84 protein-coding genes, 1 other RNA gene, 1 pseudogene and 1 other annotated feature (1 of these 87 cut by a window edge) are annotated in these 115,056 nt (G+C 32.4%); of the genes and pseudogenes, 7 read left to right on the top strand and 79 right to left on the bottom strand.

Features of this window, described 5'->3' with window-relative positions; all coding sequences use genetic code 11:
• The 16 genes from B5D16_RS05165 to B5D16_RS05095 form a co-directional block, all read right to left on the bottom strand.
• Positions 1 to 255, bottom strand: a 255-nt coding sequence (locus tag B5D16_RS05165) for a transposase (protein WP_479723671.1), incomplete at its 3' end; no start/stop codon positions are given.
• Between the two features lie 94 nt (positions 256 to 349).
• Positions 350 to 673, bottom strand: a complete 324-nt coding sequence (locus tag B5D16_RS05160) for a type II toxin-antitoxin system RelE/ParE family toxin (RefSeq protein ID WP_078765905.1) — start codon at positions 671 to 673, stop codon at positions 350 to 352.
• Positions 670 to 975: a type II toxin-antitoxin system RelB/DinJ family antitoxin gene (locus B5D16_RS05155; RefSeq protein ID WP_078765904.1), complete on the bottom strand. Its 306-nt coding sequence runs from the start codon at positions 973 to 975 to the stop codon at positions 670 to 672. The genes B5D16_RS05160 and B5D16_RS05155 overlap by 4 nt, the downstream gene beginning before the upstream one ends.
• A 533-nt stretch (positions 976 to 1,508) precedes the next feature.
• Complete coding sequence (gene ppdK, locus B5D16_RS05150) at positions 1,509 to 4,145, bottom strand: pyruvate, phosphate dikinase (RefSeq protein WP_078765903.1); 2,637 nt, start codon at positions 4,143 to 4,145, stop codon at positions 1,509 to 1,511.
• A 202-nt stretch (positions 4,146 to 4,347) separates the two neighbouring features.
• Positions 4,348 to 6,057: a hypothetical protein gene (locus B5D16_RS05145; RefSeq protein WP_078765902.1), complete on the bottom strand. Its 1,710-nt coding sequence runs from the start codon at positions 6,055 to 6,057 to the stop codon at positions 4,348 to 4,350.
• Positions 6,058 to 6,149: 92 nt separating this feature from the next.
• The gene (locus tag B5D16_RS05140; RefSeq protein ID WP_078765901.1) at positions 6,150 to 6,974 is read right to left on the bottom strand and encodes a glycosyltransferase; all 825 of its coding nucleotides are present in this window, start codon (positions 6,972 to 6,974) and stop codon (positions 6,150 to 6,152) included.
• A gap of 12 nt (positions 6,975 to 6,986) precedes the next feature.
• Positions 6,987 to 7,139, bottom strand: a complete 153-nt coding sequence (locus B5D16_RS12445; protein WP_159444287.1) for a hypothetical protein — start codon at positions 7,137 to 7,139, stop codon at positions 6,987 to 6,989.
• The gene (locus B5D16_RS05135; RefSeq protein ID WP_078765900.1) at positions 7,100 to 8,341 is read right to left on the bottom strand and encodes a hypothetical protein; all 1,242 of its coding nucleotides are present in this window, start codon (positions 8,339 to 8,341) and stop codon (positions 7,100 to 7,102) included. Before B5D16_RS05135 ends, B5D16_RS12445 begins: the two co-directional genes overlap by 40 nt.
• Before the next feature lie 5 nt (positions 8,342 to 8,346).
• Entirely contained in the window at positions 8,347 to 9,747 is a 1,401-nt protein-coding gene (locus B5D16_RS05130; RefSeq protein ID WP_078765899.1) for a glycine--tRNA ligase, read from the bottom strand.
• Positions 9,748 to 9,789: 42 nt separating this feature from the next.
• Entirely contained in the window at positions 9,790 to 10,458 is a 669-nt protein-coding gene (locus B5D16_RS05125) for a hypothetical protein (RefSeq protein WP_159444286.1), read from the bottom strand.
• A 213-nt stretch (positions 10,459 to 10,671) separates the two neighbouring features.
• A complete protein-coding gene (recO, locus tag B5D16_RS05120; RefSeq protein ID WP_078765897.1) occupies positions 10,672 to 11,391 on the bottom strand; it encodes a DNA repair protein RecO in 720 nt (239 codons plus the stop codon).
• Between the two features lie 74 nt (positions 11,392 to 11,465).
• Positions 11,466 to 12,368: a GTPase Era gene (gene era / locus B5D16_RS05115; protein ID WP_078765896.1), complete on the bottom strand. Its 903-nt coding sequence runs from the start codon at positions 12,366 to 12,368 to the stop codon at positions 11,466 to 11,468.
• 88 nt (positions 12,369 to 12,456) lie between these two features.
• Complete coding sequence (locus B5D16_RS05110) at positions 12,457 to 15,465, bottom strand: insulinase family protein (protein ID WP_078765895.1); 3,009 nt, start codon at positions 15,463 to 15,465, stop codon at positions 12,457 to 12,459.
• 482 nt (positions 15,466 to 15,947) lie between these two features.
• Entirely contained in the window at positions 15,948 to 16,547 is a 600-nt protein-coding gene (locus tag B5D16_RS05105; protein ID WP_078765894.1) for a helix-turn-helix domain-containing protein, read from the bottom strand.
• A gap of 271 nt (positions 16,548 to 16,818) precedes the next feature.
• Complete coding sequence (locus B5D16_RS05100) at positions 16,819 to 18,204, bottom strand: ATP-binding protein (protein WP_078765893.1); 1,386 nt, start codon at positions 18,202 to 18,204, stop codon at positions 16,819 to 16,821.
• 466 nt (positions 18,205 to 18,670) lie between these two features.
• The gene (locus tag B5D16_RS05095; protein WP_078765892.1) at positions 18,671 to 22,423 is read right to left on the bottom strand and encodes a phosphoribosylformylglycinamidine synthase; all 3,753 of its coding nucleotides are present in this window, start codon (positions 22,421 to 22,423) and stop codon (positions 18,671 to 18,673) included.
• A gap of 268 nt (positions 22,424 to 22,691) precedes the next feature.
• Between B5D16_RS05095 and B5D16_RS05090 the strand changes: the two genes are divergently transcribed.
• A complete protein-coding gene (locus B5D16_RS05090; RefSeq protein ID WP_143405046.1) occupies positions 22,692 to 23,477 on the top strand; it encodes a glycoside hydrolase family 25 protein in 786 nt (261 codons plus the stop codon).
• Positions 23,478 to 23,561: 84 nt separating this feature from the next.
• On the opposite strand, the gene B5D16_RS05085 is transcribed toward B5D16_RS05090, so the two are convergent.
• The 10 genes from B5D16_RS05085 to B5D16_RS05040 all read right to left on the bottom strand — a co-directional run bounded on the left by B5D16_RS05085 (position 23,562) and on the right by B5D16_RS05040 (position 40,329).
• Entirely contained in the window at positions 23,562 to 25,154 is a 1,593-nt protein-coding gene (locus tag B5D16_RS05085) for a glycerophosphodiester phosphodiesterase family protein (protein ID WP_159444285.1), read from the bottom strand.
• A 70-nt stretch (positions 25,155 to 25,224) separates the two neighbouring features.
• Positions 25,225 to 25,629, bottom strand: coding sequence for an alpha/beta hydrolase (locus B5D16_RS05080; RefSeq protein WP_159444284.1), 405 nt, complete (start codon positions 25,627 to 25,629; stop codon positions 25,225 to 25,227).
• Between the two features lie 116 nt (positions 25,630 to 25,745).
• On the bottom strand, positions 25,746 to 32,435 hold the full coding sequence (locus B5D16_RS05075) for an InlB B-repeat-containing protein (protein WP_078765889.1): 6,690 nt from the start codon (positions 32,433 to 32,435) through the stop codon (positions 25,746 to 25,748).
• A gap of 24 nt (positions 32,436 to 32,459) precedes the next feature.
• Positions 32,460 to 34,268: an Ig-like domain-containing protein gene (locus tag B5D16_RS05070; protein WP_159444283.1), complete on the bottom strand. Its 1,809-nt coding sequence runs from the start codon at positions 34,266 to 34,268 to the stop codon at positions 32,460 to 32,462.
• A gap of 52 nt (positions 34,269 to 34,320) precedes the next feature.
• Positions 34,321 to 34,962, bottom strand: a complete 642-nt coding sequence (locus tag B5D16_RS05065; protein ID WP_078765887.1) for a hypothetical protein — start codon at positions 34,960 to 34,962, stop codon at positions 34,321 to 34,323.
• The gene (locus tag B5D16_RS05060; RefSeq protein ID WP_143405045.1) at positions 34,959 to 35,447 is read right to left on the bottom strand and encodes a hypothetical protein; all 489 of its coding nucleotides are present in this window, start codon (positions 35,445 to 35,447) and stop codon (positions 34,959 to 34,961) included. Before B5D16_RS05060 ends, B5D16_RS05065 begins: the two co-directional genes overlap by 4 nt.
• Before the next feature lie 506 nt (positions 35,448 to 35,953).
• Positions 35,954 to 37,495 (bottom strand): peroxiredoxin family protein, encoded by a 1,542-nt coding sequence (locus B5D16_RS05055; RefSeq protein WP_078765885.1) that lies wholly within the window; start codon positions 37,493 to 37,495, stop codon positions 35,954 to 35,956.
• Positions 37,496 to 37,719: 224 nt separating this feature from the next.
• Positions 37,720 to 38,727 carry a hypothetical protein gene (locus tag B5D16_RS05050; protein WP_159444282.1) on the bottom strand — a complete coding sequence of 336 codons (1,008 nt, stop codon included), beginning with the start codon at positions 38,725 to 38,727 and terminating at the stop codon, positions 37,720 to 37,722.
• 215 nt (positions 38,728 to 38,942) lie between these two features.
• On the bottom strand, positions 38,943 to 39,632 hold the full coding sequence (locus B5D16_RS05045; protein ID WP_078765883.1) for a GHKL domain-containing protein: 690 nt from the start codon (positions 39,630 to 39,632) through the stop codon (positions 38,943 to 38,945).
• Complete coding sequence (locus B5D16_RS05040) at positions 39,616 to 40,329, bottom strand: LytR/AlgR family response regulator transcription factor (RefSeq protein ID WP_159444281.1); 714 nt, start codon at positions 40,327 to 40,329, stop codon at positions 39,616 to 39,618. The genes B5D16_RS05045 and B5D16_RS05040 overlap by 17 nt, the downstream gene beginning before the upstream one ends.
• 231 nt (positions 40,330 to 40,560) lie before the next feature.
• Between B5D16_RS05040 and B5D16_RS05035 the strand changes: the two genes are divergently transcribed.
• Positions 40,561 to 41,337, top strand: coding sequence for a glycoside hydrolase family 25 protein (locus B5D16_RS05035; protein WP_143405042.1), 777 nt, complete (start codon positions 40,561 to 40,563; stop codon positions 41,335 to 41,337).
• 78 nt (positions 41,338 to 41,415) lie between these two features.
• Here the strand turns inward: B5D16_RS05035 and B5D16_RS05030 are convergent, their stop codons facing one another.
• From B5D16_RS05030 to B5D16_RS12440, 3 genes and pseudogenes are all read right to left on the bottom strand, one after another.
• A complete protein-coding gene (locus B5D16_RS05030; protein WP_078765881.1) occupies positions 41,416 to 43,074 on the bottom strand; it encodes an InlB B-repeat-containing protein in 1,659 nt (552 codons plus the stop codon).
• A 130-nt stretch (positions 43,075 to 43,204) separates the two neighbouring features.
• Positions 43,205 to 44,545, bottom strand: a complete 1,341-nt coding sequence (locus B5D16_RS05025) for a leucine-rich repeat protein (protein WP_078765914.1) — start codon at positions 44,543 to 44,545, stop codon at positions 43,205 to 43,207.
• A gap of 39 nt (positions 44,546 to 44,584) precedes the next feature.
• Positions 44,585 to 45,057, bottom strand: a pseudogene (locus tag B5D16_RS12440) (alpha/beta hydrolase).
• A 610-nt stretch (positions 45,058 to 45,667) separates the two neighbouring features.
• Between B5D16_RS12440 and B5D16_RS12795 the strand changes: the two are divergent.
• From B5D16_RS12795 to B5D16_RS05000, 3 genes are all read left to right on the top strand, one after another.
• Positions 45,668 to 45,988: a helix-turn-helix domain-containing protein gene (locus B5D16_RS12795; RefSeq protein ID WP_078765913.1), complete on the top strand. Its 321-nt coding sequence runs from the start codon at positions 45,668 to 45,670 to the stop codon at positions 45,986 to 45,988.
• Between the two features lie 430 nt (positions 45,989 to 46,418).
• Entirely contained in the window at positions 46,419 to 48,008 is a 1,590-nt protein-coding gene (locus tag B5D16_RS05005; RefSeq protein WP_078765878.1) for a hypothetical protein, read from the top strand.
• 182 nt (positions 48,009 to 48,190) lie between these two features.
• Positions 48,191 to 49,876 (top strand): transglutaminase domain-containing protein, encoded by a 1,686-nt coding sequence (locus tag B5D16_RS05000; protein WP_078765877.1) that lies wholly within the window; start codon positions 48,191 to 48,193, stop codon positions 49,874 to 49,876.
• 60 nt (positions 49,877 to 49,936) lie between these two features.
• On the opposite strand, the gene B5D16_RS04995 is transcribed toward B5D16_RS05000, so the two are convergent.
• The 6 genes from B5D16_RS04995 to B5D16_RS04970 form a co-directional block, all read right to left on the bottom strand.
• A complete protein-coding gene (locus B5D16_RS04995; RefSeq protein WP_242942987.1) occupies positions 49,937 to 52,522 on the bottom strand; it encodes an ATP-dependent DNA helicase in 2,586 nt (861 codons plus the stop codon).
• Positions 52,523 to 52,585: 63 nt separating this feature from the next.
• Positions 52,586 to 53,263, bottom strand: coding sequence for an L-ribulose-5-phosphate 4-epimerase AraD (araD, locus tag B5D16_RS04990; protein WP_078765875.1), 678 nt, complete (start codon positions 53,261 to 53,263; stop codon positions 52,586 to 52,588).
• Between the two features lie 510 nt (positions 53,264 to 53,773).
• Complete coding sequence (locus B5D16_RS04985; protein ID WP_078765874.1) at positions 53,774 to 55,243, bottom strand: LysM peptidoglycan-binding domain-containing M23 family metallopeptidase; 1,470 nt, start codon at positions 55,241 to 55,243, stop codon at positions 53,774 to 53,776.
• A complete protein-coding gene (locus B5D16_RS04980; protein WP_078765873.1) occupies positions 55,236 to 55,745 on the bottom strand; it encodes a shikimate kinase in 510 nt (169 codons plus the stop codon). Before B5D16_RS04980 ends, B5D16_RS04985 begins: the two co-directional genes overlap by 8 nt.
• A gap of 46 nt (positions 55,746 to 55,791) precedes the next feature.
• Positions 55,792 to 57,468 carry a putative manganese-dependent inorganic diphosphatase gene (locus B5D16_RS04975; protein ID WP_078765872.1) on the bottom strand — a complete coding sequence of 559 codons (1,677 nt, stop codon included), beginning with the start codon at positions 57,466 to 57,468 and terminating at the stop codon, positions 55,792 to 55,794.
• Complete coding sequence (locus B5D16_RS04970) at positions 57,458 to 58,624, bottom strand: hypothetical protein (protein WP_143405040.1); 1,167 nt, start codon at positions 58,622 to 58,624, stop codon at positions 57,458 to 57,460. The genes B5D16_RS04975 and B5D16_RS04970 overlap by 11 nt, the downstream gene beginning before the upstream one ends.
• 204 nt (positions 58,625 to 58,828) lie before the next feature.
• Between B5D16_RS04970 and B5D16_RS04965 the strand changes: the two genes are divergently transcribed.
• Positions 58,829 to 59,620, top strand: a complete 792-nt coding sequence (locus B5D16_RS04965) for a sigma-70 family RNA polymerase sigma factor (protein WP_078765870.1) — start codon at positions 58,829 to 58,831, stop codon at positions 59,618 to 59,620.
• Between the two features lie 73 nt (positions 59,621 to 59,693).
• Here the strand turns inward: B5D16_RS04965 and B5D16_RS04960 are convergent, their stop codons facing one another.
• The 43 genes from B5D16_RS04960 to B5D16_RS04750 form a co-directional block, all read right to left on the bottom strand.
• On the bottom strand, positions 59,694 to 61,004 hold the full coding sequence (locus tag B5D16_RS04960) for a hypothetical protein (protein ID WP_078765869.1): 1,311 nt from the start codon (positions 61,002 to 61,004) through the stop codon (positions 59,694 to 59,696).
• Positions 60,979 to 61,899, bottom strand: coding sequence for an ABC transporter ATP-binding protein (locus tag B5D16_RS04955; protein WP_078765868.1), 921 nt, complete (start codon positions 61,897 to 61,899; stop codon positions 60,979 to 60,981). The genes B5D16_RS04960 and B5D16_RS04955 overlap by 26 nt, the downstream gene beginning before the upstream one ends.
• 7 nt (positions 61,900 to 61,906) lie before the next feature.
• Positions 61,907 to 62,281, bottom strand: a complete 375-nt coding sequence (locus B5D16_RS04950) for a GntR family transcriptional regulator (RefSeq protein ID WP_078765867.1) — start codon at positions 62,279 to 62,281, stop codon at positions 61,907 to 61,909.
• A 239-nt stretch (positions 62,282 to 62,520) separates the two neighbouring features.
• Entirely contained in the window at positions 62,521 to 63,456 is a 936-nt protein-coding gene (locus tag B5D16_RS04945; RefSeq protein WP_143405039.1) for a glycoside hydrolase family 25 protein, read from the bottom strand.
• Between the two features lie 152 nt (positions 63,457 to 63,608).
• On the bottom strand, positions 63,609 to 64,250 hold the full coding sequence (locus tag B5D16_RS04940) for a phosphoribosyltransferase (RefSeq protein WP_078765865.1): 642 nt from the start codon (positions 64,248 to 64,250) through the stop codon (positions 63,609 to 63,611).
• A 113-nt stretch (positions 64,251 to 64,363) separates the two neighbouring features.
• The gene (locus B5D16_RS04935) at positions 64,364 to 65,302 is read right to left on the bottom strand and encodes a transketolase family protein (RefSeq protein ID WP_078765864.1); all 939 of its coding nucleotides are present in this window, start codon (positions 65,300 to 65,302) and stop codon (positions 64,364 to 64,366) included.
• Complete coding sequence (locus B5D16_RS04930; RefSeq protein ID WP_078765863.1) at positions 65,290 to 66,126, bottom strand: transketolase; 837 nt, start codon at positions 66,124 to 66,126, stop codon at positions 65,290 to 65,292. Before B5D16_RS04930 ends, B5D16_RS04935 begins: the two co-directional genes overlap by 13 nt.
• Before the next feature lie 64 nt (positions 66,127 to 66,190).
• On the bottom strand, positions 66,191 to 70,432 hold the full coding sequence (locus tag B5D16_RS04925; RefSeq protein WP_078765862.1) for a tetratricopeptide repeat protein: 4,242 nt from the start codon (positions 70,430 to 70,432) through the stop codon (positions 66,191 to 66,193).
• Between the two features lie 113 nt (positions 70,433 to 70,545).
• Complete coding sequence (locus B5D16_RS04920) at positions 70,546 to 72,393, bottom strand: ABC transporter ATP-binding protein (protein ID WP_159444280.1); 1,848 nt, start codon at positions 72,391 to 72,393, stop codon at positions 70,546 to 70,548.
• Positions 72,394 to 72,495: 102 nt separating this feature from the next.
• Positions 72,496 to 73,092 carry a recombination mediator RecR gene (recR, locus tag B5D16_RS04915; RefSeq protein WP_078765860.1) on the bottom strand — a complete coding sequence of 199 codons (597 nt, stop codon included), beginning with the start codon at positions 73,090 to 73,092 and terminating at the stop codon, positions 72,496 to 72,498.
• 2 nt (positions 73,093 to 73,094) lie between these two features.
• Positions 73,095 to 73,460, bottom strand: a complete 366-nt coding sequence (locus B5D16_RS04910) for a YbaB/EbfC family nucleoid-associated protein (RefSeq protein WP_078765859.1) — start codon at positions 73,458 to 73,460, stop codon at positions 73,095 to 73,097.
• 22 nt (positions 73,461 to 73,482) lie between these two features.
• Positions 73,483 to 75,063 (bottom strand): DNA polymerase III subunit gamma/tau, encoded by a 1,581-nt coding sequence (dnaX, locus tag B5D16_RS04905; RefSeq protein WP_078765858.1) that lies wholly within the window; start codon positions 75,061 to 75,063, stop codon positions 73,483 to 73,485.
• Positions 75,064 to 75,123: 60 nt separating this feature from the next.
• Complete coding sequence (locus B5D16_RS04900) at positions 75,124 to 76,614, bottom strand: DUF1846 domain-containing protein (RefSeq protein WP_078765857.1); 1,491 nt, start codon at positions 76,612 to 76,614, stop codon at positions 75,124 to 75,126.
• Between the two features lie 208 nt (positions 76,615 to 76,822).
• Positions 76,823 to 77,084, bottom strand: an RNA gene (gene ffs / locus B5D16_RS04895) — signal recognition particle sRNA large type.
• Positions 77,085 to 77,490: 406 nt separating this feature from the next.
• Entirely contained in the window at positions 77,491 to 77,958 is a 468-nt protein-coding gene (gene tadA, locus B5D16_RS04890) for a tRNA adenosine(34) deaminase TadA (RefSeq protein WP_078765856.1), read from the bottom strand.
• A complete protein-coding gene (locus B5D16_RS04885) occupies positions 77,939 to 79,750 on the bottom strand; it encodes a glycosyl hydrolase family 18 protein (RefSeq protein WP_078765855.1) in 1,812 nt (603 codons plus the stop codon). Before B5D16_RS04885 ends, tadA begins: the two co-directional genes overlap by 20 nt.
• Positions 79,751 to 79,785: 35 nt before the next feature.
• On the bottom strand, positions 79,786 to 80,481 hold the full coding sequence (locus tag B5D16_RS04880) for an adaptor protein MecA (protein ID WP_078765854.1): 696 nt from the start codon (positions 80,479 to 80,481) through the stop codon (positions 79,786 to 79,788).
• Between the two features lie 83 nt (positions 80,482 to 80,564).
• Positions 80,565 to 81,440 carry a TrmH family RNA methyltransferase gene (locus B5D16_RS04875; RefSeq protein WP_341465190.1) on the bottom strand — a complete coding sequence of 292 codons (876 nt, stop codon included), beginning with the start codon at positions 81,438 to 81,440 and terminating at the stop codon, positions 80,565 to 80,567.
• Entirely contained in the window at positions 81,403 to 84,912 is a 3,510-nt protein-coding gene (locus B5D16_RS04870; protein WP_078765853.1) for a DNA polymerase III subunit alpha, read from the bottom strand. The genes B5D16_RS04875 and B5D16_RS04870 overlap by 38 nt, the downstream gene beginning before the upstream one ends.
• A 65-nt stretch (positions 84,913 to 84,977) precedes the next feature.
• Entirely contained in the window at positions 84,978 to 85,235 is a 258-nt protein-coding gene (locus B5D16_RS04865; protein ID WP_078765852.1) for an HPr family phosphocarrier protein, read from the bottom strand.
• Between the two features lie 17 nt (positions 85,236 to 85,252).
• Complete coding sequence (gene whiA, locus B5D16_RS04860) at positions 85,253 to 86,143, bottom strand: DNA-binding protein WhiA (protein WP_078765851.1); 891 nt, start codon at positions 86,141 to 86,143, stop codon at positions 85,253 to 85,255.
• Positions 86,144 to 86,175: 32 nt separating this feature from the next.
• A complete protein-coding gene (gene rapZ / locus B5D16_RS04855) occupies positions 86,176 to 87,033 on the bottom strand; it encodes an RNase adapter RapZ (protein WP_078765850.1) in 858 nt (285 codons plus the stop codon).
• Between the two features lie 100 nt (positions 87,034 to 87,133).
• Positions 87,134 to 88,039 carry a UDP-N-acetylmuramate dehydrogenase gene (murB, locus tag B5D16_RS04850; protein WP_078765849.1) on the bottom strand — a complete coding sequence of 302 codons (906 nt, stop codon included), beginning with the start codon at positions 88,037 to 88,039 and terminating at the stop codon, positions 87,134 to 87,136.
• A gap of 34 nt (positions 88,040 to 88,073) precedes the next feature.
• Entirely contained in the window at positions 88,074 to 89,027 is a 954-nt protein-coding gene (locus B5D16_RS04845; protein WP_078765848.1) for an ROK family glucokinase, read from the bottom strand.
• Between the two features lie 56 nt (positions 89,028 to 89,083).
• Positions 89,084 to 90,022 (bottom strand): HPr(Ser) kinase/phosphatase, encoded by a 939-nt coding sequence (gene hprK / locus B5D16_RS04840; RefSeq protein WP_078765847.1) that lies wholly within the window; start codon positions 90,020 to 90,022, stop codon positions 89,084 to 89,086.
• 443 nt (positions 90,023 to 90,465) lie between these two features.
• A complete protein-coding gene (uvrC, locus tag B5D16_RS04835; protein WP_078765846.1) occupies positions 90,466 to 92,499 on the bottom strand; it encodes an excinuclease ABC subunit UvrC in 2,034 nt (677 codons plus the stop codon).
• 144 nt (positions 92,500 to 92,643) lie between these two features.
• Complete coding sequence (gene ftsH, locus B5D16_RS04830) at positions 92,644 to 94,683, bottom strand: ATP-dependent zinc metalloprotease FtsH (protein WP_078765845.1); 2,040 nt, start codon at positions 94,681 to 94,683, stop codon at positions 92,644 to 92,646.
• Between the two features lie 239 nt (positions 94,684 to 94,922).
• Positions 94,923 to 96,185 (bottom strand): FKBP-type peptidyl-prolyl cis-trans isomerase, encoded by a 1,263-nt coding sequence (locus B5D16_RS04825; protein ID WP_078765844.1) that lies wholly within the window; start codon positions 96,183 to 96,185, stop codon positions 94,923 to 94,925.
• Positions 96,186 to 96,210: 25 nt separating this feature from the next.
• The gene (purB, locus tag B5D16_RS04820; RefSeq protein WP_078765843.1) at positions 96,211 to 97,641 is read right to left on the bottom strand and encodes an adenylosuccinate lyase; all 1,431 of its coding nucleotides are present in this window, start codon (positions 97,639 to 97,641) and stop codon (positions 96,211 to 96,213) included.
• Between the two features lie 111 nt (positions 97,642 to 97,752).
• On the bottom strand, positions 97,753 to 98,910 hold the full coding sequence (locus B5D16_RS04815) for an FAD:protein FMN transferase (protein ID WP_078765842.1): 1,158 nt from the start codon (positions 98,908 to 98,910) through the stop codon (positions 97,753 to 97,755).
• A 57-nt stretch (positions 98,911 to 98,967) separates the two neighbouring features.
• Complete coding sequence (gene gatB, locus B5D16_RS04810; protein WP_078765841.1) at positions 98,968 to 100,401, bottom strand: Asp-tRNA(Asn)/Glu-tRNA(Gln) amidotransferase subunit GatB; 1,434 nt, start codon at positions 100,399 to 100,401, stop codon at positions 98,968 to 98,970.
• A 3-nt stretch (positions 100,402 to 100,404) separates the two neighbouring features.
• Positions 100,405 to 101,883 (bottom strand): Asp-tRNA(Asn)/Glu-tRNA(Gln) amidotransferase subunit GatA, encoded by a 1,479-nt coding sequence (gene gatA / locus B5D16_RS04805; protein ID WP_078765840.1) that lies wholly within the window; start codon positions 101,881 to 101,883, stop codon positions 100,405 to 100,407.
• 229 nt (positions 101,884 to 102,112) lie between these two features.
• Entirely contained in the window at positions 102,113 to 102,403 is a 291-nt protein-coding gene (gene gatC, locus B5D16_RS04800; RefSeq protein WP_078765839.1) for an Asp-tRNA(Asn)/Glu-tRNA(Gln) amidotransferase subunit GatC, read from the bottom strand.
• 61 nt (positions 102,404 to 102,464) lie between these two features.
• Positions 102,465 to 104,201, bottom strand: coding sequence for an aspartate--tRNA ligase (gene aspS, locus B5D16_RS04795; RefSeq protein WP_143405038.1), 1,737 nt, complete (start codon positions 104,199 to 104,201; stop codon positions 102,465 to 102,467).
• 130 nt (positions 104,202 to 104,331) lie between these two features.
• Positions 104,332 to 104,555, bottom strand: a binding site (T-box leader).
• A 161-nt stretch (positions 104,556 to 104,716) separates the two neighbouring features.
• Positions 104,717 to 105,253 carry a hypothetical protein gene (locus B5D16_RS04790; protein ID WP_078765837.1) on the bottom strand — a complete coding sequence of 179 codons (537 nt, stop codon included), beginning with the start codon at positions 105,251 to 105,253 and terminating at the stop codon, positions 104,717 to 104,719.
• Entirely contained in the window at positions 105,231 to 105,953 is a 723-nt protein-coding gene (locus B5D16_RS04785; RefSeq protein WP_078765836.1) for a hypothetical protein, read from the bottom strand. The genes B5D16_RS04790 and B5D16_RS04785 overlap by 23 nt, the downstream gene beginning before the upstream one ends.
• A 162-nt stretch (positions 105,954 to 106,115) precedes the next feature.
• Positions 106,116 to 106,610 (bottom strand): Gx transporter family protein, encoded by a 495-nt coding sequence (locus tag B5D16_RS04780; protein ID WP_078765835.1) that lies wholly within the window; start codon positions 106,608 to 106,610, stop codon positions 106,116 to 106,118.
• A 55-nt stretch (positions 106,611 to 106,665) separates the two neighbouring features.
• Positions 106,666 to 107,064 (bottom strand): NusG domain II-containing protein, encoded by a 399-nt coding sequence (locus B5D16_RS04775; protein WP_078765834.1) that lies wholly within the window; start codon positions 107,062 to 107,064, stop codon positions 106,666 to 106,668.
• Between the two features lie 396 nt (positions 107,065 to 107,460).
• Positions 107,461 to 108,675, bottom strand: coding sequence for an LL-diaminopimelate aminotransferase (locus B5D16_RS04770; RefSeq protein ID WP_078765833.1), 1,215 nt, complete (start codon positions 108,673 to 108,675; stop codon positions 107,461 to 107,463).
• 142 nt (positions 108,676 to 108,817) lie between these two features.
• Entirely contained in the window at positions 108,818 to 109,369 is a 552-nt protein-coding gene (locus tag B5D16_RS04765) for an ANTAR domain-containing response regulator (protein ID WP_078765832.1), read from the bottom strand.
• A gap of 39 nt (positions 109,370 to 109,408) precedes the next feature.
• A complete protein-coding gene (glnA, locus tag B5D16_RS04760; protein ID WP_078765831.1) occupies positions 109,409 to 110,740 on the bottom strand; it encodes a type I glutamate--ammonia ligase in 1,332 nt (443 codons plus the stop codon).
• 114 nt (positions 110,741 to 110,854) lie between these two features.
• Entirely contained in the window at positions 110,855 to 111,514 is a 660-nt protein-coding gene (locus B5D16_RS04755) for a ribonuclease H1 domain-containing protein (RefSeq protein WP_078765830.1), read from the bottom strand.
• Between the two features lie 91 nt (positions 111,515 to 111,605).
• A complete protein-coding gene (locus tag B5D16_RS04750; RefSeq protein ID WP_078765829.1) occupies positions 111,606 to 112,634 on the bottom strand; it encodes a L,D-transpeptidase in 1,029 nt (342 codons plus the stop codon).
• Between the two features lie 255 nt (positions 112,635 to 112,889).
• On the opposite strand from B5D16_RS04750, the gene B5D16_RS04745 reads away from it, so the two are divergent.
• The gene (locus tag B5D16_RS04745) at positions 112,890 to 113,222 is read left to right on the top strand and encodes a helix-turn-helix domain-containing protein (RefSeq protein WP_159444278.1); all 333 of its coding nucleotides are present in this window, start codon (positions 112,890 to 112,892) and stop codon (positions 113,220 to 113,222) included.
• A 163-nt stretch (positions 113,223 to 113,385) separates the two neighbouring features.
• Here the strand turns inward: B5D16_RS04745 and B5D16_RS04740 are convergent, their stop codons facing one another.
• A protein-coding gene (locus B5D16_RS04740; RefSeq protein WP_078765827.1) for a leucine-rich repeat domain-containing protein crosses the window boundary here: on the bottom strand, positions 113,386 to 115,056 show its 3' portion. Its footprint extends 588 nt past the window's final position; 1,671 of the gene's 2,259 nt are visible here — the last part of the coding sequence; its start codon lies off the right edge, out of view; it ends in the stop codon at positions 113,386 to 113,388.

Here is a 115,056-nt window from a genome sequence, read left to right as displayed (position 1 = left end):
TTCTCTTAGCGAACAATAACCATTCTCCATGAAAGCAAACAGAATTACTTTTAGTAACTTTTCTGCATCACATCTTGGACGACCTGTTTTGTAGCCTTTCCCTTCTACAAAGTATGGTGTTAGGTCGATGTGGTCCATTACATCACAAAAAGTATAAACCGGATCAGAAATATCAATTAATTTTTCGATAACTAATGGTAATTTTAGTTGTTTTAATGTATAATTATCATTGGTTTTATAATTAGTTAGTTGCATAACCTAATTATACCAAAAAGTAGCTATGAGCGCGAGCTCATAGCTACTTTTCTGTTAGGGGAGTTTTTTTACAGCCCCTTTTTTAAACTATCCATTATTTATCTTCCGATAATATTTTATCAACATCTCTTCCACTATACATAACGCGGATAACTGTTACTACTTTATTCTTTGTATCAGCAATATGGAATACTAGATAATTATCAATTGGGAATACCCTCAATCCTCTGCTACGCCACGGTTCTCGTTCATAATTACGATGTTTTTCTGGCATATGATCAAGTTTGTTAATAGCAGTTTCTAGACGATTGAGCTGTCCCAATGCATTCTCTGGTGACAAAAGTTCAAATGCTATATACTCATATATTCCACGCAAATCCTTGTCTGCCTGTTCAGAAATCTGTATGTCGAAAATCATAAATCATAATCCTTTCTGATATCAGCAAATGTCGTTTTAGCGGACTTTATTCTGCCAGCTTTCATGTCATCATAACCCTTTTCAAGTTCCTTATCCATTTGAGATTCTGTCATCTCACTTATGTCAAGTAGTCTTGATTTAGGTATTTTCACATCGAATGGTAATCCTCTCTGAAGAATAATTTGTTTATAAAACATATTAATAGCATTTGACGCAGGAATTCCAAGTGTTTCCAAAATGCTTTCTGCCTGTTCTTTAACTTCTGGTTCTATCCTCGCATACAAATTAGCTGTTTTTGCCATATTAATCAACTCCTAACTAAAATATCTAATTTCATTATACACACTTGTGTGCACAATAGCAATACATATTTTATCAATGAAGCCACACCTTAGTTACATTCTTAAGCTTTCCACAATATATTCCAACATGATTTGCTCCACCTGTTTGGGTCCATTTCTAGTACTTTCAAAAACCAGCGAATTTCATTCCTACTTCCTTGCAGTCTCATCTTAATTATTTGCCTCTCCTTTCTTCGAAAAACCACGTATTTATGCGGTTTTTCGAGCATTACTCTTAGCTATAGGGTGCCGTACACAAAGTCAGTAGAATTTTCGTCGAATTTTAAAATTCTTCCAAAAACACAAAAAAATGGGACTGAATAGAGTAACACTATACAGTCCCATTTGGGATTTCAATCAAATATAAATATCAATTGTAATCGGATCAAAACCTTTAAAAATCACGTCTAAGCCTAGTATTTGCGCGATTTCTCGCGCTCTATCTTCTCTTAGAATCATGCTCATCAGGTAAATATGATCTTCATTTTGCGTTCCTATTTTGCAGCTATAGCAGCCTGTGCTGCTGCAAGTCTAGCAACAGGAACTCTGAATGGTGAACATGATACATAGTCAAGACCAATCTTATGGCAGAATTCTACTGAAGATGGATCTCCACCGTGCTCACCACAGATACCAACGTGAAGCTTTGGATTTACAGGCTTACCAAGTTTGATAGCTGTTTCCATAAGTTTACCAACGCCAGTCTGATCAAGTTTAGCAAATGGATCGTTTTCAAAGATCTTAGCATCATAGTAAGCATCTAAGAACTTACCAGCATCATCTCTTGAGAAACCGAATGTCATCTGTGTAAGGTCGTTTGTACCGAAGCAGAAGAAGTCAGCTTCTGTAGCAATCTCATCAGCTGTAAGAGCAGCTCTTGGGATTTCAATCATTGTACCAACTTCATATTCAAGGTTTACACCTGCTGCTGCGATTTCAGCATCAGCTGTTTCAACAACAACCTGTTTTACATACTTAAGTTCTTTAACTTCACATACAAGTGGAATCATGATTTCAGGCTTAACTGTCCAGTCAGCATGTTCTTTCTGAACTTCAATTGCTGCACGGATAACAGCCTTTGTCTGCATCTTAGCAATTTCAGGATATGTAACTGCAAGACGGCATCCTCTATGACCCATCATAGGGTTGAATTCATGAAGACTTGCGATGATTGTCTTGATATCTTCAACACTCTTACCCTGAGCATCTGCAAGTTTCTTAATGTCTTCCTCTTCTGTAGGAACGAATTCATGAAGAGGTGGATCTAAGAATCTGATTGTAACTGGGTTACCTTCAAGAGCTTCATAAAGAGCCTTGAAATCGCCCTGCTGATATGGAAGAATCTTATCAAGAGCAGCTTCTCTTTCTTCTACTGTATCAGCACAAATCATTTCTCTAAATGCTGCAATTCTATCTTCTTCAAAGAACATATGCTCTGTACGGCAAAGACCGATACCTTCAGCGCCAAGTTCTCTAGCTTTCTTAGCATCTGCTGGAGTATCTGCATTTGTACGAACCTTAAGTGTTCTGAATTCATCAGCCCAAGCCATGATTCTTCCGAATTCACCAGCGATCTGAGCATCAACTGTTGGGATGATTCCCTTATAGATGTTACCAGTTGTACCATCGATTGAGATTTCAGAACCTTCAACAAATGTTTCACCTGCAAGTGTAAACTTCTTGTTTTCTTCATCCATTGCGATGTCACCACAACCAGATACACAACATGTACCCATACCACGAGCAACAACGGCAGCATGTGATGTCATACCACCACGAACTGTAAGGATACCCTGAGCAGCCTTCATACCTGTGATATCTTCAGGTGATGTTTCAAGTCTAACAAGAACAACCTTTTCACCCTTGTTAGCCCATTCAACAGCATCATCAGCTGTGAATACTACCTTACCACAAGCAGCACCTGGTGAAGCACCAAGACCCTTACCAAGTGGTGTTGCAGCCTTAAGAGCAGCAGCATCAAACTGTGGGTGAAGTAATGTATCAAGGTTTCTAGGATCGATCATAGCAACTGCTTCTTCTGGAGTCTTATGTCCTTCATCAACAAGGTCACAAGCAATCTTAAGTGCAGCAGGAGCTGTTCTCTTACCATTTCTACACTGAAGCATATATAACTTCTTGTTTTCTACTGTAAATTCCATATCCTGCATGTCATGGTAGTGATTTTCAAGTGTATCACATACCTCAAGGAACTGCTTATAAGCTTCTGGGAATTCCTGTTCCATCTGTGAGATAGGCATTGGTGTACGAACACCAGCAACTACGTCTTCACCCTGAGCGTTAATAAGGAACTCACCCATAAGTTTGTTTTCACCTGTAGCAGGATCTCTTGTAAATGCAACACCTGTACCTGATTCATTGTTAAGGTTACCAAATACCATAGGCATTACGTTTACAGCTGTACCCCATGAATATGGAATATCATTATCTCTACGATATACGTTAGCACGAGGATTATCCCATGATCTAAATACAGCTTCAATAGCAAGCTTAAGCTGTGTAACAGGATCTGAAGGGAAATCTTCACCTAACTGATTCTTATATTCAGCCTTGAACTGTTCTGCTAATTCCTTAAGGTCAGCAGCTGTAAGTTCAACGTCAAACTGAACACCTTTTTCTTCTTTCATCTTGTCGATAAGCTGTTCAAAATACTTCTTACCAACTTCCATAACTACGTCTGAGAACATCTGAATGAAACGTCTATATGAATCATATACGAATCTTTCAAATGCTGGATCGTCGTTACCTGCGATCATAGCAGCTACAACTTCGTCATTAAGACCAAGGTTAAGGATTGTATCCATCATACCAGGCATAGATGCTCTTGCACCTGAACGAACTGATACGAGAAGTGGATTCTCCTTAGAACCGAATTTCTTACCGTTAACTTCTTCCATTTTTGCAACGCCGTCCATAACCTGAGTCATGATTTCGTCGTTGATTTTACGTCCGTCTTCATAGTACTGTGTACAAGCTTCTGTTGTTACAGTAAAGCCCTGAGGTACTGGAAGACCAATTTTTGTCATCTCAGCAAGGTTACAACCTTTACCACCGAGAAGGTTACGCATGGACATGTCGCCTTCGCTAAACATATAAACCCATTTGTTTGCCATTTAAGTTTCCTCCTAAACACTATAGTATTTTATTTTGGAATAGGGCAAAGCTAGCATTTTTGCCCATAATTCACACTATGAACTATTATAGCATAAGGCCATTTTATATTCAATGTAAAAAAGTTTAATTATTAACAATTTTATATCAAATAAAAAAAGCAATAATTAGTTTATTCAACTAAATTACTGCTTTTTAAATAACTTAAAATCCCATCATTTTCTTTCTTAAGAAATCTTCTAAATCTTCATATGTAAATGTAAGACCAGCCTCTTTACTAAATTTCTTTATGAATCTCTTAACATCAAAATCCTGAATATATTTAGTCATAGCCTTACTATCACTTGACTTAATAACTTTACTATTGCCATCTGGCTTATTATTAATAGGTGATTCATTATTCTTATTATCAAATGTTATGGCTCCAACATTATCACTTCCAATGTATACAGAAGAACTAATATGTATATCATCAAAATTAGCCTTTATTTCTGAAACTAATCTAGCTCCACTATATATATCATCAGCAGATATCGTAACTTTGCCATCAAATTGACCATTCCAAATATGTGATAAATCACATCCTTCTATACTAGCCTTTACCATTTTCTTTGCTTTATTTTGATCATTAACGGTAAATGTAGATGATGCACTTACACTTGTAAGATCTGATAAACCGTGTCCTTTAATATTAAACTGTTCGACACCCTTACTTTTTAGAACCAGAGTAAATCCTATTCTACCATTACGTTCTGCTTTCATTGATTCAAAATAGAATGATGTTTTTGTTTCAGCATTTAACTCAATTTTATGTCCCATAACGTTATCATCACTATCAGTATATAACTTTACGCTAACAACTCTAGGATATTCTTTAATGCTATCCTTTATCTCTTTAATATAATCAATATGCTTAGTAATATCGTCCTTTTGTTCATCTTCCTCTTTTGGCTCTTCAGTTTCAAAAGTATTGGTTTCTGTTGGTGCCCCCATAGGCTTTCCAACCAAGTTTTCAAACTTAGTTGCTATCTCAACAACATCAGCCTTTATCTTATCATCTTTTTTAGCAGTCTCAAGAAACTCTAATACTAAATCACTAGCTATATCACCATTAAGTTCTATAGTATATAAATTAAACTTATTAGTAGTTCCATTTACATCTTCTGTAACTCTCGCTTTACTAACCAACTTTTTTTCTTTAACGAAATCAAAATATACGTCTTTTAATTTTTCAATTTTTTCAATTTTTTCTCTTGAAGAAGCAATTTTCTTTTCAAAGAAAGAACCCTCAATCAAAGGAGTTGCTTTATCAATAGATCCAACTCCAGGTACTCCAGTTCCTTGTGAATCACCATTATCATCAAGTTGAACATAAGCTTCATTCACCTGTGGAATACGCATATAACTTGTTCCAGAAGACTTATCATTATAAGTAATAAAATCAATCAAGCTAGAATCATTAATTTTTGTTGATACAAAAGATGAATATTCAGTATCTGTTGATGAATATTCAACTGTTAATTCTGCATTTTTTGCACCATATGTCTTAATGCCTTTTTCCAATAAAATATCAACCAGCTTTGGAGTAGCATCAAAACGAGCAGTTAAAATTCTATCTAAAGCATCGTTTTTCTTTTTATTATCAAATGCATCCAAGAATCCTTTAGATTTTTTATCTAACTCTTCAACATATGCTTTTTCAACCTTCAAATAGTGATTTGTAGCAGACATAGCATTAAATTTATAATCATTCATCAAATTATTCCAATTAATTATCAAATACAAACATATACCTGCTATAGCAACTGCAACTGCTAATTTTATAATAGTCTTCTTATTCTTATTTGGGTCAAATGCAGCATACTTTTTTTCTCTACCTTTAGCATTTCTCATAATTTCATTAAATTCGCTCATACATCATCCTCTTTCCTATTTATCATCTAACAAATATTGTATCCAAACACAATTAATACAAAAATAACCTTAATCTGTCATCAATTTTCATATTATTTCAATATCTTTTTAACCACCTTAAGGAAAATTGAAGCAGCTACTATTGCGGTAAAAATTTTCATTCCAAAAGCAACATTATCCGCTTTTTCATCATCCTTATCAGGATCATATTTCTTTCCAGCAACGAATCTTAATGCAACCAATTTATATAATGTATCAATGAAACTTAAAATAAACTTAATTAAAGATCTCTTAGACTGCCCATATTCTCTTTTTACGAAATGAATTGGAACTTCTTTAACAACAAGTTTTCGATCTGGTTTATTAAGTTTCATTTTCATTGCAATTTCTTCCATTGTATCAAAATTATTGCAATGTAATTTTAACTTTTTAACATCCTCAGTATGATACATTCTATATCCAGCAGAAAAATCATGCGCATCTATTCCTAAAAACATTCTAAATGTAGTATCTAAAATCTTTGACATAACCTGCGATGATTTTGAATCCACTGTAGAACCACCCGGAACATATCTTGAGCCAATTACAAGATCAGCACCCGACATTAACGCTTCATACATCTGCGGAATATATTTTGGATCATGTGAACCATCAGCATCAAGCATTAATAATTTATCATTATTAACATACTTAAATGCAGTTCTCATTGCTCCACCAAAATATGGCTCTTCTTGATTTATATAAACTACTCCATATTTATCGCATACTTCTTCAGTATCATCAAGTGGCTCCATTGAATCAATAACCATAAAGTTATATTCTTCACCAAGAGTTTCCACTTGCTCTTTAATCTTTGGTATTAACCACCTTAAATTATCAGCCTCTTTATATGCTAATAACGCGACTGTTATTGCCATATTCTCCCTCCTTTATTTTGCTTTCCATAAATAATATTTCTGAGTTTCAGATAAAAACTTATAGTCTTTAGTTGCTACGAGTTCATAATTTCTTTTAACATTTTCAGGTTCTTTTTCTATTGTAATTACAAACTCAACTTCCTTATCCTTAATATATCTATCCATTTCATCATCAATTTCAGGTAAATGAATATTATAAAAAGTAATATATTTCGTGGTAGGTAACAAACCTGTTGCAAAATAAAAACCACACTCCTGTCCACGATAAACCAACAATGAAGGATTTTTTCTTTATTAATTATTTCAGCAAATTCATACTGAACATAATCTTCTTTTTTATCACCAATCTTATTTGTATTAATGCATACAATACTCGAAACCACAACGGATACAAGCATAATTGGGATTAGTAATTTTTCAAACTTAAAATCCTCTGGAAAAATATTAATTATTAAATACATCAATCCTATGAACCAAACCGCAAATATAGGCATGAAACATAATAGTACATATTTTTCCTTCCACGCAAAGAACAATGTATAAATAACATTGCCTAAAAACATTAACCTTATAGCAAGTTTTTCATTTGCATCCAGCTTATCTGTCATAGCTGTTATTACACCTGCTATTATAAATAAAATATTTATGAACAGTGATAAGAATACAAACAATAATAAATTCATATTCCCCTTGGCATTAGGTTTATATGCAAATATTAAATTATATCCATACACATGCCACAAATCTGATAAAGCATTATTACTTGCAAAATAAATAATTGCAGGAACAGATGCAACAATCATTCCAACTAACCATAATAAAGCAATTTCAATAATACTCTTAATATCTTTCTTCTTAAAGAAATAAATTGCTATAAAGATACACCATCCAATATAAAAAGCACATAATGCATACTTCATCCAGAAGATAATCCCCGTAAGCACACCCTGTATAATCCATAACCCAATATTGCCCTTAACAGATTTATCTTCCTTAACTCTTAGAAATTTAAATAATTCATAGATTGAATACATCAATATTGGCATACAAAACTCTTCAACAGAATCACCCTGACAAAATGAAAGCGAACTTATAACAAGCGCTCCAAATATTGGTAATGCCATAATGCACTTCTCATCTAAGAATAATCTCCATGTTTTATATACAAAATACAAGAACACAGCAAATGCAATTACTTCCATAACAAAGATTGCAATATATGATTTTTCATTTATAGCCGCAGCTAGTGCATGCATTGCACAATAGTAAAACCCTTTATGTTCATAAATGTCCCTATATAACACTTTACCGTGAATCATACTTCTTCCAACGGTAAAAAGTGTAGCAGAATCACCCCAATCATTCATCAAATCTAGAATTCAAACTTCTTTTCAAAGTAAGCCTTTAAATCTTCAATTTTTACTCTTTCCTGTTCCATAGTATCTCTATCACGAACAGTAACTGCACCATCTTCTTCAGAATCAAAGTCATAAGTTACACAGAATGGAGTTCCGATTTCATCCTGACGACGATAACGCTTACCAATGTTTCCTCTATCATCGAACTCACAATTATAATACTTACTAAGTTCAGCAAATACTTTCTCAGCACCTTCATTAAGTTTCTTTGAAAGTGGTAACACACCAACTTTAACAGGTGCAATTGCTGGATGAAAATGAAGAACTGTTCTCATATCAGGCTTTTCTTCTGTTCCAATGTTTTCTTCATCATACGCCTCACAAAGGAAAGCAAGTGTAACTCTGTCAGCACCAAGTGATGGTTCAACAACATATGGAATATACTTTTCATTTGTTTCATCATCAAAGTAATCCATAGGTTCACCAGATGTATTCTGATGCTGTGTAAGGTCATAATCTGTTCTTGAAGCAATGCCCCAAAGTTCGCCCCAATCTGTGAATGGGAACGCATATTCAATATCTGTTGTATGATCTGAATAGAATGAAAGTTCTTCTGGATCATGGTCTCTTAAACGTAAGTTTTCTTCCTTAATACCAAGACCTTTAAGCCATTCATAACAGAAGCTTCTCCAATAATTAAACCACTCTGTCTGAGTACCTGGCTTACAGAAGAATTCAAGTTCCATCTGTTCAAACTCTCTAGTTCTGAAAATAAAGTTACCAGGTGTAATTTCATTTCTAAATGATTTACCAATCTGTCCAATTCCGAAAGGAACCTTTTTACGTGATGTTCTCTGAACATTCTTAAAGTTAACAAATATACCCTGAGCTGTTTCAGGTCTTAAATATACTGTATTCTTTGCATCTTCAGTTACACCCTGGAATGTCTTAAACATAAGATTAAACTGTCTAATTGATGTAAAACTATGCTTACCACATGTTGGACAAGGAATATTATTATCTTCAATGAATTTCTCCATTTCTTCATTTGACCAACCATCAACAGAACTTTCTAATGTAATACCATTTTCAAGAGCATAATCTTCAATAACCTTATCTGCTCTAAATCTTTCATGACATTCTTTACAATCCATAAGTGGATCTGAGAATCCGCCCAAATGTCCTGATGCAACCCATGTCTGTGGATTCATAAGGATGGCACAATCAACACCAACATTATATGGATTTTCCTGAATAAATTTCTTCCACCAAGCTTTCTTTACATTATTCTTAAGTTCTACTCCAAGATTGCCGTAATCCCAAGTATTTGAGAGGCCACCATATATCTCTGAACCAGCATATACAAATCCTCTGTTTTTCGCTAATGCAACAATCTTTTCCATAGTTTTTTCCATAATCTGACTCCTTTAATCTTATACTTATTTTATATTTTTCAATTATTTATACACTATGTAACACATGTCACCATTTGTAGCAGCGATGTTATCCTTCACAACAACACCCATTGAAACTGCCTTGATGTCATCTTCTGTTTTTACCTTAAGTGCCTTATTTAAAACAAGCACCTTAGTGTCTGAATCAACTGCTGTAATCTTGCTATTAACTGGAACGTCGTCCTCAAACTCTGTCTTAGTAGCAATCTTAGCATCAATCAAATTTTCGCCTTCACCAAAAATCTCTCTATCTATGTTGCCATATTTCCCTTTAAAAATATGAAAATCCTCAATTGGTTTTTCACACTCATTAACGTATTCACAGAACTTATCCATTCCAGCAAATTCAATCACAACATGGCAACTGTTATCTTCAACTTCAAATTCTTCTAACTCGGCGCTATCCTTACCTTTTGCTTTTACAAACTCATCTACTTCATCTTCAACTTGTTTTTCAATATCATCCTTATCGTAATAATCCTTATTAAATTCTTCCTTAATCTGATAAATTACTTTCTTACCCTTAATGGTTATTCCACTTTCACCATTATTAAGATCAATATAGTCCTTATCTTTTGACTTGTTACATGAGCAAGCTAACACTGTGCATACACAAATCGCCATAAAGACCAAACATCTTTTTATTAGTTTCATAATATTTCTCTTTTCCATTATTCTATAAATAAGCCCACTAACTCCCATACTTCAACAATCAATTATAACATAAAACAATATAAATTAAAATATTTTTTTGGCACAAAATATAACAAAAACTAACCAAACTATTTATTTTGTTTATTCAAATAATACAAAAAACAAAACTTAACAAAAATCTATCTACTCAAAACTAAAAACGGGCCTGTCCAACAGGACAAACCCATATATTTACAACATCGATAAACTTCTAAAATCCTTCTTAGCCTTTCCCTTAAAATACTTACTAATAAGGTTACACACTTCATCCATATATTCGTCTTTTAAACTAAAAGAAAACAGCTTACTAATCTTACCCGAAATAATAAACTGCAATGCACAAAGTGCCGTATTACTTAGTTTAAGATTATCACCTATATGCTCATTGCAAAGGCATCCATCATACCTGAATGAAAACCCAGTCAAATCACTATCTTTACCACAGGATGCGCAATGAAAAACATCTGGATATTCTCCATTAATCACTAAAGTTCTTAATTCATAAATTGCTCGAATCAAACGGTATGGAATATTTCCACTCTCTATCGCTTTTAGCGCAAAATACAAAAGATTAAGTGTGTCTCTAGCATTAATTCCTTCCATGCCATAATAATTTGCAATTTCCAAAAGGTAAGACCCATATGAAACCTTATCAAGATCCATAATCACATTTTCAAAGTGCTCACTAATTTTAACACCCGTAAGCGTATATGAATCCCTCCCCGGATAAAGCGAAAATTCTCCCATAGCAAATGCACGATTAGCGCCAAGAAACGAACTATTCATGCGCCTAGCTCCCCTAGCAAATGCCGTAATTTTTCCTTTTTCCTTTGTAAGCAAAACTAATCTTACATCATATTCTCCAATTGGCATGGTAGATATTACCATACCATTAACTGTTAATTGTTTCAATCAAATCACCAATTCCATCAATATTAGTATTTCTTATACAAATATATACTTTACATAATATTTTTTATGTCAATCTACTTCTTTTCATCAACATAACCATAATTCTTTAAATAAAGGTCACTATCTCTCCACTCTTTTCGAACCTTAACCCAAAGTTTTAAATTAACTTTCTGCTCAAGCATATGCTCAATTTCATATCTGGCGTTACTACCAATCTTCTTAAGCATAGCTCCACCTTTACCAATTATGATACCTTTATGTGAATCCCTTTCACATACAATAGTTGCCTCTATATCAACCATTTTACCATTAGGTCTTTCCTTCATTTTTTCAATTGTAACTGCGATTCCATGTGGAATCTCATCACTTAATGCATGAAGAGATTTTTCTCTAATTACTTCAGCAACAATCTGTCTCATAGGCTGATCTGTCACTTCATCATCATCAAAATACTTTGGTCCATATGGAAGATACTTAAAGATAAGCTCAACCAAAGTATCAGTATTTTCTCCTTTTAAGGCTGATAAAGGAACAATTTCATCAAAATCAAAAACCTTTCTATATGCATCAATAAAAGTTAAAACTTCTTCCTTCTTAACTGTATCAACCTTATTAATTACAAGGATTACAGGCATCTTAACTTCTTTTAAAAGACGAACAATCTCCTGTTCACCTGCACCAATATAAGTTGTGGGTTCAACAAGCCATACAACAACATCGCAATCCCTTAAATTTTTAACTGCAACATCTACCATATATTCACCAAGCTTATTCTTAGCCTTATGAATACCAGGTGTGTCTAAGAAAATAATCTGTCCCTCATCACATGTATAAATAGTCTGTATTTTATTTCTTGTAGTCTGTGGCTTATTAGATGTGATTGCAATCTTCTGCCCAATTATCTGATTCATTAATGTCGACTTACCAACATTAGGTCTTCCAATAAGCGTCACATATCCTGACTTAAAGTTATCCATAAATCTCTCCTTTTATGTAAACCAATTAAATTCTCAATATATAACTTAAATACTATATTAATACTAAAGTTTTTAAATAATAAAACATTTATTCAAACAAATTAACCACCTTAGCAAATAACTCCTTATCCTCATTAATCTTTCTTTCAGATCCAATACAACATAAGTTCTTACTAGCTAAAGCTTCCTTAATCTTAATAGCAAGATTTCTAATATCTTCCTGATTAGCATTTAATATCTTAATTCTATCTGCTTTTCTTTCTTCGTAAGACCTGCCTCTAACTGTCTGAGCATAGGCAATGGCAGCCTTACTAGCTGTTGAATAAGGGGTATCAATTGAACTAAATGTACCAATAATATACTTAGTCATGTCCCTATCATCACAGTCAAAGTTTTCAACATAATCAACTAACTTTTCATATATATCATTAGTCTCCTTAAGGTTTGGATCTCTATAAGATGTAAGTAAAACTTCCTTAGTACCTAAAAAGTTAGCTCCACATCCATAAGCTCCACCCTTAACTCTAACATTATTCCAAAGATAATCATAACTTAAAATCGTTGATAAAACAGCAAATCTTGGATCATACTCACTATCATATCTACCAGCTCTACATACAAACTGTATCTGTGATGGTGTAATAAATCCTTCACTCAAATCCGTACGAGAATTATCACTACTATTTGAATCAGCATTTTCAATACTGTTAATCTTACCTGCTGCGCTTAACTTATAACTACTTAATCCGTTATTGCTACTATCTTTATCACTTAGTATTAAACTGCTACTATCATCTGCAGCATTTAATCTTTTATGTAAACCAACCAATTCATTCTTAATTAATTCTGGTTCATAATCATGAGTAAAGCAAACAACTAAATTATCCTGTCTAAAGATAACCTTCATAAGATTCTTTAACTTATCAACTAAATCCATCTTGCATTTATCATAATTCTTAAAAATATATTCTAGAACCTTATAATAACCTATGCCATTTCTAAGATCGAATCTTCTTTCTTTCTCACTATAATATGATTGAGCTCTCTTAATGGCAACAGCATTACCAGAATTTAGAATTCTATTCTTTGCCTTAGACATAAGCTCACCAAGAATTTCATATATTCTATTATAGTCATCAAACAAAGTATTCTCTATCACTTCATTTGCTAAGAAAAAGCCCTTATTTATCTTTTCATCAAAGCACTTTATGTAAACTTCGAAAAACTCCTTATACTCAGAGCAATCTGGTTTAACATACATATTAGATACAGTATAAGATAACTCGCCTACTTCTAACATAATTTCATTACACAAATCATCATATGAGAAATTCTTTGTACTAACATTTGATAAAACATTTTTAAGAATTGTCAAATATGGAAGCATCTCGGCATCAAGACCTGTTATGTCAAAACCTAATGTAATGTAACTAATCTTATTAGTAAATAAGTTTACATTATAAACCTTTACGCCATTAACATCCTCAATCTTAACATCATACTTCTCTGGATTTTCATTAATATCAGACCTAGTAAGCATCGGAATCTTTTCAAGGTCTTCCTTAGGCGAAGGCTCACTCTGATAAATATCAAGAGCCTTTGTCTCACTTACTATGTTCTCAATCTGTTCTTCACTTAATGTATCCTTAAATGCCTTAAGCTTTTCCTTTAACTTATTATCATTTTCAAGAGTAAGTCCCTTAACTGGAACATTAACAATAACTGAACCATGAGTATTTGTAAGTAAATACTCTTTTACAATCTTTTCATAATAATCAGTATCAATCAAACTTCTCATCTCAGCAAATAACTTACCACAATTAATTGAATATAATGGATCTTTTGCACCAAATATCCAGCTATCATAAACACGAAGTCCAAGCATAAGTCCCTTTGGATAACGACCAAAATCCATCTCTCTATAATTAAACTCAAGATTATTAATAGCGGCGGCAAGACTCTTTTTATCAATGCCATCAGCAACTATTTTCTCAAGAGTTTCTCTAATTGTCTTAACAAAATCATCCTTTTGATATTCGTTTGCCATTTCAGCTGTAATACTATAATATGGCTGAAGAATTCCACCTTCATAAGTTCCACTTACATCCTTACCTATGCCCTTATCAAGAAGTGCCTGCTTAAGTGGTGCACCAGCCATGCCCATAAGCGCATAATCAATCATCTGCATTGCAATGCTAAGCTTTTCATCAAACACATCTCCAACAACAACATTATAACTAAGTGTTGTATTATCAACTTCTGATTGACTCTCAGTAATTGGATAAGTTCTTCTTTCATATGTCATCTGGGCAAATGCCTTCTGCTTTTTAATTTCAGAATCAACTTCTAAATAATCGTAATCAGCTAAATACTCTTTATCAATATAATCAAGTTTTTCTGCCATGTCCATGTCACCGTATAGGTAAATGAAACTATTTGCTGGATGATAGAACTTTCTATGGAAATTTAAATAGTTTTCATATGTTAAATCAGGAATGAAATCAGGATCGCCACCTGACTCATTTCCGTATGATGTATCCGGATATAATGAATGCATGATTGCACGCTCAAGTACGCCCTCTTCTGAAGAGAACGCTCCTTTCATTTCATTATAAACAACACCATTAATCTTTAAGTCATCTGATGGATTATCTAATTCATAATGCCATCCTTCCTGCTTAAAAATCATGTCAGTATTATAAATGTTTGGATGGAAAACTGCATCCATATATACATCTAAAAGGTTTTGGAAATCTGCATCATTAAGACTTGCGATTGGATATAATGTCTTATCCGGATATGTCATCGCATTAAGAAATGTATTAAGAGAACCCTTAACAAGTTCAATAAAAGGGTCCTTTACTGGGTACTTTTTAGAACCACATAAAACTGTATGCTCTATAATATGAGCAACACCTGTATCATCTGTAGGAGGTGTTTTAAAACCTATTGTGAAAACCTTATTATTATCATCACATTCTATACATATAACTTTAGCTTTTGTTTTCTTATGAGAAAGGATATATCCCTTTGCCTTAATCTCATCAAGTTCGCTTTCTTCAACAATATCATAAGCTTGTAGTTTATCTTTATTCATATACACCGTCCTTAAAAAATTTCTTTACAAAATATTATACAACATATTTAAATAAATATGTTGTATATTTTAAAATTCACATTATTAACTTTACTTAAGTCCCCTCCACAGTGGGCTTCCCCGCTGTGGAGATCGCAATTCACAACAAGTCTAAAATTCATGCTTTCCTAATGGTTCTAAAAAAAATATATTAACATCTCGCAAACATATACAGAACCCCGTTGCCATCATAAATATTTAAGTCTAAAACCACGCCCACATGGATTTTTATTATCCATATAAACACCTAAGGTCCACATATTACCACCTAACCGGCAAAGCTTACTAATTGTGAATCATACATAATAAACTACATATCTAACTAAGTTAATCATATACGCCCAGTGATTATGCATCCCAAAATACAAAAATGCCATAATTAAATATGTCGCTTATGTAATTAATATATCACCACGCATTGCGCTTGTCAACATTTTTGTGACTTATAATTTTTTCACCTTATAATTTGCTTTTTGAAATTTATAATCTCCAATTTCAAACTTATTTCCAACAATTTCTTTTGCCATTACTTTTGATTCTATAAAATCTTCTGTAACAGTAACAAATATTTGCTTACCTTCTTCTTGCACTAAGTAATATGCATTGCGAGCATCCGAAATCTGGTTAAATACTTCATCCGTTCCAAAAGGAGCATCTGTTAAAATACCTAGAAGTTCAGCAAATACCTTCTGTCCTTTTGAGCTTTTTTTCTTAGCCAAAAGTGGTGTAATATCTGCATCAGGATATTTTGCATACACTACTGCATCTTTTTTACTTCGTAATTTACCATCTTTTACATAATCATTCAAATTAATTTGCTCTTTAATAATCGTTTTATCAAGTGTACCTTCATCATCTAATAGGAAATCAATGCTAACATTTAGTACGTTAGCTATGTTTTTCAAATTCTCTACATCTGGAATTCCCTTTCCACTTTCCCACTTTGTGATTGCCTGTCTTGATACACACAATTTTTCTGCCAACTCAACTTGTGTAAGTCCTGCATTTTTCCTTGCTTCTTTTAATTTGTCTGCTAATGTCATAATAACCTCCATCTTTCCATTTCTATATGGACATATTTTTTACTCGGCATCTCGCCTGTGACTCAAACATATACCAAGCTAGTTAAATCCACAAGAAATGTAGTGTAGCAAGCATGCTACGAAGCGTGGCATCCCTTAAAATTAGCCATTTTTTAGCTTCATTGTTTTTCAAACAAAATATTATTATTTCTTCAGTTACATATATTTCCGTATTGTTTCAACTCCAAAATAACAATTTAATCCTATCTATTATTTTAACTATATCCATATATTAATCATCTCTTTCTCCCATTATCGCAAGTTTTCCAATAATTAATCCTAATTCATTTTCAAATTTTCTATCATTATCAGGATACTTCATAGTCGCATGAACCAACTCGTGAAATAGTACTTCCATAAATTTTTCTTCTGTTTTTAATACATCTCTTCTAATCACAATACAATCTAATTTATGATCATATACTCCCAAAACATCCCCTGAAATCATTTCATTAATATTCTCTGAAATTTTAATTTTATCATAATATTTTTTATTGCCATACACTTCAAACACAAACTTTTTACATGACAGAACTTGTTTCTCTAATTCTGTCAAATGAATACCTTCCACAAATTTATATTCAAAATTATCATTATATTCTTTAAGCACTGTATCAAATGTACCTATCTCTTTTCCTGAATAATCCTTCTTTCTTTCAATTTTTCCAAACACACTATCTGGAATAATAACTACCTTTCTACCTGAATCCTTTATTTTTTCTTTATCATTATTTGTTAAACCATAAGATTTTGATGAAGATATAAATACTATATCATTTTTTTCATTATAAAGTTTTATCACATGTTCTTGAATATCAGTCAATTGAATTTCATCAGACTGAGTACCTTTTGAAAATTTATCTAATTCATCAACCAATCTGTTTACTACTAATTCATTACTCGATTTTAATACAATTCTTTTAACCAAATCAGAATATGCTGTTCGTCCTACCGCACTTCTTTCTCTATTAAGACTCTTTTTCAATGCTGCATTAATCTTTGTAATATTATAATCAAAAAGATAATTACTCTCTTCTGCTATTTTTACACCTCTAACATATATTGATGCAATTTCCTCTTCAGACTTATTATATATTTCTCCATATTCCGTCTTATCTAAAGCTTCTTTTTCAGAAAACATTAAAAATAATCCTTTTGCCTTTTCAATATCTTCATCAGATACATTTAAAATAAATTCAGTTCCAATAAAATTCACATCTTCAGAATCATCAATTAAGGCATGTAATGTCATTGTATCCGAAAATCCTTCTTTTTCATACATACCTATCTTAACATAACCATACTTCGATTTTATTGATACATCGACATCATTTTTATAAAAAACTGCTAATGCATCCTTTAAGCCAACACCAAATTTTCCAATAGTTTTTTCTGAATGTAGTTTCTCATCATTTTGATTCTGTGTAAAATGATAATACATAATTCCTCTTCCAAAATCACGTATATGCCATAAACCATCCTCTGTCTTAAAAATTTCTACTGGTTTAGACTCTGTTAATACACTTTCATCAATAGCATTAGCTATTATCTCTCTTATCGCATGATATACATCCCAATTATCTAATATCTTTTCTATATTTAAATCAAATTTTCTCATTTTAATTCCCCTTTTCACATATACCTATATTAATTATTTCAATTATATCACAGGAAATATATACATAATACCAGAAACATTTAAATTATAAATCCAAATAAAAAATCGACCAAATCATTGTAGTTAATACAATACGTAAGGACTGCGCAAATGCTATATTTTCTAGGCGGGACCGTTGCGGGTCTCGGCACTTAGCAAGTAAGTGGTGATTAGTTATAAAGATTGTCAATTTGCATAACGCGAAGCGTTATGTCATAAAAGTAAAAGAAGCTATACTTGAGTGTTTACACTCAAATGTATAGCTTCTTTTATTTTTATCATATAATACTTGTATTATACAAATTAGTAATCTTTATAACATCATAATCACTACTTACGAGCTTAGTACCGCTAGGGGCAGCCCGCACCGTGCGAGAGCTGAGTCCCGAATAGACAATATACATTTACGCAGTCCGTATTGTATTAACTACTGAAAATACTTAACGCCGCTTTCAAATATCTTCATATCCTGCTCGCCATAGATGTTGATTGCAACATGATCGCCTCTTCTTTCTGAATGAGCCATCTTACCAAGACATCTACCATCTGGAGATGTGATACCTTCGATTGCTGCATAAGAACCATTGATGTTCCATTCTTCATCCATAGTTGGATTACCATTTTCGTCAACATACTGAGTAGCAACCTGGCCATTTTCAAAGAGCTTCTTAATCCACTCTTCATTTGCTACGAAACGACCTTCACCATGTGAAGCTGGGTTTACATAAGTTTTGCCAAGTTCTGCTCCCATAAGCCATGGAGACTTATTTGTAACAACCTTTGTATAAACCATCTTTGAGATATGACGGTTAATTGTATTAAATGTAAGTGTTGGTGCATTTGCATCCTGACCTACTATCTGACCATTAGGTACTAAACCAAGCTTAATAAGAGCCTGGAAACCATTACAGATACCAAGTGCTAAACCATCTCTTTCATTAAGTAGCTTTGTAACAGCTTCTTTAATCTTAGCATTCTGGAATGCTGTTGCAAAGAATTTAGCAGAACCATCAGGTTCATCACCAGCTGAGAAACCACCTGGGAACATGATAATCTGTGCTTCATTAATAGCCTTTTCAAAGATGTCTACTGAATCTCTGATGTCATCAGGTGTGATATTTTTAAATACCTTAGTGATAACATTTGCTCCAGCGCGTTCAAATGCCTTGCCTGAATCATATTCACAGTTTGTTCCAGGGAATACTGGAATAAATACTGTAGGCTTAGCAATCTTATTCCTGCAAACATAAACATTACCCTTGTCATAAATTGGAGTATCAACCTTTGATGTATCCTTATGACTTCTTGTTGGGAATACCTTTTCAAGTGGCTTTGTCCATGTAGCAATTGCATCATCAAGAGCAATAACCATATCCTTATATGTAATCTTAGAATCATCAGTTGTTTCACCAATAACCACATAATCACAAGTAATATCGCTTAACTTATCAGCAGGAACTTCAGCGATAATATCACCAAATCCTACAGCAAATAAGTTCTTAGCTTCTACTGAATCATCAATCTTAACACCAATCTTATTACCAAATGCCATCTTACTTACAGCTGCTGCAATACCCTTTGAATCAAGAGCATATGCTGAAATAATAGCACCCTTTCCAATTGCTGTATGAATAGCATCGTAAAGAGCCATTACCTTTTCATAAACTGGCTTATCGAATTCATCTTTATCAATACTGAATTTAACAATCTTGCTTCCAGCTTTCTTAAATTCAGGAGTAATAATTTCATTTTCATCTGCAACGTCTACAGCAAATGATACGAGTGTTGGAGGTACGTCGATTTCATTGAATGTACCTGACATACTATCCTTACCACCAATTGATGGAAGACCAAATCCAATCTGTGCATCGTATCCACCAAGAAGTGCTGCAACTGGCTGGCTCCAACGCTTCTTATCTGCTGACATACGTCTGAAATATTCCTGGAATGTGAAACGAATCTTCTTATAGTCACCACCTGATGCAACAATCTTAGCAACTGATTCAACAACTGCATAAATTGCACCATGATATGGGCTCCATGTTGAAAGATATGGATCAAAACCATAAGACATCATTGTAACTGTATCACATTTACCATTAAGTACAGGAAGCTTAGCTACCATACTCTGTGTTTCTGTAAGCTGATACTTACCACCGAATGGCATAAATACTGAACCTGCTCCAATAGAACCGTCAAACATTTCCACAAGACCCTTCTGTGAACATACATTAAGGTCTGAAAGTGTATTAATCCAAGTACTCTTAACATCAGCAACATCCTTAACGTCAAAGTAGTTATCCTCTTTAACCGGCATTTCTACTTCTGCTTCTGTTTCCTGATGAGCACCATTTGTATCAAGAAACGCTCTTGATAAATTAACAATATCCTTACCTCTCCAGTTAAGAACAAGTCTAGGTTCCTCTGTAACTTCAGCAACTAAAATAGCTTCAAGGTTTTCTTCATTAGCATATTTTAAGAACTGATCTACATCTTCTGGTGCAACAACAACTGCCATTCTTTCCTGTGATTCAGAAATTGAAATTTCTGTACCATCAAGACCAGCATACTTCTTAGGAACTTTATCAAGGTCTACTACTAAACCATCTGCAAGTTCACCGATAGCAACTGAAACACCACCTGCACCGAAGTCGTTACACTTCTTAATAAGGTAACTTACTTCTTCTCTTCTAAAGAGTCTCTGAATCTTTCTTTCTGTAGGTGCATTACCCTTCTGAACTTCTGCACCACATGTCTCTATTGAACTTTCTGTATGTACTTTTGATGAACCAGTAGCACCACCGATACCATCACGTCCTGTACGACCACCAAGTAAGATAATCTTATCACCCGGATCTGATGTAAGTCTTCTAACAGCACGTCTTGGAGCAGCACCCATAACAGCACCAATTTCCATACGCTTAGCAACATAATTTGGATGGTAAACTTCCTTAACAAGACCTGTTGCGAGACCGATCTGGTTACCATATGAGCTGTAACCATGAGCTGCCTCACGTACAATCTTCTTCTGAGGTAATTTACCTGGTAATGTATCCTTAATAGCCTTAGTTGGATCAGCTGCACCTGTAACTCTCATAGCCTGATATACATATGTACGTCCTGAAAGTGGATCTCTGATTGCACCACCAAGACAAGTAGCAGCACCACCAAATGGCTCGATTTCTGTAGGATGGTTATGTGTTTCATTCTTGAAGTTTACAAGCCATTCCTCAGTCTTACCATCAACTTCAACAGGAACAACGATTGAACATGCATTAATTTCATCTGATTCTTCCTGATCAGCTAACTTTCCTTCAGCCTTTAATTTCTTCATTGCAAGAAGTGCTAAATCCATAAGACAAACAAACTTATCATCTCTTCCCTTATATAAAACATCTCTTGCTTCTAAATAATCATTATATGTTTTTTCAATTGGAGCTTTATAGAAACCATCATCAAAAGTAACATTAGTAAGTTCTGTAGAGAATGTTGTATGACGGCAGTGATCTGACCAATATGTATCAAGAACACGAATTTCTGTCATAGTAGGATCTCTATCTTCCTCACTCTTGAAGTAGTTCTGAATATGTAAAAAGTCCTTAAATGTCATTGCAAGTCCAAGACTATCATATAACTCTTTAAGTTTGCCTTCCTCCATATCCTTAAATCCAGCAAATGTAATAACATCGTCTGGTTCATCAAACTTAGTAACTAAAGTTTCTGGCTTTTCTAAACCAGTTTCTCTTGAGTCTACAGGATTAATACAGAATGACTTAATCTGTTCAAACTCATCATCGCTGATATTACCAGTAATAACATAAGTTGTAGCACTCTTAATTACTACTTCTTCATTTTCATTTAAAAAGCCAATACACTGAACTGCTGAGTCAGCTCTCTGATCAAACTGTCCAGGTAAGTATTCAACTGAAAATACTCTGTCAGCATTCTTATCATAAGAAAATTCTTCTTCATAATAATCATCTACTGGTGCTTCTGAGAAAACTGTAGTAAGTGCTTTTTTATAAGTGTCTTCTGATATGCCTTCAACATCATATCTTACAAGCACTCTAACTGCCTCAACCTTAATGCCTAAGTAACTACCAATTTCTTCAAAAAGCTCATTTGCTTTTACAGCATATGGTTTCTTTTTTTCTACATAAATACGTTTTACACTACTCATGTACTATTCCTCCAAATTGTAATGTTTTAAAAAGCGCATATGATTTCAAAATCATACGCGCCTATTATAACACAAAGTTTTTACTTTTTAAATGCTTACATGTAACAAAACATAAGGAAACATTTGCTTATTATATGTTATATGCTACAAAACTTACAAACATTCTATCACGCCATTCATATTGAATTATACTCAGCAAAGAATTATTGACTCACATTGCTCTTTTAGTTATACTACATACTGAAATAAATATAAACGAGGAAAAAACATGAGTAAAACAAATAAAAAAAGCATTGACGAAATCACAACTAAGCTTAATGTAGGAAAAACTATTAAAGAAAACAAGAAACACTATCATAAAGCTAAGATGCCTCTTATAGTTTGTGGTAGTTTATTTATAATAGCACTTATAATAATTAACTTTAAACCATTTGCTAAGATACAATCAAAAAGCTACTCTGTAAGAGGAATTGATGTATCACATTATCATGGTGATGTTGATTGGAAGCAAATCAAGGAAGAAGATTTTGATTTTGTATATATAAAAGCTACAGAAGGAAGTTCATATGTGGATGAATGCTTCAAGAAAAACAAAGATGCTCTTTCATCTGAGGGATATACATATGGAATGTATCACTTCTTTAGCTTCGATAGTTCACCTGAGAAACAGGCAAAACACTTTATTAAAACAGTAGGTGATTTAAAAGGAAATCTTATTCCTGTAGTTGACGTTGAATACTATGGAAACAAAAGAAAAAACCCGCCCAAAAAAGATAAACTACGTAAAAACTTACAAACTATGCTTGATTTATTAGAAGATGAATATAAAGTTAAACCTATGATTTATTCAACAACTCCATTTTACAACAAGTTTTTAAATGGTGACTTTGATGATTATCCATTATGGATTAGAAACGTGTACTTTAAGCCTCCATATGATTGGACTATTTGGCAGTATACAGATCATTTAAAACTTGACGGAATAAACGGAAAAGAAAAATACGTCGATTGCAATGTACTTAACGGCGATTTAGGAAAATATATTATAAAATAAACTAAAACCAGGAAGATGTGATTTCTCCATTTTATTTATGGAGTTTAACACATTTTTCTGGTTTTAATTATATATAACTTCAAATTATAAATCTATTATTTCAGCTGTATTTGCTGCTAATGAATCTATCTTAAATTCATCAAAAGTATCATAAGCAAAATAATAATCATCAATACAATAGATATAACACTTTAAATTCTTTTCATGCAATTTATCAACCATCTCCTTGTTAACCACCTCATAATAACAGCCTATATTGAAATCATTCTCCAAAGCCCATTCCAATGTAGTTTTATCTCCCAATGAACTTTGAATTTCTTCCGGTTTAGGAGATAAAACATAAAACTCCGGCATAACTTTACAGTCTTTTTTTGAATATATATCTCTTATATTCACCATCGATTCAACATTAAAAGATATAATTTCAATCTTATCATTCATGTCATACGAATCTAATATTTCAGACAAACGAACTAGATCTTCATATTGCATCTCACCTTTTAATTCAATGACAGCACATTTACCATACTGCTTAATTATATCTAAGTACTCTTCAACTCTAGGAATCTTCTCATTTGGATATTTATCTATATTTTGTCCATTAGTCATATTTATATCTTTAATTTCGTCATATGTGCAATTAGATATTTCTAAATCAACTCCAAACATATGAAGCATGGATGGATTATGATTACATACGAACTTTCCATCTTTAGTAACATAAATATCACACTCCACGCCGTAAAAACCATACTCACATGCTAATCGATATGCAGCAAGAGAATTTTCAGGTGCTTCTGTACTATATCCCCTATGGGCAACAATCTGATTTTTATCAGCATCAATGGAGCAAATGCAAACATGAATTTTAGTCCGTACTTTTTTATCATAAAGCGATGTACAAGTAATAGTAGCTTTCCCCGCTTTTAATGCCTTAATAACTCCATCCTTATCTACAGATAATATCTTCTTGTTATCTGTTGTATATTTTATATTCTTAATAATTGCTGTTTTAGGATAAACTTCATTTGATATTTTTGTTTTCGTATTAACTCTAATTCTATAAATGTCTTTCTCATTTAATTCTATATTTTTAAAACCATCATCTTCCTTGTTATCAGATATTATTTCTTTATCTGTCTCTTCTTTCAAAAAACCAAATTCATTTATATTACCGAATAATTTAATACTCTCTGGATAGTCAAATTCTCTTTGTATTTCATTATTTTTATCTAGAGATATAGGCTTATTCTTTATGGATATTTTTATTTTCTTTTTATACTTCCATCTTTCATCAATCTTTTCATATATCTTTAATTTAAAAGTTCCCTCAATATTTGCTTTAATAGTTCCTTTTTTCTCATCCACATCTAAAGCTACTTCATCAGAAGGAACAAATTTCAAAGCACGAAATGAATCTCTTTTCAATTTCAATTTCGTTCTAATACTCTTTTCCTTATCAACAACAATTCTAACTTTATTACCATTTGTCATTTTTATCTTTTTAGGCAAAGCTTCAAAGTTATCATATACAAGAACACATTTATTTTTCTTAAGAGTCAAAACATTATCTTTAAGACCGTATAAATTTTCATTTATCCCTGTCCTACCAAACAAAACAATCTGCCATCTATTACTTATACTCTTATCCTTAGCATATACCATGTTACTTATCATTATGATCAAACAAAAGCATATAAAAATCTTAAACCATTTCAAAACAAGCGCCTCCATATATATACTTATATTATACACCACCAACACCTAATGAGTGTCCACTCATATAGTAAGTATCATATTGATACTTACTAATAATTTTATCCGCTACATTTTTATCAAGTACCGCAAGATGAAAAGGCATATCCAAAAGGAATGTGTCAATCCCCTCCTTTGCGAGCTTATTCATCAGTCTTGCATATGCCTTTGTTTCAACCTTACCTCCCGGATAAAAAATCATCGCCTTATCATCACCAGGTCCATCAAAGAAATAACCTTCCTCGATCTCCTTAACAGCAACTTGATCATCACTCTTAATAAATTTATCCATCTCATCAGTAGCTCTATAGTATGAATTCAAATAATAAGTTGCATATCCAACAACCAATACTAAAAATATACATATTCCAATTAATACTCTCTTCTTCTTTCCCATATTGACATCTCCTGATATAAACATTAATAATATTATACCATATCCACATATAAAAGGGCAGAGACATAAGCCTCTGCCCTAAATCGATATAACCAAATATTAAGATGATATTTTACTTATTTAATCGTTACGCTAATAACTCTATAACAACCATTTTGAGTATAAACAAAGATTTTACATTTTCCTTTCTTTTTAGCAGTAATCTTTCCACTCTTAATATCAACCTTTGCAATATCAGAATCACTTGATTCAAATCTTACTCCTCGATGATCAGCTATACTCTTTCCTTTTGGAATATTAAGTTTGTATTTAACAGTAAATGTTTTTCCTTTCTTTAATGTTAATTTCTTATTAACAACATTTGTAAGATTTATTTCTTTAACATTACCAAATTTTCCACCTGCTGTTACAACATGAACTGCCTTAGCAGCTGTAATAACCTTCCCATCCTGATCTAACGCCAAACAAGTAAATTTATAATTTGTACTCTTTTTAAGTTTCTTTCCAGAAATCTTTTTAACTGTATACTTAAGTTTATTTACAGTTGCAATCTTTATGTACTTCTTGCCCTTTCCGCATACATTACCATAAATAACATACTTCTTAGCACTAGCAACTTTCTTCCACTTAAGTCCAACTGAATTCTCCTTAATTCCGTTAGTATTAAACTTCAATTTTCCAAACTCAATTTGCTTTAATGATTTTTCTTTGTTAAGTGCATTAATAACTTGTTCTAGAGATGGGTTGGTATTTGTTTTTAGTTCATCTGATTTCGTTTTATCAACTACATTTTCCTTGGTCTTCTGCGAATTATTATCTGTTTTATCATTCTTTGGCTTATCTACAGGTTTGTCGTCTGGTTTTTCTTCACTTGGATGTCCTTTAACAATAGTTACTTTTTCATCATATTTATAACCTGTTTTTTCCTCTTCACTTCCAACCAATTCTTCATCTTTAATATCTTCTCTAACATATAAAGTATTCAATTTATTATTTCTACAATCAAGATACTTCAAGTTATCATTATTTGATAAATCTAATTTTGTTATCTTATTATTACTACAATCTAATTCTTTCAAATTATTTAATTTTGTAACACCGATTTCATTAATATCATTATTTGAACAATTCAAATATTGTAAGTTAGTAAATAATTCACAACCTTCTATACTTAGTATTTTTTTGCCACTAACATCTATAGCTTCAATTATTTCTATATCTTCTTTACTAATTACACCATCTCCATCTTCATCAAACATCTCTGATATATAATTTCTAAAGTTCTCATCTGGGAAATTTTTACTATTGATTTCAACACTTCCATCGTTTTCATCAATTATTTCATCTGGTTTACCATCTTCTCCGTATACTCTATATTCAAGCAACTCTACATCCTTAAATGAAATAGCTCCATTTCTATCCACATCAGCTGCCATATATCTAGCTGTTCCAATATGTTCTTCCGTTATATTATCAGACCATATGTCATAGAATAAATCAATGTCGTTTTCATCAAATACACCATCTGCTGAAATATCTCCCGCGACAACTATATCGACGGTATCATCTACATTCTTCGCCTTTATCATATTTCCAGTAATAACATTATCATCATCTGACAATTCACCATTTTCTGATACAACAACTACTTCATTATCAAATTGTTTCTTTACATTTTTAACCGTCATTGTATCTTCAAGAACTATAAGATTTCGCTCTCTATCTAATTTTAATTCTGATAATTCATCAAGCATCAATTCATATTCTTTGTTTCCAGTAACGTTAATTTCTACAGACGCCCTCTCACCACTATCCAATTTAGCAGTAATTATAGCACTACCATTATGAATTCCTGTAATAAAACCATCCTCTACTTTAGCAACATTATCATTCGATGACCAAACAGTTGCATTAATATTTTCAATTCCGTCAACTTTAACTACATATCGACAACTAGTATTCGTAAAAATTCGAGTATTAGATAATTTTAATTCGACGAGATGCGCTTGTTCCCTTTCGACATAAACAGGATAAAAATCTGTGTTTTCTACTATATTATCAAGTCCTTTATCCCATCCTACAAATGTCATAGTTTCAATTATTGGCGCATCTATATCGTCAGCCGATTCACCATAGTAAACGCTATCTGTTTTCAACAAATTTCCATCATTATCAAAATATCTCACTTCATATTCTTTTGTCTTTTTAGATACATATAGTGTAATGTCATCTTCAACACGGTAATCATTTAGACTAACTGATTCAGTATATTCATCATCTTTATATACTCCAACAAATTCTTCAGATTCTTTTATATTATCACTTATCTCTTTAATAATCTTTGAACCTTTCTGTAGAATAATGTCATAAGTATAATTATCATAAACAAATGTAACAACACACTTATCGGATAAGTTATATCTATAAACTGTTGCCTTTTCATACTCCTCTACATCAGGTTTTTCAGTAGTCCATGGTGATGTTCCCTTAAGCACCCAAATCTTATATCTATACTTATATAACTTTGTTCCATCTACCAATTCTACCTGTTCAACTTCAGCATCACCAATTTTTTCTGGAAGACTTACTGCATATGTCCAATCCGTATACTCAACTTCATCTTCAAGTTTCATACCTTTTTCAACATACTGCGCTATTTCTTCTTCACTCATCACTTTAACAGTTTCCACATACCTATAACCTGTTGCACTTTCAAGTCCATATAATTCTCCCATAGTCTGAACTTCTTCAGGTAATTCGTCTCTAGTAACCCAATCCATATTTTCAACAGACTTATTAATAACATAGCAATATGTAACAACTTCACTCTCATTAGCCTTATCCCTAACTGCATATGCTTTTAGAATACAGCTATCTGTAATATCTATACTATCTGTATATAATTTTCCATATTCTTTTGGATCAGAACCATCAAGTGTATAGTAAACACTATCCTTTTCATTATCCACAGCAAATGTTACTTTTTGCTTTTTATCATAACTTGCTGATTTAAGTGAAGCCTCTGGAGCATATACAGTTGAAGCATATAACCAAACTGGTCTCAATTCTAAATTCTTCTTAATAGAATTGATTTGCTTCTTATCATCACACTTCCAATCATATACAATGATATCATCATCAGATAACAAATCTGCATCCATTAAATGTACACTATCACCATATTCATATTCTTCATATAAATATACCTCATCATTCAAATCGTAATAAGTTACTGAGAATACCTTCTTTTTAGCATTTGCTGTAACAACCATATCACTTGTAACCTTCTTATTTCCAGCAAATGATTCAGACCATATTTTATCATACGCATCATCATTTGACTCAACCTCTAAATTGTCAGGTTCTACAAGTGTCTGACCGTAATTATAGGCTTTGATTTCATAATCATCATTTACATAATCAATGTATGTAACGTTATAAGTATTTATCTTATAAACAGTTCTTATTGGATTACCACTTTCTAATGTATAATCCATATTTATATTTGTAACATCATTGTTCCATCCTACAAATGTGTACCCATCTTTATTCGGAACTTCTGGTACGATAGCCGTATCGCCTTCATTTACAATTTGACTATCTATTATTTCATCATTATCATCAACGAAATCAACTCGATATTTTTGTTTAGGAACCTTAAATTGCTCTGGATTACCAAAATTACTTTCATCCAACTTAATAACAACATCCGTTCCTTCAATACCTAATGTTGCTTCAAAATCTCCAGTACCATGTTCACCAGAACTTGGAGTTTCTCTTGGAATAAATTCAAATTCGAATTCACCACTATCACCTAACGTAACCTGACCAATATACTCTGTTGTATAATCAGAAGCATCGCCTTTCTTATATACGAAGCATATAGCCTGTCTACCGGCAAATTCATCTGAAACATTTCCAAATACTCTCATGGTATCTCCAACAATTTGATCACCATTTAATATTTCACCTTCCTGATTATTTACATATTTCCATCTATAAAGTTCTCTAGTTTGTACTTCTAATCCACCAGTCTCAACAAGTTTATCATCTTGCCAATTAGACCATGGTGAATAAATAACACCAGTATTCTTTAATGATGTATTCTCCCATGTATATCCTGGAATATCCTCATGTTCTTCTTTATCATTTACTTCTACTCTAGCATCTTTATATTGATACAATACTCTCGTTTCAACTTCCCTAGTATCTGATGGAGCTACATATGTATCTTGCCATCCACTCCAAGCTTTCCATTCTCTTGTTTTATACTTATATATAGTTTCCGATTTGTCATAATACCATAAACTATATCCTGTGTTTCCACAGTGTCCACTATGTGATGTTACATGACTATCTGTCACACAATATTTGCCCGGTGTTTGATATTGTGTTTTTCCACCTATATCACCATAATTAGCTGTCTTTGTTATTTTTGATGTATTTTTCCATACACATTTTCCTAAATTCTTACTAATAGTTGTTCCATTTTTTGAACCACTCTTAACTGAATCAACTCCATATGAACCATCAGTATATTTATTTATATAATGATAGTAATAATAATTTGTTGTCTGTCCAGTTATTGTAAGATACTTACTCTCAGTAGGCTTACTACTTGACGTTTTTTCACCACTCCATGCAGTCAAATCTCTATATCTATATTGAACTTTAGTATTTACTTTTCTAGTATCAGAAGAAATCACCTTATCTGTTGTAAAGGCACTCCAATTATTTGGCCAGTACATATGCTTATACGTTGATATCATACTTCTTTCTCTAGATCTATATTCAATTTTAGTTTCTAAATCCATAACATCATCTGTAGGTTTAACATCTGTCCATGCTGTTGTACAAAGTACATCAGACATTCCCGTACAATTAACTGTTAGTTTTTCAGAAATAGGAATAGTTCCTATCTTATGAATACTTGATGTATATGAATAATCATTAATTACATATATATCAGCTTTTGCAGCCTGTCCTGTATAAGGAATTGTAATCTTACCATTATATTCTGGTTTAGTCTTTGAGATAGTAAAAGCATCTGATTCAGTTGCTGTTAAAAGATTACCATCTTCCGTTGTAAGAGCAACTATAGCTCTTCCCGTAATATCTTCTTCATTTGTTGTATTAACTTTTACATTTACAGTATAAGAAGCTACTACACCATCATTTACATCCTGTTTTGCTGTTGCTGATACTATCTTTACTGGTAATGTTGGATTCTCCCAACTTGATACTGCATAAACATCCATATTAGATTTTACGCATGAAAAATCTTTATCCCAATTCATAAAAATATATCCAGGCTTTAATGGTATTAAAGATTTATCCGGCTCTTTAGCAGAACCCATATATTCTACTTGCTGTGAATTACCAATTATCTTTCCTTCAACATCATAAAATGTAACTTTATACTTATTTACTTTATATTTTGCTTTAACAACAGTATTGCTTTTAACTCCCTGATATTTTCCATCCCAGCCATCAAAAGTATATCCTTCACGTCCACTAGGAGCACTAGGTGCAATGGCATCTGAATTATACCTAATCTTCTGCTCAGACAATACTTTATCATCATAATCTACAAACTTAACTGTTACATCCTTCATAACATCAACATTCGCAGAATCGTAATAATCCCCATGAAATACATCATTTATAGGTTGAACTGATATCTTATATCTACCAGAATTATTTAAAGTTTCATAATATTCAGAACGTGTAACTTTTGTATTTTTATATACTCCACCATCTTTATATAATCTAACATTATAAGCAGTAGAATTCTTTACATCACTCCAATCAACATTCAAAGTTCCGCCAATTGGAATAGTATAACCTGATTTAACATTTAAAACGGGCTTATCAGTTATAGGTCTAAGTGTCAAATCACTATCCGACATAAACTGCATTTTTACCTGTGTTCCGGCTTTACAGGTAGCATTCAAATCACAATTCATCCAACCTTCATAAACCTTATTATCAGAACAATACCTTACTTTTCCCCAGAATTCTTTACTATTAGTTTGTGATACATAAACTAGCTTTCCAGCATCAACATAAGTTATTATTTTAGAATTTATATTCTTTTCTGTATAAATTGCTCTTGAAACTAATTTCTGTCCATTTTCATTATATGTTTTGAAGGTACCGTTTTTTACGTTATATACTTTATCAGTTATTACTGGATTATTTATAATTTTATTTGGAATTATATATATATATTGATTTTTGCTATTCTTTTTTAAAACATATTCATTTCCCCAATATTTTGTTTTATTCATCGCATATGTCTGATACTTTGGACTTATTGAATCAATAATTATAAAATTCGATTCTTTTAATTCATCGATAGAACTAACATTTTCATATCCAACTATAACCACATAATGTTGTTCTTTAGCCATTCCTTTTGGATTAACATAAACAACTACCGGTTTATTATTACGCAAATTTTCGTACACCTTTTTTAATACACTCTTTTTATCTTTATTGTTATAAAGTGTTAATCCTTTCCAGTTACAATTAACATTATATTGATTATCTCCATAATCATTAAAAGTGTACCATTTAAATGATTTTTTCTCTGCAATTGTTCTTGCATAAGCCGCAGAAAAGCAACTACAACTGTAAGAATATAAAGTTTGTTTTCCGACGCTTTTTATATCATTCCAATTTATATCCAAAACTTTACTATTAGAAGCAGCCTCTACTTTTTCGGGTTGAATTATATTTATTCCAGAAGCAACTACAACAACCGACATTATCATTGCTAAATACTTTCTAATTGTTTTCCCCATACTCAATCTCCTCCATTTTATTCACTACTCTATTTTCAAACTTATAACTCTATAACATCCGTTTTGTGTATAAACAAATATCTTACAACTACCTTTTTTAACAGCAGTTATCTTTCCCTTTTTAGCATCTACTTTTGCAATTTTAGAATTGCTAGACTCAAACCTTACGCCTCTATGATCTGCAATAATCTTTTTCTTAGGTTTATTCAATTTATACTTGACCGTGTATGTTCCTCCTGTTTTCATATTAAGCTTTTTATTATTAATATTTGTAAGATTTACTTCCTTAATATTTCCTAACTTTCCACCAGAAGTTGAAACATGTATAGTTTTAGCTGCTGATAATACACTTCCAAATTCATCTATTGCGAGACATGTAAATTTATAATTCTTTGCTTTCTTTAATTTTGTCCCATTAATCTTTTTAATTTTACATTTCAATTTATTAACACTTTTTATATACTTAAATTTTTTTCCTTTACCACACTCATTACCATAAATCACATACCACTTTGCGCCAGATACTTTCTTCCATTTAAGTCCTATTTCATTATTCTTTACTCCATCAGTATTAAATTTCAATTTTCCAAATTTTATTTCTTCAAGACTCTTTTCCTTATCCATAGCCGTTATAACTTGATCTGCATACTTTCCTACATTTTTATTAAATATCTTTATAGAATATTTTTCTGAACCACAGTAATAATCTCCTTTTATTTTAAAATAATAATTCTTACCTTTTTTTATATCGTAATAATATCGTTCTACTTTTGTTCTTGAATCCAATTCAACTTCATAAGAATCAATCGGTTTATAAGTATAATCATCATATACAAAAACATCTAATACAATCTCCCCCGACGAATAATCATGTTCAAATTCCATTTTTATTGCGCCATCTACAACAGCATTATAAATATAATAATCAACATCGTTTAAATAACTATAAGCTTCTTTCCCTATTATTCCATAATATTTTTGATTATTTTCAATAGGATTTGCTGTAACAAATGAATCATTAAATTCTTTTTCAATATATTCCGATGGTTCAAAATCAACTACAAGTTTATAACTATATCCACTACTATAATGATTTTGAATTTTAATATAATACTTAGAATTCTTAACTACACCAATATAAGGAAGTTCAATTATCTCACTATCAACAGACTCAATGCGCTTCTCCTGAATCTCTTCATATTTGCCATCATAATACATAAAATAAGTTATCGTCCAATCACAATCAGCATAGTTATGCAAAAACTTAATTTTCAATTTACCGTTATTTGGTGCTATAAATCTATAATAATCACAATCGCTTGAAAGATTAGCTGACCAATTTATAATACCTTCATACGTTCCTACATTAACATCTGTTGCTTCATCATAATAATCATTAAATTCACGCTCTATATATTCATTTTTTTGAAAATCAAACAAAAGATTATATTTCTCTGCAAAATAACCTGATTCAACATTTATATAATAAGTATATCCTTTAACTACTCCTACAAATGGCAATGTATAAACTTCACTATCTGTCGAACATACTTTTTTATATTGTACTTCTTCATATTTACCATTAACATACATATAAACATATATTCTCCAATCTGTATCACCATACGTATGCTTCAATGTTACTGTTAGTTTACCGTTATCTTCTGCTTTAAATTTATAATAGTCACTATCATCTCTTTCATTTATCTTTCCTATAACTTCATAACCACTATACACTGGCTGTGCTTTTTCATAACTATCATTATTCTCATGTTCATACACATCATAGGCATAAACCCTGCCACATGAAAATATACATAATAAAATAATCATTGTTAAAAACATTTTTTTCATATCATCATACACTCCCTTCTAATAAAATTTGTCACTTTCTATTTTCTTTAACATTTTCAATTAATTCTTTATTTTTTTTACATTTCTTTATCGCACTATAATATTCTTTCTTAGTTATCTTTTTACTATTTTTGTAGTATTCATATTTAATTATTAAACTATCTTCAAGCATTTCATATTTCTTATAAATTTTACCTTTCTTACTAATTCTATATACCTGTTCATTTTTACCTATTCTTTCATCAGTCCAAACTATATGTAAATGATTCTTATTACATACATATATTTCATATCTACCAGCCGCATTACAATCAACATTTATTCCATAATTTTCTTCCTTGTTATTACTACATTTTACCCTTTTGATTTTATTATCTTTATATCGATATATATTTACATATCCCATTTTGTATCCCGTAATATGATATGTTATTAATTCTAATACTCCATCAGAATTTATGTCAGCAATAATATATGATTTAACACTATTCTTCTTTTCAGTATTTCTCTTATACCAATCTCCCTCTTCAACTTCAAATAACGATTCGTTTTTTTGCAAATATTTATAATAAGTTTTTTTCACTTTTTTATTATCAGTTTCTTTGGCACAAACTGGTAACATAAATAATAATATATTTACTATAATCATTGTAAATAATAAAATTCTTTTCATAGACATCCTCCCTCTTCAACCTTTTCCATGTGTTGTAATCTATTAGAAGTCCCACAATAATAAGCTGGCTTTTCCGTGGTATCCTCGATCAATTCAGTATATTCTTCATCCGCATAAACCAAATAATCCACAGTATCATTAGTTGAATTATAAACTATTCTTCCATATCCACTGCTGTACACAACATGCGTTCCCCAACCTGATGCCACATCACCCCAATATGTGCTATAATATATGCCAAATTCAGTATCTCCTTCATCTACATAACCACAGTCATATGAATATGTTCCATCTCCATTATTAGTCATAATATTTGAATACTCTAGATTACTAACAAATCCAACAAAATAATCATAATCCTCAACCTCAACTGGAACATAATTTAAACTTGTAACCACCAATACCATAATAATCATTTCAGAAATATATTTTCTGATTTTCAAACACATATCCCCATACATACCATCTTCCTCCTCATATCTCATTAGTCTCAATTTTTAAAAATGACTTATATAATTTCATTTTTTCAAAAATGTTCTTTGACATTACATAATATAGATGATATTATGATAATATAAAAAGGTACTACCGATAGACGGTTAGTCCTGTTAAAAGTAATTATATAGAATAATCGCTCGACAGCACCGGGCGGTTATTTTTTGCTTTTCTGAGCTAAAGTGTAGCCTAAAGCTATGCAAGTTATTATCAAACTTACAATACTTATAAAAGTATCAACTGTTAGCATAAGCATCACCCCCTTTTCTTTATATTTCCTAAGCAAATGCTTAAGATTTACAAAGTACTTGGAGGCTTCCTCCAAGTAAAAATGGAGGACTAACCGCCTACCGTTTATGGTAGTACCCATGTAGATATTGTATCGAATTTACGTTCGATTTTCAAGTTTTATTTGTTAATTTGATCTAGTTATATTTAATATCTACATGGGGTTACTCCTTAAGTTTTTATAAATTATATTTTTTTATTCTAATAATTAATATGTCTTAACCTTCTTCACATCTGACCACTCACCATATTTTTTCTTTCCATCAGCAACCTTATAAGCCCTTACTCGTACATAAATATTTCTTTTACCTTTAAGTTTCTTAGCTGAAAGAGAATATGTTTTCTTATTACCTGCTACAGTCTTTTTAACAAGATAATTCTTATTAAGAACCTTTGCACCTGCTTTTGCATCATATACTCTTATTACAATTCCTGCTGCTTCACTTTGAAGTTTCTTACTAAGCTTAATCTTAGTTTTTTTCCCGTTTATACTCTTTGTTGCTGAGGATATCTTTAATTTATTCAACTTCTTATTATTTAGATTAATCTTTGAATCGGAATTAATATCATTTTCACACTCATCTCCGATACAGGTTTTATCCTCACTCATATCATAACACTCATCTCCAATACATGTAGTTCCATCACCTTTTGCTTTATAATTCTCTATATCGCCCAATATCCATTGATATAAATATTCTGAGTATCCAACATAATATCCTATTATCTTATTGTCTGCTCCAATAATTACAGTCGTAGGAGTATATATTCTTGAATCACACCTTAGATATTCCATATATTTTTCTCCCACATCATTAGTATCTTTACAAACATCCATATTTAAATTGGTATATTTATCCGAAAAACCTCTTTTTAATGCCTCAAGAGAATAATCATAAATATCAATCACTGCAATATCTATATCTTTATACGATTCAAAATTATTATTTAAACCTTCTAGTTCACTATGACAATAACTACAATAAGGTTGTGCAAAAATCAATATTTTGCTTTTTCCATTAGACCTTGTTGTTGCGAGTGTTCCTCCCACCGTTTCAAAAACATAATCCAAATTATCACATGGCAATGTAGTTTTCGAACAGTTTTCGCCAATCTCGTTTCCATTATATTCTCTACAATCTTTACAAACTACGCACTCTGGAAATAGTTCACAAATCCTTTGATCTATGTTCATCACATCAACAATATTTGTCATTTCTACATCAAGTACTTCATTTGAAGCTGATATATAAACTACAACTGGATAATAAAAAACAGTCTGACATTCACCATTATCATCACATAATTGAACCAACTTATCTGGAGCAAATGTAACAAAATAATTAGATAAATAATATGTACAATACTCCGTTGTTGCTGCCATTACCTGTAAACCATCAATGTTTTTATATTGTTCCTCAATTGTATGCAATACATCTGTTTCTTCAAATGAGATAGACTCTTCAATGTAATATAAATCAACACATGAATGGCCTTTATAACCACTCTCTAATTTTTTCATCACATCATCTGTATACCTATTATTATATCCGCCAAATATCATCACCTTTGGTTTACCCGTACTAACAGTACTAAATTCATTACCATTAGCATCGTAAAAATAAAATTCAAAATTACTTTGTTCCGTTTCTGGATTTGCAAAAACCAAATCACAAAAACAATTCATTTGCGAACATAACATAGAAATAATCATTATCACTGATATCATTTTTCTTTTTATTTTCAACATACTACCTTCCTCCTATTTTTTTAATTTCCCCAAGATTCTCATTTTATCTATCTATTTCATTTTATTAATCGCAAAATCATTTTTATACATTTTGCACAATAACATACAGATTATTCTATATATATTATAATATTTATACAACCAGCAAGGGAGACTTACTACGTTTTCTGACTATATTCCTTCAAAAAAAGCAGACCTAAGAAATAACTTTGGTCTGCTTTTTTCTATTTCACCAACATAATATTCGTATTCAAACATGCTAACCCTTCGGTTATGGTCATAACCACATCTGCATCATTCTCTATAAACACGTTTCTTATATTCTGAACATTATTCTTTTGTTTTCTTTTAACTCTTCCAATTCTCTTACCCATACTTATGTCTTGTTCAATACTTATTATAAAAGTATTCTTAATAAATCTAAAACTTAAGATCATATATTTACATTTGGAGTTATCAAGTATAAGTGTTTTTATAATACTAATTAATTGATATCTGTCCAAATAATCGGCCATACTTTCTTTATTATTACTTGAAATTTCAAAAGGAATTCCCTTTTCATCATACTCTTTTTGAAGATTATTCAAAAACAAATCAACCACATCGTCCCCAAGCAAGACTCTAGAATATAACAACTCTTCCTTCTTGTTATTTATATGCTGCTTATCATCAGTATACAATTTAGATAGTTGCTCTTTTATCTGGGCATTATTAATTTTTATTCGTTCTATCTCACTTTTCTGATATCTATTAATGATAATAACAAAGAAAATGATAGCAACAGCAAATGTAACCAAATCACCAATAAAAAATAAAATTGTCGCCGATTTAATATTTCCATTTACTAAATCGCTCAATTTCATAATACCATCTCTGACAAAAGATCCCAAAAATGAAATAATAAACACTATATATGCGACTATTTTATACCTAAGTTTTCCTTGAGAATTAGAAGTGTTAATAAATCTTCTAAGCAATATCGGAACTGAAATATACAAAATCACATACATAACCAACATATAAATATACGATGGCATAGGATAATTCTTATAGTAAAATATATATGCATTTTCAGATGCTTTTACAAAAGGCAAACTACTTCCTATTGCACAAGCTATAGTTTCAGTTACACTTGCAGATAGTACAAGAATAATAAAATTTAAGTAAAAATCGCCTACTCCACAATATCCTAAAAGTCCAATCAAAATAAAACATTGAAGTAATCGCATCATAACCTCAATAAACATTCCATGTGGGCTGTCCACCTCACATAAATATACATAAATATCATAATACGAGATAAAAACCATTATCATAAAATAAAGCAACCAAAATATTATAAGTTTCATCTTTCTTCTGTTGCTATTAAATAAATATGTTATTATCCACATATGAAAAAACGTAAACAAAAATAAAATAGGTACTATTCCAATATGTTGAGACATAATTACTCCTTAATCACTATAAATTCCATATTAACACACACTTCATTTCCTTTATCAATCCACTCTATGTCCCCAGCAAATGAATCAACAATTTCTTTTACAATTTTAATTCCATATCCGTGTGTATTACCATCATCACTCTTATCACTTATTCCCTCTTTAATATCTTTACAGGCAGATTTATTATTTCTAACTCTTACAAAAAAAATATTTTTTTCTTTAAATAAATTTTCAAATTCGACTCTAACAAATCCTCCTTTCCCCGCTCCTCTTATGGCATTATTAATCAAATTAGCCCATAATCTTAATACGTCAATCTGATTAAACTTATTAAAAAAAGGGGATTTATCAAATCCAGACACAAAAAAATCTATTCCACTATCATTTGCATATTTTGTTTTTTCTTCTAGCAAATATTCAATAGCGTTCTGATTATTATTTGTCAGATATTTTCGGATTTCTGCTTCATCATGCATTATGTATTTATAATCTGTATCACGTCTGTCCAAACTACTTTTATTATTTGCTATACAATCCACTAATTCTTCATAGATCTTCTTTTGTTCATCAAATTCCAATTCACATTTTTTCTTTATCTTTTTAATCTTAAAAAAAACGTATATTTCAAATAATAATACAGATACAAACATTATTAATAATACAATAATAATTGTTTTATATGCGCTTAACATTATAGTTTAAAAACCTTTCCATAAATGATGTCTTTTTTGTTCGACCAATAGGGATTATTTCACCATTATTCATGGTAATTTCATCACCCTTAATACTTCTTATTTTTTCCAGATTTATTGCATAACTACCATGACATCTAACAAATGACTGCCCCATCTTTTTGCCCAATCTGTTTATGGTATCATAAATTGGATAAGAATCTGAATCAGTAACCATATCAACAACCTGACCACTTCTTTTAAGATATAATATATCTTTTGTTTTTATATAAAGTTTTTCACCACAATATACTACTTCAACATATTCATGTTCCTTGTTATCTTTTAATACCAATATTGCTTTATCAAGCGCTCTCTTCAAGGTAATATGTCTATTCTTTTTCAACACAAAATAACAATGTTCACTTTCATATACATCCTCACAATACTCTAATATCTCAGTTAAAAATATAACTGGACATATCGCATATTTCTCATTTATTTTATGTGCAATATCAATACCGTTAAAATCCTTAATATGGTACTCAATATCCAAAATGGCAATATCTGCCTCAAAATCCCCATCATTTAAAAGAAACATTGCATTTTCCGGAGATAGTATCATTACACTACTTTCCTCTATTGTTAAAATATTAGAAACTTCCTTTTTTATCTCTTCTGCAATCTTATGGTCATCCTCAACAATAACTACCTTCATAATAACCTCCATGTAACCAATGTTTTTATTATGTCATCACACTAATCTCTTTTACTCTTGTATTTTTAATCGTATCATATTCCTTTATAATATGCACCTCTCCTATCAAAAAATGCTATTATTCATTCATATTCGCATTTAATCACTCCACACGACATAAATGAAATATTGACGCATACTTCTCTTTTAGTTATACTACATACGGTAATACATAAGAATAGAGGAAGAATTATGGGTAAAAAAAGCATAGATGAAATTACAACAAAGATTAATATAAATGAGACAATTAAAAATAATAAAAAACACTATCATAAGGCTAAGATGCCTCTTATAATTTGTGGTAGTTTATTTATAATAGCACTTATAATAATTAACTTTAAACCATTTGCTAAGATACAATCAAAAAACTACTCCGTACGCGGTATTGATGTCTCACATCATCAGGGTGATGTTAACTGGAAGCAGGTATTAGAGGAAGATATCGATTTTGTATATATTAAAGCAACTGAAGGAAGTTCATATGTTGATGAGTGCTTTGAGAAAAATAAAGAAGCTCTTTCATCTGAAAGATTTGCATTTGGAATGTATCACTTTTTTAGTTTCGATAGTTCACCTAAGAAACAGGCAAAACACTTTATTAAAACAGTAGGTGATTTAAAAGGACATCTTGTTCCAGTAGTTGATGTTGAATATTATGGAAAATACCAAAAGAATCCACCTAAAAAAGAAGAAGTACGCAAAACCGTACAAACCATGCTTGACTTGTTAGAAGAAGAATACAATGTTAAGCCTATGATTTATTCAACCACTCCATTTTATAATAAATATTTAAATGGAAAATTTGATGATTATCCATTATGGATTAGAAATGTGTATTTCAAGCCACCATATGATTGGACTATTTGGCAGTATACAGATCATTTAAAACTTGATGGTATAAACGGAAAAGAAAAATATGTTGATTGTAATGTATTTAATGATCGATTAGAAAGATATATCATAAAATAAACTAAAACCAGGAAGATGTGATTTCTCCATTTTATTTATGGAGTCTAACGCATTTTCCTGGTTTTTAACTATTATATTTTATTTAACCTTTATCTTCACTGTTACCGTCTTAGATGCTGATTCAAATTTATCATCACCTGCTGCAGTAACTAAAATCTTTATCTTATATGTCTTCTTCTTAAGACCTTTCTTTAATGTTATCTTTCCTGTTTTTTTATTAATAGATATCTTCTTATTCCCTAATACCTTCTTAAAAGTAACTTTTCCTTTTGCATCAGTAATCTTAAATGCTTTTTTCTTAGTTATAGTCTGTGCTTTCTTTTTTAGTTCCTTATATTTTACTGTAACAGATTTAGCTTTTACTTTAAGAGTATTTGCTGATTTAACTACAGTTGTATTATTAGTTGAACCAGCATCTTTTACTTTATTGTCATTTGTTTTACCTGATGAATTTGACGGATCCTCTATTTGAGTTTCTCCACCAATTTTTTCCCATTTTGCATACATCCTACACGAGCGCTGCTCTCTAGTCAATCTTATTGAATTTCCATATCCACCAAGATAAGAAACAATATTATCTGCTGTTACTTCTTCAGTATAATCTTTATCCTTAAACCAACCTTTAAATTCATAGCCATCTCTAGTTGGAGTAAATGTTCCATCTGTCATATATGTTGGATAATTCTCAGTTACAATGTTATTCTTATTTGCATCTTCTCTAATAATCTTTTCCTTACCATCTATAAGACCACCACAAGCATCTAATGTAAGTGTTCTAGCTGGATCCATTCTAAACTCAAATTTAATCCAATCATCATATGTTCCTAACATTCCACTTCCACTACTCTTACTATATCCTAATTTTGGATAATAGTTTTCAATAACATTTGCCATAAATGGTGCTCCACTTTCAGCATTTAAATTATACTGTGGACTACCATCGTATTGATTAACTGTACCATTTGTACTAAGAGCAAATCCTTCAATATAAGGTCTACATATTGAATACGCCAACTTATTTTCAGTTATATTTTCCAATGCATCTTCAGCATATATTATATCAGGATTTTCCTTTTCATAAATAGCGCTAGCCAACGCTTCTTCACCAACTGAAACAAAGCCATTATCATAATAGGCAGCATCATAATATACTTTACAATATCTTGGCATACTATAATAATTTAAATAATTCATGCAATAAGCTATATGCCTCTTGTTACCTTGTGGATCATTTGAATCATCAACTTCCTCAGTTGAATAACCTCCGCCACCTTTTGAATATATCTTTACCATATCCTCGCCTATAATTTTAAATCCCGTTATAAACTCATTTGTGTGCTCATCATCATTAACCCGACCATATCGTTCAATATTAGTTACTTCAATTGGTCCCTCTGATGTAACTCCAGTAACACCATCATTTTCAAATACAAATCCCTTAAGAGTTTCAATGGTTCCGTTTTGCGTAAAATCAATACTTTCTCCAATAACAACCATACTATCCCCTGGATACATAGGTGGCAAATCATTTATGGAATTCCATGTTTCCTCTGATTTGTCATTTGTAATTGTAATAGTATTATAATCTAATGTATAAACTGTTGCTTCGTGTTCTTTCACAGGTCCTTTTGAAACAGAAGCTTCTGCATTCCCCTGTGGTATAGACATTGTAAAAGCCAATATTGCACTGGTTAACAATGCTATTTTCTTTTTAAATATTCTACCTTTCTCCTTCATTAAATCACCCCATTTTCCTAAATTTAAGATACGTTATATCTTATAAATATAATAACATATTTGTAAGCATTTTTATACTCTATACTTATTTTAAAAATGCAGCGAAACTCAATGTTTCACTGCATCTTTTTTATCTATAAATAATCTCAAATTTATTAGTTTTTGATTTTTCAATCAATCTCTTATATTTCTTATATTTTCCTTTTGGTATATAGAATAATAATTTCTTTCCGCCACTTCTTCTAAATGCGAACTTTTCAATCTTACTAATCTTTTTCGATTTTATGTAAACTTGTTTTAGCTTATTACACTTTTTAAAGGCATTTACTCCAATAGTCTTTACATTCTTACCTATTGTTACTTTCTTTAATTTTTTCATTTTAGCAAATGCAATATCATCAATAGCAATGACTTTATACTTTCTACCATTATATTTTATATAATCCGGAATATTAATTACTTTTCGTTTTTTATACTCTTTCTTACTCTTGCAAGAATATACCTTCAAAACAGTTTTGTTTTTCTCATACTCAGTAACATATTTTATTTCCTTGTAATTAAAATATACTTCATTAGTAAGATATGGATTCTTTTTATACTTAGATGGAATATTCAACGATTTACTAGGGTAATAGAAATTTATGTATGTTGAACTCTTCACTTCTGAATTTTCATCTTTTTGTATGCCACTAGAATCATCTTTTTCTTTAATATCCCATTTCGTTCTATCAATTTCGATAAGATAAATCCTTCCATCATTCTTACTAATATAATATTTTGTTTCAATTTTTATTATTACGTCTTTCCCTTCGAATCCTGAAAGAGCATTCTTATAAAAGAGTGAATTCTTCATGGTCTTATCAAAAGTAGGAAACTCCTTCATATTAATCTCACTAATATGCGAAATGACTTTACAATCAACACCTACACCTGAACAATCAATGTTTTTATCAGTATTTCTAATATATTCATCTAATAAAACTTTTGTATTTACCTCAGGATCATAATTATCTACTTCCTTTTCTAAATAAAAATCCAAGGATAATAAATCTTTCTCTGTATCTCCATTTTCATCAAGCGTATACATATATTGCTTTCTTAATTTATTATATTCATACCTAAATTTCTTATTAACATCAAACCAATATTCTAGAGTTTTCTGTGTACCTAATTTTGTATCAAGTACATATTCATTCATATGCATAATTTTATTTTTGGTATCTTCACATATGTTTCTTCTTATTTTGTATCCTTCTTTTATAGTAGCACCAACTTCTGCCTCTGCTCCAAATATTTCTGATTTAGATGTTTTATCTTTTGCCTCATTAAGCATACTTATAATAGTAGCTCTACTATCATTTTCCTCAGCATTAATACTTCTACTCATTCCATCGGAACAAAAAGATAAAATACCAATAGCCATACAAAGAATAGATAATGAAATTCTTCTATTAATATTTTCTTTTCTCATAACCACTTATTATCTCCTTAAATTATTTATACTTTTTTATTATACACCACCAACACCTAATTTTTTTAATTCATCCAAATATTTTATATTTTCTTCAACTGTTCTCCCTACCTGTTCATCAACAATAATAGTTGCTTCTCCATCACCCTTTTGCTTTCCATAATCAGCAAATGACGCATGATTACCACCATCAATTACTATTTCTTTAAAAATCTTCTTAGTAAATAAATCAGAACTAATTTCATCTATTTTATTATAATCAATAAATTGCTCATAATAGTTTTCTTCTGCCTTTTCATATTTCTTCATATTAAGCACTTTATCATTACTTCCATATATACTTAACACATTAAAATGACCATCACACCACCTAGTGAATGTCCACCCATATAGTAAGTATCATATTGATACTTACTAATAATTTTATCCGCTGCATTTTTATTAAGTACTGCAAGACGGAAAGGCATATTCAAAAGGAATGTATCAATTTCTTCCTTTGCAAGCTTATTCATAAGTCTTGCATAAGCTTTAGTTTCAACCTTTCCACCTGGATAAAAAATCAATGCCTTATCATCACCAGGTCCATCAAAGAAATAACCTTCCTTAATCTCTTTAACAGCAACTTGATCATCACTCTTAATAAATTTATCCGCCTCTTCACTTGATCTATAATATGTATTCAAATAATAAGTTGCATATCCAACAACCAATACTAAAAATATACATATTCCAATTAATACTCTCTTCTTCTTTCCCATATTGACCTCTCCTGATATAAATGATATTATCATTCCAAGAGGTGTTACCGATAAACGGTTACTCGTATTATAGTAAAAGAATGATCGCGCAATTACGAGGTGGCGATCATTTTTTTGTGATTAATAACACCTACATTTATATTATATCATATAAATATATAAAAGAGCAGAGACCTAAGTCCCTGCCCTCAAATCGATATAACCAAATCATATGATGTTATATGCTATTTTTACTCATCGTATATTTCAAAGGATAATTCAAGCTCACCCACTTTCCATTAAACTATATAACGAAGAAGCAACTCCGTTAACACTACGAGAAGCAGAAGACTCAATCAAATTAATCGTTGTATAAAAAACATCTATCCATTCATCAATATTACTATTTTTTTCTACTTGTCCTACACACGCATTTGCTGAAAAGATAGGTGTAACACCACAATTTATATCCGATGTTGAAAGAGCAGTCGTTGGCATATCTGTTCCAACTTTAAAGAAAGTATGTTTAACTCTTGGTTGTTCTAGCGACTTTCTAATATTCGGTAAAGCAGATTCTTCATATTTATCATCCATAACTCAAAAAATCCAATACATGAGCGAGGGGCAGCTTAAAGCTGCTGAACAAGTAATAGATATTATGGCAGACTCTATACCCAAAAATGATAAAGATAAAGATAAAAAATAAACCTTTGGTTAGTTAAACTAATCAGAGGTTTTTCTTATATTGACATTAATATTTCTATTTGTTATTATTAGGTTAGCGAAGGGTGTTACCGATAGACGGTTTACACCTTTGGTTGGTTAAACAAATAACCGTTCCAAGGGATTAAAACAGTATAGGAACGGTTATTTTTTTGTGTGTAAATTACCAAGTGTAATTCCAAATACTATGCAAGCAATCATTAAGCTTGCTATAGACACAAAAGAATCTGTACTCATCATTTGCATCACCTCCTCTCCTTTATAATTCCTATCTATTGCTTCTAAATTTAAAAAACACATTTTCTACAAATCTCTTTCACAAGTTGTTCACAATTAACATTTATGATTTAAGCATAGAGAACAACAAACATGCTTTTCAAAAGCATCTATATTTAAGAAAGAGAGAAAAAAATATGAAGAAAAAGAGATTAGAGAGATTATATTCAAACCTCAAAAGGAAATTTATAATTCCTGCTATCACAATTACAATGGTAACAACAATGTTAACAGCATGTAATTCTACTTCCAATAAAAATGACAACACTACGAAAGCAACTGCATCTACAACAAATACAACAGATGCATCTAGTGAAAAGAACGAAACCATCAAAAATACAAACGATGGTGAGCATGCCATTGAAGTTGACGGTAAGAAAGCTTCCTACGAGAATGTTAATGTTACTAAAACTGGTGACTCTAGTGAAAATGATGAGGCTGATTTTTACGGAGATAATTCAGCAGTATTTGCTACAAATAAGGCAACTTTAGATCTTAGTAACATAAACGTTTCAACGAATGGGGCCCATGCAAATGCAGTTTTCTCTTATGGCGAGGGAACAACTGTTAATATATCGGATTCAACTATTGAAACATCTGGCAATTGTTCAGGTGGATTGATGACAACAGGTGGCGGCACAATGAATGCCACTAATGTAACTATAAAAACCTCCGGTAATTCATCAGCTGCCATCAGATCCGATAGAGGAGGTGGAATCGTAACAGTAACAGGTGGCTCTTTTGAGACATCTGGAACTGGTTCACCATCAATATATTCAACGGCTGATATCACAGTTAATGATGCAACTCTTACTTCTAATACTTCTGAAGGAATTGTCATTGAAGGTAAAAATTCAGTTAGTCTTAACAACTGTAATTTAACAGCAAATAACACTAAACATAATAGTGATAAATCTAATGTTTATAAAGGAATCATGATTTACCAGAGTATGTCAGGTGATGCTGATAACGGAAAGTCAGCATTTGCCGCAACTGATGGGTCAATTACTAATAAAAAAGGTGATGTATTCTTTGTAAATAATACATCAACCGATATTAATCTTGAAAACGTTACAATAACAAATGAAGATACAACTGGTGTTTTCTTAAGAGCCGAAGCTGCTGGTTGGGGCAATGAAGGAAGCAATGGTGGCAAGGTTAATCTTAATGCAACGAACCAGGCCATTGATGGCAACATTATCGTTGATGATATTTCAATTTTAAATATGTACCTTAAAGATGGTAGTTTATATACTGGTGCAATAAATGCAGATAAATCGTCCGGACAGATTTATGTTGAACTTGATGAAAATTCAACTTGGACTCTTACAGGTGATTCTTATATCAGTGGACTAACATGTAGTGAAAAATCAATTAACCTTAATGGACATAAATTATACATTGACGGAAAAGAATATAAAGAAGGAAGTGCTTCTACTGGTGAAGCTATAGAAATAAAAGAAGAAGCAAATACAAATGGTAACAGTCAGGGTATGGATAAACCAGACGGTAATCCACCAAGCGGTGAGAAGCCTGATGGAGAACCTCCTGAAAAACCAGATGGTTCAAATGATAACAAACCAAGTGGTAACCCACCTGGAGATGGTGAGACTCCACCAGCCAAACCTGATGGTGATAATGCACCACCTGATAAAACTGATGGAAATTCAAATAGTAATTCAAATAATAATTCAAATAATAATTCAAATGATAGCTCAACTACCTAATATAAAAATTTGATTTTTTCATTTATTATTCCTTTCAAATTTTATACATACCTCTCCTTTCAAGATACCTCATTAAATGGGGTATCTTTTTTATTGTAAAATATACCTTTTTAACATATAATTATATATGTTAACCACAGTTAACCAAAACAATACATTATAAAAAAATAAAGGTAAAAAACATGAAAAAAATTAAAACAAATCTAGCAAGAATTCTTGTAGCTATAATGGTTGTATTATCCATTAATACTACTACCATTAAACCTACACCAAGCGTATCTACGAATGTGTTTTACGCTCAAAGCAACACACAAAAATATGAAAGTCATTTAGACAGATTAAATCTTCCTGATTACGCTAAAGATTTTTATGATAGTTTATATGCAAATACTCGAGGAGCCGATGGTTGCCTAATTGATATAAGCAAAAATCAAAAATTTATAAATGATTTTGTTTTACCCAAAGAGAAAACATATGGATTTATGGCATATAAATCAAAAGGAAAAATCAAGGCATCTACTAAAGAAATAGCATTGCAAAAAGTAATAAATAAAGAAAGTAAAAAAACAGAGCAATATGTTGCAACTCTTCAAGCTTTCATCTATGATCATCCTGAAGTTTTTTGGCTTAACCCAACAGCCATCTTAGATCATCAAACTAAGTTAAAAAAAATAAAAGGAAAGAGTATATATAAATATTCATATATCTGCTACTTTGATTGCAAATATATGTATTTAAATTATAAATATAGCAAAAAATCTGTTTTACTTAAGGCAATAAATAAAAGAGATCAACTATTAGACAAATTATCAGTCAAATTAAAAAAAGAAAACAATTATAAAACAGTTCTTGCCATTACAGATTATCTATCAAAAAAGAATGAATATAACACTTATGTAGCTAAAAAGTTAAGAAAACATATTGATGAAGAACATGATGACGAATACTACAAACTTGCTAAAAAAGTAATTAATGCTAACGATGGTTTAATTGCACTTGAAGGGCACAAAGGTAATAATGGTCCTGTATGTACAAGTTATGCATCAGCTTTTAAAATGCTATGTGATAAACTAAATATTCCATGCATAAGAATTACAGGAATGGCTTATGATTATAATGGTGGTTCTGGCGGTCATATGTGGAACGCCGTAAAAATGGAGGATAATAATTGGTATAATTTTGATGCAACATGGAATGATACAAGAAAAGATAAACATGGTTACGTTTGTGTAGGTAACAAAACAAAGAAAGACAAATTAAGATTTAACAAATCACATGTTGCATATCACAAAGACATACTTTATTATGACCACATCCGCAAACCATTTATCAAAAAACTCCCCAAAATTTCAGATACAAAATATAAGCCAAGTAACTTAAGAATAAAAATAAAAGATGAAAATATTATATATGATGGTAAGGCTAAAACACCTGAGGTTGTGGTGACTGATAAAAATAATAATATTATAAATGTAGATTCATATACTGTTTCTTACGAAAATAACATAAATCCTGGATATGGAAAAGCCATCATTACTTTTAATGATACAAGCATTAAACAACAGGTAGCTATATTTGCTATTAAACCTAATGTACCTACAAACATTTCAGTAAAAGGAACAGGTGAAAATTCTATTCTTTCTTTTGATAATACAGGAATAACTACTGGCTATGAAATACAATGTAGTAACAATTCAAATTTTAAGTTAAAAGAAACATCAGTTAAATATATCAAAACAAACAGCATCAAAGTTTCAGAATTAACAAAAGCAAACAATTACAACATAAGAATCAGATCATATATCAGAGTTGACGGAAAATACATATATTCTGATTTTAGTGATTTATATAATTCTATGACTAATTAACATTTTGATATTATATAAGACAAAACAGCAGACCTATAATGTCTGCTGTTTTATTTAAATCTACATTTCTTTCCAAAACTCTTTTATTTTATTAACAATATCATTTGTATTACCAAAGTATACATCATCCCACTCTCTAGGGAAGAATTGCTTATACTGCCATGTATTAAATCTATCATCTAAAAGAGCAATCACTCCTCTATCTGTATCAGTTCTAATTACTCGACCTGCTGCCTGTAACACTTTATTCATACCAGGAATCTTATAAGCGAAATCAAATCCATCTCTCCCCTTTGAATCAAAATATTCCTTAATAACATTTCGTTCATCGCACACCTGTGGAAGACCGGTTCCAACTATAATACTTCCAATAAGTGATTCTTCAGTTAAGTCTATGCCTTCCGAAAAAATCCCGCCAAGAACACACAAGCCTACAAGTGACTTAGTATCACTTTGATGCTTACTAACATCAAACCTTGCTAAGAATTCTTCTTTTTCTTCTTCGGTCATATTTGACTTTTGGCATACTATATTAACCATTTCATCAAATCCATCTTCTTCCATAATGTCCTTGATATTTTCAAGCATCTTATATGAAGGAAAGAAAACCATATAATTTCCATTTTTACATTCAATAATATTCCTAATGGAACTATAAATATTCTTATACTCGTTTTCACCTCTACGAGTATACTTACTACTAACGGATGTATCACAAACTATACATCTATTATCCTTAGCAAATGGCGAATCAATATAAACTGCATACTCATTAACATCACCTGTTAATAATTCCTTATAATGGTTTATTGGTAACATGGTTGCCGAGAAGAATACTGTACTAATTCCTTTCTCTGTACAAGCCTTTAAATTTGTACTTGGATTAATACAATATAGATTTACAATAAAATTATTATAATAATCTAACTCCCCATAAATTTCATAATTATCATCAACTAATTCATGAATCTTTATAAAACTAATTAGATTAAAATAAAACTCTAAAAATTTATCCTTACTTTCTATATCAAATCCTTCTGCAAGTAATGCTTCAAATTCATTCTGAGCTTTTATCATCTTAAGATATAGATTACCTACATTCTCATAATATACTAAACCATCATCACATTCTTTTCTAAGTTTTAATAATTCCTTATTAACTGACTCAAGTTTTTTGACTAATTTAGAAGCAATCACAACTGCTTCTTCAGAATTGTAATTACTTGATACATTACCTTCTTTACTATTTTCTTTTGTCTTTAAATTTGATTTTTTTATACCAAATTCATCTTCAATTATATTTTTAATTTCAAGTACATCTTCCTTCTTTAAAGATGCACTATACATCTTTCTTCCACGTTCAACTAAGTTATGTGCTTCATCAACCAAGAAAATATATGCCCCACTTTGTCCATTAGCAAAATATCTTTTTAACGACGCCTGTGGATCATAAACATAATTATAATCACATATAATTCCATCTACAAAATTACTAACATCAAGACTTAATTCGAATGGACAAACCTTATATTTAAATGCATATTCCTCTATTACTTCTCTTGTAATAACATCTTCATTTGTTATTATTTCAAATAAAACATCATTAATTCTATCGAAATGTCCCTTTGCATATTCACACATGTCTGGATTACAATTAGTCTTCTCAAGAACACATATTTTTTCTTTTGCTGTAAGTGTAACCGTTTTAATATTAAGACCATTTTTACGTAGAATCGCATATGCATCATTAGCTACAGTTCTGGTAATTGTTTTAGCTGTTAAATAAAATATCTTCTCTGCTCTTTCTCTACCCAAATTTTGAACTGCCGAATAAACCATGGCAATTGTTTTACCAACTCCGGTTGGAGCAAGTGCAAAAAGATTCTTCTCCATGTTTATCGCTTTATAAACATTAATCGCTAATTCCTTCTGTCCTTTTCTATACTCAAATGGGAACCTTAAATTCTCAACCGATTTACACATATCAATATGATGATAATACTTTTCTCTTTCCCATATGTAGTACTCATCAACTAATGCCTTAAACCATTCTTTTAACTCAGTATATCCAAATGTTCTCTTTATTCTCTTAATCTCTTCTGTTTCAATATTACAATATGTAATTTGAACATCTATCTGCTTATATTTATTATTTTCATCATTATCAACTTCTTTATTAAGTTCTTCGTCTACTTTTTCATCATCACTCTTCTCATCATTTTCATACTTAATCTCTTCTTCAATCCCTGCTTCAACTCTTAACTTATGCAAATATATATAACCATAACATTTAGCCTGAGCAATATGTAAAAGCTCAGGCTCCTCAATACGTTTAACGTCTTTATAAATCCCTTTAATTTCATCAATGACAAAACCATCATCATTCTTTATGATTCCATCAGCTCTGCCATCAACAACAATATCAAATTCTTCGTAAGGAATACTCAACTTTAACGGAACTTCACTACTATAATTGCTTCCCATAGAGTTCTGTATCTTTCTATGGATTCTTGCACCTTCAAGCATAGCATTAACATCACCAGTTCCACTACTATTATCTATGTCGCCATAACGCAGCATAAACTCCACAAGATTCCTAACTGAAATTTTAACATTTCCGTCCATGATATTTTCCAATCTATTCAAAGATTAAAGAGTTAGTTGTAAAATACTACTAACTCTTTAAAAATACTATATTTATAATTTAATTTACTTATTATGATAAGAATGCTTTCTAAAGAAGTTTTTATCTATCATAGCCTGTGGTGCAATATTTGAATCACCATCAAGTGTCTCTGTTAGATAAGCCATCTTTGCAAGTCTCTCAATAACAACTGCATTTCTAATTGCTTCATCAATGGTTTCACCCCAGGCAAATGGACCATGATTTCTAAGCAAAGCACCTGGACTTGACAAATAATCTCTATCAGCAAATTCTCTCGCAATACTTAACCCCGCATTCTTTTCAAACTCACCATATATCTCTTCCGAAGTAAGTGGCTTCGTACATGGTATATCTCCGAGACAAAAATCCGACTGTGAAATACCATAAGCAGGAATCGCTCTACCAACCTGAGCCCAAACCGTAGCAAATTCAGAATGAGTGTGTACCACTGCCCTAACATCCGGAAATGCCTTATACACCTCCAAATGTGTATATGTATCAGATGATGGTTTCAAAATACCATCTATCGTATTTCCATCAAGATCTAATACAACCATCTTTTTAGGAGACAACTCATCATATTCAACTCCACTTGGTTTAATAACCACTAGTCCCGACTCTTTATCAAGCGCACTTGCATTACCCCATGTGAATTCAACAAGCCCAAGCTTCTGAAGTCTCTTATTCATATCACATACTTGTTCTTTCAATTCATCTAACATAAGCTACCTCCTTCTCGTAAAAACCTTCGTAATCCCAATACATAACCAGCTAGTAAACCCATTAGTCGTCTACCAATATTATACCACCTTACATGCCAATATTAAACATCTATTCCAAGAAATTTATGTACGCCCAGGCCCCCGCGAAGAATATATTTTCTCTATGGGACCGTTGCGGGTCTCGGTACTTAGCAAGTAAGTGATGATTGGTTATATATATTGGTAATTCGCATAACGCGAAGCGTTATGTGTAATAGGAAAAGACAGGTAAATCGAATCTGATGTTCATATCAAGATTTGATTTACCTGTCTTTTTTTTATTACAATATAACATTTATGGTATACGAATTACCGATAAATGTAACATCACAATCATCGCTTACGAGCTTAGTTCCGCTAGGGGCAGCCCGCACCGTGCGAGAGCTGAGTCACAGAGAGACAATATATCTTCGCGGGGGCCTGGGCGTACACAAAACACCTATAGATGTTTAATATGGCACGTAAGGTGGTTTAATACTCCGATACGTAGTTTAATGGGTTTACTACCTGGCCATTTACGATTACTTCGAAGTGAAGATGTGGGCCTGTACTGTTACCTGTACTTCCACTAAATCCAATACGCTGTTTCTGGGAGACTTTATCGCCAGCAGAAACCGAGATTGAACTTAAGTGACCATATCTTGTACAGATACCATCTGGATGCTGTATAAGAACGCTTAGTCCATACGATCCATTCCATCCAGCACTAAGAACTGTACCACCACAACTTGCATATACTGATGTCCCCGTTGGAATACCCCAGTCATGTCCTAAATGAAAATCTCCGAATACTGCTCTATATCCAAACCCCGAAGTAGTATGTCCACCTGAAATAGGTCTAATAAAAGATGGAGCAATTGCCGTACCCTTTGCTATAACTGCTGGTACTGCTTCCTTAATTGTTTCTTCTTCAACAATCTCGTGAGTTGATTCCATACCGTCAACATATGTTGTGTCAACAGTAATTAATCTGTATCCCTTTTTTCCCTTACTAATGGTTTTTTCTTCTCCCTGATACATTGAATCATCTTCAATAATCTTAGGTTCAGCTCTATAGTATTCCTTTCTGCTGCTTCGTTTCTTTGTAGAAACGGAAAGTTCAGCCTTTGGAACCATAATATTAAACATGTCACCAACATAGATTGTACTGTCTTCAGTTAAATCTTCATTAATTTCAAGAAATTCCTTAACATACATATCATGATCATTTGCTATAGTTGATATACAGTCGCCAGGAGCAACTTCATATCGCTGAATTGTAGGTTTAGCTTCTGTAAGTTCTGTATATACTTCATCAGTTGATTTAATGTCAGTTTCATTTGCATATGTTGATATAAGTTCCATATTTGTAGCAAATGCCATCCCTTTCAAATCACCTTCTGTTTCCTCTGAAGCTGAATCAACACTTATGCTATAACTTTCTAAATGCTGAGTTGGGTTTTCCTGTAATGTAACATTATATTGATTATTTGTATCATACTGACTCTTAACTCTATTTAAAACATCAACAGCTTCTTCCTTTGTATTAAGAATCATGCTATGCCCATCAACATTAAGAATGTACGCTTCTTTCTTTTGACTTACAGGCATTTTACTTTGCTCTAAAACTTTTACAGCTCTTTTCTTAATAGTAGCCTTATCAGTCTGATTAGCATCCTTCTTCTGTTTTTCAATTTTAACATCAGGCTTCATAAATACGATGTTTTCAGAATTCTTTGTAATTTCCATTCTGGCATCATCAACAATTTTCTCAATATCGCTTACATCCTTAGCAACGCCAATCTTTTGATTATTTAGTTTTACAACATAATAACCATCTAATCTTTCTTTTAAATCAAATTCCTTAAAGTCCTCATTTAAAAATAAAAATGCTAGTGTACACAATCCTGCGCCCATATACACAAGTTTCATTTTCTTATGATACTTAGTTATCTTAAACATTGGTAACCTCCATAGCTTTAACTATCTTTTCAATAGTCTCTTCTACATTAAGACCACATTCATTAATAGTTATATCCGCATATTTTTCATATAACGGAATTCGCTCTTCATATATAGCCAAAAGATCCTGTCCTTTTTTTGTAACAACACCTCTGCTTTTAATATTAGTTAATCTCTTGTTTAATGTTTCATAATCTAGTTCTAAATAAACAATTGTACCAATATTTGATAAGTGTTCCATGGCTTCCTTTCCATAAACAACACTACCTCCTGTTGCTATAATTGTCTTATTAACATTTAGAGATGCATTAACTCTGTTTTCAACCTCTATAAAACCTTCAACTCCATCTCTTTTAATAATATCTTTTAAAAGGCATCCCTCTTCTTCCTGAATCACAATATCAGCATCGACAAATTTATACCCTAATATTTTTGCTAAAATAACCCCTACTGTACTCTTTCCAACTCCCGGCATTCCTATTAAAACTATATTATCCTTCATGTCTACCTCTAACTTAGTATTAAATTACTACTATCTAGTATACTATTTATAATTCTTCTTTTATTGCAAGCATAATCTGCGGCAACAACTGTTTCTTTCTTGAAACAACACCTTCGAGTAAGAATGTATCACCATCAGATTTAATCTCATAACCTCTTTCTATCAAATCCTCTGCCTTTGATCCTGCATAAAGAAGTTTTGTATCTTCTGTCAAAATGTTAGTTAACATAAAATACATTGCATCAAGGCCAGAGCCCTTACTAATTTTATCAATGTAATCATGCATTCTATTTTTAACCGCATCAAGTTCTTCTTCACTCATTGAACATATCTGTCCAATACCAAACTTAACTCCATCAATTGTAAACTGCTTATAATCCTGATAGAATATAGCTTCCGCTGTTTTACTCTTAAGATTACTTCCTGCAGTAAACATATCTGTTGCTAATTTTTCTATATCACAACCTGCTATCTTAGCGAGGTCTTCTGCTGCACTCTTATCAATTTCTGTACATGTTGGCGATCTAAACATCAACGTATCAGAAATAATTGCTGATAATAATAAACCTGCAATTTTCTTAGGAATCTTCACTCCCTGTTCATTAAACATCTGTTTAATAATTGTAGCACAACAACCTAAAGGTTGATTTCTAAAAAATACAGGTGAAACTGTTTCAACACTTCCAAGTCTGTGATGATCAATTATTTCTAAAATCTCAGCATCAGAAATATTATCAACCGCCTGAGCTCCTTCATTATGATCCACCAATATAAGTTGCTTCTTTCTAGCACCAAGCAAGTTTCGTCTAGAAATCATACCAACATACATTCCATGATTATCAACAATAGGAAAATCTCTATATCTTTGTTTTGCCATTATTTCCTTGATATCATCAAGATAATCCTCAGTTTTAAATGTAACAATATTCCTTGTATGCATAAAATAACTTATAGGCATACTTTGATTTACTAATCTTGCTACAGTATATGCATCATGGGGTGATACTATAATTGTACAATCATTTTCCTTAGCTAAATTAATAACTTCATCTTCAAGTTCAGAGTTATTACATACGGCTAAAACTCCTGCTCCTGATTTAACAGCAAGAAGCTGAGATTGAGTTCTATTTGCTAATATAACAAAATCACCTTTGTTTATTTCTCCTTCAAGATACCATTTATGTGCAGCACCTACAATTACTTTACCATGAATATAATATTCTTCCGGATTTCCAACAACCACTTCACCATCAAGAGTTTCTGCTATATTAGAAATCTTTGTATGTGCTCTTGAAAGAATTTCATTATCATATACGTCCATGTATGACTGAGCAATTCTTTCAGTTGTAATAATACCTTCAAGTCTTCCACTTCTTACAACTGGAAGTGTAACAACATCAAGTTCCTTCATCATCATCCAGGCTTTTTTTAATGAAATTGTTCTATCAACACCAGGTGTTTTTCTAATTTCAATATTCTTAACCTGAGTTGCAACATCCGGTACATATTCAGGTAGTTCTGCCTTAAAATGGTCTAAAACATAAGCTGTTTCTCCATTTATATGTCCCGCTCTCTTAGCCTCATAAACAACTTCTTCATCTTTATTAATTTTATTCTTTAAATATGCATAACTAATTGCTGAACATATAGAATCTGTATCTGGATTCTTGTGTCCAATAACCATTACAGTCCTAGCCAAATTATCACCACCATTATTTTTCATTATTCGTTATTTCAATCGAAGTTACAATATATTTCTTATTGTTTTCATCATATTGCACACGCAAATTGAAATCACAATCATAACTTCCTTCATACTCACTAACATAACTACTAAAGTTCAAATCATCCTTTGAAGTATCAGATTTAACTGAAAAACTATAACTACATCTCGCTATTAGTCCAAGTTCTCCCTTTGAATTAAAATTAATAATATGCGTCTTTACATCCGATAAATCAAATGAATCAATTACATATAGTGAACTGTCTATATCTGTTTCAAAATCTTTTTTATAAAGGATTTTTCTAACTTTCTTATATTCATTCTTCAAGGCTTGCTGTGCCCCATCTGAAAAATAACCACTTACTGATTTATACCCAGATTTATCTTTCTGTGCATTAAAAAATGCTACAATAAAATCATTAATGTCTTTTTCAAGACCCTGATTATACTCATCTTTTAATGTTCTACTTTCATTTTTAAGATCTATTATCTCACCATCTTTTTCTATCTTCTTTTTGAAAATACTTTCTGTATAGGTTGAGTCTACATAACAATCATGCGCTCCACTAAATATTTTATCTATCTTATAAATATCATATTTAATCTCATTACCACTATCATCTTTTTCAGTAACGCTATCTTTAGGTGTAAGTTTTTTACCATCAAGCATAAAATTTTCACCACTTACAGTTTTAAACTCAACATTCTCAACAATCGAATCATCTAATAAAACTTTCCACTTTGGGAATATACTATTAGCAACTCTTTTCTTAACAAGCTTTATACTTAGTTTTTCCTTTTTGTTAGTATAACCATTAGTATAACTTACTGTTACAAGTGAAAATCCTTTCTTTTTAACTGCCTTACTAACCGTATAATCAGTAAATGTAACTTGAGTCTTTTCATTTTTCAACTTCTTCTTAAACATCTCGTAATTAACATTATCTGTTTCTTCGATGTCCACGTACTTATACATTTCCTTAAAATCACTTCTTAAGTAACACTGAAAGTACTCTTTAGCAATAATTTTAGCATTCGATCTATTTTCATATATAGCTATGAAACCACCAAGTATAATGCATGCCGCTATAATAAACATTCTTATACTACTCTGTAATAATGATGATTTCGCAATGGCTCTCATTATTTTTTTCACTAAATAAACTCGCCTTCCTCTCTTTTTACATCAAAATACCTCTAATAGTTTACCATAATTATGTAAACTAGTCAATTATTCCTGTAAATCAATCATCTCAAAAATAATAAACTATTCTCCATTACCATGTTTATACTTTACTCTTGTTTTTTAGCAAATAATTCATTATACTAATTTTAGTTTTATCAAAGGAGATTTATACATATGGATAATCAGGACATATTTAAAGAAAGCCTACAATCACTTATTGCGTATGCAAAAGGCAATGATTTTAAGTTAGAAATTGAAGATATTAAAAATTCCTTTAAGGATTTTAAAGATAACGAAACTGTAATTAATGAAATTTGTGCTTATCTTGAATCTGAAGGTATCAAAATAAATAACTACGAAGTTAAGGAAAATGTGTTATCATTTGTTGATGTAAACGAAGATAAGAAAAATGATACAGTTTATCCTGAAACTGTTACTAGCAATAAAGAAAAGAAATTCGTTGAAATGTATTTAAACGAATTAAAAGAACTTGGAGAAAAAACTCCTGAAGACATTGAAAAACTTGCAGAAAGCTATCTTAATGGCGATGCTAATGCAAAAGATGAACTTATTACTTCATGCCTTTCACTCGTTTCAATTATCGCAGCTGACTATGATAATAAGGGCTTAACATCAGGAGATGTTTTATCAGAAGGTAATATGGGACTTATTGAAGGTGTATCTACTTATGTTGGCGGAAGTTTTATTAACCACATTACAAATTCAATTAAGAAATCAATCGAAAGAGCCATTGAAGAGGAATGCATGATTTATTCAAATAATCAGGATTTCACAAACAAGATGAATAAACTTGATGAATTATCAAAAGAGCTAACTAATGATGATAAAGCTCCAAGCACTTCTGCTCTTGCAAAAGCAATGAATCTATCTGAAGATGAAATAGCAATTATGTTAAAGGAAGCCATGAAGGCTCTTTACAAAGATGAAGAATCTGAAGGAAAATAATATTAATCACAAAAAGCAGCTATGGTCATAAGACCTATAGCTGCTTTTCTATAATTAGCATTTACACCACATACTAAACAGTAAAACATACTGCCAATATAACCCAACATAAACTTATGATTAGTAATCTAGATAATCCCTTTCCTTTAAAACCGCCTTTTATATCTCCATAATATATAAACTCTATAAAACCGTAAGCTACAGCTGAAATAATCAAACCACATATTACACTTATACTAGAAATATTAGTTCTTGTAATTCCACCAAAAAATCCCATACTATATATTCCAACCATACTAACTGCAAATAATTCCATTGGGAACATAACTAAATTAAATGTATATGCTTCTCCTGCTCTCTCAGTTTTTCTCATATTGTAAATTTTTATCGCAATTGATAAAAATAATATAATTAAACCCACATATATTAATATTCTACAAGGCACGTTTATATCTGTTATATCTGTTATATTTCTATATGAATCAGTTGCTATTTTGCATCCTTCTATACTTCCATCAGAAGGAATATTTCTCAAATGATACTTTGTAACTTTTTCATGAGCCCCTCTTCCATACATTACAAAATCTGTAAATGGAAACAATGTTACTATTATACCAATTATATTTTCAAGAGATTTTGTAATACGGATAATTAAACTTTCAAGTATAGATTCTTCTTTTCCAAACCTTGCTAAAATTGCAAGTGAAACAGAAAATATTAATGGTCCGATATGAACGGTAACTATGTTTACCAAAGCAGTAAAACCTGTACCTGCTAAAAAAACTGCAATTGCACTTAGTAAATATATAACCAAATAATAATATATATTTAATAAATATACTGGAATTAAATTAACAAATACAACAGGAACAAACTTCCCGCCAAATTTAACACCACAGACAACTAATCCCAGAATTTGAGCAATCGTATATGCACCTATAACAATAATAAAACTTCTTATTAATCTACTTATAAACTGAGAAGTTCTACTTTCAGGTCTGCTAAAATAAAAGTCAACTTTACTTTTATCATTTAAATACTTATAACCTCTAACAGTTTCAAGTACAGCAATAAGCATTAAGAATAATTTAACCGTTCCTGAAGCAAATAAATCAAACAAATCTTTAAAGCATAAATATTCATACCAATTACTTAGACCTTTTATTTTTGTAAATACTACAGAAGTATATTCAAGTGTAACTCTTCTACCACTACTGTCCCACCAAGATCTTGATTTATCTGGATCTAAGATAGTAACGTAAAAACATAATAAGAAAAAGAAAAAGATTTGATATAGTACATACATATAAAAATCTCTTTTTAAATCAAATTTAAAAGATTCTTTATTAATTTTTTTCTTAGTAAATAAGGTTTTTGAATTCATAACCAACTACCTCCGTTTCACTAATAAATATTTCTTCCAAAGTAAGTGGAATCATCTCCATAAACTGTGGGTTTAGATTTAATAAAGTATTCTCAATTTCATCTCTATCTCCTCTAACAGTTATAGTTTTAAGTCGTCCTCTTTCATTAATATTCATAAGCTCTAATCCAACATTTTTTAATACTGTATTTAAACTTAATCTATTTTCATCCTCTTCTCTTAGGACAATTTGACACTTATGAGTTCTTAATTTTAAGCTATCTAATTCATCAGATAAAAGAATTCCACCTTTATGCATTAATCCTATATCATCACACACATCTTCTAGTTCTCTTAAGTTATGAGAAGCAATAATAACTGTTAATTTTCTTTCAGTCATATTACTAGCAATAATTGATTTAACAGCTTGTCTCATAACTGGATCAAGTCCATCAAATGTCTCATCCATAAAAATATACTCTGTATTAGCACTCATTGCTAAAATAACAGACATTTGCTTTTTCATACCTTTTGAAAATGTTCTTATCCTTCTTTCACCATCAAGGCCGAAATCCTGTAATAATTCAACAAATTTTTCCATACTGAAATTAGGATAATAATTCTTATAATATTCAGCCATATACATTCCTGTAGCATTTGGATAAAAGAACTGTTCATCAGAGATATAAAAAATCTTTTTCTTTATATCAGGATTTTCAAACACCGGTTCATTATCAATATATATTTCTCCATAATCAGGTTTATATACACCAGCTGCCATTCTAAGAAATGTAGATTTACCAGCTCCATTTGTTCCAATTAAACCAAACACTCTACCATCTTTGATATCTAAGGAGATATTATTAACAGAAACAATATCTCCAAATCTTTTTATAACACTATTTGCGCTTATCATTCCTTACTTATCTCCTTTCATCTTTTTTATAAATGTCTGACACATATTTTACAAATTCTTTTTCATCAACATTTAAAAGCTTAGCTTTATTTATTACTGTTTCTAATTCAATAATTAACTCGTTCTTCTTTTTATTAAGTGTATCAGTTCCTGCTGCAACAAAGCTTCCTCTACCTCTGATTGTATAAATCCATCCTTCTCTTTCAAGAGTTTCATAGGCTCTTTGTATAGTATTAGGATTGATAGAAAGTTGCATTGCAAGTTCTCTTACTGATGGCATAGCCTCATCCGTTTTAAGTATATCCATTAATATCAATTCCTGAAATTTTGAAACAATTTGTTTATAAATTGGACGTCTGTCCTTATAATCTAAAACAAACATGTCCTTCCCTCCTTATAAATTTGTTGTTTTCGTAATGTTGTGATAGTAATACTGTATCGCTTTCGTGTCAACTGTACTAATTATGTTAGTACAGTTATAGCACAGTGGATTATATTTGTCAATAACAAATGCAAACTAAAAAAACCAAGGAACCATATAGTTCCCTGGTTTTTAACATACTCATTATATATATATATCCAATTTTTTGATTAAATCCAAAAATACTTCTATTTTTTACTCTATTTTTCTATTAATTGAATATTAATATCTGCTCCACCTTTTATTCCATCAACAGTTCCTTTGTCAGTATACTGCCACATTGAAAAATGATATGGAGTCTGTGGTAATCCAACATAATCAGCATACCATATATCATATTTCATTATTTCAGACATATTTAACTGCTGGTCTTCCCAAAGCATATTTGCATAAATCATTACTTCATATCCGGCATCAGCTATTGTATTACAAAACGCTAATGTATTCTTAGTAAACTGTTCTTTTGAAATTCCCTTTGTTCTTGACTTATCATTATATACAATTTCTGGATCATAAACTATTGGCATTCCAAGTTCTTGGTCTTTAACATGTTCAAGTACAAAGTTAGCTTCTTCAATGGCCTCATCCTCTGTTATAGCCTGCGAAAAGAAGTATACTCCTACATCAAGTCCACTTCTGTTAGCAGCCTTTATGTTATATTCATATTTTTCATCAAGGAATATCTCGCCTTCTGTATAGCCCCTATATCCAAGTCTAATCATGGCGAATTCATAACCTTCTTTTTCGACTTTGTCCCACTTAACTTTTTCCTGGTATTTTGATACATCAACTCCTAGTTTATATGTGTACTTTTCATCTTCATATGTCATCTTTCCATCAACTTTTATGAATTTATCTAAATCATATTCTATTGGAATTGCAGCCTCATCAACATGCATATGATGAAAAATAAGACTTCCATCTGCATACGTCATGCTTCTTCCTAATGATTCTGGTTCATCGTACAAATAATCAGTTGTTTCTGTTTCGTCAAAAGTCTCATTTTCGCTCTGTCTTCTTCTTTCAACATCACTTTTCTTACTACAACCTAAACAACTACTTCCTAAAACAAGAATAGCTAAGGACATCGCTATTAACTTATCTCTATATCTTTTTCCTACAAACTCTTTCCTCATCAACTTTATATATAAACAGATGCCGATACACCTGCCTTCTCCTTTCGAAACAAACTCTCTAAAAAAGTATATAAAAAAACTAATAAATTGTCAAAGTTTACTTAACGTAAAAAGGGCACATACCTAGGTATGTACCCTTAAAAAATCTTGAATTATAATTTTGAATAACCGTATCCATTAACCATAGCATCAAGCTTAATCCCCTTCTGGCAATATGGACACTCCTGTGGTTTATATGTCTGATATCCTGGAAGATCTTTCTCTCTGAAAACTGTATCAACTGTATATCCATCAACTTCTTCAGTTGCACTAAATATTGCTGATATACCTTCAATTATTCCTCCATAATACTGAATACACTCAATACTTCTTCTAATTGTTTTACCTGTTGTTGCTGAAGCAAGTAATAATATACAATGCTTTCCATTAACTTCCGGTATTAAATTATCTCTAAAAATCATCTGTCCATTTGTATTAAACTCTGGTGTTACAATATAAATAGTCTGATGAGCATTATAAGATATGTTACCTGCATTAGATAATTCATCTGCAAGATAAGCACCTATTACTTCTGTACCATCCATACATATAATAGTATCAACCGGTGTACTTACCATGTACTTATTCTTAAGTTCACTAGCAACAGCTCTTGCTTCACTCTGTCTTGTTTTAATGGTTGTCATATCCATATAAAAATTAATATGAGAGTGATTAGTAGCAAAATGCCCCGGTATAATTTTAAGTGCTACATTGTTATTAGTTGGTGATTGGATTTTTACTGTTCTATCTTCCATATCAGTGCCCTCCTCCTTGTGTAATTTACATCACGTCATTTATATAGTCTATTATAACATAAAAGATACATATTTCCATATGTATCTTTTACGCTTTTATATTTATATTTATATTATTTTACGAACTCTTTTACCTTTGTGTAAATGCCTTCACCATCAAGACCATATTTCTTAATAAGTTCAAGAGCTGGACCTGATTCACCAAATACATCATAAATACCAATCTTCTTAACTGGTACTGGATTTGATTCAGCAAGACAATCACAAACAGCACTACCAAGACCACCGATAACTGAATGTTCTTCAACAGTAACAATCTTACCTGTTTCCTTAGCACAAGCCTTAATTAATTCTTCATCAAGAGGCTTGATTGTGTGAATGTTTACTACCTTAGCGTTAATGCCGTCAGCAGCAAGCTTTTCAGCAGCTTCAAGTGCAAAGTGAACTAAAAGACCCGTAGCTACGATTGTAACATCACTACCTTCTCTTAATACTTTACCCTTACCAACTTCAAACTTTTCATCTTCTGATGTAATATTTGGCATAGCAAGACGACCAAATCTCATATAAACTGGACCGTCAATTTCATAAGCTGCTTCAACAGCCTTAATAGCTTCATTATAATCACATGGATTAATAATTGTCATACCAGGAATTGTTCTCATAAGAGCAATATCCTCGTTACACTGATGTGTAGCACCATCTTCACCTACTGAAATACCAGCATGTGTAGCACCAATCTTAACATTAAGATGTGGATAACCGATACTATTTCTAACCTGCTCGAAAGCACGACCTGCTGCGAACATAGCAAATGAACTAGCATATGGAACAACACCTGTTGTAGCGATACCAGCTGCAATACCCATCATATCGCATTCAGCGATACCACAGTCAATATGCTTCTCAGGATATTCTTTCTTGAACATACCTGTCTTTGTAGCTGCTGCAAGGTCAGCATCTAAAACTACAATATTATCATGTTTTTTAGCAAGAGCGACAAGACCTGCGCCGTATCCTTCTCTTGTTGCGTACTTCTTTACATCTGACATAAACTTTCACCCGCTTTCTTTAATTCTTCCATAGCAGTTGCATACTGCTCATCGTTAGGAGCTGCGCCATGCCAGCTTACCTGATTTTCCATGAATGAAACACCCTTACCTTTAACAGTCTTAGCAATAATAGCTGTTGGGCAACCCTTTGCTGCTTTAGCGTTAGCAAATGCAGATGCAATTTCATCAAAATCATTACCATTAATGTTTACAACATTAAAACCGAATGCCTTAAATTTTTCATCAATTGGATATGGGCTACATACTTCTGAAATCTCACCATCAATCTGAAGATTGTTATTATCAACGATAACTACAAGGTTATCAAGATTTCTTGAAGCAGCAAACATTGAAGCTTCCCATACCTGACCTTCCTGGATTTCACCATCACCAAGAAGTGTATATACTCTATAATCTTTACCAGCCATCTTACCAGCAAGTGCCATACCAACTGCTGCTGAGATACCCTGTCCTAAAGAACCTGATGACATATCAACACCTGGTGTATGCTTCATGTCTGGATGACCCTGAAGATAAAAACCTGTGTGACGAAGACCTAATAAATCTTCCTTAGGGAAATAACCTCTCTCTGCAAGTACAGAGTAAAGACCTGGAGCTGTATGACCCTTTGATAATACAAAACGGTCTCTGTCCTCCCACTTTGGATTCTTAGGATCAATATTCATTTCTTCAAAATACAGATATGTGTAGATATCTGCTGCAGAAAGTGATCCGCCTGGATGACCTGACTTTGCGCTGTGAAGAGCAGTTACAATACTTTTTCTAACTTCAACAGCTGTTTTCATAAGTTCGAGTTTTTCCATCTTATTTCATTCCTCTTTTCTTTATATATTGTTTTTATAGAACTAAATCCTATATAATCACCATTTAATAAAAATCAGCTTCTTTAAGTACATTAAATCCGTCATTTTTGTTTTTGCCAAATACCTTACGCATTAACTTATGAGAAGCCTTTCTCATAACCGAATCCATAATGTCTTCGATATCTTCTTCTGATAAGCCATTTCTAATACCATACTCATCATCAATTCTAGCATAAAGAGCAAGGGTACCTAAATCATCAACAACATAATTATTCTGTTTTGCATAATCCTTAGCATACTTAACCCACTCATTAATATCATAGTCTTTTACAACAATCTGATTATCAAACATCTGATCAAGATCTGGATAATCATCAAGGATCCTATTAAGTGAATCACCTTCATCCTCTAAGACTACAATCATATCATCAGTATAGTACTGCATTGAATCAATAAGTTCTTCAATTGCATATTCATTAAGAAGACCTGCATTTTCAATAATAAGATCACTACCTATAAGCTTCTGCATATACTGTGAAATACCCTTCTTATTGAAAACCTGCGCATTAACCTTGGCAATCTTTCTACCAATGCGCTCACGTCTCTTATTAACAGTTTTTAAAATATCAATTGCAAGTGTTGTCTTACCTGACTTTTCATCACCCATAACAACGATATTACCTGCAGTTGATGCACCATCACTAACATAATCCTCTGTCAAATTAATAATAGTCTTTACTATCTTATTCTGAAGACCAGCCACATTTACAAAGTTAGAGAATAAATCTTCTTCTTCCTTTGAAAGGAATCCTTCATACTGTTCCTCAAGGCCACCCTTCTTAATAGTTCTTTCTTTTCCATGCTGTTCTTCATCAAAAGAAGCACTTTCATATGGATTTGAATCATCCACTTCTTCATCAGCTTCCTCAATTTGTCTTTCTATTTCATCATCATTCAAATCTGTTGGACTCTGTTCATCATGGAAAACTCTATCCTCAACTGTATCTAAAGGCTTATCATTAACTTTCTTGTTTTCAATAGCCTTATTAATATCATCTTCATTAAGATTAATTTCCGCTGTGTCATCAATCTTAGTTCCTGTAAGTTTAATATCTCCTGCTGCCGCTGCCATAGCAAGTCCTGCAGCAAATTCCTTTGCAAAATCCTCTTCAACTTCCTTTGCCTTTTTATCAGCAATTGTATTAACCTTAGGATCAACAACATCTGATAAAGCCATGCCTTTTTCTTCTTCACCATCAAGAGCTTTAAGATCTTCTAATCCTTCTTCATCTTCAAGTTCATCTAAGGCCTGTTCTTCGGATTTAGAATATTCAGATACACTATCAACTTCAGGTTCTTCCTCTGCTTCAACCTTATCTTCTTCAGGTCTTGCAAATGAACTAACCACTTCTGGTTTAATTGTTTCTTGTGTATCTTCTTTAGTTTCTTCTGTATTTATTTCTTTAACTTCATCAAATTCCTCTTCAACTTCTTCATCCGCTTTGGATTTTGCCTTCATTTCGAAATCATCTTCATAATCATCAACAAAGCCATCATCTTCGTCTTTTTCATTTTCATCAAGACTTTCAGAAATATTTAAAGCAAATAATCTGCTAAAGCGAGAAATAAATCCTCTCTTAGGTTCTTCTTTTTCTTCTGTAAAATCATTAAGTTCAACAGGCTCTCCATCCATTGCTTCATCTATTAATGTTTCACCTGCTAAAATACTAGCCACTGAAGATTCATCTTCTAAATCATCTTCTTTTACTTCTTCATTCTTTTCAGGAATCTCTCTCTCAACATCATTTACAGATTTAATAACCTCTATTGGTTTGGTATCCCCTAATGATTTAACATTCTCTACAGGCTTAATATCCTCCACAGGAGCAACTTCCTCAGTTACTGGTTTAGCATCCTCCACAGGAGTTGCTTCCTCAGTTACCGGTTTAATAATATCATCTAAAGGATTTGTATCTTCTGCTGGCTTATCATTTACAACTGTGATAAGTCCAGTCTTTTTATCGATTGTCATAACTCCAACTAAAGCTTCAGTTTCAGGTTTTTCAACCTCGATTTTATCCACTGGGCTTGCTGGTTCTTCAGCAGTAGTCACTGCCTCTTCAACTGACTTTTCTTCTTCAGAAATATCTTTTTCTTCTTCAGCAACTCCTGCAAGTTTATTCTCAGCTGCTTCTCTTGCAGCCTCAGCTTTTTCTTCCTCAAGTTTAGCTAAAGTTTCCTTAACTCTGTTCAAGTCAGCTGTTTCACTAATAATATCCTTTGAAACAACAACTTCAGACATACCTGTAAGAATCTCCTCTGTCATGTCAATTTCAGGAATATTATCAATTATATAATTAGTTCTTTCTAACTTACTATCTTTTTCAGCATCTAAATCAGGCTTGCTATCACTGTTCTTTTCAATAACCAAATCACCTGGTTTAGAAATATTATTAATATTTGAAATATCAGGAATAACTCTTGTTGCACTTAAATCAGCAGTTTTAGCAAGGCTATCACTTTCTGTTATTTCAACTTTTGGTATTTCAACCTTTGGAACCTCAACCTTAGGTGGCTCAACTTTTGGTGCCTCATTCTTTTTCTTGATATCATCAATATTCATTCTTGGCACATACACAGTTGGATTAGGTACACCAAGACTTGGTGCTGAACCTAAAGCATTCACACCTGGAACATTAACTCCAAAGTGAATTCCACCTGTTTTAATATTTGTTTCCTTATGATCTTTCTCAGGTTTAATATCTTCTACAGGTTTTGCTTTCTTCTTGGCAAAACTCTCTGATTCTTCATAATCATCTATAAATCCGTCATCATCAACCAAAGGATTATTATCTTCTACTGTCTCTTTAGCAAATGCTGAAACATCCGTATCCTCTTCATCTACAGATACTTCACTTACATCTACTCCTTCAGTAGTTTCTTCAGCCATAGAACTAATAGCATCATTTTCAAATTCTGCAGCAGCTTTTGCTATCTCTTCTTCAGCTATGGATTGAGCTGCAACAAATGCACTCTCAGCAGCAGCTTCCTCAACAGCCGCCTCAGCGTTATCCATAGTTTTAACAGTAGCATCAACTGTACTAGAAGCTAAAATTCCTCTAGACTCTAAATCTCTTAATACTTCCTCTAAAGATAACTGTCCTGTAAGCTGATTAATGTCTTTTTCCTCATCAGTATATGATGCGAAATCAAGATGCATCTGTCCCTGGATCTGACTATCATCATCATTCATTACTTCTTCAAGATTTCTTGCAAGTTCTCTTTGCATCTTATCTTCATCATATGAGTCATGCATGATTCTCATATCTTCATAAGCAAAAGGCTGATTCTGAGAATATTCTGGTATGTTTCCATTAACCTGATTATTATCATAAGCAAAATCTGTGCCATAATCTACCTGCTCGCTATATTCTGGCTGAGCCTGATAATAATCTTCGCTTTGATCATAACCATTATTAATGGCATGTCTTATATCACCTATTCGCTTAGTAGCATATTCATCCATCAAACCATCCTGATAATACTGTCCGTTCTGGTATGCATTATCAGCTGGGTATGCTACTTCGTTTTCATAATAATCATTATTTGTATAATATCCATCTTCAGCATAGTCAGCTTTTTCATCAATATATCCACGACCTTCATCACCGTATATGTCTCCATATCCAAAACGATCAAATCGTCTATCATATCTCTCCTGCTGACCTCTTGTAAGTGGCTTATACATCTTCTTTAGTTCCATGGCTTTATCAACATATTCGCCTTCATTAAACCATAAACTAATTTCATCACATTGCGCTACACAACTTTCAATGTCTCCTGCTTCATGATAAAGTTTTGCTAATTCATATCCCCATCTTTCATCCATCTCTTCACGATTAAATGCTTCAAGAATTGGGATTAATGAATTTACATCCTTTCCTTTACCCTTTTCAATCTTATACTTTAAGATATACTGAGCATTGTCATGAGGTGCCATATCTACAAAGTCTCTATAAAAATCCTCTGCATCAATATAATCCTTTAGTTTAATGGATAAAACTGATAGTCTGTACGCTAATTGTCTTCCCATAGGAGTACGTTCATAAGCACAAAGTAAAACCTGCTTTGCCTTATCATACTGTCTGTTTGCCTCATATGCATCAGCTACAGTTATAAGCATTGAATTACTCTTAACCTTACTCCAATCTATGGTGTCTGCTATCTTAGCGGCAACCTTATAATCTTTTTTTGCAACCATCTTTTTTATTTGGTCTGATTTAATACCATACTCGTATTTATCCAAAACTATCCACCTCAACAATTATGTCATTTATGTACGCAAAAACACAGAATAATTTTACCATAATACCTAAATCTATTCAACATTTAGAGCGTAAAAAAGGAAAAAATAAGGCATCAGCCCCAATATATTGTTGGAACAGATGCCAATAATTTCTTTGTATATTCTTTTTTAGGATTCTTAAAGATTTCTTCCTTTCTTTCGTATTCCACAACCTTACCCTTATACATAACCATGACCCAGTCACTTATATGCTCAACAACGGATAAATCATGCGAAATAAACAATAAAGAAATACCTCTTTCCTTTTGTATTTTCTTAAGTAAATTTATAATCTGTGCCTGAACTGAAACATCAAGAGCCGATACAGGTTCATCACACACGATAAAATCTGGTTTAACTGCCAATGCCCTTGCAATACAAATCCTTTGTCTTTGTCCACCAGAAAAATCCTTTGGATATCTATCAGCAAGTTCTCTTCTTAAACCACACTCTTCCATTATTCCATAAACATACTCATCAGCCTCTTCTTTTGGAACAATTTTATGTTCTAACACGCCTTCCTTAATTATGTCCAAAACTTTCATTCTAGGCGATAAACTTGAATATGGATCCTGGAATATCATCTGAGCCTTGGTTCTAAAATCTCTTAATTTTTCTTCACGCATTTCATAAACATCCTCACCAGCAAATACAATTTTACCATGAGTAATGTTTTGATAAAGTCTTAAAACACACTTACCTACCGTAGTTTTTCCACAACCTGACTCACCTACAAGTCCAAGGGTTTCACCCTTCTTTACTGAAAAACTAACATTTTTAACAGCCTTAACATAAGACTTTTTTAAACTAAAGATACTCTTTTTAACCTCAAAAGACTTGCTCAAATTTCTAACATCTAAAATCACTTCATCTGATTCATGCTCTGAAAAAACACGTTTATTATTATCAACTAAAACCTCATCATTTATATTCCTACAATATGCATAATGATCTTCATTTAGCATAACTTTTTCAGGATAATTTCCATCACACTTATCACATCTATATTCACATCTATCCTTAAAATAACAGGCATCTTCCATATCTATCGGACTCGGAACATTTCCCTTTATATTATAAAGACTTCCTCTTGGATTTTTTATGTCAGGTTTTGATCTTAATAGGCTCTTTGTATAAGGGTGCTTTGGATTTTTAAAAATCTCCTTCGCGCTTCCCCACTCAACAATCCTGCCACAGTACATAACATAAATATAATCAGCCATTCTTGATACCACACCCAAATCATGCGTAATCATAAGAATACTGCTTTTCTCATCATCCTTAAGATCATTAAGAAGTTCTAAAATTTGAGCCTGTACCGTAACATCTAGGGCTGTTGTAGGTTCATCCGCTATAATAAGTCTTGGCTTTGAAGCAAGAGCCATTGCTATAATAACTCTCTGTCTCATACCACCAGATATTTCATGTGGATACATGTCATATACTCTTAATGGATCATCAATTTTTACCTTTGTCAGCAAATCAATAGTCTTTTCCTTAACTTGAGAAGAACTAATCTCAGCTCTTTCTTGTTCATACAATCTAACCGCTTCATCTAATTGATGTCCAATAGTATAAACTGGATTTAAACTCGTCATAGGTTCCTGAAAAATCATGGAAATATCGCGTCTTCTAAGTTCTCTCATTACAGATTCCTTAGCTTCATCGATATAAACTTCACCCTTTTTGGTATAAAGTTTTATTTTACCATCAGCTATGCGACCTTTCTTTTTATCAAGAAGACCCATAATAGAAAGTGCGGTCACTGATTTACCGCACCCTGATTCACCTACTAAACAAACAGTCTTACCTAAAGGCACTGTTAAATCAATTCCATCAACTGCCTTAAGTATACCTTTGTCTGTATCAAAATATGTTTTTAAATTATTAATTTCAAGAATATTCTTCTTAGAACTACCCATTCTAAGTCTCCTCATTCTATATATCATCTTATCCAGAAATATTAATAGGTTTAAATATAAACTATTTATTCAGCCTGTTAACTAATATACTCAGATAATATATTATAACTCAGTTCTGCCTTCTAAGGCTCTAAGCAATGTTACTTCATCAATATTTTCAAGATCACCACCTACAGGTACACCACTAGCTATTCTGCTTATCTTAATGCCCGTAGGTTTAAGTAACTTACTAATGTACATAGCAGTTGTTTCACCTTCCACACTTGAGTTGGTTGCAATGATAACTTCATCTACATCTTTTTCAAGTCTGACTATTAACTCTTTTAATTTTATATCTTCAGCAAATACACCTGCCATAGGTGAAATAGCACCATGTAAAACATGATATACGCCATCAAACTTACCTGTTTTTTCATACGCTGCTAAGTCTCTTGTGTTCTCTACAACCATAATCACTTTGTGATTTCTATTTGGATTAGCGCATATTGGACAAACCTCACTATCTGATAAAGTGAAGCACTCCTTACAATATCTGACATTCGCTCTTGCTTCTTTAATCGTATCAGCGAGCAAATTCACATCTTCCACATTCATGTTTAATATGTAATACGCAAGTCTTCCTGCAGACTTTGAACCAATACCAGGCAAGTTTGTTAATTGTTCAATTAATTTTGATATATAATTGCTATAATATTCCACTCTTATTTACCAAATAATCCTGATAATCCATCAATGCCATCTAAATATCCTGAGAATTTAGAAGCCTGAGCTGATGAAGCATCATCAGTCATCTTAATAGCTTCATTCATAGCTGCCATAATTAAATCTTCTAACATTTCAACATCATCTGGATCTACTACTTCCTTATCGATTTTAATTGACTTAACTTCCTTAAGTCCTGTAACTGTAACTTCAACAGCGCCACCGCCTGCTTTAGCTGTATATTCTGAGTTAGCCATCTGCTCCTGTGCTTCCATCATCTGCTTCTGCATCTTCTGAGCCTGTTTCATAAGACCACTCATGTTAGTTGGCATACCGCCACCATATCCTGCATTTCTCTTTGACATATCTAATTCCTCCATTTCTTTATTAGTCTTCTTCCTCTAAATCAATATTAAAGGGATTAATCGACCCATAATCTTCACTTTTATTATATACATCAGTCTCCATGATAATGGAAACATGAATTTCTTTTCCAGTATTTTTAGCAAGTGCCTCTTCTAATATTTTATCTTCGCCAGCATTTGCTAACATATCATAAGATGTTGATCCTTCCTTAATTGCAAGAACCAAGGTTCCATTCTTATCAAAATATTTCTTTGTTTTATCTATAAGAACTCTATGAAGTCCTGTAATATTCTTAGAAGCCGTAACTTTCTGCCAATTATCAACGATATATTGTAAATCCTCTGGAACCGGCATTTCAAGCTTACCTTTTAGTTTTTCTTCTTTTTCAGCATCATTAGATTCTTCACTACCACCTGCAGGCTTTTCACCAGAAGTAGCTACATACTCGCCTCTTTCAAGTTTCTTTTCCATATTTTCAATACGATTAAGAAGTGATGTAACATCCTTTTCCATGCTAGGTTTAATAATCTTTATAATTGCAATTTCTAAAAGAACACGCTTACTACTTTGAAATTTCATTGACGCAAGTGTTTCTGATAAAACTTTTATGTATCTCATTATTATTGCTTCATCGAAAAGTTTTGCATCATTTGCCATCTGAGATAATTTTTCATCAGACATATCAACTATCGAAGACATATTATCAGAAACCTTAACTAATAAAAGATTTCTCATATACCATATGAAATCAGACGTAAACTGAGATAAATCTCTTCCTGCCTGTACCATCTCTTCGATGACATTTAAACTACCTGAAACATCCTCATCAACAATAGCACACAAAAGTCTTTCAAACACTTCTGTATCAACTGCGCCTAAAACCTCTAAGACGTTTTCATAAGTTAAATCTTCACCAAGATAAAATGCTATACATCTATCTAGAAGACTTAATGCATCTCTCATTGATCCATCAGCTGCTTTTGCAATATATCTTAAGGCCTTTTCCTCAGCATTAATACCTTCCGCATCCATAAGTTCCTTTAGTCTGTTATATATAACATCAAGACTAATATGCTTAAAATCATATCTCTGACATCTTGACATAATTGTAATTGGAATCTTATGAACTTCTGTTGTAGCTAGAATGAAAATAACATATTCAGGTGGTTCTTCTAACGTTTTTAGAAGTGCATTAAACGCACCTGTTGAAAGCATATGTACCTCATCAATAATATATACTTTGTACTTATCATCCGTTGGTGCATATCTAACTTCTTCATTAATCTGTCTAATATTATCAACACCATTGTTTGAAGCCGCATCCATTTCAATTATGTTAATGCTGCTTCCATCAAGTGCTGCCTTACATCTTTCACACTCTCCACATGGACTTCCATCCACAGGATTTTGGCAATTTACAGCTCTGGCTAAAATCTTAGCCACACTGGTTTTACCCGTACCTCTAGTACCAGTAAAAAGATACGCATGAGCAAATCTACCCGACTTTATTTGATTTTGAAGTGTCGTAACTATATGATCCTGACCTTTAACATCAGCAAATGTCTGTGGTCTGAATTTACGATAAAGCGATAAATATGCCATAGTCATACCTGCCTTTTTGTAGTAAATTTATAAAATACTATTACTTTAATATTCTAAATCTTAGTGTTTATGGAATACTCTTCCATTCTCTTCATACTTTGGTTCACAAGTTAAATTGATACCAAGTTTTTTGAATATCTGAATATCAACTGATGAAAGTAAAACTGTTGAATGAGCATCACAACCTTTAAGAAGTGGTAAATGTTCAAGAGCTTTTCTTGCAACATCGCTATGAGCTGCTGTTGCTGAAAGAGCTGTTAAGATTTCATCAGTATGAAGTCTTGGGTTATTACTTCCAAGATAGTTTGTCTTAAGCATCTGAATAGGCTCGATTGCATCAGGTGAAATAAGTTTCACTTCATCTTCGATGCCAGCTAACATCTTAATTGCATTAAGAAGAGCTGATGAAGCTGCACCAAGTAATTCACTTGTTTTACCTGTAACAATTCTTCCATCAGGAAGTTCAATTGCAGCAGCTGGCTTTCCATCTGTAATCTTTTCTTTCTCTAATGCTGAAACGACAACTGGTCTATCATCAGGTGTAACTCCTGCCTGCTTCATTAATAACTCAAGTTTCATTATATCATTCTTTGTATAACCCTTTGTTTTCTTTTCACAAAGAGCTGCATAATATCTTCTAATAATCTCCTGTTTTGAAGCTATACAACAAGCCTCATCATCAACAATACAATTACCAGCCATGTTTACACCCATGTCTGTAGGTGACTTATATGGACTTTCTCCTGCTATAAGTTCAAACATTGCATTAACTACAGGGAAAATTTCAATATCTCTATTATAGTTAACAGTTGTAACACCATATGCCTCTAAATGGAATGGGTCAATCATGTTAACATCCTGAAGATCAGCTGTTGCTGCTTCATATGCAAGGTTAACAGGATGCTTAAGTGGAATATTCCAAATAGGGAATGTTTCAAATTTAGCATATCCTGCCTTAACTCCTCTTTTATGTTCATGGTAAAGCTGTGAAAGGCATGTTGCCATTTTTCCACTACCTGGTCCTGGTGCTGTGATAACAACAAGTGGTCTTTCAGTCTGAATAAAGTCATTCTTACCATAACCTTCGTCACTTACGATTGACTTTACATCACTTGGATATCCAGGAATCTTGTAATGTCTATATGACTTAATTCCAATAGATTCAAGTTTCTTTTGGAATAATACAGCTGATGGCTGTTCATTAAACTTAGTTAAGCAAACACTACCAACATATAAACCTACTGACTGAAAAGCATCTATAAGTCTTAATACATCTGAATCATAAGTAATACCATAATCCCCACGCATTTTATTATCTTCAATATCTTCTGCGCTAATTACAATTACTATTTCAGCCTGATCCTTTAACTGTAATAACATCTGAAGTTTTGAGTCAGGTTCAAATCCAGGTAATACTCTTGATGCATGAAAATCATCAAACAGTTTTCCACCAAATTCCAAATAAAGCTTATTCCCAAATTTTGAGATACGCTCTCTAATGTGTTCTGACTGCATTTTTAAATATTTGTCGTTATCAAATCCTTTTTTCACTGCCTTTACCTCGTTTACTTATTATTGTGATAAAAATGATTGTCCGGATAAAAACAATCACTGTTTATTATAACACATCTTAGTGTTATTTTGTAAAAAATATTAAAAGAGGTTTAGAAAAATAATTTTTCAAAAACCTCTTTTATACATTACATTTTTCCTATGTAAAACCCACTTTACAAGTTTACATAATTTGTATATTTTTAATCCGTGCATCTTGCTTTGTACTATCTCCATAAGCGTTACCTAGGTAGTCAGCTCAGCAAAGGCAATCTCACATCACACGAAAGGTTCTCCTTAGTGCTGCTTTGTTCCCAACCTGACACGATTCGAAGATTTCCGTTGCGCAAGGACCCTCACGTCAACACCACTTTCCTAGGGCAGCCCTACAGATTTAGCCCGAGGCAAGATATCACCCCTGCTAGAGCGGTTTGCAGGTACAGGGCACCGCTAACTCCCCGGCTGCACGGAAGCTTTATAAACTTTTCAACAACGTTCATAAGTATACGAAATTTCCCGCCTTTTGTCAATATCAACGCGACTTGCAATTTTATATTATCTATCTAGGACTCAGCTCTCGCACGGTGCGGGCTGCCCCTAGCCACACTAAGTTCGAAAGCAATGTGTTTATCATTACCAATTTCCTTTATCTGTATAATACAAATATTATACTATAAATAAAAAAGATGGGATAAATCTGAATGTAAACATTCAATTATCCCATCTTTTCCATTTATATCATAACGCTTCGCGTTATGCAGATAAAGTCAATTGCTAATAACACACTACTTTCTCACTAAGTGTAGAGACCCGCAACGGTCCCATCTAGAGAATATAGAAATTGCAAGTCGCTTACGTATTGATAAAGTGAAATTTCTATTTTTTGCGTAAGCATCGAAAATATTCTGAGAGCATAGTTGAGCATTCTTCGCCTAAAATTCCACTATATGTTTCAACTTGATGGTTGAATTTTGGAACGTGAAGTAAGTCTAGGACAGAGCCTGCGCATCCGGCTTTTGGATTCATAGCTCCCATATATACTTTTTTTATACGTGCCTGTACTATTGCACCTGCACACATCTGACATGGTTCAAGTGTAATGTACATTTCACAGTCATCAAGACGCCAGTCACCTAGCGTCTTGCTTGCTTTTTTTATTGCTATAAGTTCCGCATGAGATAATGTATTTTTATCAGTTATACGTCTATTATATCCACGCGCAACTATTTTATCTTTATATACTATTACGCAACCTATCGGAACCTCGTTTAAGGCTTCTGCTTTTTTGGCCTGCTTAATAGCTTCTTTCATGAATTTTTCTTCTCTACTTGCTAAGTTTTTCATTTATAACCTGCCAAACATCATCTGATTCCATTGAAAGTTTCCAGAATGCAGCACCACCAATATTGTTATTTACAATTAATTCAAGCTTAGCTGTTAATGAATCCATATCTTCCATCCATATCTGAGTTGACTTTCCTGATGCTTCATCTTCATAAAATGCATAATTAACACCAGTCTTTTCATCAAGTTTTAAAGATTTAGATAAATCAGGATCCTGTTCAACCATCTCCTTAGCAGTATCCATACCAACGGCTTTACTCGAAAGAATGAAATCACCATTTACCTTATCTTCTATATATTTTTGTCCTTTTTCAAGATTATTTGCTTCAGTTGGTTCTGCTGCTTTCTTTGTCCAAACTCTTGTATAAAATGGAAGTGCAGCAATTATCTTAGATGCATTCTTACTTCCAACTTCTTCAACTGTATTCTTAATACCATTTTCTACAAAACTCATTGAAGATACAGGACCAGCATCAGTACTTGAACCATTAAATTCATCGTATGCCATTACTACAACATAATCACATACTTCTGCCTGTGCATCTCTTCTATAGTATTTTGACCAATCAGATGGTACATAGGTATCTGCAGAAAGAACAAGTTTATCATTTCTACAACTAACAGATAGTTCTCTTAAGAACTCAATATAGCTATCACTATACTCTTCTTTTATGTACTCAAAGTCCACATTTATACCATCTGCCTTACAATGTTTAACCTGTTTAATTATATTATTAATAAGTCTCTGTCTTGAACTTGTTTTTGAAATAGCCTCATTGACAACATGAGTACCATCTTTAGTCTTAATAAAGTCATCAACTAAAACCCAAACTTCAAGTCCCTTATCATGAGCCTTTTTAACATAATCGGCTGATGCAATACTCTTAAGTTTACCTTTTTTATTCTTAACACTAAGCCATGTTGGAGAAATAACATTAAGGCCCTTAGCCTTACTTACAACTTCATCAAGAGAGCCATTAGCTGCAGATTCTGTAACCTGATGCCATGCAATACTAATCTTCTTATCCTTTGTAAGTGATGTATATTCAGGCAAATCAACCTTACTCTTAGCAGCAATCTCTGTCTTTTCAGAAAGAGAACTCTTCTTAATGAAACCAATTATACCCTCTGTTGTCATAACCTCAGTAAAATCGCCTTCTTCAATACCTGTAAGTAAAACCTGTTCACCAATTTTAGCTTCTGTATAAATATGTGCAGAAACATCTGCTCCATTTCTAATACTGTCAATCTTTTCAACTTTTGCATATGGTAATGGATTAAGAGTACCAACCATACATATTCTATTAGGATTAGTAAATACCTGATAATCTAATCCTGTATATTTTGAAACAAATGCTAAATCAAGATACAAATCATCATTTACTTGGATAGTAATATCATTATCCCAGCTTTCTGACTTTCCGCCTTCTTCATATCCAGCTCCACCAATTGCATGTTTTACAACTGCTGTTGGTGTAGTATATAATATGAAGTTTTCTTCTCTATCCCAATAAAACTTATCTGTAATCTTATTTCTTATAGTTTCATATCTAACATAATATGTATTGTTCTTTAAAAGAGCTCTGTAGTCACTAAGTATACCCGATATTACAACAGCATAATTTTCATCGTTTTCACCAACATGTGAACCATCGCTTTCAACTAAGTTAAATGCCTCATAGATATTTGCTGTTTTTGTACTAGCTATCTTAAATCCTGTCTTTTTCATGTACAATACTGTACAGGCAATTGCTATTAATGCAACGAGTGTGACTATAAATTTCTTATACACGCCCTTAATCCTCCTTGTGTTCCTTTTTACGTATTTTAGAGCTTTGCTAATTGTGTTAAAGCATCACCTTCGATTACTGGTTCAAAATGCTCAAGTATAATACTCTGAGTTAAATCAGAGAATAATGTGTCATCTGCATACTCCGATATAATATCGCAAGAATACTGATAACTTTCAGCATCTTCTAACTCAGCATCTAAAAGTAATACATAATTTCCCTCTATTTCATATAAATCACTAACACCTTTATATATACCATCAACTTGTTTTGCACTAGTTATAAGATTATCTACATTAGAGAACATGAAGATAACTGATTCCTCAAATTCATCTCCCTCATCAGTAGCATCATTATTCTTATAATCTTCAATCTCTTGGAATAAATCATCCATATCTTCAACATTATGAATGTTATTTAAAAGATTATTCTGAAATTTCTTCTGATTCATGGCAACAATCTTCTTCATCTTTTCCATCTCTTCTTCTGTATTAACCTTAGTAATTGTAAACACAATATTATCAGGTATATTAGCAGTAGCCTCAATTATAAGAGGAAAATTATTAGGTTCAAAACCAAATTGCTCATGAGCCTTGTAAATAATCTCCTTGAAGAATTTCGGTGCATTGCCATTACCATTAATGATTTCACCAAGTTTTATCTTATATGTTTCAAATTCTTTTCTGTCAATTGTACATCTTATGGAGTTTTCACTCAATTTTTCTAATTTCATAGTGGATCCCCCTCTCTTTAAAGTATTATTAGAATTATATCAAACTTCTATTTAATGTCAAGCAAGCCAACCTTACGATTTCCTTAACTAAACATTAATATAGATGCTGCTATTGCGGCATTTAAAGACTCAACATTTCCGTACATTGGAATAATAACCAATTCATCCGCTAAAGCTGCAACTTCGTCCGATATGCCATTCGCTTCGTTTCCAATTATAAACCCATACGCGCCATCTTTTTTTACTTCGTTATATAACTTCTTTCCACCTAAGTGAGCAGCATATAACTTAAAGTTTTCCTGTTTAATCTTCTTAATGTCTTCCTTTAAATCTTCACTTTCATAAAAAGGTACTCTTAGGATTGCTCCCATTGTTGATCTAACAACTTTCGGATTGTAAATATCAACACTTTCCTTTGATAATATTATACCACTAACTCCCGCTGCTTCACAGGTCCTAATTATAGTTCCTAAATTTCCTGGATCCCTTAAATCATCGAGAATCATTATTACTTGCTTATCTGGTAATCCATCCTTCTTAACTTTTCTATTTAAAATATCATTAAGTTTATAATGTTTTCTTTTTACAATAGCTAAAATACCCTGTGGCGTTACGGTATCACTAATCTTTTTAAATAAAGCATCCGAAATAACCTTATAAGAAAATCCTAATTCAAATTCACCTTCCTTATTAAACGACTTAACATCAACGATTTTTTTATCTACATTTCCACTTGCAATGTTTTCATAACAAGTTTTTGAAATATAAACCTCTCGTATATCCTCTTTAGGAATTTCAAAAACCATCTTAAGTCCTTCAACAACATAGGAATCTTCCTTCCTTCTGTTCTTTGATTTTTCTAGTAACCCTATTATCTTTTTTATGTCCTTATTTGTTTCGGATGTAATTATTTCCATTCTATTACCTACTTCTTCCATGCTTAAAATAAGCTTTTTCATATGTAACGGCAACGTTTTTCTCTCCAAGGATTGCTTCAAATTCCTCAACTAGATCCTTATTAACATCTACAAGGTATCTTACAGGAAGCATGAATTTTTCCTTTTCTTTTTCTTTATATATAACAACCCTGTCGTTACCATCACTTGTTTTCAACAAATCTTCCATTTCAGTTTTAAGACTATTATAATGTTCATTATCCTTAAACCTTAACCAGATTTTCTTAGGCACCTGATTAAAGTTCATAATATTTGATGCGATTACTCTTGCAGTATCCTCATCCTCAAACTGAATTCGACCTTCTATTAAAACCTTTTCACCTTCAACTAAATTCTCTCTGTTCGGCATATAACTATTAGGGAAAATAATAACTTCAATACTACCATATAAATCCTCTAAATCAGCAAATGCCATTATAGTATTATTCTTAGTTGTCTTAGTTTTAACGTCATTAAGAATTCCACCTATAACCGTGAAATCGCCATCATTAACCTTACATTCACTTGAAATTTCATTACCTTCAGCATCTCTAACAACTTCTCTAATGAAATCCTTTGTACTATTCTTTACATTTTTCTTTAAAAGATCAGTATAATTTTCAAGTGGATGACCACTTACATATATTCCTAATACTTCCTTTTCATATGATAATAATTCTTCCTTATCAAGTTCAGGAACTGGTGGAAGTGGTGTCTTTATACTTTCCTTTATTTCTTCATCACCCATATCAAAAAGGCTCATCTGACCTGCTATGGTTTTCTTCTTTTCTGAAGCCTTATTATCAAAAACAACTGGAAATGCAATAAGCATCTGATTTCTATTAGCAGCAAACGAATCAAATGCTCCTGCCTTAATTAAATTTTCAATAATCTTTTTATTAACACCTTTATCGTATAGACGTTGAGCGAAATCATCCATATCTTTATATGGACCACTTTCCTCACGCTCCTCAACGATTCTGTCAATTACGTTTATTCCGATTCCCTTAATTGCAGAAAGACCATATATAATGTTTCCATCCTTAACAGAGAATCCACTTTCACCAGCATTAATATCTGGTGGAAGTACATTTACTCCCATATCTCTACATTCATATATATAATCAGAAACCTTTGTAGTTTCACCCATTACTGATGTAAGAAGTGCTGCCATATATTCAACTGGGTAATAGTATTTAAGGAATGCTGTTCTCATTGAAACAACCGCATAAGCAGCTGCATGAGATTTATTAAACGCATACTTTGCAAAGTCAATCATAGAATCATAGATTGTATTTGCTACTTTCTCATCAATACCATTCTTTAAACAGCCTTCAACAAATGCTGTTCTCTCAGACTGCATGACATCAACTTTTTTCTTAGACATGGCTCTACGAAGATTATCAGACCTTCCAAGTGAAAATCCACCAAGATCTCTAACAATCTGCATAACCTGTTCCTGATAAACTATACAACCATAGGTTGGTTTCAAAATAGGAACTAACTGTTCACATTCATAGGATATGTGTTCAGGGTCATTTTTACCTGCAAGATACTTTGGAATAAAATCCATAGGGCCTGGTCTGTAAAGTGAAATACCGGCAACTATATCTTCAAAGCTATTAGGCTTAAGTTCCTTCATGAAACTCTTCATACCAGAACTTTCAAGCTGGAACACACCATCACACTTGCCCTGACCAATCATATCGAGAACCTTGCTATCATCTAAATCAATCTTTGAAATATCGATCTTTTTTCCTGTAGTTTTATATATTAAATCAAGTGCATGCTTAATAACTGTTAAGTTTCTAAGAGCTAAGAAGTCCATCTTAAGTAGACCTAACGATTCAATGGTTACTGCTTCAAACTGTGTAGTAATATTACCTTCAGCTCCTCTTGATAATGGAACATAGTCCATAACAGGTGCATTACAAATAACTACGCCTGCAGGATGAATACCTACACTTCGCTGTAATCCTTCAAGTCTCTTACACATATCAATGTATTCTTTAGTTTCTCTGTCACTTTCATACACTTCCCTAAATTCAGGATTTTCTTTAAGTGCCAAATCTATGGTCATCTTAGGAGCTGATGGAACAAGCTTTGCGATCTGATTAACTCTTGTGAGAGGAATCTCTAGCACTCGTCCAACATCCCTTATAACACCTCTTGCTGCCATAGTATTAAAAGTAATAATCTGAGATACCTTTTCTCTTCCATATTTTTGGGTTACATAATCTATAACCTCTGCTCGTCTATCAACACAGAAGTCAATATCCACATCGGGCATGGTTACACGTTCAGGATTTAAAAATCTTTCAAAAATAAGACTATACTTAATAGGATCAATATCCGTTATAAATAAACAATATGAAACAACACTACCTGCTGCCGAACCTCTTCCAGGTCCAACTGGTATGTCATGTTCCTTTGCATAATTAATAAAATCCCAGATTATAAGGAAGTAATCAACAAATCCCATGCTATTGATAGTATCAATTTCATACTTTAATCTGTTCTCTACATCTTCCTTTGTTAAATGTAGTTTTTCAAGGACTTCAGGTGTATATCTTTTCTCAAGTCCTAGTTTACATAAATATTCAAGATAAGATAGTGACGTATACTCTTTTGGTGTATCATATTTTGGTAATTTAGAAACACCAAATTCTATTTCAACATCACATCTATCTGCAATTTTCTTTGTATTCTCCACAGCGGAAAGTGCATATGGGAAAAGCGCTCTCATCTCTTCCTCACTCTTTAAGTAATACTGTCCGCCTTCATATTTCATTCTATCTTCATCACTTACCTTTTTACCTGTCTGAATACAAAGTAAGATATCATGAGCCTTTGCATCCTCAGCTGTAAGGTAATGTGCATCATTCGTACATATAAGTTCAATACCTGTTTCCTCAGAAAGTCTTAGCATATTTGAATTAACAAGTTGCTGTTCAGGTATACCGTGGTCTTGTAATTCCAAAAAGAAATTACCCTTACCAAATATCTTTTCATATCTAAGAGCCGCTTCTTTTCCAGACTCATAATCTCCCCTTGCAAGATTCCTTGAAACCTCACCTGCAAGACACGCACTTGTACATATTAATCCCTCATGGTATTTTTCTAGAGTTTCCATATCCACTCTTGGTTTATAGTAAAATCCATCTATAAATCCAATTGATACTATCTTTGATAAATTTTCATAACCGATGTTATTCTCTGCAAGCAAAATAAGATGATAGTACTTATCATCTTCCTTTTTTAACTCTTTATCAAATCTACTTCCTGGCGCAACATAAACTTCACATCCTATAATTGGCTTGATACCTTCTGCTCTACAAGCTTTATAGAATTCAATTACACCATACATAACACCATGATCTGTTATTGCAATACTATCCATACCTAATTCTTTTGTTTTTTTGACAAGTTCTTTTATCTTATTAGAACCATCAAGTATACTGTACTGCGTATGTACATGTAAATGCGTAAATGCCATATACGGCCTCCTTACAAAAAATAAAACACCTCTCAAACTAAAAGAGGTGTTTTGTATATTTTATATTAATTCTCTTTGCTAAGGAAATCTTCAATCTGCGATAAAGCTTCTTCCTCGTCTTCCCCTTCGCATGTTACACAAACCTGCTGTCCTTTAGATACTCCTAATGTCATCATCCCCATTAAACTTTTTGCGTTTACATGCTTGTTGTCACTAATTACATAGATAACGCTTTTAAACTGACTTGCTACCTGAATAAGTTCTGCAACTGGTCCAACATCATTACCTGAACCGATATTTACAGAAATGTCTTTTGATACCATAATATCCTCCTTATTAGCTATCTGATTTCATCTGCTAGTTCGCTCAATTTCCTAAGTCTGTGATTTACTCCTGACTTACCAATAGGTTTATTAAGCAATCCCCCTAGTTCCACTAAAGATGCATCAGGATACTGTAGCCTTACTTCGGCCATTTCCTTTAACTGAGGCGATAAACTATCAAGTCCTTTCCTAGCCTTAATTAAGTTTATATCATCAATCTGCCTCATTGCACTCTTTACAACCTTCGTAATGTTAGCTGTTTCACAATTAACCTTACGATTTAAATTATTTCTCATATCTTTAATAATTCGTACATTTTCAAATTCCATAAGGGCTTTATGGGCACCCATGACATTTAACGTATCAACTATCAAAGAACCCTCTTTGATATATACCACAAAACGTCTACTTCTTGCAACCTTTTTTGTGCCAATATCAAATTTTTGTAAAATATGCTGTATTTTTTGACATTTTTCATCAGAATTGCACACTATTTCCAAATGATTTGAGTTTTCCGGATTACTTATTGAGCCAGATGCCAAAAATACACCTCTAATATACGCCCTTTCACAGCACGTTTTACTAACATCTGCCTTCTCAATCATCTGAGTTATCTCATATGCTATCTTGCTATCAGTAACAACTAATATATATAATTTTTGACCTTTATTTCCTATGTTTCTTACTAGAATTTCTGGTTTACTTTTAAACCTCTTACTTAAAAGAATACTTATTCTTCTAGCAACATCAATATTTTCAGTCTGTACTTTTATGCTATATCTATCATTTTGAGAGATATGTATACTCCCACACATTGTCATGATTGCAAGTAGTTCTGCATCAACACAATGCAACTTACCTACATTAACTCTCGACAATTCATCCTTTACTTTCCCAGAAAATGACATATTATTCTCCAAATATTCACGTAAATAATTTACTATCTAGCTATATCTCTATGTTCTTTCTTTATTCCATACTCTTCGTTTTTCTTAAGTTCTTCGTATAGTTTGTTCGCTATTGTAACTGATCTATGATGTCCACCTGTACATCCAATTGCAATAACAAGCTGATTTCTACCTTCACTAATATAGTTTGGAATAAGGAAATTAACCATATCTTTTAGTTTACATAAAAATTCTTGTGCAGCTTCCGAATTCATAACGTATTCCTGCACCGCCTCATCCTCACCAGTCTTATTCTTAAGTTCATCAATATAATAAGGATTTGGCATAAATCTTACATCAAAAACAAGATCTGCATCCTGAGGAATACCATGCTTATATCCAAAGGAAATAATTCTCACATATAAATTTTTAAATAAGCCATTATCAATAAATATCTTATCAAGTTCACCACGTAAATCTCTAACTAGTATGTTACTCGTATCAATAATGTAATCTGCTCTTTTCTTTAAAAATGCGAGTTTCTCTCTTTCCTTTCTAATGCCATCCTCAACATTTCCATACTTTGAAAGCGGATGCTTTCTTCTAGATTCCTTGTATCTTTTCAATAAGACATTGTCATTCGCTTCAAGGAATAAAATCTCATAATCCTGTTTCTTTTCATTAAGTATATCAAGTGAATCTGTGAGTTTTGCAAGCATTTCACCACTTCTGATATCAATTCCCATAGCAACTTTTTCAAGATCACTAGTAGGATTGAATGTCAAATCTGCAAATGTATCAATTAGTTTTATAGGCAAATTATCAACACAGAAGAAACCAAAATCTTCCAATATTTTTAATGCGCTACTTTTCCCTGCTCCTGACATTCCAGTAACAATTACAAATCTCATGTTTCACCTCTATTTCTCCTAGTATGAAAATCATACTTAATCAAAAAGTTTGTTAATCATTATCCTAAAGTCATTAAAAAGAGTCTTTCTAACTCAATCTTTATTCTAATATTTTAACTTCTCTTTCTAATTCAACACCACTATCTTCATATACTTTCTTTTGTACATCAGATATTAATTTTAAAACATCTTCACATGTGGCATTGCCAATGTTAATCACAAAACCACTATGTTTTTCCGAAACCTGAGCTCCACCAACGGTGTACCCCTTCAGATTACTATCTTCAATAAGTTTTCCTGCAAAATAACCTTCAGGTCTTTTAAAAGTACTACCTGCACTTGGAAATTCCAAAGGCTGCTTGTCTCGTCTTCTTCCATTAAAGTCACTCATAAGAACCTTGATTTCATCCCTATTACCCTTTTTAAGTTTAATTTTTGCTCCTAAAATAATAAGGCTCTCCTTTGTAGCAAGACTAGTTCTATAGCCAAACTCCATATCCTTATTACTTATTGTTTTCTTATTTCCATCACAATCTAAAACATATACTTCAGTAACCACATCCTTTATCTCTCCACCGTATGCACCTGCATTCATAACAACTGCCCCGCCAAGAGTTCCAGGAATTCCGCTTAATGGTTCAAATCCACTGAGTTCATGTTCTAATGCATATGCAGCAATTCTTGATAAAAGTATTCCGCCCTTAGCAGCAAATGTTTCATCATCAATCTCTTCAATATCAGCATATCCATTTCCGATTTCAATGATAACTCCTCTAAAGCCTTCATCTTTCACCAAAAGATTACTACCATTTCCTATAATGTAAAATCTTACGTTTTCCAGTTTACATAACTTTATCACTTCTGTTATTTCTTTTTCAGAACTAACACTTACGTAAAAGTCTGCATTTCCACCTATTCTAAAGGTAGTATGCTTATGCATGGGTTCATCAAACTTTACATTATCACATATATTTAAAAGTTTGTTTTTAAAATCATTATTATACATAATAAACCTATTAATATATCTAATAATTATTTTATTAGTTATTCTTCTTATCGCAAACTAATGCTGCTGCACCATACATACCAGCATCATTACCAAGTGAAGCAAGTAAAATCTTAGCGTCTCGACTTGCTCTAAACGCTTCTTTCTTATATACATCTTCTACTGCATCAATAAGGATTGAACCTGCCTTACTTACGCCACCACCAATTAAGAATGCTTCTGGATCAACAACACATGAAACATGCGCCATAACCTTACCAAGATACTTTCCTAATATAGCAACTACTTCATTAGCAAGTTTATCACCTTCTTTAGCTGCATCGAAAACATCTTTCGCTGTAAGTGTTTCAATGCTTCTAAGCTTTGAATCTTCTGTTGAACTAGAAAGGATTCTCTTAGCTTCCTTAACAACTCCTGTTGCTGAAGCATACTGTTCAAGACATCCAGCCTTTCCACAGTTACAATAATCTGTTTCATCGTCCTTAACCTGAGCATGTCCGATTTCTCCAGCTGCTCCATTAAAACCTGCTACAATTTTATTATTTATAATAACGCCACCGCCTACGCCAGTACCAAGTGTAATCATAACCATACTAGATAAGCCCTTTCCGCCACCTACCCAGTTTTCACCAAGTGCTGCAACATTAGCGTCATTTGCTGCTTTAACATTAGAGCATTCAAATACTTCTGCCATTCTTTCCTCTATGTTAAACTCGCCCCATCCTAAATTAACACAGCCTAAAACTCTGCCATCATCAGTAACAGGACCTGGTATACCACAGCCATAACCTATAATCTGTCCTTTTGATATACCCTGACTCTCTATTTTATTCTCAATAGACTGAGCAACATCACTTAAAATAAATTCACCATTATTTTCCTTACGTGTTGGAATTTCCCACTTATCAAGAAGAATACCATCTTCTTTAAAGAAACCAACCTTTACTGTTGTTCCGCCTACGTCAATACCAAATAAATATTTATCCATGCTATTCGCCTTCCTTTGTTTTATTTCTCTGCCCGTTTATATAATAACACCGTTTATTATTTACCATTATCCGGCGAGTTATTAATCAAATTCTTTGTAACACGATTATATAATTCCTGAGCCGCATTATAACCCATAAGTTTCTGTCTATGGTTAACAGCTGCGGATTCAACGATAATCGCTATATTTCTACCTGGTCTGATTGGAATTGAATGGCATACAACCTTATTACCTAAAAACTCGATATAATTATCTTCAAGTCCAAATCTGTCATATTCTTTTTCTCTATCCCACTCTTCAAGTTTAATTACCATATCGATTTCCTGTGTTTCTTTAACAGATTCAACACCGAAAAGTGTTTTAACATCGATAATACCAATACCTCTAAGTTCAATAAAGTGTCTTGTAATATCAGGAGCTGTACCGATTAAAGTTTCATCACTTACTCTTCTGATTTCTACCACATCATCAGTAACTAAACGATGACCTCTCTTTATAAGTTCAAGGGCTGTTTCACTCTTACCAATACCACTTTCACCCATAATCAAAACACCTTCACCATAAACGTCTACTAAAACGCCGTGTATTGAAACACATGGTGCAAGTTCTACATTAAGCCATCTAGTAAGTTCATTACTAAACTTACTTGTTTCTTTCTCTGATGATAAAATTGGAATACCATACTGTTTAGCAGTTTCAAGAAGATACTTATCAGGTTCAATATTCTGGCAAATTATAAGACATGGAATTCCACTACTCATAAGCTGCTGATAAATATTCTTTCTTCTTTCTACATCAACGCTATTAAGGTAAGCATTCTCTACATTACCAATAAGCTGTAATCTATCTTTTTCAAAGTGATCAAAGAATCCCGCAAGCTGTAATGCAGGTCTATTGATTTCTGGAATTGTAACATCAACCTTATCTGCATCAATCTCTGGAATCCATTCTTTTAAATTATAATTATCAATTACTTTTGAAAGTCTAATACTCATACCAACTCTCCTTCCTACAATACCCCAATTTTAAATCACACAAAACCACCTTATATTATAGTACATAACCAACATTCATGTCAAAGTATATTGATTTTATTTAGTAAATCCATACGCGCCCAGCAAATTTATATTGTCTATCTAAGACTCAGCTCTCGCACGGTGCGGGCTCCCCCTAGCCACACTAAGTTCGAAAACAGTGTTTTTTATCATTATCAATTTCCTTTATCTGTATAATACAAGTATTATACTACAAATAAAAAAGCTGGGATAAATCTGAATGTAAACCTTCAATTATCCCATCTTTTTCATTTATACCATAACGCTTCGCGTTATGCAGATAAAGTCAATTGCTAATAAAACACAGTTTTCTCACTAAGTGTAGAGACCCGCAACGGTCCCATCTAGAAAATATAGAATTTGCTGGACGCGTATTTATTTCACTATCTAAAAAAATTATAGACTTCTTCAGCGATGGTTTCGGTTATGCCATCAACGGATTTTAGTTCATCAATAGATGCTGCTCGTATACCATCAATATCTCCAAATCGACGCATCAAAGCTTTACGACGTGATGGACCAATGCCTTTTATGTCATCAAGTATTGAATGTACCTGCTTTTTGCCACGAAGGCTCTTATGAAATTCAATAGCAAATCTATGAGCTTCGTCCTGAATTCTTGTTATTAATTTAAATTCTTCTGATGATTTTTTAAGTGGTATTTCTTTGCCTTCATATATAAGACCTCTTGTTGAATGATGATCATCTTTTACCATACCTGATATTGGAATGTTAAGCCCAAGTTTCTTCATGACTCCAAGTGCTATATTTACCTGACCTAAACCACCATCCATCATAATAAGATCTGGGAATCTAGAAAAACTACCATTCTCATAATCCATACCTTTTTCATCAAGTTCAGCTCTTTCCTTTAAGCCATGTTCAAATCTTCTAGTTAGAACTTCTTCAAGGGATTTGTAGTCATTTGCTCCCTTAACCCATTTTATCTTAAACTTTCTATATGCATTTTTCTTTGGCTTTCCATCTTCAAATACAATCATTGAACCTACTGATTCATAGCCACTTGTATTAGAAATATCATATGCCTCAATTCGTTTTGCATAATCTATGTTAAGTATATCAGAAATATTTGTAACCGCATCAACTGTACGTTTCTGTTCACGAACAAGTTTATCCCTATCCTTTGTAAGAACCATAGTTGCATTCTTAAATGCAAGTTCAATCATTTTTTCCTTATCACCTTTTTTAGGTGTAACAATAGAAACCTTGAAACCTGATAAACCTTTTAACCAGCTTTCAAGAACTTCTTTATCATAAACATCATACTGAACATGTAGTTCCCTAGGAATATATGGAGTACCACCATAGTATTGCTTTATGAAACTTGTAATAATCTTTTGTTTCTTGATGATATTTTCACTTGTTAAATCATCATTACTATCAGTTTTTTCATTATTCTCGTTTTCATTATTTTCAGATTTATCAGCATTCTGATTTTCATCTTCCATATATTCATCATTTATGATATTTAAAATATTTAAGAAGAAATGCTCTCTACCAATAAGTTTTCCATCTCTTATGAAAAATACCTGTACAACAGCTTCATCACCTGCAGTTGCACATGCTATAACATCTCTATCATCAAAACTATGACTTGTAATCTTTTGATGTTCCTTTATATGATTAATGCTATTAATTAAATCTCTATATTTAACTGCATCCTCAAACTCCATATTTGCTGAAGCTGCAAGCATCTTATCTTCTAATTCTTTAAGAATTGGTGCCTGATTACCTGAAAGAAAATCTATTAATCTATTAACATTTTTAGCATATTCTTCTTTTGATATCTTACCAACACATGGTGCTTCACATCTTCCAATATGATAATTTAAACAAGCCCTGTCATTAGAATTGTTTTTCCCTGGGAATGTTTTTTCATCATCAATATTCAAAAGATATTTTTCAAAATCAGCTTTTGTATCATATATTTTTTTATTGCATGTTCTTACTTTAAATATTCCAGCAGCGAGTTCAATAGTATCTTTAATTGCCCCCGCACTGGTGAATGGGCCAAAGTATCTGCTCTTATCCTTCCCCATTCTTCTTGAAAATAAAACTCTAGGAAAATCTTCTTCAACGGTTACTTTTATAAAAGGATAACTCTTATCATCCTTAAGCATTGTATTATACTTAGGGCGATGTTTCTTTATAAGATTGCACTCTAAAATAAGAGCCTCTAATTCAGAATCAGTCACTATATATTCAAAGCGACTAATATTCTTAACCATTTGCTCTATCTTACTACTTTTTTTTGTACTTGTTCTAAAGTACTGACGCACTCTGTTTCTTAAACTAATTGCCTTACCAACGTAGATTATATCATCGTGCTTATTATGCATTATGTAAACTCCAGGTTGGTGAGGCAGCTTTTTTAATTCTTCTTCAATGTCAAACATAATTTATCCTTTTATCCCTATGCTTCAATTTACATATATTATCTCATAAAATACAATTACGGGAAATAATTATTTCCCGTAATCATAACATTTATTATTATATTATAATCTGTCCTAACAAATTATACTTACAGCAAATGCAACTTACTGTTCACTAGTTTCAGCCACTTCAGATTGTTCTATCGAGCCAACACTTACTTCACTTTTCTCAACAGATTCGGATGTATCAGCAATTTCAGATGTCTCGATTACTCCAACCTTTTCAGAATCATTAATATCTTCTGAATTCTTAATTTCCTCTGACTCCTTAACTTCATCGCCTCTTACTCTATGGAAAATTTCCATAAACTGCTTACCAGTAATTGTTTCTTTCTCATAAAGGAATGTTGCAATTTCATCAAGCACTTCTCTGTTCTCTATAAGAAGTCTCTTTGATTCTTCATAAGCTGCTTTAAGTATTTCTCTAATTTCTTTATCAATCTCTGCCTGTGTTTCTTCACTACAATTAAATGAAGCTCCACCATCAAGATACTTACTCTCAACTGTTTCAAGACTAACAAGGCCAAACTTCTTTGACATACCAAACTGTGTAATCATTGCTCTTGCTATATCTGTTGCTTTTTCCATGTCGTTACTTGCACCAGTTGTAACTGTATCAAAAACAATTTCTTCAGCAGCACGACCTGCAAGTAATGTTACAAGTCTTGCTTCTAATTCTTTTTGAGTCATAAGGAATTTTTCTTCCTCAGGTGCACTCATAACGTAACCTAAACTTCCCATTGTTCTTGGAACAATTGTAATCTTCTGAACAGGTTCTGCATCTTTTTGAAGTGCAGTTGCAAGAGCATGTCCAACTTCGTGGTATGCAACCGTTTTCTTTTCCTGTTCTCCAAGAACTCTGTCTTTCTTTTCCTTACCGGCAATAACAACTTCAACTGATTCAAATAAATCAGCCTGAGAAATTGCTGCTCTACCATTCTTAACTGCCATAATAGCAGCTTCGTTAATCATATTTGCAAGATCTGAACCAACAGCACCACTTGTTGCAAGTGCAATTGCTTCAAGATCAACAGTTTCATCCATTGCGACATCTTTTGAATGGACTTTCAATGTATCAATACGACCCTTAAGGTCTGGCTTATCAACTATGATTCTTCTATCAAATCTACCTGGTCTTAAAAGAGCTTTATCAAGTACTTCTGGTCTATTTGTAGCAGCAAGTAAAAATACACCCTTAGATGTATCAAAACCATCCATTTCAGCAAGGAGCTGGTTTAATGTCTGTTCTCTTTCATCGTTACCACCGCCATATCTTGCATCTCTGCTCTTACCAATGGCATCAATTTCATCGATGAATACGATACATGGTGCGTGTTTTTGTGCCTGTTCAAAAAGTGAACGAACTCGACTTGCACCTACACCAACAAACATTTCAACGAAGTCAGAACCTGATATTGAGAAGAATGGTACATTAGCTTCACCAGCAACAGCTTTTGCAAGAAGTGTTTTACCTGTACCCGGAGGACCAACAAGTAACGCGCCCTTAGGTAACTTAGCACCAATCTTAGAATACTTATCAGGGTTATGTATAAAATCTACAATTTCTGTAAGTGATTCCTTAGCTTCATCCTGACCTGCAACATCATTAAACATAACCCCAGTTTCTTTTTGCATGTCATACATTTTTGCCTTACTCTTGCCAACACCCATTATGTCGCCACCATTTTCAGACATCTTCTTAACGCCTCTTGATATTAAGAGATAGAAAAGTACAATTGGTACCACATAAACCATAAACATAAGTAACATGTGGCTATTTGAATTCTGTACTACTCCCTTAAACTCAACTTCCTTATAATCCTTCTTTAATTCCTTTATCAAATCAGGATCATTAATATCCGCAGTCCAATATGTGAACTTAATCATAGAATCAGATGATTCTGTTGGATAGATAATGATTTTTCCAGTTGATGAAAATTCAACTTTCTTGACCTTGTTATCATCAAGCATCTTAATAAATTCATTATAAGAAATTTCCTTCGTTGTAGCACTGTTTGCCATATTTGAAATAACTGTAACAACCACTAATGTAATTGCAATGGCTATAAACCATATGGCCAAATTATTCTTTTTACTCTCATTAGGCTTCTTATCTTTATTATTGTTATTATTATTGTTATCCATTAATTTACGCCTCTTTTAATAATTCCTTTTTCCAATATTTCTAAACTTTTTACATAAAAAGTCTGATACTATATCTTACAATAATTTATTAAATTTCTCAAGAAAAAACACAGAATATTCACATATTCAGCAAATAATTTCGTTTCCCAAAAATGCATAAAAATAAAGATGTCATGTATATTTTTAAAAAATCCTACGCAACATCTTTATTATATTCATTTATTAAGATATTTTATCAATTACTTTGATTCAGTTTCAGATTCAGAATCTTTTTCAGCTGATTTTTCTGTTTCTGACTCTGTTTCCTTTTCACTCTTCTTTTCAGTAATTGCTTCTGTAACTTCTTCAGTAGCGTCTTTCTTCTTTGACTTTTTGCTCTTCTTAGCCTCTGTAGTAGCTTCTGTAGACTTGTTTGAACCTGTTTCACTTGGTGCTTCTGTTGGTCTTTCACCCTTTACGATTTCGACCTTATTTGCAAGCCATTCTGTAACAACAGTGTACTTAATAACATAGTCAACTTTCTCTTTACCAAATTTTGAAATCAAATCTTCAACTGATTCAACCTGATAGCTCTGGCAATACATTAAACCAACTTTTTTATAGATATCATCGTTCATAAGCTTTTCTTTCTTAGCGATTTCTTCTACAATCATGTTTTCCTTAAGTTCTTTCTTAGCTTCATCCTTAAGGTTGTTAATCCATGCCTTCTTTTCTAAGTTCATAGCCTTTAAATATGTATCAAGGTCAACCTGATACTGTGACTGATAAACACTTTCATAATATGTCTGCATTTCTTTAACAGTCTTGTCCATTTCTTTTGAATCATAAGATTTTGCTTCACACTTATCTACATAATCCTTCCAAATTGCGTTAGAAATCTGTGTAGTTCTAAGCTTATTCTTCATGAATTCCTTAAGTTCCTTAACTGTTGATACACCATAATATTTTTTGAATTTATCCTGTACAAACTTGTCATCAAGTTTTGGAACTTCTTTATCAATCTTCTTTTTAATTGTTACAGTAAATACACACTTTTTACCCTTAAGTTCTTCCTTCTGATAATCATCTGGGAACTGTAAGTTAAGATCAACTGTTTCACCAATCTTCTTACCTTCAAGACCATCATCGAATCCATCAATGTATCCGCTGTAACCAAGAGTAATCTCCTGATCCTGTGCTGTACCACCATCAAATGCTACACCATCAATTTTACCAATGTAGTCAATACTGATCTTATCGCCTCTTTTAACTTTACCTTCTGTTACATCCTTTGTAGTTGAATAATTATCAAGAAGTTTATCAATTGTAGTCTGAACTGTGTCATCTGTTACTTCCGCTTCCTTACTGTAAGCTTTTACAGAATTGTAATCAGCGAGTACAATTTCGCCTTTAGTCACTTTCTTTTTTGTGTCTTTCTTATTATCTGACTTACTTCCACATGAAGCTAATGATAATGACATACATACACATAAACTTAATGTGGCAATTTTCTTAAAATTCATTGTTTTTACCTCTCATTATAAATTTTTATACATTAATTGTAGCTGTAATACCAAGGCAATCCTTATTAGCCTCAAGTACTGGCTTAACATAATCATTAATATATTCAACAACCTGCTGTGGAGCTCTACCAACATACTTAGCAGGATCCATAGTCTTTTCAAGTTCTTCTCTTGATAGGTTGAATGCATCATTTGCTGCAATTAAATCAAGAAGATTATTATCTAAACCTTTCTCTTTAACGTTAGCTCCAGCTTCCATAGAAAGTGTTCTGATTATTTCATGGAGTTCCTGTCTATCACCGCCTGCCTTAACTGCATCCATCATGATGTTCTCTGTAGCCATAAATGGAAGTTCACTCATAAGTCTCTTAATGATAACCTTATCATAAACCTTAAGACCATCTGATACATTAAGACATAAATCTAAGATACCATCTGTTGCGAGGAAACCTTCAGCAACTGCGATTCTCTTGTTAGCTGAATCATCAAGTGTTCTTTCAAACCACTGTGTTGATGATGTAATAGCAGGATTAATAGCTGCTGTAATAACATAATTTGCAAGTGATGCGATACGCTCTGATCTCATAGGATTTCTCTTATAAGCCATAGCTGATGAACCAATCTGAGTCTTTTCAAATGGTTCTTCAATTTCCTTTAAGTGCTGTAATAATCTAATATCATTAGAGAATTTATGAGCACTTGCTGCAATACCTGCAAGTACATTAAGTACTCTTGTATCAACTTTTCTTGAATAAGTCTGACCTGATACTGGATGAACTGCCTTATAGCCCATCTTTTCAGCAATCTTCTTATCAAGTTCTTTTACTTTTTCATGATCACCTTCAAATAATTCAAGGAAACTAGCCTGTGTACCTGTTGTTCCCTTTGAACCAAGTAATTTCATGTTTTCAATACAGAAGTCTAAATCTTCTAAATCAAGCATAAACTCATTAATCCAAAGAGTTGCTCTCTTACCTACTGTTGTAGGCTGAGCTGGTTGGAAATGAGTAAATGCAAGAGTAGGCTGATCCTTATATTTCTCAGCAAATTCTGATAACTGAGCAATAACATTAACAAGCTTTCTCTTAACTAACTTAAGACCTTCTGTCATAATAATAATATCTGTATTATCACCAACGTAACATGAAGTTGCTCCAAGATGGATAATACCTTTTGCCTTAGGGCACTGTACACCATAAGCATATACATGACTCATAACATCATGTCTTCTACGCTTTTCTTCTTCTTTAGCAACATCATAGTTGATGTCATCTTTATGTGCTTCTAATTCTTCAATCTGCTCTTTTGTAATATTAAGACCAAGTTCCATCTCAGCCTGTGCAAGAGCAATCCAAAGTTTTCTCCATGTTTTAAATTTCATATCAGGTGAGAATATATACTGCATTTCCTTGCTTGCATATCTCTCTGATAATGGACTTACATATTTATCGTACATTTTTTCCTCCTAGACAATAATACATAATTTATTACTCAAACAAACAATAATTATATCTTATATGAAGTATCATTGCAAGTTTAATACATAATTGTTAAAATTCAGTGAACACTATTTCACAAATTCAACTTCTAATTCTGTGCTTAATTCATCCTTAACGCCTTCACTAGCATATACCTTCTTATCATCCATAATCATAATAAAATCAAATTCATCTTTATGAGCCTTCCAATAAGAAGTTGCCTTATCCTTGCCCATAACAAATAGTGCTGTTGAAAGTGCATCAGCCATTGTACCATCATCCGATACAATTGTTACACTTCTAATGCCGTTATTTGCTGGTTTTCCTGTTTTAGGATCAATGATATGATGATACCTAACACCATCTGCTTTAAAAAATCTCTCATAATCACCAGATGTAACTATGGCTTTTCCATCTCTTGCATCATTTATTTCTAAATATGCAGCAGGTTTTACATCAGGATTTTCATCTTTATCGGGATTTTCTATAGCGACTTTCCAAGGTTTTCCATCAGGTTTCTTACTATATATTTCAACATTTCCACCAAGTGAAACTATTGCACATTTTACTCTATATTTCTTTAAAACATCTGCAATGACATCGCCTGTATATCCCTTTACGATACCTCCTAAATCTACTTCAACATCAGAAGGTGTCTTAATTTCATCTGAAATATCTATCTTTTCATAGTTAACATTTGCTAAGATTTCATTTAATCGCTCATCAGAAACAACCGTAAACTCTTTAGTTATAAAGCCCCATTCTTTCATAAGTGGATAAACAGTTATATCAAATGCACCATTAGTATCCTTCGAAACATTGCATGCTTCCTTAATCAAATTAACTGCTTCCTCATCACTTATCTTATGCTTTTCATTTAAATCTTTAATAGCACCATTCCTAACAATACTAAATTTATTATCAAGTTCTTTAACCCTATCGCAAATTTCATTAAGAGCCTTCTCCCTGTCTGTTCCATAAACTGTAAACTTCATATAGGTATCCATGGCAAATAAATCTCTTTCACTCTTTGCAACAATCACATTATCAACGCAGGAAGATATCCTTGATATAAACACAACAATACAAGCAATAAAAAAAATAAACTTATAATTTAAACCATTTTTCTTATTTGTAGTACTACTTTGATTATTTCCATTATATGTTTTATTAAGTGATGGTTTAATATAATTAATTCCATCATTTGCTTCTGTTTTTTTCTTATATTCTAATTTTTTATCTGACATATTCTTAAATCGATAATAACCGGTCTAAGTAACTAGCTACTAAAGACCGGTCATTATTTATAATAATTCCTTAAGTAATTTGTTAATCATACCTGGATTTGCCTTACCACCAGTTGCCTTCATAGTCTGTCCTACCAAGAAACCTATTGCCTTAGTCTTACCATTATGGTAATCCTCAACTGACTGTGGATTTTCAGCGATAACCTTTTCAACGATAGCCTTAAGGTCATCTTCATTGCTGTCCATAACAAGTCCCTTTTCTTCTACGTATTTCTCAGGATCAATATCCTCAGCAAATACTTTCTCAAACACTTCCTTCGCTACTGAACTGTTAATCTTTCCATCATCTGTAAGTTTAATCAACTTAGCAAGATTACTTGGTGAGAACTTAACATCAGTATCGTCCATGTTATTCTCCTTAAGAAGTCTCATAGTTTCAACCATTAACCAGTTACTAACCTTCTTAGGATTATTGCATTCTTTATTTGTTTCTTCAAAAATGTCTGCAAGTTTCTTAGAACCTGTAATAATACTTGCATCATATTCTGGAAGATTAAATTCACTAATATATCTAGCCTTCTTTTCATCACGAAGCTCTGGCTGATTAGCCTTAACCTTTTCAATCCACTCATCACTAATAACAATTGGAACAAGGTCAGGATCTGGGAAGTATCTATAATCCTGTGCATCTTCCTTTGAACGCATAGCATAGGAATAACCATTATTATCATCCCATCTTCTTGTTTCCTGAGTAACTTCCTTGCCTTCCTCAATTAAGTCAATCTGACGATTTTTTTCATTTTCAATAGCTCTAGCAATTGCCTTAAATGAGTTTAGGTTTTTCATTTCTGTTCTAGTGCCGAATTCACTTGCCCCTACTTCTCTTACAGATAAGTTAACATCGGCTCTCATTGAACCTTCATTAAGCTTACAGTCAGAAGCCCCAAGATACTGAATAGTCATACGAAGCTTATCAAGATAAGCAATAACTTCTTCAGCTGATCTCATATCAGGCTCAGAAACAATTTCAATAAGAGGAACACCTGAACGGTTGTAATCAACCATTGATGTATCATCCCATTCATCATGAACGAGCTTACCAGCATCCTCTTCCATATGAATTTCATGAATTCTTACGAATTTCTTTTCACCATTTTCAAGTTCAATCTCAACCTTACCATCACGACAAATTGGAAGATAAAGCTGTGAAATCTGATAATTCTGTGGATTATCAGGATAGAAATAATTCTTTCTATCAAATTTACAATTCTGTGTAATTGTACAGTTAGTTGCAAGTCCTACTGCCATGGCATATTCAACTACCTGCTTATTAAGTACAGGCAATGAACCAGGCATACCAGTACAAACTGGACATGTATGTGTGTTAGGTGCTCCACCAAACTCAGTTGAGCATCCACAGAAGATTTTTGTCTTAGTAGCAAGTTCAACATGAACTTCAAGACCTATGACTGTTTCGTATTCTTTTGCCATATCTTAATCCTCCTTACCAGCAAATGCTTTTTGATCCGGTGTTAAAAATTCACCTCTTGCCTGTTCATAAGTGTAGGCTGTTCTAATAAGAACATCTTCCTTAAAGCAGTCACCAATAAGCTGAAGGCCAATTGGAAGACCATTACTATCCTTACCACAAGGTAAACATAAACCAGGCAAACCACATAAGTTAACTGAAATTGTATATATATCACCAAGATACATCTTGATAGGATCTGATAAACTACTTCCAATCTTAGGAGCTGTTGTTGGAGCAACTGGTCCTAAAATAACATCATATTTTGAGAAGGCCTTATCAAATTCTTGCTTAATTAAAGCCTTAACTTTTAAAGCTTTTAAATAATATGCATCATAATAACCTGAACTTAAAACGAATGAACCAAGCATAATTCTACGTTTTACTTCAGCGCCGAATCCTTCTGATCTTGTCTTTTTATACATGTTATGTAAATCAGTAAATTCAGCAGTTCTATATCCATATTTAATACCATCAAATCTTTCAAGGTTTGAGCTAGCTTCTGCTGCTGCAATTGTGTAATATGCAGGAATTGCATAATCAACTAAACTTAAATCAAATTCTTCAACAATTGCGCCTTTTTCTTTTAATACATCAGCTGCTTTAAGGATTGCATCCTTAACTTCGCTATCAAGACCTTCACCTAAGTAATCCTTAGGAATACCAATCTTTAAACCCTTAACATCATCTACTAAACTATCAACAAGTTTATAATCAAGACCAACTGATGTTGAATCCTTTGTATCCTTACTTGAAATAATATCTGTAATTACAGCACAGTCCTTAACACTCTTACATAAAGGTCCAATCTGATCAAGTGAAGAACCATAAGCAATAAGACCGTAACGTGAAACTGCACCATATGTAGGCTTAAGACCTACAACACCACAGTAACCTGCTGGCTGACGAATTGATCCACCTGTATCTGAACCAAGTGCATAGAAACATTCGCCTGCTGCAACAGCTGCAGCTGAACCACCTGATGAGCCACCAGGAACATTCTCTACATTCCACGGATTCTTTGTAATGCCATAAGCTGATGTTTCTGATGTTGAACCCATGGCGAATTCATCCATGTTTGTTTTACCAATAATTACAGCACCTGCTTCTTCAAGGTTAATAACAGCCTGTGATGAAAAAGTAGGAATAAAATTACCAAGTATCTTTGAAGAACAAGTTGTAAGTAAGCCTTTTGTACACATGTTATCCTTAATTGCAACAGGTACACCAGCAAGTGGACCACTAAGAGTACCCTCATCAATCTTTTTCTGAACTTCTTCTGCTCTCTTAAGTGCACCTTCCTTATCAACTGTTACATAACAATTATATGTATCTTCTTTTTCTTCTATCTGTTTAAGCACAGCTTCAGTAGCTTCTAAAACTGTCACTTCTTTATTTTTGATTTTCTCTGCCAACTCTGTAGCAGTAAGTGAAAGAATACTCATATTACCTCCAATAAATTTCAGACATTGTTATATCTTTACTATCGGGTTAAGGTTTGTCCTGTAAACAAACCTTAATTCTGCTTTGCAGAACACAACCTTACTTCGTAAGCTTATGCCAGTTCGTTCCAGAGTTTTCCTGATAATGTAGATTCACTTTCAGTGAATCTCTGACTCCGCTCAAAGCCGCGGAAGGCTCTCCTGATAAAATCAGGAGTAGTTATAAAAACTCTTACACTGTTTTCGGAACAACAAATGAACCGTTCTTTTCTTCTGGAGCATTTGCTAAAGTATTAGCACTATCATCTCCATTAGTAACAACATCTTCTCTAAACACGTTATTCACTGGGAAAACATGACTCATAGGTTCGATACCATCAGTATCAAGTTCTCCTAATTTATCAATATAATCAAGCATACGTCCCATATCAGACTTTGCCTGTTCTTTCTCTTCATCAGAAAGTTCAAGTTTAGCAAGTATTCCAACATAATCAATTGTTTCATCTGAAATAATATTTGCCATAAAACACCTCCATTAATTGTGGGTTAAGGTTCGTTCCAGAGTTTTCTTGATGAAAACTCTTCTACTCTCTTACCTTGATATGAACTTCTCTAAGCTGATGCTCTGTTACGAAACCAGGAGCACCACACATAAGATCCTGAGCTGTTCCACTCATAGGGAATGGAATCACTTCACGAATGTTTTCTTCATTCTTAAGAAGCATAATCATACGGTCAACACCTGGTGCCATACCTGCATGTGGTGGTGCACCAAACTGGAATGCATTATATAATGCTCCAAACTTTGTCTTAAGTGTTTCTTCATCATATCCAGCAATCTCAAATGCCTTAACCATAATTTCCATGTCGTGGTTACGAACAGCACCTGATGAAAGTTCAACACCGTTACATACAATGTCATACTGATAAGCTAAAATATCAAGTGGGTCCATTGTATTAAGTGCCTCTAAACCACCCTGTGGCATTGAGAATGGATTATGTGTAAAGTCAATCTTCTTATCTTCTTCATTATATTCATACATTGGGAAATCATTAATATAGCAGAATCTATATGCATTCTTCTCAATTAAGTCAAGTTTTTCGCCAAGTTCTGTACGAATCTGACCAGCATAAAGATTAGCTTTCTTTTCCTTATCAGCAATAAGGAAAATTGTATCTCCAATTTCTAGACCACCAAGTGTTCTGAATTCTTCCTTCATATCATCTGGAATAAATTTATCAATTGGTCCCTTATATGACTTATCTTCAAGAACCTCTAAGTATCCAAGTCCGCCCATACCGATACCCTGTGCGAACTTAAGAAGTTTTTCATGGAAGCCCTTAGACATGTCTGCATGGACCTTAATAGCTCTTACTGTCTTACCATGGAATGGCTTAAATGTACATCTCTGGAAGAATTCTGTAACATCAATAATTCTAAGTGGGTTACGAAGATCTGGCTTATCTGTACCAAATTCAAGCATAGCCTGAGCATAGCTTATGATTGGATATGGAGCCTGTGTAACAACACTTCCTTCTGGTGCGAACTTTTCAAATGTTGCGCTTAAAACTTCTTCACCTACAGCAAATACATCTTCCTGAGTAGCGAAACTCATTTCAAAGTCAAGCTGATAGAATTCTCCAGGTGATCTGTCTGCTCTAGCATCTTCATCTCTAAAACAAGGTGCAATCTGAAAATACTTATCAAAACCAGATACCATTAATAACTGCTTATACTGCTGTGGTGCCTGTGGAAGTGCATAGAACTGTCCCTTATATCTTCTTGATGGAACAATATAGTCTCTAGCACCTTCAGGTGATGATGCACAAAGGATAGGAGTCTGGATTTCCATGAATCCCATCTCTTCCATCTTTTCTCTTAAAAACTTGATAACATTACTTCTGAAAATCATGTTATCCTTTACTTTTTTATTTCTAAGATCTAAGTATCTATATTTAAGTCTTACATCTTCTCTTGTTTCTTTTGATGTCTGTATTTCAAATGGAAGTGTTCTGTACATCTTACCAAGTACATTTACTTCGTGAGCTTCCACCTCAATAGTTCCTGATGGAATCTTAGGGTTATATGTTTCTTCATCTCTCTGCTCAACCTTACCACTAATGCTTATACATTCTTCCTTTGTAATACCTTCTAAAAGAGTTGTGTCTCTAAGTACAACCTGTACTACTCCATACATATCTCTAAGGTCGATAAATGATACTCCACCATGATCACGGATGTTTTCAACCCATCCTGCAATCTGAATTTCTTTTCCAATGTCGCCCTCTGTAAGCTTATCGAGTGTTAAATCACGATACATTTCACATTCCTCCATTTAATTATCTTATTATCGTGTAGTTTACTACACGATGTGCCGTCCGCAATCAACGCAGTTGATATATTCCTTATGCGAACGTGTACATATAAAAAAGTCCCGAGATAGATTACTATCCCGGGACGAATAAACTAATTATCCGTGGTACCACCCACATTCAAATATGCTTTGCATATTCCTCATTATACTTAACGCGTATCACGTTCATACCTACTACTATTTCAATATGACTGCTCCAGAGTGTTCCAAATCTTCTACATCTTAACATGGCTTTCAGCCGGTGACCACGTCTCTCTAAAAGAATCAATAAGAATCATCAGTCTCCTTCATAGCATTTCTACATATAAAACTAGATTTTCATTATATTCGATATTTTTATATCTGTCAATCAGAAAAATTAATGACTAATAAATAAACAAGTAGGAATTATCATTACATATTGAGTCTTTCATTCTTCATTAAGTATCTTACTTCTTCCATCTGAAATTTCTATTTATCTATCAATAAAAAATTGCTGGACCATACATAAAAAAGTAAATAATACCATAAATAAAACCTGTAGGTGATAGCATTGTATATGGTGCTGTAAATATTGCCATTATCAAAGAAATTTGTTTCTTACGTTTCTCTGATAAATCAGTATTGGTAAATGCTCTCTTGCTATCAAATATATAAATAAAAATACTGGAAATAATAATCGATAATATTGTCCATAGCAATGCAATTGTATTTCCCCGCGGATCCATCATTAGCGATAATCCTACTTCTGATTTTTTACCATCATACACTCCAAACGTAACTATCGTCATAACAACAGCTCCTATAAAATCTGCTACGAACCCATATTTCCAAACTTGAAATATACTTTTCCAATACTTATCTTTTCGATTCTCAACTTTTAACACAGCAAATGCAATTAATAAAACTATAGAATCGATCACAAAATTAATAGGTAATGTAATAAACCAAAACGTTGGCATATACATAAGCATCCAAATTGGAAACCAACCTACATTATATAATTTTTCCTTCTTCATTACGTTTATTTCCTCTCCCATCTAAAACATATATTTGATTATCCTTAGCAAAATACAAATCATATATTATTAAAGCAACCGTAATTATAACAATCACATGTGTATAAATCATTTGATTCTTTCCATATTCAATGTTTAACCATGGTAAAAAGAAATCCTGCCATTCTCCTGTAATTTGTAAATCGCCACTAGTATTTGCTGCAAATGATCCAAGTATCATCATAAATGCCAAGCATCTATAACATATTGTTTTTATTATTTTTCCTTTTAATACAAACATTATTGCACCAACGAATAATGATATCACAACAGCTATCAATAAAGTATAATCATAATTTAAATAATCTCCAACTAGGCTTGGATATGTATCTAAGATTTCATAAAGATCAACTTTTAATAATTTCAATGTAAATTTAGCAATTATATATGAATAACTAAATACCAATATCATCAAAACAATGATATCCTCTCCATTATCAACAACTTTTCTTATAGATAATAATCCCAAAGTCACAATAAAACTAACGATTAAACATAAAACGATTCCTTTGCGGAACAAATATCCAACCATTAAACCACTTATAGAACCATAATATATAGCTACATAATTATATCGTTTTTCGCTATTCCTAAGCACATTTATTCCAAATATTAATTCTACTACTTTTACTAAAAAAAAGACTATCCCATCTAAATACATCTCTGTATCTCCTCGCTGTATAAATCGTACCGAATAGTACTTATATTTTTACGCAATAGAAGAAGTAGAAAAATACATTGATTTTTCATCAACTAATTTTTCTACTCCCGAAAAATAATATACCAAAACAATACAAATAATTAATCATATAGGAATATAAGCTTAAATGTTCAACTCAGGAATTCGTCTAACTATCTGTGCTGATAAGATTCCTATTATTACACCAGCAACAATTCCACTTACCCAAAGTACTGCAAGATAGTATGCGATGTGAACTGTATTCATTACAACCATAGCTACTATAATCTGCCCGACATTATGAAAGATTCCACCCATAACACTTACAGTAACAAGATTAACCTTATCAGTCTTTTTAAGAATTATCATTACTATTCCACTAAGAAGTCCACCTGCAAGACTATAGAAAAATGAAAACATATTTCCAAAAGTCATTGATACAAGCAGGATTCTAATGAAGTTAATTATGATTGCATCTTTATATCCAATTTTATATAAGGCTAATAATACAACAAGATTAGTTAATCCAAGTTTCATACCTGGAACCATCATTGTAAAACCAAATCTGCTTTCAATCCATGAAAGAACCATTGCTAGTGCAATAAGCAGACCATATATTGATATTTTTCTAGTACTCATATATTTTCCTCGTATTATCTATAATATTTTCAAATGACTAACTTTCATATATGTCTTACTTTGATATTCCGTCAAACTCCTCATCTTTATCGTCATCAACTATCTCAATAACCACTCTGTTAGGAAGACAAATAAGACTCTGACCAACCATATGAATCTTACCCTGATGTTCGCATAATTTATCAGGGCATGTAGCATCCTTTATATAAGCCTTGCCATCCTTTATGACAAGAGTATTTTTTCCACCATCTTTACCATCTATTATAACTTCTCTATCTGTATTTAGATCGTATCTTGCTATTTCCTTCTTGTCGACTTTTACAATAACTTGTTCTCCGTCATTTGCTGAGAATTTAAGGAATAAAAATAAAGCTACCGCAACACCAAGAATTATTATCCATAGCGCTTTTTCTATTTTATTATTCAAAAATTTATTTGTTTCTTTCTTACTCATTATATTTAACAAGTTGCTTATTCTTACTTTTCATTCTTTTTCAACCAGAAGTAAGAATAACATCAGCCTCCACTATTCTTTAGTAAGTTACTTTTTCTTACTTTTCACATTTTTTCGTCCAAAAGTAAGAATAATATCAACCTCCACCCATCTTTAACAAGTTGCTTTTTCTTACTTTTTATCTTTTTTCATCCAAAAGTATGAACAACACCTACCTCAACTCACCTTTAACAACACATTTATTCTTACTTTTCAGGATAATTTTATTAAAAGTAAGAATATATATAATAAACAACCATTATTACCACAAACGCAGTTTATCATATCACTCAAAAAACAAAAGCAGTACAAAAAAATCATACTGCTTTTATTTAATATCATAATTTTATAATTATCTTATAAACCCTTAATTCTATCAATAGCCTTAAGTGTATTCTCATATGTACCAAATGCTGTCAGTCTGAAGTAACCTTCACCACTTGGACCGAATCCTGAACCTGGAGTACCAACAATATTAGCATTTTCAAGTAAGTAATCAAAGAATTCCCAACTTGTCATACCATCTGTTGTCTTAAGCCAGATATATGGAGCATTAACACCACCTGATACTGAGAAACCAGCTGCCTTTAATCCTTCAGAAATTGTCTTAGCATTATTCATGTAATAAGCAACCATTTCTTTTGTCTGCTTCTGGCCTTCTTCAGAATATACAGCTTCACCAGCTCTCTGAATGATGTAAGGTGCACCATTAAACTTAGTACCATGTCTTCTAGCCCAAAGACTATTAACTGATACATCTCCACATTTAAGCTCCTTAGGAATTACTGTGAAACCAAGTCTTGTTCCTGTAAAACCAGCATTCTTTGAAAAACTTCTAAGTTCGATAGCACATGTTTTAGCGCCATCACATTCATAAATGCTGTGTGGTACATTGCTTTCAGTAATATATGCTTCATAAGCTGCATCATAAATAATAACAGCTTTCTTTTCATTAGCATAATCAACCCATTTCTGAAGTTCATCCTTTGTAATTGTTGAACCTGTTGGATTGTTAGGGAAACAAAGATAAATAATATCTGGTGTTTCTGTTGGAAGCTGTGGTGCAAAATTATTCTCTTCAAGACAAGGCATATAAATTACTCCAGCAAATCTTTCTGTCTCTGGATTATATTCACCAGTTCTACCTGCCATAACGTTAGTATCAACATACACTGGGTAAACAGGATCACATACAGCGATTACATTATCCTTTGAGAAGATATCACCGATGTTACCAGAATCACTCTTAGCACCATCACTAACAAAGATTTCATCAATGTCAATGTCAACGCCAAGCTTCTTATAATCATAATTCTTAATTGCACTTCTTAAAAATTCATAACCAAGATCAGGTGCATAACCCTTAAATGTAGCTGCATCACCCATTTCATCAACAGCACCATGTAAAGCCTTAATTACACTTGGTGCTAAAGGAAGTGTAACGTCACCAATACCAAGACTAATTACATCCTTATCTGGATTAGCCTCCTTATATGCTCTAACTTTCTTTCCAATAGTTGAAAATAAGTAACTACCTGGAAGTTTTAAATAATTCTCATTTACTTTAAACATGTTTTTCCTCCATAACATATTGTTCTCTTTACCATGAATAAGTATACATACTTTCCACAATAAAAACAATTACTTTTATAACTAAATTTTATAATTATTTTACACGTAAAGTTAGCACAAACTAACTATCCATATATTATAACTACTCTCTGTATAAACTTTCAAGTATTAATTTTGCTGTCTCAGCAAATGAACTACCTGTGTTCATACTCTTTTTCTGTATATATCTATGTGCCTCATTCTCCGTCATATTATTGATTTCAATTAAAGCACTTTTAGCTTCTTCGATTATCTTCTTATCTTCTTCACTACGTGGTTTTGGTCTTAATTTCTTCTTTTTCCATCTTCTTTCAGATATGGAATAGGACATTTCAACTGTATTTACTAAGTCCTTTACCTTAAGTGGCATCGAAAGAGTTGCAATTCCCATCTTATCAAACTCATACATATTTCCAGGATTCGTTAAAAGAACCATTTCAAAATCTTCATGAACATGCTCCCAGACCTCTGTACAAATCATATCCGCTAATTTATAACCACATACTACAACACCATTTCTAAGCGAATCCGCCATATTTATAACCTGCGCACCGGATGTACAAACTGCCGCGACAGTGTAACCGTTTCTAACAAGCAGGTTCTTTATGGTTCGGCCCTCTTCTGGTTTAGAAAACGCAACAATTATCCCTGCCAATAACGATCACCTCCTGTGACGGGATTTATCACAGTCACGTTAAATCTTGTAGAGATAATGTTCAATTTCCCAATTTGTTACAACCGCTGAGAACTGTCTCCATTCTTCTTCCTTAGCTCTGATGTAATTCTTATAAATATGTTCACCTAAAACTTCCTTCATAAGTTCATCCTGCTTCAACTCCTTAATGGCATGCATTAAGTTTGTTGGAAGATGATCAAATCCTAACTTTTCAGCTTCCACTACAGAATACTCACTTACACTTTCAAGAATTGGATCTGTTGGCATCAAATCCTTTTCAATGCCTTCAAGTCCAGCATAAAGACAAGTAGCAAGTAGCAAGTAAGGATTAGCTGCCGGATCAGGATTTCTAAGTTCAATTGCTAAGTCTTCATCCCTTCCTGAAACAACTCTTATAATAGGACTCTTATTCTCTGTTGTCCAACCTAATATAATAGGTGCTTCGTAACCAGGAATAAGTCTCTTATATGAATTAACAAGTGGATTTGAAATCGCACTAATTGCTTTAATATGGCTAAGTAAGCCTGCGATGAAATTATATCCAAGCTTGCTTAATCCGTACTTATCATTTTCATCAGCAAATACATCTTTTCCATCTTTTTTTAATATCATATTAAGATGCATTCCTGAACCATCAACGCCCATCTTAGGTTTTGGCATAAATGAAGCATGAAGTCCATGTCTTTTGGCAATAGACTTAACAGCGAACTTAAAAGTAACAATATTATCAGCTGTCTTCATAGCTTCGTCTGATTTAAAATCTATCTCATGCTGAGCAGGTGATACTTCATGATGTGAGGACTCTATTTCAAATCCCATATCCTCAAGACAAAGTACCATATCTCTTCTTGCATTTTCTCCAAGGTCAACTGGTCCTACATCAAAGTAACCAGCTCTTTCAGGTGATGATGTTGTTGGGTTACCTTCATCATCTGTGTTAAATAAAAAGAACTCACACTCAGGGCCTGCCTCAAGTGTATAACCCATGTCTGCTGCTTTCTTAACAGCTTTTTCTAATATATATCTACTACTTCCTTCAAATGGAGTTCCATCCGCATTATAAATGTCGCAAATAAGTCTTGCAACCTTACCCTGCTGTGGTCTCCATGGAAATATTGTAAATGTATCAAGTTGTGGATGTAAATACATGTCCCCACCTTCGATTTTTACAAATCCTTCAATTGATGAAACATCGAATTTACACTTGTTATCCAAGGCCTTTTCTAACTGGCTTGCAGTAATGGCAACATTCTTAATTGTTCCAAACAGATCTGTAAACTGGAGTCTAATAAACTCCACATCTTCTTCTTCAACCATTTGTATAATGTCATCTCTTGTATACTTCATGATTTTTACCAGCTATACAAGTCACCCTACACAACTTGTATAATTCCTTTCTTTTATATTGAATAGTTCATAAACTATTATTTCCCGAAATAATTTAGCACTTTAAAGAATAGAATATCAAAAAATCGACTTCTTTGCAAGATTATCAGCCACATCATTATACTTATTCCCAGAATGCCCCTTAACCTTAACAAATACTACTTCTATTTTATCTTTAACGCTTAAATAAAAATCCCTATACGCTTTCGTTCCTTCTAGATTAGCCTTCCATTGACCATTGCACCATTTTGCAATTCCCTCATAATCATGGATAATGGTAATCTTTTTTGCACCATTTTCTAATGCATATTTAATTGCTGCTTCACTAGCCTTAATTTCACCAGCTACGTTCCTCATTGAAATTAAATCATCAGCTTCAACTTCTCTTGATATTTCAATTTCCTTACCATCAGCAAATATTAACGCACCAAGACCAACTTTCTTATCAGCATCATTATAGCTTCCATCTACATAGGCTATGAAATGTTCCTTACTACTATCACTAGCATCTAAATTAACATCTCCATTAACATTAGTTTTAGAATTACCTACTTTGGTTTCATTTGCTATAACGCTAGAAGTTTCACCCTCCATAAACGCTTTAGCCTCTTCTATTGTTGGGAAGCTCTTATAAATTGCTCCCTTAAAACCGTCAACATTCTTTTTACAACTATCCCAATCCATGTATATTCCTGGAATTCTTCCATTTAAAACCGCATAATATTTTTTCTTAGCCATAACATATCCTTCCTTAAATATAAAACCGGAAGTTTAAACAACTTCCGGTATCTATCATATCATATTATTTTTTTAAGTTAAATAACTAATACTATTCTGCTGTAGAACCATATGTGGATTCTTCTGTAACTGATTCTGTTTCACTACTTAATTCAGTACTTGACTCAGATTCAATATTAGTTTTTTTCTTTTTATGTTTCTTATGCTTCTTCTTTTTCTTAGGCTTGTTCCAAGGATTATTCTCATCATCATCCGTTGGATCCCAACCTTTAAATTCAGAATCTTCATCTATGGCATCAAGAATCTCCTTACCTAAAGGCCCTGGATTTTTTTCATCATCGTAAACCGTTACTTTGGTTCCCTCAGCACAATGATCATAAATCCATTTTGCATCAACCACTCGTAATCTAACACATCCAAGTGATGCAGCAGATCCTAATTTATTGTATTCTTCCCATTCAAGCATACCCTTATCCATATCTAAATAAGGAACTGAATGAAACATAATACCTCCATTAAACCTAGAAGCATACTGAGCATATGAATCATCAATCATCATACGCCAATCATATTTTTCGTATATTTCAAAATCACCTAATGGTGTATTATTCTTAAATAACCCTGTTGAACATGTCATGGTCTTATATGGAATGGAATACTCACCTTTCTTATCCATGGCATATACCGTAACGCAATTAAGAGCTCTATTAACCTTAATATAGAATGGATAATCAGCTGAAAAATCAACTAAATTATTATAATCTATATCACCCTGATTAATTACAGAATTATCACTGTCACGTGAAAATTCATATTTCTTATCACCTATTTTTATGATTTCAAAATTTGAATCTATAACTGGCATGGTTTCAGGACTCTCCTCTGTTTCAACAGAATATAAGTCTTTTTTTAATGTTTCTTTATCGTCGACTTTTTTTGTTTTCCTTACAACAAGTGGATTATTAGTTTCATAAATCTCACTGTTTTCTTGCTCTTTAGGATTATTTATCTTTTCCTTTGCACTAATATTATTAGCCCCAGGAATTTTCATAACCAAAACAGCAAGTACAAATGACAACATCGAAAGTCCTATATAAATTAACTGTGTCTTTCTTTTCATTAACAAATTCCTCTAAAACAATATCCCCTTTACGAAAGATATTCTATCCCATATAAATCTTTTTGTCAAACTTATAGTAAAACTATTGCCTATCCATAAATTAAAATATAAAATTATATTATAAAACTAAATATAACTAGGAGATATTTAAACTTTAGATATGATACATGCATTGTATCAATATAAAATCAGAACAAAGTTCTAATTCCTATTTTTCTAGATATCATTGTAGTTCTAGCGTGTTCGCATAAGAAATTGTTTCTTATTGAACTGAGTATATTTCGGATTACGCAAATTAGATTATCAAAAGGGATATCTGCAAGAGAATTAAGTTTTAGAATCCACAAAAATGCTGGATATATTAGCAGTATGGAGAATGGCAAGGTTATTCCATCCATTCAAACCATATATGAAATATGTGTTGAATTAGATATAAGTCTTTCTAGTCTTTTTGACTTAAACACTAATACATCTACATTGTTTAAAAAGGTTACTGAAAAGATAGCAGAATTAGATGATGAAGATTTATCATTAATATACTCCCTTGTAGTAAAGCTAAAATCAAATCAGAACTCACATACCTACTAATATGTTCGAATTTTTACAATTAAATAATAAAATATACAGTAAAAAATTAATATGTTTTAATAACATATTCAAAGTTATTAAATTCTCCTATTATATATAAAACCCAAAATAAATCTAAATACCAGATAAAAGAGATGACTGCTAAAAGCAGCCATCTCTTTTATTAATCTTTATATAATTTATTCAAATCATCATATCTGATTCTATATAATTTATCGATCTGAATTTCTGTCTGATGTGAATCATCCTCCGTATACTTACCAGAAGCAGATTCAAAAAGCAAATACATATATTTACCTTTCTTCTCTATACCTTCAAGCATCGCTGGAAGTCTATAAACATCAGTTGGTTGTCCAATTGATTTATCTTTTTTAAGATTTACTTTGTGAACATATACATGTGAATCAGGAAGTACACCGTAAGACTGTGACATAATAAGTTCTCTCTTGTTCTTTCCTGTATTATTAATAATCAATCCCTGAATATTACCTGGTACACTATATGTATATTTCTTAGAAAAAATTATACGTCTTTCCTTTTTCTTCTTATTTGAAACCTTAACCTTTTTGGACTTTACTTTATAAACATTTAAAGCACAACTTGCCTTATCTAAACTATGTCCTGCCCAAAAATATGTACCATCAAAAGCAGTAAAGTCAGCATGTCCAGATAATTTTACCTTATAATCATACTTAATTGTACGACCGTTCTTAGTTTCTCTTATCTTCTTAGGACTAATAATCGCTAAATAGTCATAGGAAGAAATATTATTAAGACTAAGTGCTATTCTGTTCTTCACAACACATATTGATCCAACATGATCACTGTTAGGTATCTGAAGACACTTAAGATACTTACCTGACTTATCATAAACAAGAATAATTGACTTTCCGCCACCTCGCTTATATGCAGTAATCAATGTGTAATTACCTGCTCTACATACCCCTTGAGGAACATACTTCTCAAGTTTCTTTAAGGCATATTCATCAGTAGTATTCTTAACAATCTTTTCAAGCATTGAATTTGCCTGGAAACTTAAATTTCTTCTAAGAACTTCAGCATCAGTATATGTCCATTTAATATTATTAGCTATCGCATATCTCTTCTGCATAGAGTTAGCAACAACCTTAACTACTAAATTAATATCACCAGCAAATGCATCCCTACCAATTGTAGTAACTGTTTTATTTAAAACCAAACTTTCTAAGCTTTCACAATCTCTAAAAGCTTCATGGCCTATATAATATAGTGATGGCTTAATGCTGTAGTTTTTAAGTAATCTACAATTCTTAAAAGCTTCCCGATTAATCTTTTTAAGTGTCGTAGGTGATGTAATCTTTGTAAGTGATGTACATCCCATAAACGCCTGCTTCTTAATAATTGTTACACCTTTATACATCGCAACTGATTTAACACCCTGTGCATTTCTAAACATAGCAGCAGGTATCTCTGATATACCTTCTTCAAATATAATCTTTTTAGCACTACCCTGAAGGCCCATCATTTCTGTTGCACTTTTAACCTTTTTAGGAATTCTAAGTTCATTAATTGAAAAACACTTATCAAATGCATTTTTACCAATAGTTTCAAGTTTAGCCGGCAACTTTATGTTAACCATCGCTCCACAATTATTAAAAGCACTTTCACCAATACTTGTTATACTATCTGGTAAAGTCACATCAGTTACTGATGAACAATTAATAAATGCATTCTTTCCTATGCTACTAACATTGCATCCTTCAGCGAAAGTTATTTCTTTAATATACTTATAACCATCAAAAGCACTATCTGCTATCTTTGTAACACAAGCAGGAATTACAATCTTAGTAAAAGT

Origin of the sequence: Eubacterium uniforme (genome assembly GCF_900167115.1) — a bacterium.
GTDB classification, from domain to species: domain Bacteria; phylum Bacillota; class Clostridia; order Lachnospirales; family Lachnospiraceae; genus Eubacterium_S; species Eubacterium_S uniforme.
This window is presented reverse-complemented; position numbering and strand designations above follow the sequence as displayed.

Coding starts and splice junctions, on each gene's coding strand:
- B5D16_RS05160 (WP_078765905.1), bottom strand. CDS start 673: ATGATTTTCGACATACAGATTTCTGAACAGGCAGACAAGGATTTGCGT.
- B5D16_RS05155 (WP_078765904.1), bottom strand. CDS start 975: ATGGCAAAAACAGCTAATTTGTATGCGAGGATAGAACCAGAAGTTAAA.
- ppdK (WP_078765903.1), bottom strand. CDS start 4,145: ATGGCAAACAAATGGGTTTATATGTTTAGCGAAGGCGACATGTCCATG.
- B5D16_RS05145 (WP_078765902.1), bottom strand. CDS start 6,057: ATGAGCGAATTTAATGAAATTATGAGAAATGCTAAAGGTAGAGAAAAA.
- B5D16_RS05140 (WP_078765901.1), bottom strand. CDS start 6,974: ATGGCAATAACAGTCGCGTTATTAGCATATAAAGAGGCTGATAATTTA.
- B5D16_RS12445 (WP_159444287.1), bottom strand. CDS start 7,139: ATGGATAGATATATTAAGGATAAGGAAGTTGAGTTTGTAATTACAATA.
- B5D16_RS05135 (WP_078765900.1), bottom strand. CDS start 8,341: ATGAATGATTGGGGTGATTCTGCTACACTTTTTACCGTTGGAAGAAGT.
- B5D16_RS05130 (WP_078765899.1), bottom strand. CDS start 9,747: ATGGAAAAAACTATGGAAAAGATTGTTGCATTAGCGAAAAACAGAGGA.
- B5D16_RS05125 (WP_159444286.1), bottom strand. CDS start 10,458: ATGGAAAAGAGAAATATTATGAAACTAATAAAAAGATGTTTGGTCTTT.
- era (WP_078765896.1), bottom strand. CDS start 12,368: ATGGATAACTTTAAGTCAGGATATGTGACGCTTATTGGAAGACCTAAT.
- B5D16_RS05110 (WP_078765895.1), bottom strand. CDS start 15,465: ATGAATAAAGATAAACTACAAGCTTATGATATTGTTGAAGAAAGCGAA.
- B5D16_RS05105 (WP_078765894.1), bottom strand. CDS start 16,547: ATGACATTAGCAGACAAATTAAAAGAAGCAAGGAAAAATGCAGGACTT.
- B5D16_RS05100 (WP_078765893.1), bottom strand. CDS start 18,204: ATGAGAAAATTTGATTTAAATATAGAAAAGATATTAGATAATTGGGAT.
- B5D16_RS05095 (WP_078765892.1), bottom strand. CDS start 22,423: ATGAGTAGTGTAAAACGTATTTATGTAGAAAAAAAGAAACCATATGCT.
- B5D16_RS05090 (WP_143405046.1), top strand. CDS start 22,692: ATGAGTAAAACAAATAAAAAAAGCATTGACGAAATCACAACTAAGCTT.
- B5D16_RS05085 (WP_159444285.1), bottom strand. CDS start 25,154: ATGATAAGTAACATGGTATATGCTAAGGATAAGAGTATAAGTAATAGA.
- B5D16_RS05080 (WP_159444284.1), bottom strand. CDS start 25,629: ATGGGAAAGAAGAAGAGAGTATTAATTGGAATATGTATATTTTTAGTA.
- B5D16_RS05075 (WP_078765889.1), bottom strand. CDS start 32,435: ATGGGGAAAACAATTAGAAAGTATTTAGCAATGATAATGTCGGTTGTT.
- B5D16_RS05070 (WP_159444283.1), bottom strand. CDS start 34,268: ATGATTATTTTATTATGTATATTTTCATGTGGCAGGGTTTATGCCTAT.
- B5D16_RS05065 (WP_078765887.1), bottom strand. CDS start 34,962: ATGAAAAGAATTTTATTATTTACAATGATTATAGTAAATATATTATTA.
- B5D16_RS05060 (WP_143405045.1), bottom strand. CDS start 35,447: ATGAGATATGAGGAGGAAGATGGTATGTATGGGGATATGTGTTTGAAA.
- B5D16_RS05055 (WP_078765885.1), bottom strand. CDS start 37,495: ATGTTGAAAATAAAAAGAAAAATGATATCAGTGATAATGATTATTTCT.
- B5D16_RS05050 (WP_159444282.1), bottom strand. CDS start 38,727: ATGATGCGATTACTTCAATGTTTTATTTTGATTGGACTTTTAGGATAT.
- B5D16_RS05045 (WP_078765883.1), bottom strand. CDS start 39,632: ATGTTAAGCGCATATAAAACAATTATTATTGTATTATTAATAATGTTT.
- B5D16_RS05040 (WP_159444281.1), bottom strand. CDS start 40,329: ATGAAGGTAGTTATTGTTGAGGATGACCATAAGATTGCAGAAGAGATA.
- B5D16_RS05035 (WP_143405042.1), top strand. CDS start 40,561: ATGGGTAAAAAAAGCATAGATGAAATTACAACAAAGATTAATATAAAT.
- B5D16_RS05030 (WP_078765881.1), bottom strand. CDS start 43,074: ATGAAGGAGAAAGGTAGAATATTTAAAAAGAAAATAGCATTGTTAACC.
- B5D16_RS05025 (WP_078765914.1), bottom strand. CDS start 44,545: ATGAGAAAAGAAAATATTAATAGAAGAATTTCATTATCTATTCTTTGT.
- B5D16_RS05005 (WP_078765878.1), top strand. CDS start 46,419: ATGAAGAAAAAGAGATTAGAGAGATTATATTCAAACCTCAAAAGGAAA.
- B5D16_RS05000 (WP_078765877.1), top strand. CDS start 48,191: ATGAAAAAAATTAAAACAAATCTAGCAAGAATTCTTGTAGCTATAATG.
- araD (WP_078765875.1), bottom strand. CDS start 53,263: ATGTTAGATGAATTGAAAGAACAAGTATGTGATATGAATAAGAGACTT.
- B5D16_RS04985 (WP_078765874.1), bottom strand. CDS start 55,243: ATGTTTAAGATAACTAAGTATCATAAGAAAATGAAACTTGTGTATATG.
- B5D16_RS04980 (WP_078765873.1), bottom strand. CDS start 55,745: ATGAAGGATAATATAGTTTTAATAGGAATGCCGGGAGTTGGAAAGAGT.
- B5D16_RS04975 (WP_078765872.1), bottom strand. CDS start 57,468: ATGAAAAATAATGGTGGTGATAATTTGGCTAGGACTGTAATGGTTATT.
- B5D16_RS04965 (WP_078765870.1), top strand. CDS start 58,829: ATGGATAATCAGGACATATTTAAAGAAAGCCTACAATCACTTATTGCG.
- B5D16_RS04960 (WP_078765869.1), bottom strand. CDS start 61,004: ATGAATTCAAAAACCTTATTTACTAAGAAAAAAATTAATAAAGAATCT.
- B5D16_RS04955 (WP_078765868.1), bottom strand. CDS start 61,899: ATGATAAGCGCAAATAGTGTTATAAAAAGATTTGGAGATATTGTTTCT.
- B5D16_RS04950 (WP_078765867.1), bottom strand. CDS start 62,281: ATGTTTGTTTTAGATTATAAGGACAGACGTCCAATTTATAAACAAATT.
- B5D16_RS04945 (WP_143405039.1), bottom strand. CDS start 63,456: ATGAGGAAAGAGTTTGTAGGAAAAAGATATAGAGATAAGTTAATAGCG.
- B5D16_RS04940 (WP_078765865.1), bottom strand. CDS start 64,250: ATGGAAGATAGAACAGTAAAAATCCAATCACCAACTAATAACAATGTA.
- B5D16_RS04935 (WP_078765864.1), bottom strand. CDS start 65,302: ATGTCAGATGTAAAGAAGTACGCAACAAGAGAAGGATACGGCGCAGGT.
- B5D16_RS04930 (WP_078765863.1), bottom strand. CDS start 66,126: ATGGAAAAACTCGAACTTATGAAAACAGCTGTTGAAGTTAGAAAAAGT.
- B5D16_RS04920 (WP_159444280.1), bottom strand. CDS start 72,393: ATGGGTAGTTCTAAGAAGAATATTCTTGAAATTAATAATTTAAAAACA.
- B5D16_RS04910 (WP_078765859.1), bottom strand. CDS start 73,460: ATGTCAAAGAGAAATGCAGGATATGGTGGCGGTATGCCAACTAACATG.
- dnaX (WP_078765858.1), bottom strand. CDS start 75,063: ATGGCATATTTATCGCTTTATCGTAAATTCAGACCACAGACATTTGCT.
- tadA (WP_078765856.1), bottom strand. CDS start 77,958: ATGAAAAACTTAGCAAGTAGAGAAGAAAAATTCATGAAAGAAGCTATT.
- B5D16_RS04880 (WP_078765854.1), bottom strand. CDS start 80,481: ATGAAATTAGAAAAATTGAGTGAAAACTCCATAAGATGTACAATTGAC.
- B5D16_RS04875 (WP_341465190.1), bottom strand. CDS start 81,440: ATGAAAAAGCTTATTTTAAGCATGGAAGAAGTAGGTAATAGAATGGAA.
- B5D16_RS04870 (WP_078765853.1), bottom strand. CDS start 84,912: ATGGCATTTACGCATTTACATGTACATACGCAGTACAGTATACTTGAT.
- B5D16_RS04865 (WP_078765852.1), bottom strand. CDS start 85,235: ATGGTATCAAAAGACATTTCTGTAAATATCGGTTCAGGTAATGATGTT.
- whiA (WP_078765851.1), bottom strand. CDS start 86,143: ATGTCATTTTCTGGGAAAGTAAAGGATGAATTGTCGAGAGTTAATGTA.
- rapZ (WP_078765850.1), bottom strand. CDS start 87,033: ATGAGATTTGTAATTGTTACTGGAATGTCAGGAGCAGGGAAAAGTAGC.
- murB (WP_078765849.1), bottom strand. CDS start 88,039: ATGTATAATAATGATTTTAAAAACAAACTTTTAAATATATGTGATAAT.
- B5D16_RS04845 (WP_078765848.1), bottom strand. CDS start 89,027: ATGGATAAATATTTATTTGGTATTGACGTAGGCGGAACAACAGTAAAG.
- hprK (WP_078765847.1), bottom strand. CDS start 90,022: ATGAGTATTAGACTTTCAAAAGTAATTGATAATTATAATTTAAAAGAA.
- uvrC (WP_078765846.1), bottom strand. CDS start 92,499: ATGTTTGACATTGAAGAAGAATTAAAAAAGCTGCCTCACCAACCTGGA.
- ftsH (WP_078765845.1), bottom strand. CDS start 94,683: ATGGATAACAATAATAATAACAATAATAAAGATAAGAAGCCTAATGAG.
- B5D16_RS04825 (WP_078765844.1), bottom strand. CDS start 96,185: ATGAATTTTAAGAAAATTGCCACATTAAGTTTATGTGTATGTATGTCA.
- purB (WP_078765843.1), bottom strand. CDS start 97,641: ATGTACGATAAATATGTAAGTCCATTATCAGAGAGATATGCAAGCAAG.
- B5D16_RS04815 (WP_078765842.1), bottom strand. CDS start 98,910: ATGTCAGATAAAAAATTAGAATATAAGAAAAAAACAGAAGCAAATGAT.
- gatB (WP_078765841.1), bottom strand. CDS start 100,401: ATGGCAAAAGAATACGAAACAGTCATAGGTCTTGAAGTTCATGTTGAA.
- gatA (WP_078765840.1), bottom strand. CDS start 101,883: ATGAGTATTCTTTCACTTACTGCTACAGAGTTGGCAGAGAAAATCAAA.
- gatC (WP_078765839.1), bottom strand. CDS start 102,403: ATGGCAAATATTATTTCAGATGAAACAATTGATTATGTTGGAATACTT.
- aspS (WP_143405038.1), bottom strand. CDS start 104,201: ATGTATCGTGATTTAACACTCGATAAGCTTACAGAGGGCGACATTGGA.
- B5D16_RS04790 (WP_078765837.1), bottom strand. CDS start 105,253: ATGAAGAAGGAAAAATTATATAATGTAGGTTGGTTTCCAATTTGGATG.
- B5D16_RS04785 (WP_078765836.1), bottom strand. CDS start 105,953: ATGTATTTAGATGGGATAGTCTTTTTTTTAGTAAAAGTAGTAGAATTA.
- B5D16_RS04780 (WP_078765835.1), bottom strand. CDS start 106,610: ATGAGTACTAGAAAAATATCAATATATGGTCTGCTTATTGCACTAGCA.
- B5D16_RS04775 (WP_078765834.1), bottom strand. CDS start 107,064: ATGAGTAAGAAAGAAACAAATAAATTTTTGAATAATAAAATAGAAAAA.
- B5D16_RS04770 (WP_078765833.1), bottom strand. CDS start 108,675: ATGTTTAAAGTAAATGAGAATTATTTAAAACTTCCAGGTAGTTACTTA.
- B5D16_RS04755 (WP_078765830.1), bottom strand. CDS start 111,514: ATGGCTAAGAAAAAATATTATGCGGTTTTAAATGGAAGAATTCCAGGA.
- B5D16_RS04750 (WP_078765829.1), bottom strand. CDS start 112,634: ATGAAAAGAAAGACACAGTTAATTTATATAGGACTTTCGATGTTGTCA.